Annotated in this window: 77 protein-coding genes; 59 read left to right on the forward strand and 18 right to left on the reverse strand. The window is 51.3% G+C overall.

Going from position 1 to position 91,797, the window contains the following annotated elements; all coding sequences use genetic code 11:
- Positions 1-404: 404 nt before the first annotated feature.
- Positions 405-1,298 (reverse strand): LysR family transcriptional regulator, encoded by an 894-nt coding sequence (locus AC1RVX_RS28115; RefSeq protein WP_493219894.1) that lies wholly within the window; start codon positions 1,296-1,298, stop codon positions 405-407.
- 121 nt (positions 1,299-1,419) lie between these two features.
- On the opposite strand from AC1RVX_RS28115, the gene AC1RVX_RS28120 reads away from it, so the two are divergent.
- The 4 genes from AC1RVX_RS28120 to AC1RVX_RS28135 all read left to right on the forward strand — a co-directional run bounded on the left by AC1RVX_RS28120 (position 1,420) and on the right by AC1RVX_RS28135 (position 3,831).
- The gene (locus AC1RVX_RS28120; RefSeq protein WP_493219895.1) at positions 1,420-2,430 is read left to right on the forward strand and encodes a zinc-binding alcohol dehydrogenase family protein; all 1,011 of its coding nucleotides are present in this window, start codon (positions 1,420-1,422) and stop codon (positions 2,428-2,430) included.
- A gap of 23 nt (positions 2,431-2,453) precedes the next feature.
- A complete protein-coding gene (locus AC1RVX_RS28125; RefSeq protein WP_493219896.1) occupies positions 2,454-2,897 on the forward strand; it encodes a GlcG/HbpS family heme-binding protein in 444 nt (147 codons plus the stop codon).
- 66 nt (positions 2,898-2,963) lie between these two features.
- Positions 2,964-3,194, forward strand: coding sequence for a hypothetical protein (locus AC1RVX_RS28130; protein WP_493219897.1), 231 nt, complete (start codon positions 2,964-2,966; stop codon positions 3,192-3,194).
- Between the two features lie 289 nt (positions 3,195-3,483).
- Positions 3,484-3,831 carry a YybH family protein gene (locus AC1RVX_RS28135; protein ID WP_493219898.1) on the forward strand — a complete coding sequence of 116 codons (348 nt, stop codon included), beginning with the start codon at positions 3,484-3,486 and terminating at the stop codon, positions 3,829-3,831.
- A 143-nt stretch (positions 3,832-3,974) separates the two neighbouring features.
- On the opposite strand, the gene AC1RVX_RS28140 is transcribed toward AC1RVX_RS28135, so the two are convergent.
- The 4 genes from AC1RVX_RS28140 to AC1RVX_RS28155 form a co-directional block, all read right to left on the reverse strand.
- Positions 3,975-4,409 (reverse strand): cupin domain-containing protein, encoded by a 435-nt coding sequence (locus AC1RVX_RS28140; protein WP_493219899.1) that lies wholly within the window; start codon positions 4,407-4,409, stop codon positions 3,975-3,977.
- Between the two features lie 165 nt (positions 4,410-4,574).
- Positions 4,575-5,900 carry an MFS transporter gene (locus tag AC1RVX_RS28145; protein ID WP_493219900.1) on the reverse strand — a complete coding sequence of 442 codons (1,326 nt, stop codon included), beginning with the start codon at positions 5,898-5,900 and terminating at the stop codon, positions 4,575-4,577.
- 486 nt (positions 5,901-6,386) lie between these two features.
- The gene (locus tag AC1RVX_RS28150; RefSeq protein WP_493219901.1) at positions 6,387-7,223 is read right to left on the reverse strand and encodes an HDOD domain-containing protein; all 837 of its coding nucleotides are present in this window, start codon (positions 7,221-7,223) and stop codon (positions 6,387-6,389) included.
- Positions 7,224-7,708: 485 nt separating this feature from the next.
- A complete protein-coding gene (locus tag AC1RVX_RS28155; protein WP_493219902.1) occupies positions 7,709-9,013 on the reverse strand; it encodes a hypothetical protein in 1,305 nt (434 codons plus the stop codon).
- 320 nt (positions 9,014-9,333) lie between these two features.
- Here AC1RVX_RS28155 and AC1RVX_RS28160 point away from each other — a divergent pair, with 320 nt between their 5' ends.
- The gene (locus AC1RVX_RS28160; RefSeq protein ID WP_493219903.1) at positions 9,334-9,726 is read left to right on the forward strand and encodes a hypothetical protein; all 393 of its coding nucleotides are present in this window, start codon (positions 9,334-9,336) and stop codon (positions 9,724-9,726) included.
- Positions 9,727-9,809: 83 nt separating this feature from the next.
- Complete coding sequence (locus tag AC1RVX_RS28165) at positions 9,810-10,151, forward strand: metalloregulator ArsR/SmtB family transcription factor (protein WP_493219904.1); 342 nt, start codon at positions 9,810-9,812, stop codon at positions 10,149-10,151.
- A 14-nt stretch (positions 10,152-10,165) separates the two neighbouring features.
- Here the strand turns inward: AC1RVX_RS28165 and AC1RVX_RS28170 are convergent, their stop codons facing one another.
- From AC1RVX_RS28170 to AC1RVX_RS28180, 3 genes are all read right to left on the reverse strand, one after another.
- Positions 10,166-10,477: a hypothetical protein gene (locus AC1RVX_RS28170; protein WP_493219905.1), complete on the reverse strand. Its 312-nt coding sequence runs from the start codon at positions 10,475-10,477 to the stop codon at positions 10,166-10,168.
- Between the two features lie 229 nt (positions 10,478-10,706).
- Positions 10,707-13,379: a S9 family peptidase gene (locus AC1RVX_RS28175; RefSeq protein WP_493219906.1), complete on the reverse strand. Its 2,673-nt coding sequence runs from the start codon at positions 13,377-13,379 to the stop codon at positions 10,707-10,709.
- A gap of 212 nt (positions 13,380-13,591) precedes the next feature.
- Positions 13,592-14,398, reverse strand: a complete 807-nt coding sequence (locus tag AC1RVX_RS28180; RefSeq protein ID WP_493219907.1) for a helix-turn-helix domain-containing protein — start codon at positions 14,396-14,398, stop codon at positions 13,592-13,594.
- A gap of 90 nt (positions 14,399-14,488) precedes the next feature.
- Between AC1RVX_RS28180 and AC1RVX_RS28185 the strand changes: the two genes are divergently transcribed.
- Complete coding sequence (locus tag AC1RVX_RS28185; protein ID WP_493219908.1) at positions 14,489-15,181, forward strand: aspartate/glutamate racemase family protein; 693 nt, start codon at positions 14,489-14,491, stop codon at positions 15,179-15,181.
- On the opposite strand, the gene AC1RVX_RS28190 is transcribed toward AC1RVX_RS28185, so the two are convergent.
- The 4 genes from AC1RVX_RS28190 to xseA all read right to left on the reverse strand — a co-directional run bounded on the left by AC1RVX_RS28190 (position 15,178) and on the right by xseA (position 19,733).
- Positions 15,178-16,080, reverse strand: coding sequence for a DUF2785 domain-containing protein (locus AC1RVX_RS28190; RefSeq protein ID WP_493219909.1), 903 nt, complete (start codon positions 16,078-16,080; stop codon positions 15,178-15,180). The two genes, AC1RVX_RS28185 and AC1RVX_RS28190, sit on opposite strands and share 4 nt — an antisense overlap.
- A gap of 221 nt (positions 16,081-16,301) precedes the next feature.
- A complete protein-coding gene (locus tag AC1RVX_RS28195; protein WP_493219910.1) occupies positions 16,302-17,174 on the reverse strand; it encodes a DMT family transporter in 873 nt (290 codons plus the stop codon).
- Between the two features lie 440 nt (positions 17,175-17,614).
- Positions 17,615-18,193, reverse strand: coding sequence for a superoxide dismutase [Fe] (gene sodB / locus AC1RVX_RS28200; RefSeq protein ID WP_493219911.1), 579 nt, complete (start codon positions 18,191-18,193; stop codon positions 17,615-17,617).
- A gap of 178 nt (positions 18,194-18,371) precedes the next feature.
- Entirely contained in the window at positions 18,372-19,733 is a 1,362-nt protein-coding gene (xseA, locus tag AC1RVX_RS28205; RefSeq protein WP_493219912.1) for an exodeoxyribonuclease VII large subunit, read from the reverse strand.
- A 1,172-nt stretch (positions 19,734-20,905) separates the two neighbouring features.
- Here xseA and AC1RVX_RS28210 point away from each other — a divergent pair.
- The 28 genes from AC1RVX_RS28210 to AC1RVX_RS28345 all read left to right on the forward strand — a co-directional run bounded on the left by AC1RVX_RS28210 (position 20,906) and on the right by AC1RVX_RS28345 (position 52,213).
- Positions 20,906-21,511, forward strand: a complete 606-nt coding sequence (locus AC1RVX_RS28210; protein ID WP_186947574.1) for a MotA/TolQ/ExbB proton channel family protein — start codon at positions 20,906-20,908, stop codon at positions 21,509-21,511.
- A 2-nt stretch (positions 21,512-21,513) separates the two neighbouring features.
- Entirely contained in the window at positions 21,514-21,963 is a 450-nt protein-coding gene (locus AC1RVX_RS28215; protein WP_493219913.1) for an ExbD/TolR family protein, read from the forward strand.
- Positions 21,964-22,051: 88 nt separating this feature from the next.
- Positions 22,052-23,089: a tetraacyldisaccharide 4'-kinase gene (lpxK, locus tag AC1RVX_RS28220; protein ID WP_493219914.1), complete on the forward strand. Its 1,038-nt coding sequence runs from the start codon at positions 22,052-22,054 to the stop codon at positions 23,087-23,089.
- Positions 23,070-23,258 carry a Trm112 family protein gene (locus AC1RVX_RS28225; protein ID WP_493219915.1) on the forward strand — a complete coding sequence of 63 codons (189 nt, stop codon included), beginning with the start codon at positions 23,070-23,072 and terminating at the stop codon, positions 23,256-23,258. Before lpxK ends, AC1RVX_RS28225 begins: the two co-directional genes overlap by 20 nt.
- Before the next feature lie 58 nt (positions 23,259-23,316).
- Entirely contained in the window at positions 23,317-24,075 is a 759-nt protein-coding gene (gene kdsB / locus AC1RVX_RS28230) for a 3-deoxy-manno-octulosonate cytidylyltransferase (protein WP_493219916.1), read from the forward strand.
- A gap of 196 nt (positions 24,076-24,271) precedes the next feature.
- Positions 24,272-24,928, forward strand: coding sequence for an adenylate kinase (gene adk / locus AC1RVX_RS28235; protein WP_493219917.1), 657 nt, complete (start codon positions 24,272-24,274; stop codon positions 24,926-24,928).
- Between the two features lie 241 nt (positions 24,929-25,169).
- Positions 25,170-27,392 carry a sodium-translocating pyrophosphatase gene (locus tag AC1RVX_RS28240; RefSeq protein ID WP_493219918.1) on the forward strand — a complete coding sequence of 741 codons (2,223 nt, stop codon included), beginning with the start codon at positions 25,170-25,172 and terminating at the stop codon, positions 27,390-27,392.
- A gap of 238 nt (positions 27,393-27,630) precedes the next feature.
- On the forward strand, positions 27,631-28,389 hold the full coding sequence (locus AC1RVX_RS28245) for a 3-hydroxyacyl-CoA dehydrogenase (protein ID WP_493219919.1): 759 nt from the start codon (positions 27,631-27,633) through the stop codon (positions 28,387-28,389).
- A 455-nt stretch (positions 28,390-28,844) separates the two neighbouring features.
- Positions 28,845-30,050 (forward strand): patatin-like phospholipase family protein, encoded by a 1,206-nt coding sequence (locus tag AC1RVX_RS28250; RefSeq protein WP_493219920.1) that lies wholly within the window; start codon positions 28,845-28,847, stop codon positions 30,048-30,050.
- A 325-nt stretch (positions 30,051-30,375) separates the two neighbouring features.
- Positions 30,376-30,762: a guanyl-specific ribonuclease gene (locus AC1RVX_RS28255; RefSeq protein WP_493219921.1), complete on the forward strand. Its 387-nt coding sequence runs from the start codon at positions 30,376-30,378 to the stop codon at positions 30,760-30,762.
- Positions 30,763-30,764: 2 nt separating this feature from the next.
- On the forward strand, positions 30,765-31,187 hold the full coding sequence (locus AC1RVX_RS28260; RefSeq protein ID WP_493219922.1) for a barstar family protein: 423 nt from the start codon (positions 30,765-30,767) through the stop codon (positions 31,185-31,187).
- 120 nt (positions 31,188-31,307) lie between these two features.
- Positions 31,308-31,913 carry a phosphoribosylglycinamide formyltransferase gene (purN, locus tag AC1RVX_RS28265; RefSeq protein WP_493219923.1) on the forward strand — a complete coding sequence of 202 codons (606 nt, stop codon included), beginning with the start codon at positions 31,308-31,310 and terminating at the stop codon, positions 31,911-31,913.
- Between the two features lie 144 nt (positions 31,914-32,057).
- A complete protein-coding gene (locus AC1RVX_RS28270) occupies positions 32,058-33,317 on the forward strand; it encodes an RsmB/NOP family class I SAM-dependent RNA methyltransferase (protein ID WP_493219924.1) in 1,260 nt (419 codons plus the stop codon).
- Positions 33,318-33,392: 75 nt separating this feature from the next.
- Complete coding sequence (locus tag AC1RVX_RS28275) at positions 33,393-34,691, forward strand: mechanosensitive ion channel family protein (protein ID WP_493219925.1); 1,299 nt, start codon at positions 33,393-33,395, stop codon at positions 34,689-34,691.
- Between the two features lie 145 nt (positions 34,692-34,836).
- Positions 34,837-36,039, forward strand: a complete 1,203-nt coding sequence (locus AC1RVX_RS28280; protein ID WP_493219926.1) for a DesA family fatty acid desaturase — start codon at positions 34,837-34,839, stop codon at positions 36,037-36,039.
- A 272-nt stretch (positions 36,040-36,311) separates the two neighbouring features.
- Positions 36,312-36,956 (forward strand): ANTAR domain-containing response regulator, encoded by a 645-nt coding sequence (locus AC1RVX_RS28285; RefSeq protein ID WP_493219927.1) that lies wholly within the window; start codon positions 36,312-36,314, stop codon positions 36,954-36,956.
- A 302-nt stretch (positions 36,957-37,258) separates the two neighbouring features.
- The gene (locus AC1RVX_RS28290) at positions 37,259-37,756 is read left to right on the forward strand and encodes a chemotaxis protein CheW (protein ID WP_493219928.1); all 498 of its coding nucleotides are present in this window, start codon (positions 37,259-37,261) and stop codon (positions 37,754-37,756) included.
- Between the two features lie 40 nt (positions 37,757-37,796).
- The gene (locus AC1RVX_RS28295; protein WP_493219929.1) at positions 37,797-38,663 is read left to right on the forward strand and encodes an MCP four helix bundle domain-containing protein; all 867 of its coding nucleotides are present in this window, start codon (positions 37,797-37,799) and stop codon (positions 38,661-38,663) included.
- Between the two features lie 72 nt (positions 38,664-38,735).
- The gene (locus tag AC1RVX_RS28300; protein WP_493219930.1) at positions 38,736-42,053 is read left to right on the forward strand and encodes a response regulator; all 3,318 of its coding nucleotides are present in this window, start codon (positions 38,736-38,738) and stop codon (positions 42,051-42,053) included.
- A gap of 49 nt (positions 42,054-42,102) precedes the next feature.
- A complete protein-coding gene (locus tag AC1RVX_RS28305) occupies positions 42,103-42,486 on the forward strand; it encodes a hypothetical protein (protein ID WP_493219931.1) in 384 nt (127 codons plus the stop codon).
- A 302-nt stretch (positions 42,487-42,788) separates the two neighbouring features.
- Positions 42,789-43,916, forward strand: coding sequence for an efflux RND transporter periplasmic adaptor subunit (locus tag AC1RVX_RS28310; RefSeq protein ID WP_493219932.1), 1,128 nt, complete (start codon positions 42,789-42,791; stop codon positions 43,914-43,916).
- Complete coding sequence (locus AC1RVX_RS28315) at positions 43,916-47,020, forward strand: efflux RND transporter permease subunit (protein WP_493219933.1); 3,105 nt, start codon at positions 43,916-43,918, stop codon at positions 47,018-47,020. Before AC1RVX_RS28310 ends, AC1RVX_RS28315 begins: the two co-directional genes overlap by 1 nt.
- Positions 47,013-47,315: a DUF3240 family protein gene (locus AC1RVX_RS28320; protein WP_493219934.1), complete on the forward strand. Its 303-nt coding sequence runs from the start codon at positions 47,013-47,015 to the stop codon at positions 47,313-47,315. The genes AC1RVX_RS28315 and AC1RVX_RS28320 overlap by 8 nt, the downstream gene beginning before the upstream one ends.
- Entirely contained in the window at positions 47,312-48,571 is a 1,260-nt protein-coding gene (locus tag AC1RVX_RS28325) for a TolC family protein (protein ID WP_493219935.1), read from the forward strand. The genes AC1RVX_RS28320 and AC1RVX_RS28325 overlap by 4 nt, the downstream gene beginning before the upstream one ends.
- Before the next feature lie 137 nt (positions 48,572-48,708).
- The gene (locus AC1RVX_RS28330; protein ID WP_493219936.1) at positions 48,709-49,653 is read left to right on the forward strand and encodes a chromate resistance protein ChrB domain-containing protein; all 945 of its coding nucleotides are present in this window, start codon (positions 48,709-48,711) and stop codon (positions 49,651-49,653) included.
- Positions 49,654-49,655: 2 nt separating this feature from the next.
- Entirely contained in the window at positions 49,656-50,825 is a 1,170-nt protein-coding gene (locus AC1RVX_RS28335) for a chromate transporter (protein WP_493219937.1), read from the forward strand.
- Between the two features lie 10 nt (positions 50,826-50,835).
- On the forward strand, positions 50,836-51,756 hold the full coding sequence (locus AC1RVX_RS28340; RefSeq protein ID WP_493219938.1) for a Fe-Mn family superoxide dismutase: 921 nt from the start codon (positions 50,836-50,838) through the stop codon (positions 51,754-51,756).
- A 1-nt stretch (position 51,757) separates the two neighbouring features.
- Positions 51,758-52,213, forward strand: coding sequence for a chromate resistance protein ChrB domain-containing protein (locus AC1RVX_RS28345; protein WP_493219939.1), 456 nt, complete (start codon positions 51,758-51,760; stop codon positions 52,211-52,213).
- Between the two features lie 78 nt (positions 52,214-52,291).
- Here AC1RVX_RS28345 and rpmG read toward each other — a convergent pair whose 3' ends face one another.
- From rpmG to radC, 3 genes are all read right to left on the reverse strand, one after another.
- On the reverse strand, positions 52,292-52,459 hold the full coding sequence (rpmG, locus tag AC1RVX_RS28350; RefSeq protein ID WP_110257750.1) for a 50S ribosomal protein L33: 168 nt from the start codon (positions 52,457-52,459) through the stop codon (positions 52,292-52,294).
- A 25-nt stretch (positions 52,460-52,484) separates the two neighbouring features.
- Positions 52,485-52,721 (reverse strand): 50S ribosomal protein L28, encoded by a 237-nt coding sequence (rpmB, locus tag AC1RVX_RS28355; RefSeq protein WP_186947587.1) that lies wholly within the window; start codon positions 52,719-52,721, stop codon positions 52,485-52,487.
- 263 nt (positions 52,722-52,984) lie between these two features.
- Complete coding sequence (radC, locus tag AC1RVX_RS28360; protein WP_493219940.1) at positions 52,985-53,659, reverse strand: RadC family protein; 675 nt, start codon at positions 53,657-53,659, stop codon at positions 52,985-52,987.
- Between the two features lie 109 nt (positions 53,660-53,768).
- Between radC and AC1RVX_RS28365 the strand changes: the two genes are divergently transcribed.
- Positions 53,769-54,224 carry an FKBP-type peptidyl-prolyl cis-trans isomerase gene (locus tag AC1RVX_RS28365; protein ID WP_493219941.1) on the forward strand — a complete coding sequence of 152 codons (456 nt, stop codon included), beginning with the start codon at positions 53,769-53,771 and terminating at the stop codon, positions 54,222-54,224.
- Between the two features lie 9 nt (positions 54,225-54,233).
- On the forward strand, positions 54,234-55,172 hold the full coding sequence (gene ispH, locus AC1RVX_RS28370; RefSeq protein WP_493219942.1) for a 4-hydroxy-3-methylbut-2-enyl diphosphate reductase: 939 nt from the start codon (positions 54,234-54,236) through the stop codon (positions 55,170-55,172).
- Between the two features lie 212 nt (positions 55,173-55,384).
- Here ispH and AC1RVX_RS28375 read toward each other — a convergent pair whose 3' ends face one another.
- Positions 55,385-55,717 (reverse strand): hypothetical protein, encoded by a 333-nt coding sequence (locus AC1RVX_RS28375; protein ID WP_493219943.1) that lies wholly within the window; start codon positions 55,715-55,717, stop codon positions 55,385-55,387.
- A 60-nt stretch (positions 55,718-55,777) separates the two neighbouring features.
- Between AC1RVX_RS28375 and AC1RVX_RS28380 the strand changes: the two genes are divergently transcribed.
- The 6 genes from AC1RVX_RS28380 to AC1RVX_RS28405 all read left to right on the forward strand — a co-directional run bounded on the left by AC1RVX_RS28380 (position 55,778) and on the right by AC1RVX_RS28405 (position 61,293).
- A complete protein-coding gene (locus AC1RVX_RS28380; protein WP_493219944.1) occupies positions 55,778-56,707 on the forward strand; it encodes a branched-chain amino acid ABC transporter permease in 930 nt (309 codons plus the stop codon).
- An 11-nt stretch (positions 56,708-56,718) separates the two neighbouring features.
- Positions 56,719-57,909, forward strand: a complete 1,191-nt coding sequence (locus tag AC1RVX_RS28385) for an ABC transporter permease subunit (RefSeq protein WP_493219945.1) — start codon at positions 56,719-56,721, stop codon at positions 57,907-57,909.
- A gap of 11 nt (positions 57,910-57,920) precedes the next feature.
- Positions 57,921-58,691, forward strand: a complete 771-nt coding sequence (locus AC1RVX_RS28390; protein ID WP_493219946.1) for an ABC transporter ATP-binding protein — start codon at positions 57,921-57,923, stop codon at positions 58,689-58,691.
- Positions 58,691-59,416, forward strand: coding sequence for an ABC transporter ATP-binding protein (locus AC1RVX_RS28395; protein WP_493219947.1), 726 nt, complete (start codon positions 58,691-58,693; stop codon positions 59,414-59,416). The genes AC1RVX_RS28390 and AC1RVX_RS28395 overlap by 1 nt, the downstream gene beginning before the upstream one ends.
- Before the next feature lie 357 nt (positions 59,417-59,773).
- Complete coding sequence (locus AC1RVX_RS28400; RefSeq protein ID WP_493219948.1) at positions 59,774-61,153, forward strand: OFA family MFS transporter; 1,380 nt, start codon at positions 59,774-59,776, stop codon at positions 61,151-61,153.
- Positions 61,154-61,161: 8 nt separating this feature from the next.
- Positions 61,162-61,293 carry an MFS transporter small subunit gene (locus AC1RVX_RS28405; protein ID WP_493219949.1) on the forward strand — a complete coding sequence of 44 codons (132 nt, stop codon included), beginning with the start codon at positions 61,162-61,164 and terminating at the stop codon, positions 61,291-61,293.
- A 148-nt stretch (positions 61,294-61,441) separates the two neighbouring features.
- On the opposite strand, the gene phaP is transcribed toward AC1RVX_RS28405, so the two are convergent.
- A complete protein-coding gene (gene phaP, locus AC1RVX_RS28410) occupies positions 61,442-62,008 on the reverse strand; it encodes a TIGR01841 family phasin (RefSeq protein WP_493219950.1) in 567 nt (188 codons plus the stop codon).
- A gap of 384 nt (positions 62,009-62,392) precedes the next feature.
- On the opposite strand from phaP, the gene AC1RVX_RS28415 reads away from it, so the two are divergent.
- The 7 genes from AC1RVX_RS28415 to AC1RVX_RS28445 all read left to right on the forward strand — a co-directional run bounded on the left by AC1RVX_RS28415 (position 62,393) and on the right by AC1RVX_RS28445 (position 70,349).
- Entirely contained in the window at positions 62,393-62,827 is a 435-nt protein-coding gene (locus AC1RVX_RS28415) for an acyl-CoA thioesterase (RefSeq protein WP_493219951.1), read from the forward strand.
- Between the two features lie 65 nt (positions 62,828-62,892).
- Complete coding sequence (locus tag AC1RVX_RS28420) at positions 62,893-63,585, forward strand: nitroreductase (RefSeq protein WP_493219952.1); 693 nt, start codon at positions 62,893-62,895, stop codon at positions 63,583-63,585.
- Between the two features lie 207 nt (positions 63,586-63,792).
- Complete coding sequence (pbpG, locus tag AC1RVX_RS28425) at positions 63,793-64,815, forward strand: D-alanyl-D-alanine endopeptidase (protein ID WP_493219953.1); 1,023 nt, start codon at positions 63,793-63,795, stop codon at positions 64,813-64,815.
- A gap of 112 nt (positions 64,816-64,927) precedes the next feature.
- Positions 64,928-65,290, forward strand: a complete 363-nt coding sequence (locus AC1RVX_RS28430) for a DUF4214 domain-containing protein (RefSeq protein WP_493219954.1) — start codon at positions 64,928-64,930, stop codon at positions 65,288-65,290.
- Between the two features lie 89 nt (positions 65,291-65,379).
- Positions 65,380-65,874, forward strand: coding sequence for a cache domain-containing protein (locus AC1RVX_RS28435; RefSeq protein WP_493219955.1), 495 nt, complete (start codon positions 65,380-65,382; stop codon positions 65,872-65,874).
- A gap of 499 nt (positions 65,875-66,373) precedes the next feature.
- Positions 66,374-69,139: a beta strand repeat-containing protein gene (locus AC1RVX_RS28440; RefSeq protein WP_493219956.1), complete on the forward strand. Its 2,766-nt coding sequence runs from the start codon at positions 66,374-66,376 to the stop codon at positions 69,137-69,139.
- Positions 69,140-69,212: 73 nt separating this feature from the next.
- A complete protein-coding gene (locus AC1RVX_RS28445) occupies positions 69,213-70,349 on the forward strand; it encodes an OmpA family protein (protein WP_493219957.1) in 1,137 nt (378 codons plus the stop codon).
- Positions 70,350-70,451: 102 nt separating this feature from the next.
- Here AC1RVX_RS28445 and glnE read toward each other — a convergent pair whose 3' ends face one another.
- Entirely contained in the window at positions 70,452-73,181 is a 2,730-nt protein-coding gene (gene glnE, locus AC1RVX_RS28450; protein WP_493219958.1) for a bifunctional [glutamate--ammonia ligase]-adenylyl-L-tyrosine phosphorylase/[glutamate--ammonia-ligase] adenylyltransferase, read from the reverse strand.
- 396 nt (positions 73,182-73,577) lie between these two features.
- Here glnE and AC1RVX_RS28455 point away from each other — a divergent pair, with 396 nt between their 5' ends.
- The 9 genes from AC1RVX_RS28455 to AC1RVX_RS28495 form a co-directional block, all read left to right on the forward strand.
- Positions 73,578-77,807: a YhdP family protein gene (locus AC1RVX_RS28455; RefSeq protein ID WP_493219959.1), complete on the forward strand. Its 4,230-nt coding sequence runs from the start codon at positions 73,578-73,580 to the stop codon at positions 77,805-77,807.
- Between the two features lie 35 nt (positions 77,808-77,842).
- A complete protein-coding gene (locus tag AC1RVX_RS28460) occupies positions 77,843-78,637 on the forward strand; it encodes a carbon-nitrogen hydrolase family protein (RefSeq protein WP_493219960.1) in 795 nt (264 codons plus the stop codon).
- Between the two features lie 142 nt (positions 78,638-78,779).
- Positions 78,780-80,249 (forward strand): metalloprotease TldD, encoded by a 1,470-nt coding sequence (gene tldD / locus AC1RVX_RS28465; protein WP_493219961.1) that lies wholly within the window; start codon positions 78,780-78,782, stop codon positions 80,247-80,249.
- A 43-nt stretch (positions 80,250-80,292) separates the two neighbouring features.
- Positions 80,293-81,060 (forward strand): cellulose biosynthesis protein BcsQ, encoded by a 768-nt coding sequence (gene bcsQ / locus AC1RVX_RS28470; protein ID WP_493219962.1) that lies wholly within the window; start codon positions 80,293-80,295, stop codon positions 81,058-81,060.
- Positions 81,061-81,469: 409 nt separating this feature from the next.
- Positions 81,470-81,961, forward strand: a complete 492-nt coding sequence (gene bcsD, locus AC1RVX_RS28475) for a cellulose biosynthesis protein BcsD (RefSeq protein WP_493219963.1) — start codon at positions 81,470-81,472, stop codon at positions 81,959-81,961.
- Positions 81,962-82,116: 155 nt separating this feature from the next.
- A complete protein-coding gene (bcsP, locus tag AC1RVX_RS28480; protein ID WP_493219964.1) occupies positions 82,117-82,953 on the forward strand; it encodes a cellulose biosynthesis protein BcsP in 837 nt (278 codons plus the stop codon).
- Positions 82,950-83,717, forward strand: coding sequence for a cellulose biosynthesis protein BcsQ (bcsQ, locus tag AC1RVX_RS28485; RefSeq protein ID WP_493219965.1), 768 nt, complete (start codon positions 82,950-82,952; stop codon positions 83,715-83,717). The genes bcsP and bcsQ (AC1RVX_RS28485) overlap by 4 nt, the downstream gene beginning before the upstream one ends.
- Positions 83,717-88,264 (forward strand): UDP-forming cellulose synthase catalytic subunit, encoded by a 4,548-nt coding sequence (gene bcsA, locus AC1RVX_RS28490; protein WP_493219966.1) that lies wholly within the window; start codon positions 83,717-83,719, stop codon positions 88,262-88,264. Before bcsQ (AC1RVX_RS28485) ends, bcsA begins: the two co-directional genes overlap by 1 nt.
- Before the next feature lie 280 nt (positions 88,265-88,544).
- Positions 88,545-91,797: tetratricopeptide repeat protein (locus AC1RVX_RS28495; protein WP_493219967.1), on the forward strand; the 3,253-nt coding region annotated here is incomplete at its 3' end.

Consider the following 91,797-nt stretch of genomic DNA (forward strand, 5'->3'; position numbering starts at 1 on the left):
GGATGAAGAAACAAATTCAAGAGAATCTGGCTGCATGACATTCACCTGATGGTGAACTAATTACCGAGGGAAGCTCAAATGTTACCACCTTGTAAAGGGGAAGGATCTGCACGGATTGTTAGACTGTAACTATAAAATTCGCAGTAAAAATAAGGTGGGAACGAAAGAGGTTGAAATACCAGAATCCTTTCTGGGTGGAGTCGGAGTTGAATATATTGTTTATGACCAAACAAATCAACCCGAAATGGATATTTCAATCCATACCAAAAACGACGTTAATCCATTGATTAGCAGACTTGATAGTTACTGGTATTTAAGCGTGGTTAGCCAAATCCTAGATCAGCAGCCCAAATAAACACTGCAGCGGCAGAAAAATAGAAAATCTTGCAATGTCACTTGCTTCATTATTCCGCAAATTTCTCCCCCAAAAACTCCACCAACGCCCGTACCCGATTCGCTACAAACCGCCCGCTGGGCAACAGCGCATGCAGCGGATAGGGATCGGTTTCCCAATCGGTCAGTAGTGGTACCAGGCTGCCGTTTTGCAACTCTGTCCTGACATCGATCAATGATTTGAAAATGATGCCGGCACCGGCGACTGCCCACATGCGGGCCAGCGAGGCGTCGTCGGCGCTGCGGTCGCCGCTTACTCTGACTTCTTTCCATTTTCCTTGCTGGGCGAAGCGCCAGGTTTTGTGCAGGCGGCCATTGCGTTCGAAGATCAGGCAGTTGTGTTGGGTCAGGTCTTGCGGGGTTTGTGGTGCGGGGTGGCGTGCCAGGTAGGATGGCGCTGCACACAGCACAGGGCGGCTATCGGATAGCAGGCGAGCTACCAGGCGTGAATCTGTCAGGGTGCCATAGCGCAGGGCCACATCGACTTCATCACGCACCACATCCAGCGGTCTGTCGCCCACATTCAGTGCCAGTTGCACGCCGGGGTGCAGGGCCAGAAATTCATCGAACCAGGGCAGCAGAGTAGTGCGTGTCAGGTCGGACGGGGCGGCCACCCGTATCGTGCCGACCAGGGCCGTGCGGGCTTCTGATACCTGCGATTCGCCTTCATCGAGTAAATCAAAGGCCCTTTGCGCATAGTCGAGCAGGATCTGGCCCTGGGCGGTGATGCGCAGCGCCCGGGTTGATCGTTCAAACAGGCGCGTTCCCAACTGGGTTTCCAGCCGCTTCATGGCGGCGCTGGCGGCTGCGGGTGTCATGCCCAGCACACCGGCTGCGCCAGACAGCGAACCACAGCGCGCCGTCTGTACCAGTACATGCAGGTCACTTATATTTTCAATTTTCATTTGAAAGTGATAGTTAATTATTGGTCTTATCAATTCATGCTTCATATTCTACAATGCCTGCACTGATCTGAAAATGATTTTGGACACGATTCAACATACTCACGACATACAAGGATTCATCATGAAAGCTATTGCTTACCGTCACTCATTGCCTATCGATAACAGCGCATCCCTGGAGGATGTGGAATTACCAAAACCAGTACTGGAAGCACGCGACCTGCTGGTGCGGGTGAATGCCATTTCAGTCAACCCTGTGGATACCAAGGTCAGGCTGGGCAGGACACCTGCTGAAGGCCAGTTGAATGTGTTGGGCTGGGATGCAGTTGGTATTGTGGAAGAAGTTGGCGCGGCAGTCAGCAATTTCAAAGCAGGTGATCGCGTCTATTATGCTGGCGCGATAGACCGCCCAGGTGCAAATAGTGAATTGCATGCAGTGGATGAACGCATCGTCGCCAAGGCACCAACTACGTTGGATGATGCACAAGCCGCCGCCTTGCCACTGACGACGATTACTGCCTACGAACTGCTGTTTGAACGCCTGGGCGTTGCCAGGAACGGTGGCGCAGGCCAGACCTTGCTGGTGATAGGCGGTGCTGGTGGTGTCGGTTCCATCCTCATCCAATTGGCGCGTCAGTTGACACAATTGCGCGTGATTGCCACCGCCTCCCGCGCTGAGACAAGGCTATGGTGCCTGGATTTGGGTGCGCATGCAGTGATTAATCACACCAAACCTTTGAGTGCAGAGTTGAAAGCCATAGGCATCAATGAAGTTGATATCGTCGCTGGCCTGACACAGACAGCACAGCACTATCCAGAAATCATCGCCAGCCTGAAGCCGCAGGGCAAGCTGGCCGTGATTGACGACATGGTGGCGCTGGACCTTATGCAGTTGAAAGGAAAATCCATTTCTTTGCATTGGGAAATGATGTTCACCCGTTCGATGTTCAAGACGGCAGACATGGATGAGCAAGGCAAGCTGCTGGCCGAAGTGGCAGCACTGGTGGATGCGGGCAAAGTACGCACCACTGTGAATGCAAACTTTGGCAAGATCAATGCGGCAAACTTGCGCAAGGCACATGCGCTGATAGAAAGCGGCAAGGCGCAGGGCAAGGTTGTATTGCAAGGTTTTTAATTTAATTTATATAGAAAGTTTTTATGCAAACTACAAACATCAAAAAATCATTCGCCGCAGCCAGCATCACGCGCGACGCTGCGAATGCCCTGATCACCGCAGCCAGTGCTGCGGCCCGTGATATCGGCATCGATGTCACGATAGCTGTCACTGACAATGCCGGTCACCTGAAAGCCTTTGAACGTGCAGACAGTGCCGCATTGTTGACGGTGGATGTGGCAATCGACAAAGCCTGGACGGCTGCCTCATTTGGCTTGCCCACCCATACCTGGACTGCCATCATCAGCAACGATGTGGTAGCACAGCTTGCCCACAGGCCGCGTTTGGTGGCAGTTGGTGGTGGCTGCCCGATTATTGAAAATGGCAAAGTCATCGGCGGTATAGGCATATCTGGTGGCAATGCGCTGCAAGATCAGCAGGCGGCAGAAATTGCATTGGCTGCATTGGGCTTTGAAGTGAAAGCATAGGTTCAAGCAAACTGTCGGGAGTGCATGTAAGCCATGCACTCTCTTTCTCTAAAGAGATCAAACAACATGATAGCTATCATTAGTCGTTCATTCATCAGCATTCTGGGTATGGTTTTATTCTCCCTGAACATGTCGATTGCCAGGGCTGAAAATACCAGCGGGGCAGATGCAGTAAAAGCCGCATCAGCAGATTTTTTCAGCAGCGTCAGCAAGCGTAATTTGGCCGTAGTTTCTAGAACTCATTTCATAAATAGGGGTGAGATGCGTTTGCCTCATAACGCGGGCTGGCAAGGGTAAAGCAGGGGTTTCGTGCAGCATGCTGCACGCCTGCGTACGATGTGCGCTTACCAGCGCACATGCGCCCTGCAAGGGGACGAGGCAGTCAATAGCGGTGCTATTGACAACGAGTCGAATTTTCACACCTTGCAGTCCAGCACGCGTTATGAGGCAAACCCTCCGGGAGCTGGCCGCATTGACACTTCGCGGGCGCATTGCAGCGTAAGGTTGTAACATCGCGCTTGCTAAGGCACCAGCCTTAGCTGCGCAGGGTACACACCTTACGCCTTGCACTGCATCCCGAATCGCCTTGCTCGCACTCATCCCTATTTATGAAATGAGTTCTAGTTATCTTGACACCGAAGGTTTCACAGAATTCGTTGCTGAATCAGACAAACTCTTGCAACTGGATGCCAATGCATTTGCCGGACTATTCAAATCCGGCGCGCAAATTGATTTGCGTCTTGTTGATGTACAGGTCAAGGCTACGGATGATGCAGCGATAGTCACAGGCACCCGTGTTGGTGCCATTACCAAACCGGGTGCAAATGTCGTTGAAGGCAGATCATTGATCACGATGGTGTGGTTTAAAAAGGATAATACCTGGCTGTTGAAGCATATCCACCTGTCACCGGTAACCAATTCTAATAGTCGATGACTATAAATGATGCTGCGCGTGCATCCATCCCGGGCGGCTATACTCCCCAGGCTGAATGCTGCAATTACCGCCCTGAAAAAGAGCGGTGAACTGGATACCATCTTCCGGCGTTATACCAATTAGCTGTTTGGTTGGTAGCTGGCTTAGTAAGTTGCTGCGGGTGCCGATGCGGGCGCAGGCGCAGGTGATGCCAGCGGCTTGTCTTTATCTACCACGTACACGCCCACCAGTTTGATCGGTGTGTTGCCATGGTTTTTTGCACTGTGGACGACACCGGCTGGTATGACAAATCCTTCGCCTGCTTTGACCTTACGCGGTGCCTGATTGGCGACCAGCAATTCTGCCTCGCCATCCATCACATAACTGATTTCATCACCGGGATGGGTATGCCAGCCGACCACGGCACCGGCGGCGATTTCAACACGGGCAATGATATCTTCCTTGCCGGGAATGGATGAATCTGCCTTGGTTACAATGGTGCGGGTAATGCCCGTGCTTTGTGCCAGCAGGCTGGTGCTAACCAGCATGACACCAACGGCGGTCAGTTGGCGCAATAGTTTTGTTGTCCTTGATTGCAAGATAGGTCTCCCGGGTAAGTTGACATGTGTTGTTGTACATTTGCTCATTGCACGCCCATTTTTGAAATGCGTCAAGTGTTATTTTTTCATTAAGCCCAGATTTGTCATAAGAAAAAAAATGGCGCAATTTTTACATTGCGCCATGAAACAATTCATTGCCAGATTTTATGCATCGGCTGTCGCATTGGCTGTCTTAGCCAAGCCGTCTGCCCCACCTGATTTGCTCGCCCCTGGCGTGTCCCCAAAGGACACAAAGCGGGTCATGATCAACACTGGTATGGCACTGAGCAATACCCAGATAAAGAAGTTCTTGTAGCCAAGTGATACCTGGATATCACCACTGATGGTTTTGAACAACACAAAACCCAATTGCATGACACCTGTGCCCAGCGCATAGTGAGCAGTCTGGTATTTACCGGGTGCCACAACCTGCATGATGAACAGGATCAGACCAACGAAACCGAAGCCATAGCCAAACATCTCAAAGGCAAGTGCAGCGGTGATGACAGTCATGCTTTCTGGCAGGTTATTGCTCAAGAAAAAGAAAGCCAGGTTGGGGGTGTTCATCGCCAGTATCAGCCAGGGCAGGGCGCGTTTCAAACCCAGCCATGACGCAAAATAACCACCCAATATGCTGCCGCCCAAAAAGGCAATGGTGCCAGCAGTACCGTAGGCAATGCCGACCTGATCTGTAGTCAGGCCCAGGCCACCCAGGTTTCTGGCTTCACGCAAAAACAGCGGGCCTATGGTTTGTATCTGCCCTTCGGCAGCACGAAATAAAATGATGAAGGTAATGGCCAGCCAGATGCCGGGCTTTTTGAAAAACTCTATGATCACATCTTGCAGCGTTACGAAGATGCTGTGCATGGATGCTTTGGATGTCGTGTTTTTAGTACCAGGTAATGACCAACTGTTGTACAAGCCCAGGCTGAACAGGAAAACACCCATGATGGCAAAGATGATGGTCCATGCTTGTGCCGGTGCCAGGGTTTTTTCCAGATAACCAGCCAGATACACCAGCGGCCCCAGGGTAACGAATTTTGCGGCGTTGAAAAATGCGCCTTGCCATCCTGCATAGGTGGCTTGCTGCTTGTTGCTGAGGCTGGCCATATACAAACCATCGCATGCAATGTCATGCGTGGCAGCGGCAATCGCCACCACACCCAGCAAGGCAATGCTGATGGCAAAATACATGGGCAATTGCAGTGATACTGCCACCAGGCCCAAGGCCGCACCACCTATCAACTGAAACAGCACCACCAGCATTTTTTTGCTGTCTGCTGCTTCAAGGAAAGGGCTCCATAAAGACTTGAATACCCAGGCCAGCCCGACCAGGCCAGTCCAATGGGCAATCTGGTCATTGGGTACACCCATGCTTTTGTACATCAGGCCGGCGATCAGGGCGACGGCATAAAACGGCATGCCGGATGCCAGATACAGGCTGGGCACCCATCGCATGGGGTGCTGGGGCAAGTCTTTTTCTGTACTCATGGTTGATGTCTCTGCTGAATGATGTTTTCTGAAACCGCTTTTGGCCGTGATGTGTTGATTCGCCTTTTCCAGGCACACAGACACAAAAGGCTCGCAGGCACAACATACTAGGCGCAAAAAAACTGGTCAACTGGTTTTATGTTTGTAATGCCACTTTAGTGCCAGTATTTAATTGGCAACCTAATGCTCATTCCTGCCTGATCATAAAAAATGGAAGGCTTTGCATGGATTTATGCGTGTCATATGGCGGTCATACAGGGGCAGAATTTTTGAGTGGATAATCAATACCACTTTGTTTTATTTTGGCACTGGTATTATCGCTGTCGTTTTGTAGCAAGATGGTTTTTCTAACGGAAAGCACTTTGGGAAAGTGAAATTGGTATTCCGCTACTGGTCTGTATGCAAATCGCTTATGCTGGCACATAATAAAAAACGCCAGCAAGCTTGCGCTGCTGACGCTTTTGACGATGCATATCCGTATGCTGTTTACATCATGAGTGCTGCGGTCAGCGAATCAATCTGTTCTTCTGAATCAGACATCACATCCTGGAAGTTGCCATCTTCAAATTCAAAGTTGATGCGACGTGAAAATCGCGCAATCTTGTCGCCTTCGCTATTATGCAGGGGCGACAATACCGGGGCTATGTCATTGGCCAGTATCAGGGTGTCACCCAAAGACTCTGGCGGGAAAGAACAGACGCCATGCCACAGGGCTTCAACGGCCTGCATGACACTTTCTGGTATGCCCAGTCTGCGCATGATGCCACGACCTATCAGGCGTTCACCATATTCTATCCAGGTTGCTGGCTCACCATCAAGCAAGCCGGGGAATTCTTCTGCACGAGATATCAGGTAAAAACCGCCGACTTCATGCACGATACCGGCAAAAATCGCAGTCTCAGGATCAACCTTGGTCACTTGTTTGGCAATCACTTGCGCCAGTGACGATACATGGGCGGAATGTTCCCACAACTGTGCTGCTTTCGCCTTCAATGCCGGGTCTTTGACCTGACTATTCAACTGGCGCACGATAACGGATGCCAGCATGGCTTTCAGTGTACGAAAACCCAGGCGATTAACGGCCAGGCGAACATTGGTCACTTCATTGCCAGAACGATTGTATGCAACAGAATTGGCCAGGGCCACGGTGCGGGCAGACAGCAGCGGGTCGGCGGCGATCATTTTGGCGGCTGCGTCAACGTGGCAGTCAGGGTCATCCAGCGCTTTTTGCAGGCGCAGGGACGAGTCGACGCTAGTCGGGAAAACCAGGTCACCCCGGTTGACTTCGGCAGCGATGGTTTTAAAAATTTCCAGCTTGTCCATGAATATCTCCCAATATGGATATGGTGATTCCTCTATGGGCTCGTGAGGCTTGAGGCCAGCAAGACCGACATTCTGTTCAAGCTACAGCATGCTTGTGCATCTGTTATGAATTTCAAGAAGTTGCCGTACGGAATCATCTGCAATCTGTATCTTAGCCAAAAAATTCTCAAAAGCAACTCTTAATTTAACTTTTTTTAATAATTCTACTGAGAGATTATTACAAAGCTAAGTACAAAACTAAGATTGGAAAGAATCCTTGTCAGCCTGCTATTTCAATATGATCAGTTTAGCAGCCGACATACCAAGACGTAGCAAATATTACAATGTCTTTCAGATTGCGCTGCCCGGGATTATACCTGTCAGCCAGTCGCAGAAATTGTGAACAAGGATTAACTGGAACTCAATTCAACACCAACAATGAAATGAGTTTCAAATGAGTTCTATCTGGCAAGTATGTCGGTATTCTCACGGCATAAATGGTGGGTTCAGTCTTCAAGATAAGTGACATTGATATCCAGTGTGATGAACAGGGCAGGGTAATCATCCCGTCTGACCACGACATGGAAGACGCCAGATTTTTGTGGTGCCGTGTACATGCCCAACGGGGTAATGGTACCGCCATCGGCTTCCACCACGCTCCAGGTGACCGGCTGTCTGATGTAGGTGACATTGGGCGGGTAATTATTGTCGGCCTTTAACCCTATGCTACTGCCAGGCATCAGGGTAATCAGGCTGCCAGGTACACTTAATACTGGTACGAAACCGGGTGAACTGTTGTCCACCACCACCGTGGCATTCACTGATACCGTGGGGTAATCTTCCCTTTGCGCCTGTACATGGTAAGTGCCGGGCTTGGTGGGGGCGCTGTATTCACCGTTGGTGCTGATGCTGCCACCATCCGTTTCCAGCACCACCCATTTAATGGGTTGACGAACATAGTTGACGTTTGGCGGGTAATTCATTTCTGCGCTGAAAGTCAGTTTGCCACCAGGGGCCAGCAAAACAGCGCCAGGTGTGATATTGATCTTCGGTGCGTTGTTCCAGACGCCAGGCATGCTGCAGGGCAAGGGCTGGCCGTTCAAGCCGGTTAATACGCAACCTGCCTGTCCCAGAGTGACGATATCTTTGCTGGTGGCTGCTTTAGTCAGCATCAGCAAAAAGGGATCAAACAATTTTCCATCCATGTTCAGCTTCAGGTTATCCAAAGCCTTGTCCTGGGTGTCGCCAGTGCCTGCGCTGCCGGGTGAGGCTGCCTTTAATGGCGTGGTGAAAAAATCGTCAATCTTGCTGGTGTCTGCCATCATGCCCAGGGCTTGCGTGATCTCGGTCTGTGCAGCCTTGCTGCTGTTGATGGTGACCGTTTTGGTGATCGCATCTGCGTCGGGGCTTGCAAATACCGTGCTCATGCTGGCGCGCATCAACCGGGTGGACAGCATTTCTGTCAAAGGCGTGAGATTGATGACGCCACCGTTGATACTGATGGCATGCAGTTTTCTGCTATCGGCTGCGTTGGTGACTTCCAGTACACAAGGCAGGGTAGCCGCTGTGCTGCTGCCGGTGTTGACGGTCAGTTCAAAACTGCCGTCGGCAGCAGTCGTTGCCGTCCCGTTACCGCTACGGCATTTTGCGCTGACGATCGCGCCTGAAATGCCCATGCCGGTTGCCGCAGTGCCGCGTAAAGTCAGACCGGCACCAGGGATGCCTGTGCTGATACCGACACTGCCACCGCCGCCGCATGCAGCCAGTATGCAAGCTACTGCGCATAGACCAAATAAATGTTGAGGTTTCAATTTCTCTCTCGCTTTTTTTTGATGAGTTGACATCATCATAGAAGCTGTCGAGAAAAAAATACTGCCCGAAATGTCTGCAAATTGTCATCAATTTGTAGCGAGGCAGTGGTCAATTGAAAGCTGTTCCTGTTTCGATGTGCCATTGGTGCAATAGCCCAGCTACACGCTGATATAGAACTTGGCACGCAAGCGCCAGAAGTTTGTGCGTAGCAGATATGGCTTACTTGCGTACACATCATTTTCACATTGACATTAATTAATTCAGCATTTAACATATTAGTTAATTGATTAATCGTTGTTCAACCTTGAAGGAGTACGAAATGAGTATGGAACTTAGCTATCTGGTCTATTCAATTGTTTCTATCGTCATGACAATATGGGTAGCAAGAACACTGTCTAAAAATGGTGAGGTATTCTTGGTAAAATGTTTTGGTCAGGATGAGGTGCTGGCAAAATCTACGAATCACTTACTGGTTGTCGGGTTTTACTTGATTAACGTGGGGCTGATCGCAATTCGACTGGACGGATGGCAAATCTCACCCGGTGACGGGTTGATCCCCTATGTTGGTAGTAAAATAGGCGTTTCTGTACTTAGTCTGGGTGCCATGCATTTTTTCAACATGGTCATGATTGCCAAGTTTGGCAGAACTGTTACAGGCTGGGTAAGAGTCAATGATATGCAAGAGCCGGAAAAGCTTTCTGCCCCTGCGTAATGTGTGACATCCCATTGAACTGAATGTTTGAAATATAACCCTATGCCGCGTCTAACGCGGCAATGGTCTTTTGAAAATGAATAATGTCTTCTGATAAGATTTTTGAAGCTTTGGCATCGTCACCCCGCAGGCAGATACTTGCTTATTTATCTGAGCAGGAACTGACAGCCGGGGATATTGCGGCGCGCTTTAAAATGAGCGCGCCAGCAATTTCCCGTCATTTGTCGGTACTGGAAAATGCCGGGCTGATCACGGGTGAACGTCAGGGGCAGTTTGTGATGTATAAATTAAATGGCGACAGCCTGGTCAATACTTTGACACAGTTTGCTTTTTCCATCTGCCCTGTGGGCGCACCGTTGAAACGAGAAAGCAAGAAGGCCGCAAAGGCTACGACTGGTAAAACCAAAGTCGCGAACAAGACCTGACCATCATTTTTGGTTTATTGCCTGTCGGTACCTTGCTCAACATAAATGGTTTGCGCAGGCCTGCTCTTAGGTTTCTCTTTGCCTTGATTCTGGCCCATGCTCACCATCACCACTGCCAGCAACAGCTTCAGCAGTACAAAGACGACAAACAGCGTAATCACCAGAGGAATGATGGCGATCAGCAGGGCGATGCCTACGCAGATCATCAACACTTTTGGCAAGGGCGTACGCAACAGGCGTGCGCCGAATTTTTGTCCAATCTGGCGGAATTCTTGTGCTACTTGCCTGAAGACAGAATACAGGTATTGGCTGGTGCTTGTTTTCATTGGTTACTCCTGAACGTGGTGCTTGCAATTAAGCGGTGTAGCCATTATCGGCAGGCTTACACAAATAATCTACGGTAATTTTAAAGTGAAATTGCCGTTCCTTTTATGACTTGCCACGGGGATTGGAATGCATTTCATTAACATTGCCGTGACATAAACTAAAAGAGCGACCAGCATGAAGCATGGCCGCTCTTTTAGTACAGACATTTACTGCTCAGGTATTGACTGTTTATTTAGCCTTGCCCAAATGCTGCAGGAAAAAGGCTTCATATTTCTTATGCAATGCCTTGGGTTTGACCGTGCCACCCAGGCCATGTTCACCGTCTGGATCAAGGAAAAGCTCAACCAGGGTTTCCTTGCCGTTTTCCAGCAGGGCGCGATAGACATTCACTGTATCCTGATACAACACATTCGGGTCTTGCATGCCGTGTACCAGCATCAGCGGTTTTTTCAGGCCGGCTGTCAAAGGCAACAGTGAATATTTGCGCAGGTTGGGTTTGCTGCGTTCGGTTTTGCCTATGGTGCGGCCACTGTACCAGCTATTATAGTTTTCCCATTCTGTCGGGCCAGCGCCCGCGATACCTGCAGCGAAGGTGTCAGGGCTGGTGTACATCGCGTACTGGGTCTGGAAGCCGCCAAAACTCCAGCCTGTCAGACCTATGCGTTTGCCATCAACACCCAGGTTTTTTTGCATGTACTTGGCTAGGTCTTCCAGGTCTTCTGTCTGTGGTTTGCCAGCCTGTTCCCAGTTGGCGTCGCTGAACTTGCGGCCATAATTGGAATGACCGCGCGGGTCTACTGCTACCGTCACGTAACCATGCTTGGCAGCCATATACATACCAAACATGTACGCGGTTTGCTGAAAACTGTCAGTCTCGACGATATGTCTGTCATTCAAGGGGCCGCCATAGGTGTAGACAATGGCAGGGCGATGGTCAGACGTACTCAGGTTAGCTGGCTTGAAGACATAGGCCTGTATCTTGTCACCATGACGATTACTGAAGCTGAAGCGTTCAGGGCGTTGCAGGTCTATCGCATTCCATTGCGGGTCATGGCTTTGTGTCAGCGTAGTGGATTTGGCTTTGCTGATGTCGATGAGTTTCAACTCAGGGCGGCTGGCCCATTGACCGGCCATGCTGGCCAGCTTGTCGCCGTTTTCAGTGACGGCGCTGGCACGATGGAAATCACCAGCCTGGCCCACTGCCTTCATGTCGCCTGTTGCCAGGTCAACCTGGTAGGCATTCATGGCCGCGAAATCATCCTTGTTGGCAAGTACGAACATGGATTTGCTGTCTGCGCTGAAACCGATGATGCTGTGGGCTTCAAAATCGCCTTTCAAGATTGGCTTGGCGCTTCCATTGCTGACATCAATCACATACGGCTGGCGATAGCCCTGTTCATCCAGCACGGCGATCAATTGCTGGCTGTCCGGCGTAAAGCGTGGCGCTATAACATTCACGACTTCATGGCCAACATTGCCGCGTCTTTCCAATACCATTTGTGGTTTGACGCCTTCTTCGGCTTTGCCAACGTAGATGCGCAACAAGTCTTTTTCACGTTCCCAGGTCGAGAAGGTGTAGCGGCTGCCATCTTTGGCCCAACTGACGGGACTCATTTCAAACCAGACATCGCCACCGTCATTGGTGAATACGGGCTGTGGCTGGCGGGCAGAGGCATCGCCAACACGGCGTATGTACAGGGCGGTGGCGAGGACTTTCCGTTTGTCATCGGACACTTCGCGCGACACTTTTTTGGCGGTGGCAAAGCGTTCGCTGTAATTCATGATTTCGACCTGGCGTTCAGCTGGTGGCGCTGGCTTGCCATTTTCTGGTTTGGCCTCTGGTGCTTCGGCAGATATGGCCATCCATTGCTTGTCTTCACTCAGCACGGTATCGGTGATGCGGTATTTTTTGTCGGCATCATCAGGGTGGATCAGTTCACGATTCAACTGGCGGATGGCGCTGTTGTCGAAACTTGCGCTGTACAGGCGTTTTTCATCCATGTAGATATAGCCATTGTCATCTGCCTGGTAAGCGACGATGCGTTCTGGTTTGTCGGTCTGTGTCAGGCGTTCTATCTTGCCGTCAGCCGGGTTCAGGCGGAACAGGTCACCACGGTATTGGAAGATCAGTTCATTCTTTTTATTGGCCCAGACCAGCGCGTCTACGCCGGGGTAGAGGTCTGTCGGTTTGAGCTTCTCTTTTTCCAGTTTCTTTTTCAGTTCGTCACGCAGCTCCCACACTTCCTTGGCTTTGTTGTCATCTTTCTTCTCATCCTTCTTTTCATCTTTTTTATCACTGTCGTTTTTAGCTACATTGGCTGTGCCAGCTTTAGCGGCGGCGGCTTTTTCCTTGGCTGCTTCGGCATCTGTTTCCGCTTTTTTTGCAGCGTCCTTGGCTTTTTTCTCGGCCAGTTCACGCTTGACTTCTTCCAGTGCTGCTTCTTCCCACTGCATCAGGTTCACTTTTTCACCGCGCAGATAGGCTGCCTGGGCTTCGGCCTTGGCCTGGCGTTCGGCTTCTTCTTTTTCTTTTTGCGCGGCTTTTTTGTCGAAGCGTTCCCAGTCTTCTGGCGCATCGTAGGTTTTCATCAGGGTTGGTGAAGTAATGCGTTTGGTTTCACCAGTCTGGGTGTCATATACATATAAATCAAAACCATTTTCACCGAAAGGGTTCCAGGTGTAAGCCAGGTAACGGCCATCCTTGCTGAACTGTATATGGCGTGCTGCCTGACCAGCATAAGACTTGGCACGATACACCTGTTCGAGCGTCAGATCAGCTGGCTTGATTTTGGCGACATTGGCAATAGCCGGTGCCGCTTGTGCGGTTTCTTGTGGAAACAGCAGGCTGGCCACGCCGCTGAAAGCGAGCGCAATACTGACGGTGAGAATTTTCGGGGACATAGTGAAAACCTTGGTTTTAGTTTAATTAGCAGGTATGGGGTAGGTAAAGAGGTGATGCAAAAATGGCGATGTTAGCAAGCTATAACCGGAATTAACGCATTTTCGATAGACAAATGCCCGTGGAAACAGTTCCTTGCGAAAATGTTTTCTATGAAAAACGGTAGAAAATTTGCTTTTGCTTTGTCTGAACGCAGATTGGTTCAGTGTTTTGCTTAAATCAGTGCTGATTTGCGGTATTGCTGTGGGCTTAAACCCAACCTTGATTTGAAGGCGCTGCCGAGATGAGATTGATGAGCAAAACCACAATCCGCCGCGATATCGGCTATGGATAAATTGCTGTTCTTAAGTAACTGCCTGGCTCTTTGCAGCCTGCGTTCGGTGATGTAGGCATGCGGTGTGCTGCCGGTTGCGTGGGTAAAGCTGCGCAGGAAACGCAGCAAGGGCATGTGTGCCAGGTGTGCCAATTCTTCCAACTGGATTGGGGTATCGAGTTGATCTTCGATGTAATCGAGTATGTGTCCATGCAATGCGCGGTCGTCAACATATTGACTGCCAGTGCTGTTGTACATACTTGTCAGCCAGAGTCCACGTTGTAAAAACAATCCTGCTGTTTCTTCTACAAGTAAGGTATTTGGATCGGCTTCTAAATTTGATCTCGAATTTGCTTGTAACAGCAGGCAGCGCAATTGCCAGGCCAACATGACAGCCTGTTTGTCACCATGAAAAACCTGGCGCGGTGCGGTCAGTCGCATCTCTGCCACCAGTTCTGGCCTGGTGAGGTGCATGAGCAGATATTCACCCCCATGTGCAGATTCTGAAAACACGGGCAAGCCCGCAATGCCAAGGGCGAAGTCACCCGGCCAGGCATCAAAGTCCTGGCGCATATCGCTGGCTATGGCATGTACTCCGCTCTGACGTGCCAATGCCAGACCCAGGCTGGGGTAAGATGATTGACCATTGACTGAGTAGGCTGCTGTTGGCAATAGTTCCAGTTTTGCCCAGCCTGTATCCATGTTCATTGCAAAAGCTTTCTGCTGAAATTTCTTGATAGCGTAGAAAAATCGATCTGTCTATTATAGGGGCTGAATTAACAAATGCATGGAATCACAATGAAAACCATAGGTCTGATCGGCGGCATGAGTTGGGAATCGACCATCCCTTATTACCGCTTAATTAATGAAACCATTAAAGAAAAACTGGGTGGTCTGCATTCGGGCAAGATTATTTTGTACAGCGTGGATTTTCATGAAATAGAAAAACTGCAAACGGCGGGCGAGTGGGATGCGGCAGGAGCTATCATGGCACAGGCTGCCCGTTCGCTGGAACTGGCGGGAGCAGACTTTCTGGTGCTGTGTACCAATACCATGCACAAGCAGGCAGCCAGTATCGAGTCTGCAGTAGACATTCCGCTATTTCATATAGCTGACCCGACTGCGCAAGCCATCAAGAATGCAGGTTTCGGTAAAGTGGCTTTGCTGGGCACCCGCTTTACCATGGAGCAGGATTTTTATAAAGAACGCCTGCGTAGCAAACATGGTCTGGAAGTGGTGGTGCCAGAGCTTGCAGACCGCGACATCATTCACCAGGTGATCTATGAAGAACTGTGCCTGGGTAAAATCAATGCGGCATCGCGCCAGCATTTTCGCCGCATCATGGCGGGGCTGATAGAGAAGGGGGCTGAAGCAATCATCCTTGGTTGCACCGAGATATCTTTGCTAGTCAGCCAGACGGATGCAAGTGTGCCCTTGTTTGATACTACTACCCTTCATGCCCGCAGTGCTGCTGAATGGGCCCTGGCTTAGTTCACCTTGTGTAATGCTTCCCGCAACGCAGGCAGGAAATTTTCTTTCATTACCGGATCAGGGTTTTCCCGGACAGAAAAATACAGTGGCAGCAAAAAGGCGCTGACATTATGTCTTTGCGCCAATCTAGCTTGTGTATATTGGGCATTGGGTCCAGACTGAATGCTGCTGTCCATCAGTTTATTGAACCAGATATCCCAGTCACGCTTGTTGAAGCTGGGTGTTTTTGCCAGGAAGAATACAGCCGTCATCAATCTGACGCCTTCACCATATTGGTAAAAATGGGTGGATGGTGCGACCTGTGAAGCAATCGCCGCCAGCATGGCTTCATGCTGCGGCTTTTCTATTGCTGGATTCATCGCCAGTTGCAGCATCAGGTCAGCGCTGTGGGCAATGCCATGCCGCCAGCCATCTTTTTCATCAAAGCCACGGTAGTCACGCAGGTTGGTCAGGTAATGGCTGCCAGCATGGACGATGTCTATGCGCTCTTCGGCTGTCAGATAGGGTTTGTGTCTGTCCGCACGTACCAGTTCAGCCAGCGTCAGTATGGCAAACGGGCGCAGGAAACTGGTTTCTTCTGCAGCAGGTGCCTGCACCGCGTTGAGCATTTTTATACGCAATGCAGTCAGGGTGGGGTTTGTCAGTTTCTCGGCGCGCATCCAGCCAGACAGGGCTTCAAAGGCCAGTTCGTCGCGAAGTTCCGGGTTGCTTACACCCAGGCAATCTGCTGCTGACAGTGCCAGTTGCTGGCGTTTGTCATCGTCGGTCAGTTTCCAGCCATTCGATTTCAGGGCTTTTAACTCATCGTGCAGGGGCGTATTTGGCTGGCAATCGGCGTGGGCCGTGGCTGTTACTGCCAGCAGTAGCCACAGGCACAGCAATGACATCAGGTAACGCATGGTGAATGTCCGTATCAAAGATGGTAGGAAAGTAAGCAAGTTTGCCATGCCGGACGGGTCTTGTCATACGCTGACAAAAAACTTGGGAAAAATATTGAGTCAGCGCGCAAAGGAGCTCTGGCGTTTTATCGGTGAAACTGTGGCCAGCTTGTGTTCTTACGGCAGAAAAAAAGAGGCAAGTTAAATGGACGCGCAATGCTATCCTGTTGCGCGTCTTTTCTTTATCTTGCTGGCCTTACCACCAGCGCCACACCGGCCAGGGCTACGACCATACCAAGTATCGCCGTCATTGTCAGCTTTTCACCAAACATCAGCCAGGCCATGGCAGCTGTGACTGCGGGTACCAGGTACATATAGCTGGTGACCTTGGTTGCCTCGCCGTGACGTATCATGATGAACAGCACCGAGATACCAACGCCGGACAAGACAAATACCGACCAGGCCATGGCGGCAAAAAATTGTGGTGTCCAGATGATGGTCTGGGTTTCCAGCATCAGCGCAAATGGCAGGGTGACGATCAGTGAAGCGGCAAACTGTATGACTTGCCCGGTTCTGACATCAAAGCTGGGACAGGTTTTTTTCTGGTACAGCGTACCTATGGTCATGGCAGTCAGGGCCATGACAGCCAGCGCCACGCTGCTGCCAGACAAACCGATGACAGAAATCTTGTTTGCCACCACCAGTGCCACACCACAAATGCCCAGCGCCAGCCCAGCCCATTGTTTGCCGTAAATACGCTCACCAATGATAGGGCCAAGTAATGCTGTGAAGATGGGTTGGGTATTGGCGATCAGGGCTGCCACACCCGCTGGCATGCCGAGCTTGACGGCGCACCAGATGCCACCCAGATACATGGCCTGCATCAGCACACCTGCAATCGCGATGGGCAGCCAGGCACGGCGTTCTGGCCAGGGGGCACGCATGGCCAGCGCCAGCACCAGCATGAAAGCGATCACACCCAGATAACGCAGACATAAAAATGTCAGCGGCTCGGCATAGGGCAGGCCATATTTGGCGACCACATAACCGGAAGCCCAGATGAAAATGAAAATGGCGGGGAGAAAGCGCAATAAGGGTGAGGCTTTGGTGTACATGTTGTTCTAAAAGGAAGACGCTTGAGCAAAAGGGAAAATTCCTGATGCTCATTTGAGGCATGATCTTCGCACAGACAGACCAGGCGATGGATGAAAAAAAACCTGCGATGCTTGTGCAAGCGCAGGTTTTTTTTCATCTGTCATGATGCTACTAGAACTCATTTCATAAATAGGGATGAGTGCGAGCAAGGCGATTCGGGATGCAGTGCAAGGCGTGTCGCGAAGCTAAGGCTGGTGCCTTAGCAAGCGGCGCAACGCTGCAATGCGCCCGAATCGCCAGCTCCCGAAGGGTTTGCCTCATAACGTGTGCTGGACTGCGTTGGACTCGTTGTCAATAGACCCGCTATTGACTGCCTCGTCCGCCTTGCCAGCCCACGTTATGAGACAAACGCATCTCACCCCTATTTATGAAATGAGTTCTAGCATCATGACAAGCTTGATCAGCCCAGGTTTGCTGTCGCAAATTCCCAGTTAACCAATGCCCAGAATGCTTCCAGGTATTTTGGACGTGCATTGCGGTAATCGATGTAGTAAGCGTGTTCCCACAGATCGCAAGTCAGCAGCGGTGTGTCGGCTGTTGTCAGTGGTGTCGCTGCATTGGAGGTGTTGACGATATCCAGTGTGCCATCGGCTTTTTTAACCAGCCATGTCCAGGAAGAACCAAAGTTGCCTACGCAAGACTTGGTGAATGCATCTTTGAATGCATCAAAAGAACCCCATTTGGCATTGATGGCATCTGCCAGTTTGCCGCTTGGTGCGCCGCCGCCGTTAGGCTTCAGGCCATTCCAGTAGAAAGTGTGGTTCCAGATCTGGGCTGAGTTATTGAACACGCCGCCAGAAGATTTCTTAACGATTTCTTCCAGTGTGGAATTTTCAAATTCTGTACCCTTGATCAGGTTGTTCAGATTGGTCACATAGGTCTGGTGATGCTTGCCATAGTGATATTCCAGTGTTTCTTTGGAAATATGTGGAGCCAGAGCGTCCAGTGCATAGGGCAGTGCCGGTAGGGTATGTTCCATATCGCGTCCTTTTATTGTGAGTCTATCCATTTCCGGCAATCCGGAAAAGCCAGACCAGCATTGTAAGCTTTTGTACAAAAGCTTGCACGCAGACTGATAGGAAAGTCTCCGTTACTTTGCAAAACGATCAAGCGAGTGAGTTTCAGGCCTGCGGTAGTATTTTTTCGTCGATCCTGCTTCAGTCCAGGCTGGCCTGCACGCTGCTGATACCGATATCGGCTGTGCCCTCTGCCAGTCTTACCTGCAGCAGGGTATGCGGTTTCAGTTCCGCAGTGTTGCGCAAGACCTTGCCTTTATGGTCGCTGAGAATGGCATAGCCGCGTTCCAGTGTACGTTGCGGGTTCAGCATTTCCAGTTGGGCTTGCAGGGTCTGCAATTGCTGGCGATGGGTATCCTGACTGCGTTTGGCGGCGTTTTGCAGGCGTCTTTGCCATTCGGCCAATATCAGCCTGGGTGCGGCAACGCTGGGGCGCTGTGCCTGCCAGGCTTGCCGCAGTTGCGCCAGTTCATGTCTCGCCTGGTTCAGGCTGGTGCTGGCGGTATAGCTGAGTGAACGTGCCAGTTGCGTGACATGCAGGCGACGGGCAGCAATCGCAGCTTTCGGGCTGAGCAGTCTACGGCTTTGCCAGTCCAGCGTCTGGGCATGGTGATCGAGGCGGCGGTGCATGCTGCGGTTAAGCAATTGCGCCTGCCGCTGTAACAGTTGCATCCATTCGCTTCTTGGTGTTGCGGCCAGTTCCGCTGCTGCGGTGGGGGTGGCGGCACGTATATCAGCGGCAAAATCGGCGATGGTGAAGTCGGTTTCATGGCCTATGCCAGCAATCACAGGCATGGGGCAGTTGACGATGGTGCGGGCGACGACTTCTTCATTGAAGGCCCACAGGTCTTCCATGCTGCCACCACCACGGCACACCAGCAGCACATCACATTCTTCACGTGCAGCGGCAGAGGCGATGGCCTGGGCGATTTTGGAGCCGGCACCTTCACCCTGCACCGGGGTTGGGTACAAAATCACGTTGACATGCGGTGCCCGTCGCTGCAGCGTCGTCAGCACGTCACGCAAGGCGGCTGCCTGCGGGCTGGTGACGATGCCTATGGTCCGCACGAATGTCGGCAAGGGGCGTTTGCGGTCGGCATCAAACAAGCCTTCCTGGGTCAATTGCGCTTTCAGGCGCAAGAAGGCTTCATACAGATTGCCGACACCGGCACGGCGTATGGCTTCCACGCTGAGCTGGTAATCACCGCGCGGTGCATACAGGGTGACCAGCGCACGCACTTCTACCTTGTCACCTTCTTTCGGCTGGAAGTCGGCATACTGGGCACGACCACGGAACATCACCGCCCGGACCTGGGCCGCATTGTCTTTTAGCGTGAAATACCAATGTCCAGAAGCGGCGCGGGTAAAGTTGGATATTTCGCCGGAAACCCATGTCAGTGGCAGGTTGCGTTCCAAAAGCTGCGCCACAGCTTGGTTCAGAGCCGAAACTGTCATCACAGATGGCGTGTTTACTGGGTTTGTAAAACGAGAATCAGTATTCATAAAGCTTGGCGGGGTAAATTCTGTCCACAGAAGCGTGGATTGGTCATCAGCATGTCATTTTGCCTCTGCAATGTCAAAAGAAATGAAAGTTCATCTTCTAAGTCATTGATTTTTAATGTGAATCGATCTGCAAAAGAAAAAGGCAATATGAAAATTCTCTTTCAAATCAAGGGTCTTAGCTTCATTTTTTACTCTTGTGCACAAACTTATCCACAGAAATTGTGATCAAGCTGTTGAAAACTTTTAAGTATTTGCCAGGTACCTTATTTGCTCAAAATACTGGCAGCAAAGTAATATTGAATAAAATCAATGACTTGCCACGTTTCCCTATGCTTTTACACAAACTTGTCCACATATTTTGTGTAGAAAACCGTCTTATATACACTGAAAAATATAAAAAACACAATAAAATAATTATTTTCCACAATATATGCTCATTGCCACTTTTTTAGGCGTGACAATTTTGTGATTATAAATCAATGACTTGGTCACATCTCCAAGGCTTTTTCACAATCTTGTCCACAAAATTTGTGCAAAACATGGGTTTTGTCCCCAAGGCCTTGTTTCAACGTTGTTGTTTTACACACTTTTACATGCTCAGTGGATTAAAACACTGTGGAAAACTTGATAATGACAGATTTGCCTGTTTTTCTGGCAGTGAATAATCCTGTATATAAATCATGGACTTAGCTTGTTTCCAATGGGTAATGCACAATCTTGTCCACATTTTTTGTGCAAAACAAACGAGTTTTCCCCAGGGATTTTCAAGTTGCTTAAAACATGTGCAAAAACGCGTCAAATACAGGCTATGCCTAAATTATTGGCATGCCGATAATCTTCTTTGAAATCATGGACTTGCCAATCTCTACCCGGCTTTTACACAAACTTGTCCACAAATTATGTGCAGAACCACGCCCTGCAACAGGCTGAAAAATCACAATTTATCCACAGAATGGCTGTGCCTATTTCTTTGGCAATGATGAAAAATCCATACAAATCATGGGTTTAGTCAGATTGCACAGACTTATCCACAAGCTTGCACACAGATTTTGTGCAAAACAGTGCTAAGAGGTGATAAATTTTGTACAGAGTTTTTTGCTGCATGCTCTTGCCCGCAGACAAACAACGCGCTACATTGCGGGCTTGGATTTAGGAACCTTCAAGGAGTTAATTTGTTCGCCATCATTCAAGCCGCAGGCTGGCCAATTTATCTGTTGCTGATTGCCTCAGTTATTGCGCTGACATTAATCATCGAACGCAGTCTGTCTTTGCGCCGTAGTCGTATCTTGCCACCGACGCTGCTGGATGAAGTTATCCGTGTGTATCAGGCCGGTAAGGTCAAACCTGAAGTGATACAGCAACTGGCAGGCAATTCGCCACTGGGCAAAGTGCTGGCGGCGGGTTTGCGCAACGTCAATGCGCCACGTGATGTCATGAAAGAGTCAATAGAAGAAGCCGGCAGCGCCGTTGCCCATGATCTGGAACGTTTCCTGACGACGCTGGGTACAATCGCTTCGCTGGCACCGTTGATGGGCTTGTTTGGTACCGTTGTCGGTATGATAGAAATTTTCGGCTCACAAAATGCATCTGGTGCCAACCCGGCGCAACTGGCGCATGGTATTTCTGTGGCCTTGTACAACACTGGCTTTGGTTTGATGATTGCCATGCCCGCCATGGTGTTCTGGCGTCATTTCCGTGCCCTGGTGGACAGTATCGTTGTGGACATGGAACAGCAAGCCATCAAGTTTGTTGATGTTGTCCACAGCGCCAGGAAGTAGTCATGAATTTTCGTAAAGGAAGGGGCAGGGAAGAGCCGGAAATCAACCTGATCCCGTTTATTGACGTCTTGCTGGTCATCCTGATTTTCCTGATGGTGACCACGACCTATAGCCGCTTTACCGAATTGCAGATTACGCTGCCTACGGCAGATGCTGAAAAGGCGCAGGACAAGCCTAATCAGATCGATATCGGTATTGATGCGCAGGGCCGTTACAAAATCAATAACCAGGCCGTGTCTTTTCTTGACACACTGACTCTGGCAGAAGATTTGAAAAAAGCGGCAGCGGCGCTTGATCCGGCAAAAAACGGTAATCAGCCCGATCCGGTGATCATCATCAATGCTGACCGTGCGGCCACACACCAGTCGGTCATTGATGTGCTGGAAGCGGCGCGGCTGGCCGGGATGTCCAAGGTCACCTTTGCGGCGCAGGCATCGGCCAGGTCCAAGTAATTCAGACACCGGTAACGTCGATAGTCAGGTAGCCGGGGAGTGTGCATCACTCCCCGGTTTCTTTTTTTGAAATGGCAAGGGAACCTGGATGGAAAGCCTGTTGTTGAAAGCCTGGCAAAAGCGCGGCGTGCTGGCTTGCCTGCTATGGCCACTGTCAAAACTGTTTCAGTTGCTGGTGATGTTTCGCTTTGGCCTGTTCGTGATGGGCTATAAGCCACAAACCAGGCTGGCGGTGCCAGTGGTGGTGGCTGGTAATATTTTCGTTGGTGGTACTGGCAAGACACCACTGGTGATTTGGCTGGTGCAGGAATTGCGCAAGGCGGGCTGGCATCCAGGTGTGATTTCACGCGGTTATGGTGCTGATGCCGATAGCGTGAGTCTGGTCGGCCCGCATTCCAGCGCCCAAGTGGTGGGGGATGAACCCCTGCTGATTGCGGAACGCAGCCAATGTCCGGTGGCAGTAGGGCGCAACCGGGTGATGGCGGGTCAGGCTTTGCTGGCAGCCCATCCGCAAGTGGACGTGATTGTGGCTGATGATGGCTTGCAGCATTATGCACTGGCACGCGATGTCGAAATCATACTGTTTGATCAGCGTGGTGTCGGCAATGGCTGGCTGCTGCCTGCTGGCCCATTGCGTGAACCGGTGCAGCGCAGCCGTGATTTTACGGTTTGTAATGTACCTAATTTGCCTGCTGGCAGCAGCCAGGCAGCGCCTGGGGTACCGGCAGATGCGATACGCATGTGCTTGCAGCCCGGGGCGGCCTATCGCCTGAATGACAGTCAGCAGCAAAAGCCCTTGGCCGATTTTGGTGGCAAACGCCTGGTGGCAGCCGCAGGCATAGGCAATCCACAGCGGTTTTTTGACATGCTGACCGGCCAGGGCCTGGTGTGTCAGGGGCTGGCTTTTCCTGATCATCATGCCTACGATGCACAGAGTTTTAGCCGGGTAAATGCAGAATGCATCCTGATCACCGAAAAGGATGCAGTAAAATGTAGGCAAATTGCGGCTTTGCTGGACGACACCCGTATTTGGGTCGTGCCGGTGGAAGCAGAACTGGATGCTGGCTTTGCCGCATCGCTGATACAAATGATTTCGGAGAAAAAGCATGGACGCACGTCTGCTTGATGTCTTGGTTTGCCCTTTGTGCAAGGGACCATTGGTCCACCACAAAGCCAGCCAGGAATTGATTTGCTATGGAGACAGACTGGCTTTCCAGATTCGGGATGATATCCCCATCATGTGGGCAGACCAGGCCAGGGCGCTGACGCCAGAAGAAGTGTCGGCAAGAGTCTGAGTTTGAATCTGGATAGCATGAATATGTTGAATAAGTTGATTATGTTGAATTGGCTGGCATGAGTTTTATTGCAATCATACCGGCCAGGCTGGCGTCCAGCCGCCTGCCGAATAAACCGCTGGCCGACATCGGCGGCAAACCCATGGTGGTACGTACGGCTGAACGTGCACTGGAATCCGGTGCCAGCGCCATCATGGTGGCGACTGACCATGCCGACATCGTGGCTGCCTGCCAGGCCCATGGCGTGCCAGTGTGCATGACGCGAGCCGATCATCCGTCCGGCACCGACCGCATTGCCGAAGTGGCTGCCAGCATGAACCTGGCGGATGATGCCGTCATCGTCAACGTGCAGGGTGATGAGCCGCTGATAGACCCGGCCCTGATCGCTGCTACCGCCGCTTTGGTGAATGCGGATGTGCCAATGGCAACAGCGGCCCACCCTATTCATGCAGTGGAAGATGGTTTTAACCCAAATGTGGTCAAGGTGGTATTGGACAAGCATGGCCGTGCACTGTACTTTTCACGCGCCACCATTCCCTGGCACAGGGATGCATTTGCTGTCAGCCGTGCAGAGTTCCCGGCTGGCTATGCGCCTTTGCGCCACATTGGTTTGTATGCCTACCGCAACGATTTCTTAAAAAAATATCCCTTGCTGGCTATTTCTCCGCTGGAACAAATTGAAGCACTGGAGCAATTGCGGGTTTTGTGGCATGGCTACGCGATTGCGGTCCATGTGACTGATTCAAGCCCCGCGCCAGGGGTGGATACGGCCGAAGATTTACTGCGGGTCAGGCAATTCTTTATGGATAAAAAATAAAAAAACTGCGGACTTATCCCCGGATTTCGTGGCAAAGCATCAAGAAACAGGAAATTTGTGGTAAGTTTCGTGAAAAGATACTGTGTTATTACTGCTAAATAAAAAGAAAAGCTAAATAGCAGGGCCGACCATGAGGCTATGGTGGTTTCGATAACAACATACACAAAAAATTCAAACTCGTCTTAGGAAATTTAAAATGCGTCTTATTTTGTTGGGAGCGCCGGGTGCCGGCAAGGGTACACAAGCCAATTACATTAAAGAAAAATTCAATATTCCTCAAATTTCTACTGGCGACATGTTGCGTGCTGCAGTCAAGGCAGGCACACCGCTGGGGCTGGAAGCCAAGAAAGTCATGGATGCAGGCGGACTGGTGTCAGATGACATCATCATCGGTCTGGTCAAAGACAGGCTGAAACAGGATGATTGCGCAAATGGTTATTTGTTCGACGGCTTTCCACGCACCACGCCACAAGCGGATGCGATGAAGGATGCTGGCGTGACGATAGACTATGTACTGGAAATCGATGTCCCTGATGAAGCCATTGTTGACCGCATGAGCGGCCGTCGGGTACACCCTGGCTCTGGCCGTACTTACCATGTCAAATTCAATCCCCCGAAAGTGGAAGGCAAGGATGATGTCACTGGTGAAGAACTGATACAGCGTGACGACGACAAGGAAGAAACCGTCAAGAAACGCCTGTCCGTGTATCACGAACAGACCGAAGTGCTGTTGTCTTACTATGGCGACTGGGCTAAATCTGGTCAGCCAGGTGCGCCTAAATATCGCAAGATCGCTGGTGTCGGACCGGTAGAAACCATCCGCGACAGCGCATTTGCAGCGCTGGCAGAATAAGCAGGTAAAGAGCGGACTCGATGGTCCGCTTTTTTTTGGGCTAGCCCCGGCCATGTCACTCCAAAAATATGGGCAACGTACAAGTTTCGCAGTGTGCAGGTTTCATTCTTATCCATGAACTGATTTGGTTCTGATACCACCGGTATCGTCAGAATGAAGAAATGTCCTTGTTTTACTTTGTCGTCCAAAAAACATGCTCGCCCATAAGGCAGGCGTGTCCATAACAACAGGAGGAGTCAACATGGCAGCAAGTCTGTGGTTTGTCATCGCATGTGGAGTCATTGCCGTACTGTATGGCCTGGTATCGCGTAGCTGGATCCTGAAACAGGATGCCGGTAATGCGCGTATGCAGGAAATTGCCGCAGCTATTCAACAGGGGGCCGCCGCCTATCTGGCCAGGCAATATCGCACCATTGCCATTGTTGGTGCGGTGTTGTTTGTTGCCATTGCCGCCATGCCTGGTCTGGGCCTGGTCACCGCCATCGGGTTTTTAATTGGTGCAGTCTTGTCGGGAGCCTGTGGCTTCATCGGCATGAATGTATCGGTGCGGGCCAATGTCAGGACCGCCCAGGCAGCGACCAAGGGTATGAATGAAGCGCTCGACGTTGCATTCAGGGGCGGTGCAATTACCGGCATGCTGGTGGTTGGCCTGGGTCTGCTTGGCGTGACGATCTTTTATTGGGTACTGATGACCAATGCGGCTGGCGGTACGCTGACCCAGCATGACGTGCTCAAACCCTTGATAGGCCTGGCCTTTGGTGCCTCGCTGATCTCCATCTTCGCCCGTCTGGGTGGCGGTATCTTTACCAAGGGTGCTGACGTTGGTGCTGATCTGGTGGGCAAGGTTGAGGCAGGTATCCCTGAAGATGATCCGCGTAACCCTGCCGTGATTGCCGATAACGTTGGCGACAACGTTGGTGACTGCGCCGGTATGGCTGCCGACTTGTTTGAAACCTATGTGGTGACCCTGATTGCCACAATGTTGCTGGGTGCTCTGGTAGTGACCACCAATGTGACCGAAGCCATCGTCTACCCCTTATTACTGGGTGCTGTATCAATACTGGCTTCCATCGTTGGTTGCTCCATGGTCAAGGCCAAGGCGGGCAAGAAAATCATGTCGGCCCTGTACACTGGTTTGTGGTGGGCTGCTGGTTTGTCACTGATCGGTTTTGCCGTCGTCACCTGGCAAGTCTGGCCAGATGAAGCCATGCGCATGAAGATGATGGGATCCGCCCTGGTTGGTATCGTCCTTACTGGTCTGATGGTCTACATCACTGAATATTACACTGGCACTGACTTCAAACCTGTGCAACATGTGGCACAGGCATCGACAACCGGTCATGGCACCAACATCATTGCCGGTCTGGGTGTGTCGATGAAATCGACAGCCTGGCCGGTGCTGGCAGTCTGTGCAGCGATCCTGGTTTCCTTCCAGCTTGCCGGTTTGTATGGCATCGCTATTGCCGCCACCTCCATGCTGTCCATGGCCGGTATCATCGTGGCCCTGGATGCCTATGGCCCGATTACCGATAATGCGGGTGGTATTGCTGAAATGTCGGAAATGCCAGCCTCTGTGCGTGCCATTACCGATCCGCTGGATGCCGTCGGCAACACCACCAAGGCAGTGACCAAAGGCTATGCGATTGGCTCTGCCGGTCTGGCGGCACTGGTTCTGTTTGCCGATTACACCCATGCCCTGGATTCGGTAGGCAAAAGCACCTCGTTTGACCTGTCTAATCCGCAAGTCATCGTCGGCCTGTTCATCGGTGGCCTGATTCCTTACCTGTTTGGTGCCATGGCGATGGAGGCCGTGGGCCGGGCTGCCGGTGCTGTGGTGGTGGAAGTGCGCCGCCAGTTCAAGGAAATCAAAGGCATCATGGACGGTACCGGCAAACCCGAATATGACAAGGCGGTGGATATGCTGACCACCTCGGCCATCAAGGAAATGATCATTCCTTCGCTGCTGCCGGTCGTCGTGCCTATCCTGGTCGGCATGTTGTTGGGGCCAGCCGCATTGGGTGGTTTGCTGATGGGAACCATCGTCACCGGCCTGTTTGTGGCCATCTCAATGACCACCGGCGGCGGTGCCTGGGATAATGCCAAGAAATACATAGAAGATGGTCATTTTGGCGGCAAGGGTTCAGACGCCCATAAAGCCGCTGTGACAGGTGATACTGTGGGTGATCCGTACAAAGATACGGCTGGCCCGGCAGTCAATCCGCTGATCAAGATCATCAACATCGTTGCCCTGTTGCTGGTACCTTTGTTGCCTGCTACCGGCACCACGTCTGCTGCAGCCAGCAGCCATGCCAGCCCGCCTGCACAAATGGCGGCACCGGCGGCTTCGGCATCTGCGTCGGTTGCTGTTCCGGTCGCGCCTCCGGCAGCGGCATCTGCTGCATCGGCCCCTATGGACGTGCCACCACCTCCGCCCATGACTGAACCAGCATCTGCCAGCAAGTAGGGCAGAAATTAGGCTTGTAGCTTAGGTTAACATGCCTTGGCTACGCGGTAATCAGCAATGAAAATGGCAGTGATATAAAGTCGCTGCCATTTTTTTATTTTTGCCTTGGGAAGAATATTCGTTACAATAAGTGGATGTGACGTTTACGTAAACGTAAATACTGTAAATGTAATTTACACAAGCCTATCAACCCGCGTCATTGAAATCATATAGACATCATTAGCTGAGAGAGACCACTATGCAAATTCAAAATCAAGTATTCATTATCACCGGCGGTGCTTCCGGCCTGGGTGCAGCAACAGCAAGAATGATCGTTGCCAATGGCGGCAAGGTCGTGCTGGCCGATGTGCAGGTTGAAGCTGGCGAACAACTGGCTGCAGAATTGGGCGGCAAGTTCGTCAAATGTGATGTCACCTCTGAAGCAGATGGCAAAGCCGTGGTCGAAGCTGCTGCCTCCATGGGTACCCTGCGTGGCCTGGTGAATTGCGCCGGTGTCGCTCCTGCCATCAAGACCGTGGGCAAGGATGGCCCGCATCCGCTGGACGTATTCCAGCGCGTGGTCAACATCAACCTGATTGGCACATTCAATATGTGCCGCCTGGCAGCAGATGCCATGGGCAAAACAGAAGCTGCTGAACATGGTGAACGTGGTGTTATCATTAATACTGCATCGGTCGCCGCCTATGACGGCCAGATCGGCCAGGCAGCCTATGCTTCTTCCAAGGCAGCGGTAGTCGGCCTGACCCTGCCTATGGCACGCGATTTGTCACGTAGTGGTATCCGCGTCATGACCATTGCTCCTGGTATTTTTGAAACGCCGATGCTGCTGGGTATGCCGCAAGAAGTGCAGGATGCTCTGGGCAAGATGGTCCCGTTCCCACCACGTCTGGGTAAGCCGGATGAATATGCGAGCCTGGCCAAGTCGATTATTGAGAATGTGATGTTGAATGGGGAGACAATCCGGTTAGATGGAGCCATTCGCATGCAACCCAAATGAAGTATTGATAAAGCTACTGCGCGACCTTATTTTTAGCCTGCGATGCTCACCGTACTAAAGTACGGTTGCGCTTCTTAACTAAAACTAAGGCCGCTCGCTACGCTTTCTCAACACTTCATGCGACCCGCATGCAGCCCAAATAGTAAGTGCTGATAAAGCTACTGCGCGGCGCGATTTTTGATCTGCGATGCTCATCGTACCTGAGTACGACTGCGCTTCTTAATCAAAACTAGCGTCGCTCGTTACGCTTTCTCAGCACTTACTGCGCTTCAGTATGCAGAGAGAAGAAAAAGTTGTTTCGCTTTCTCAACACTTCGCGCAACTGAGGTGGTGGCTGTTTCGATCTGCTTCTGATTGTTGTATTTGCATAGAGCGGTGTTTTCACTGTGCCGTGCAGCATGACAAATTGTTAGTAGGCTACTACACTAGGGCCAATCTGGATTTGCCCTTTTTTTATGCCTACACCAAATAGCAAGAATGCTGCGACGGGATTGATATTGACCGGGGGTGGCGCGCGTGCTGCTTATCAGGTCGGGGTACTCAATGAAGTGGCGGCGGTCTTGGCCGAGTCGGGCTGGGATCCGTCGGAAAATCCTTTTGGTATTATCTGCGGTACGTCTGCCGGGGCGATCAATGCGACAGCACTGGCTTGTGGTGCGGATGATTTTGGCGATGCGCTGGGGCGCATGCTGCATATCTGGGAAAACTTTGAAGCGGCGCAAGTGTACCGTGCTGATTCGCTGGGCGTGATGCGCAGCGGGGCGCGCTGGCTGACCTTGTGGTCGTTTGGCTGGTTGTTGAACAAATGGCGCAAGGCACCGCCCAATTCCCTGCTCGACAACTCGCCACTGGAAGCGTTGTTGACGCGCATGCTTGATCTGACCAGCCTCGACAATGCCTTTAATAACGGCAGTCTGCAGGCCCTGGCTGTGACAGCTTCATCCTATACAGCTGGCCAGCATCTGACGTTTTATCAGACCCTGGCCGATATTGAGCCATGGGTCAGAAGCCAGCGTTTGTCGCAACGCGATTTTATCGGTGTTCAGCATTTGCTGGCCTCGTCTGCCATTCCCTTTATTTTTCCTGCCGTGCCGCTCAACTGGGGCGGGCGCATGGAATATTGTGGTGATGGTTCCATGCGTCAACTGGCACCGATTTCGCCTGCCATTCATCTGGGGGCCAAGAAGGTCATGATAGTGGGTGCAGGTCGTCTGGCAGAGCCGCCCAGTGTCAGCACAGAAACGGCACGTTATCCCAGCCTGGCACAGATCGCCGGTCATGCCTTATCCAGTATTTTTCTGGATAGTCTGGCGGTGGATATAGAACGCCTGATGCGCATCAACAAAACCCTGTCTATGTTGCCGCCAGAGATGCTGGAAAAAACACCTTTGCATCCAGTAGATATTCTCGTCATTGCCCCTTCTGAAAGACTGGATGAAATCGCCAGTCGCCACACTAATAGTCTGCCTTTGCCCGTTCGTACCATGTTGGGTGGCATAGGTGCGACCGAGGCTCGCGGTTCAGCACTGGCCTCTTACCTGCTGTTTGAATCCAGCTATACACAAGAACTGATTGCGCTGGGACGGCGTGATACGCGTGCCCGTGCCGATGATGTCTTGAGTTTCTTCAATACCGGGCCAACAGGGCCGGTCACGTCCTGAAGATGTCATTGTTGACCGTGGGAAACCACGATCTTACTGCGCGGGCGTGATCGAGGCTCATGCGCTGCTCAAAATGCTCATGTACTAGAGTACATTCCGCTTTTTGCGCTGCGCTTAGTTACCCTTACCTCGCTGATCCCGTTGACGCGGGCTCGCTACATATCGTGAACAGGTTCCCAAACGTTTCATTTCCCACGAGTATTTTTCTGTCACAAATTTGACAAATCCTTGTATTTACACATTGTAACAAGTGCAACAATGATTGATTCATCATCGACAAACCGTTACTCTATGCCCTGTTTAAGCATGTGCGGATTTGAAAATAATGATAAATCCAACATTTTTTAGAAAATGGCTGGTATTTCTGGCGCTTGCTTTGCTCGCTGCTACGTCTTTTGCGAAGGACACTGGCGGCTTGCCCAGTGTTGCCTATGTCAATGTTGCTGAGTTGCCAAAAGAAGCGCAGACGACATTACAGCTGATCAAGCAGGGTGGACCTTTCCCCTACGATAAAGACGGCGTCGTATTTGGTAATTATGAAGCCAGACTTCCCAAGCAAAAACGTGGTTATTACCATGAGTACACGGTAAAAACGCCGCGCGCCCGCAATCGTGGCGTCCGTCGCATCATTACCGGTGCTAACCCGCAGACTTCGGGTGAATACTATTACACAGAAGACCACTACGAAAGTTTTCGACGAGTTAAAGAGTAAATATGATCTCAGCAACAGAGGGAGAAGAGAGTTTATTGGCAACGGTGTCGCCAAATGTCGTGCAGTCGATACGGGCATTTCGCGTGCCTGACCTGCAGGCAGAGGCGGCCAAGCTGGGTCAGCACTTTCTGTATGCCTATTGCCTGGACGCGGTGACCAAGCAACAGGTATTGGGCAAGATAGCCTTGTCTTTTGGTTTCCCCAAACCACTTTGCCGGAATTTCGACGCCCTGTCTGATTGCCTGACTGACATGATCTACAAGGCAGGTGCGCAACCAGGTTTTGTGATTGTCATTGAGCAATTGCCAAATACGCAAAAATTTGACAGGGAAGCTAGGGAAACCCTGCTCGATGTCTTCCGCGATGCTGCCGATTTTTGGGCGGAAAAAAAAGTTGCTTTCCGGGTTTTTTACTCGTTTGAGTAGGAAAACCAGCGATAAATAACAGATTTATACCTGATTTTGCAGGTGGGTGTCGCAATGCCGGCTAACTGAAGCTGGCATTTTTATTTGGGGCTGGACCCCTGTCAGCGGTACAATGCCGCCATGAAAAAGATTGTTATCCTCATTTCTGGTCGTGGCAGCAATATGCAAGCCATCGTTGAAGCAGCCGCAAAACAGCAATGGCCGGCACAAATCGCTGCCGTCATCAGCAACCGTGCCGATGCCGGTGGTCTGGAATATGCAGCCAGTCGTGGCATACCTACGGCAGTGGTCGTCAGCAAGCAATTTCCTACGCGGGAAGCATTTGATGCCGCCTTGCAGGCAAAGATTGATGAATTTTCCCCTGACCTCGTGGTGCTGGCTGGGTTCATGCGTATATTGACCGCAGGTTTTGTCGAACACTATGCGGGCAGGATGTTGAATATTCATCCTTCCCTGTTACCCAGTTTTGTCGGTCTGGCAACCCATCAGCAGGCAATTGATGCCGGGGTTAAACTGCATGGCGTGACTGTGCATTTTGTGACTGCCGAGCTTGACCACGGCCCTATCGTCGCCCAGGCTGTTGTGCCGGTACTGTACGATGATACCGAAGACAGTCTGTCACATCGCGTGCTGGAACAGGAACACCAGATTTATCCACGGGCCGTATTGCAATTCGTCGAAGGTAAATTGCGAATTGAAGGCAATCGTGTCCATATCAGTGATTGATTTATTTTAATCATTAAAATTAGTAGTGGGACCTGCACAAAACTGTTACTACCAGGGGCGGCAACGCCGCTGAGGCAGTCTTGTGTCAGTCCCAAACAGTAATAAGGTCCATCCGGGCCACATCAGCATATAGAAGGAAGCAGTATGAGATTACCTCCAGCCATTCTCGTCAACACGGAAGAAGTATTGCGTGAGATTTTGCGTTTTACCGGTCCGGCAGATGGCACTTTGTCGCGCTATTTTCGTGATCACCCACGTCTGGGTTCGCGTGAGCGTGGCGTGATCGCGGAGGCTATTTATGGCTTGTTGCGCAATAAATCGGTGTACACCAATTTTTCCGAATCCGGCATAGGCTCACCCATGCGTCGCCTGAGCCTCTTGGGCCTGGCGGATGCAGTTGGTGTTGATGCCCTGGGTGGCCTGACCGAAGATGAAACCGCCTGGTTGCAGCGCGTGATGGAAATTGACCGCACGCATCTGCCGCTGATCATGAAAGCCAACCTGCCTGAATGGATATGGACCAAATTGCTGGAACGCTTTGGCGAAGAAGATGCGCTGAAGCTGGCCATCTCACTCAATACCCCGGCCCCGCTGGATTTGCGTGTCAACACCATCAAGGGTGACCGCGATGCGGTGATTGCTTCCCTGGCACAGGCCCCCATCATTGCTGAACCCACACCATATTCCAGTACGGGTTTGCGTGTTATTAAAAAACCGTCGATTCAAAATCTGCCGCTGTTCAAGGATGGCACCATAGAAGTGCAGGATGAAGGCAGTCAGTTGCTGGCTCAACTGGTCGGTGCCAAGCGTGGTGAAATGGTAGCAGACTTTTGCGCCGGTGCCGGTGGCAAGACCCTGGCACTGGGCGCATTGATGCGCAATACGGGTCGCTTGTATGCCTTTGATATTTCTGAAAAACGTCTGGCCAAGCTCAAGCCCCGCATGGCCCGCAGCGGTTTGTCGAATGTGCATCCGGTAGTGATTGCCCATGAAAAAGATGCCAAGATCAAACGCCTGGCAGGCAAGCTTGATCGCGTGCTGGTGGATGCACCATGCAGCGGCCTGGGTACCTTGCGCCGCAATCCGGATGTCAAATGGCGTCAGACACCGGAAGGCATCGCTGAATTGAATGTCAAGCAGGCATCCATCCTCGCCAGTGCCTCACGCATGGTGAAGCCGGGTGGCCGTCTGGTGTATGCCACCTGCAGTATCCTTGATGAAGAAAATGAAGGTATTGTTCGGGCTTTCCTGGCTGAACACGCTGACTTCACGCTGGTGCCTGCATCCCAGGTCTTGGCTGAACAAAAAGTCGAACTGGAAATGGGAGATTACCTGAAGCTGTATCCGCACCTGCATCAGACTGATGGATTCTTTGCCGCCATTCTGGAACGCAACAAAGCCTGATCACCGGCATCCCTGACCCCTGTCCTGGTTTGACAGGGCAGGGATGCATTCAAAATCCACTCTTGAGCACGCACCATGAGCACGCCACTACTCGCCAGTTTATTGTCTGATTTATCGAATGATTTGGGCCAGCCGGATTTTTACTGGCAGGTGGGCGTTGTCTTTTTCTGTATTAGCCTGGCCTGGGCCCTGTCACGTGCGCTACGGCGTGGTGTGGCAGCCAGGGAGGGCGATTCTGATGTCGTCAAGCTGGGTGTGGAAAGTTTCACCCGGGTTTTGTCACCGGCATTGGCACTGATTTTTATATTGATTGCCAAAGTAATTTTAGCTAAATGGCAGCATACGCATTTGCTGACCCTGCTGGTTCCCATCATTGCTTCACTGGCCCTGATACGTTTTGGCTTTTATGTCGTGCGCAGGACATTTGCCCGTGACGGTTATATCGGCAACCTGTTGGCCGTCTTTGAAAAACTGTTTGCCGGCCTGGTTTGGTTGGGTGTGGTTTTGTATTTCACCGGCTTGTGGCAGGAACTGTTTTCTACTCTGGATGATGTCGTCCTGCCGATAGGCAAGAACAAGGTATCCATACTGACCATCTTGCAGGCATTGACCTCGGTGGTGGTGACGGTCGTGGTGGCCATGTGGGCCAGTGCAGCGCTGGAAGCACGCCTGATGCAGTTGCCGAATGCACATACCTCACTCAAAGTGGTGTTGTCACGTGTCGGTCGTGCTGTGCTGATCTTGCTGGCCATCCTTATTAGTCTGACCCTGGTTGGCATAGACCTGACGGTGCTGTCTGTGTTTGGTGGTGCGCTGGGTGTGGGGCTGGGCTTCGGCTTGCAAAAAATCACCAGCAGCTATGTATCTGGTTTCATTATCTTGCTGGACCGCAGCATGTCCATCGGCGACATGATCACGGTTGATAAATTCAGCGGTCGCGTCACCCAGATCAATACACGCTATACCGTTTTGCAGGGCCAGGATGGTGGCGAATCGGTAATCCCGAATGAAATGCTGGTGTCCACCCCGGTGCAAAATTATTCACTGACCGACAGAACCGTCGCCTTGTGGACTGACATGATAGTCGATTACCAAACTGACCTGGACAAGATATTACCCTTGCTGGGTGAAGCTGCCGCCAAGGTCGAACGGGTATGTGCCGACCCGGCACCGGCGGCGTATCTGATGAAATTTGGGACAGATGGTTTTGATATCCGTGTCGGCTTCTGGATCAGCGACCCTGAAAACGGTCGTTCCAGCGTCATGTCGGGTGTGAATCGTGCTTTGTGGCAAGTATTGCAGGAACAGAAAGTCGTACTGCCCTATGCACACAGGATTATCACCTTAATTAACAATCCGCCTCAAGAAACTTGAAGCCAGGCAATACATTTAGTTCTAAAATTGGTGGGCATCCTCTAAACCGGCGTACAATGCCGTCCGATGTCTATAATGGTTAAAGCTTGGTCGTATTTGCGAAATCAAGCAAGATGCCGTCAATAACAATGGAGTACATGTCATTTTGAGCACTTTTATCGATACAGCAATAGATTTTCTGTCCAATGGCCTGACCAGGGCCACGGGATGGCAGGTATTTATTTTCACCATGGTGGTGACACACATCACCATCGCCAGCGTCACTATCTTTCTGCATCGCTGCCAGGCACATCGTGCGCTGGAGCTGCATGCTATTCCCAGTCATTTTTTCCGTTTCTGGCTGTGGCTGACTACCGGCCAGGTGACCAAGGAATGGGCGGCGATTCACCGCAAACACCATGCAAAATGTGAAACAGAAGAAGATCCGCATAGCCCGGTAACACGCGGCATTAAAAAGGTCTTGCTGGAAGGTGCTGAGCTGTATCGTACTGAATCCAAAAATCTGGAAACCATGGAAAAATATGGCCATGGCACACCAGATGACTGGATGGAACGTAATGTGTACACCCGCTTTAGCTGGCAGGGCGTAGCATTGATGCTGATTATTGATTTCATGTTGTTTGGTGTCATCGGCGTCACTGTCTGGGCAGTGCAAATGTTGTGGATACCTGTCACCGCAGCCGGCATCATCAATGGTATTGGCCATTACTGGGGTTACCGCAATTATGATTGCGCCGATGCATCCCGCAATATCCTGCCTATCGGCATTTTGATTGGTGGTGAAGAGTTGCATAATAATCACCATACCTTTGGTACTTCCGCCAAGCTGTCTTCCAAATGGTATGAATTCGATATTGGCTGGTTGTATATTCGCAGCATGGAAATCGTCGGCCTGGCCAAGGTCAAGAAAGTAGCACCAGAGCCCAAATTTGCCGAAACCAAATCCGTGGTTGACCTGGAAACCCTGCAAGCCGTTATCACCAATCGTTATGACGTGATGGCCAAATACACCAAATCCTTACGCCGTACCTGGCATGATGAAGTGGCCAGCCTGCGAGAAAAAGCCATGTTTGAAGCACATTTGCTGAAGTCCACCAAGAAACTGCTGCAACGCGAGCCAACCAAGCTGGAAGCACCGCAACAGCAGCAATTGTCCGAAGTGCTGGCCCATAGCCGCGCCCTGAAAACCATGCACGACATGCGTGTAGAACTGGGCTTGATCTGGGAACGTTCCACCGTTAGCCGCGAGCAACTGGTACAGCAACTGCAAGACTGGTGTTTGCGTGCTGAAGCATCTGGCATCCAGACCCTGCGTGAATTTTCGCTGAGACTGCGTACTTACGCTTAATGCGTTATCAGACATTGCAGTAGCTTTGCAATCTCAAAAACGGCACCGCGGTGCCGTTTTTGTTTTTTGCTTCCATATTTGTTCTATAAAAAGAGGCAGTGCATTCCGTGCAGAGAATAGTTAAAAATGGTGGCAGGGGAGGCTGGATCACATCAGCACTGCAACTAATTGTTTTCTACGGTTGAGTTTGTTGCTAGAGTGAGTACATGTCAGGCATTTTCTGCATCCTGCCTGATCTTGGGCTAAAGCACGAACAACAGGAAAGGCCTCATATGGTTGCCACTGTCAAAACAAAAAGCAGGATATTGCTGGTAGATGATGACCAGTTCACACTCACGCTGTTGAGTAGCATTCTTGAACATGCCGGATATGAGGTTGTTCAGGCGCAATGCGGTGAAGATGCGTTGAATGTGATCCTGATGCAAAAACCAGATATTGCCTTGCTCGATATTAATATGCCTGGCATGTCTGGCCTGGACCTGGCGGGGCATCTGCGTAGTGATACTAATGTCCCCTTTATGTTTCTGTCTGCCACATCCGATAGTGAGATCGTCAAGCAAGCCGTTGAATATGGTGCGGTTGGTTATCTGGTCAAGCCAGTTGACGTGGCAAATATCGTCCCCACGTTTGAAGCCAGCCTGGCCCGTGCCAATGAAATCAAGACGCTGAAAAAAAACGAAATCAACCTGACTTCTGCCCTGGTTTCAGGACGTGAGACCAGCATGGCTGTTGGTTTACTGATGGCAAAATTTCAGTCCAACCGCCAGGTAGCGTTTGAAGTATTGCGTAACCACGCACGTTCCAATCGCAGGACTATCCATGAAGTGGCGAATGAATTATTGAAGGCAGAAGAAACCATCAATCAGTTCAAACACCTGTTCAACGACAGTAAATTTGCTGATTTAAATAAAGGTTAAATCTTGTTTCCCTTGATTGCCCGCTGGAAATTTTAAGCTATCCTGTACTTAACACGATGTAGCACAGATTCACAGGTTTAAATCACCGATCTCATGACCATTCCCCCGTTATGAGATGCCACATCGATAACTGGCTGTTGTCGCCCATCTACTGCGACTTGCAGTCAGTTCAACCGGCCCAGAACCGCCGCCTTTCCTTAAAACATAGTGTCGTTTTGTCTCGCCCTGCCAACAGCCAGTGCTTGTACACGATCAATGTTTTGTCTTGCGCTTGAAGCGTGAGCAGATTGAAAGGAACAGCAATGTTCACAGCGACTCAAACCCCGATTATGGCCGGACAGGCAGGTGTCCCTTGCGAATACCTTTGTTTTGGTCTAGGTGCAGAAGAATACGGCATTGATATTCACAAGGTGCAGGAACTGCGCAGTTATGAAATCGCCACCACGATCGCCAACACGCCGGATTATGTGAAAGGCGTGATCAATCTGCGCGGAACGATAGTCCCCATCATCGACATGCGCGTCAAATTTAAACTGGGTATTCCCAGTTACGACGAATTTACCGTCGTCATCATTCTTCATCTTGCTGATCGCATGACCGGCATCGTGGTGGATAGTGTGGCCGATGTCATTGCTCTGGCAAATGACGAGATACGCGAATTACCTCAGTGCCAGCCCAAACAAGCTTCGTCTTACCTGCTTGGCATAGGCACCGTTGGTGAACGCATGCTGATACTGATTGATATGGATCAGTTGCTTGCCACTGAACAGGCGCTGGTCACCAGTACCTTGCTTAACTGAAGTTTTCCCGGCAAATATTGCTTGCCCGATTGGAATGAAAATGAATATCAAAACCATGAAAACTGGCCAAAAATTGGGCCTGAGTGTCAGTATGATTATTGGCATGCTGTTGATACTGACCAGTCTCTCCTATATGCGAGTGAATCAGCTGGCTGTTGATATTGATGGCATCGCGAATGAGCGTTATCCAAAAATTGTACTGGCGCACACCATCAAAGATGAGTTGAGTGAAATCAGCAGGAACATGCGCAGTATGTTGCTGACGACGGATGCCGCCGCTTTCAAGAAAGAGTATGCCAGCGTCGAGGAAAGCGCCCGCATCATTGGCAAATCCCTGGGAACCCTGAACAGGAGCGTCAATTCCCCCAAGGGCAGAGAGTTGTTGCATGCAACTATCAATGGGGGAGAAGAATTTTCATTAATAACTTCCAGTTTCCTGTCATTGGTACGTGAGGGTAAAAAAGAAACGGCGCAGGAACTGTTGCTGAATCAACTGTGGCCCGTGCAAAGAGATCTTACCGATGGTGTGGATAAATTCGTCAAATTTCAGTCAGGGCGCATGACGGTCATGGCAGAAGAAACCGCAAGGCAGGTCGCCATTACCAGGCTCTTGATAACGATAATGATATTGGCCATCACCATCAGTGCCGCTAGCGTATTGCTGATCTACTTTGCTTCCCGCAACTTCAAGCATTCGTCAGGGGAGGCTACCTTGTTTGCCCATGATAAAGCAGATGCTGATTTCAACCATATGATTACACCAGCGGTCCGCCACGGTAGCTTAGAAAAAAACGGTACAAGTAAAATTATTCACCTGGATGAATACAGAAAAGCAAAGGCAGCACAAACAGGACAGCATGTACAGGGAAATCGGCTTTCTGCTGCCGGGATTAAAACAGACGAATGAGAAAAATCCTGATCAAGCCTTGTGTGTCTGACGAACAATTTTTATTCATCTGCAATTGGTGGACAATCGACAATGAAAACAGCTAAAAAAAGCTTTCGCCGTCAGTTGATATTGATGTGCACCCTGATGTTGTTGCTGACCTGGAGTTTGGTGGCTTATGACCTGTTTCGCAGTCGTGCCCATTATCTGGAAGAGGCAAACTTGCGTACTTATGAACAGTCACAGGCAGGGGCGCAATATGCACAGTCCGTCATTAGGCGTGTCAATGAAATCTTGATGGACCTGCGTAATGACTGGAGTGGCAATGCGAGTGAATTTGCCGACACAGTATTGCGTCGCCAGGAAAATCTGGAAGATATGTCCTTCCAGGTGGCAGTCCTGGATAAAGATGGTGTGACGCTGTTTTCAAGCCTGGCCAGACAGAATGAAAAAATGGACTTGAGTTTGCGCGAGTATTTTCGTGTGCACAGGGATATGCCTGACAGTGACGCACTTTTCATCAGTAAACCTGTGAAAGAAAAAATATCTGAAAAGTGGTCTTTACAATTTACCCGGCCCATATTAAAACAGGGCAAGTTTGACGGTGTGCTGGTGGTTTCTGTCAGCCCTGAACAATTAACGTCTTTGGCGAAAAAAATTAATGTGTCCGGAAACGGAGTTGTATCCGTGTTGCGCGACAGTGGCGAGCTAATGGCACGCTACCCCGTCGTGGAATCCATGCTGGGAAAAGTGATTGATAGCCGCTTGCTGGCATCGTTGGCTGCGCCCAGCCTGTCTGGAAATTTTCATCGTTTAGCAAGCAGTGATGATGTTGAGCGTATTTACGCTTACCACCGCATACCCGAATATCAGTTGATATTTTTGACCGGTGAATCAGTTGACCATGTATTGATACCTTATGTTGCACACAGAAATGAGATGTTGGGTGGCGCTGCAGCCATCAGTTTGTGCGTCATGTTTTTGTTTGGCATGCTGTATAAGGCTGTGAATGCGAAGGATGAGGCGCAACTGCAATTGTCGCAGCAATTGTCTCAGATCGAGACCATTTTGCGCCAGTCGCAAGATATAGGGCAAACAGGTAGTTATTCTCTCAATGTAGAGACCATGAGATTTAACTGCTCTGACACCATGAGTCGTATTTTTGGCTTGCCACCTGATTTTGAAAAAACCTTTGAAAACTGGCTGCAGGTGATCTCGCCAGCAGATCGGGTCACTGCCTGTAAAGTCATGACCGAAGCCATAGTACAAGGCGGCAGGTACAGTTGTGAATACAAAATCGTCCGGCCAACAGATGCCAGGGAATGCTGGATACAGGCTTTGGGAGAAATCGTACCAGGCACAGCGAATCAAGCCAGTTACCAGGCCGGTGTCGTGCTGGATATCACGGAACGCCGGCAACGTGAAGAAGAATTAAGGGAAGTAAAAGAAATGACAGTGGCAGCCGATATTGCCAAAAGTCTGTATCAGGCCACCATTTCCCATGAAATCCGCACTCCCATGAATGGTATTTTGGGTATGACCGATCTGGTACTCGATACCAACCTGAATCATGAACAGCGTCAGTATCTGAATCTGATCAAGTCATCTGCAGATTCGCTGATGACGGTCATTGACGATATTCTTGATTCATCCAGGATGGCGGCGGGAAAGCTGACACTGGAAAGTGTGGTGTTTGACTTGCCTTCCCTGCTTGATGAGGCTGTCAGGACACTGCTCATACCGGCTGAACAAAAAGGTCTGGAACTGGTTGCTGATATCGATGTGGGGGACAGCCATACCCTGAAAGGTGACCCGGCCCGCATCCGCCAGATTTTGTTAAATGTGGTGGCTAATGCCATCCAGTTTACTGAGCGCGGGGCAGTGGTGATACGTGTCAGGCAGGATGCATTGCCAGGTGGTGACGTGGTATTGCATTTCAAAGTTACCGATACCGGCATCGGCATACCGCAAGACAAGATAGCCGGTATCTTTGATTCTTTTTTTCAGCCTGATCATCCCGTCAACAGGAAACAGGGCGGTGCCGGGCTGGGTCTATCCATCTCTTCACGCCTGGTGAAGATGATGCAGGGGCGCATCTGGGTCGAAAGTGAACCAAGGCACGGCAGCACTTTTCATTTCCTCATACGCCTTCTGAAAGGCGGCCCGAGTCAGTTAACACCGACAGCGGTCAGTCTGCCCAATCGCAAGGTATTGCTGGTGGATGACAGTTCAGCCAACCGGCAATTTTTGATCAACTGCTTGCAGAAAATGGGGGTTCAACCAGTCAGTGCGGAAACTGCCCAGGAAGCGCTGAAGGAGATGGAACGCGCCCGTCAGATTGGTCGCGACTATGACCTGGTCTTGCTGGATGCACATATGCCTGGCATGGATGGTTTTGCCTTGAGAAAGAAAATGGCAGAAGCAATACCGCCGTTTGCATCAACAATCATCATGATGACTTCTGCCAGTGTGAGTGACGATGCTGACCGTTGCCGCATGGCAGGCATTGAACTACACATGAACAAACCTGTCAGGTCACCTGATTTGAGGGCAGCACTGATGCAGGCATTCGGTATGGACAGGGATGGCACAGTTGACGCAGCTGGTACCCTACCCAAGCCAGACAGGATGCCGATGTTCACCAGGAGCTTGTCGGTCTTGCTGGCTGAAGACAATGTGATCAACCAGCAACTGCTGATCAAGCTGATGGAAAAAGCGGGTCATCGCGTCAAGGTTTGCAACAACGGTAAAGAAGTCTTAAACCTGACAGAAACAGAAAAATTTGACCTGGTGCTGATGGATGTACAAATGCCGGTCATGAATGGCATACAGGCATGCATGGCAATACGTGAGCGAGAAGCGCAGCATGGCGGCCATCTGCCCATTATTGCCGTGACTGCCAATGTCATGGACGGTGACAGGGAACGTTGCCTGATCGCAGGCATGGATGATTATGTGTCTAAGCCCATACAAGTGAAAAAATTGATGAACTGTATTTCAAGCGTATTAAAACAGGGAGCCTTCAATATGGGCAGTACCGTGATATCCACCGATGCCATGCAGCTTTTGCCTGAATTTGATTATGCCCGCGCCCTGGATAAAACCGACGAAGAAGTACTGGAAATTGTCGGCAAACTGGCACTTAGTAACATCCCCATGCAAGTGGCGGATATTGCCTACGCCTTGGGTGCCGGTCATTTGCCGGATACCCAGCGTGCCGCCCATACGCTGAAAGGTATCATCGCTTACTTTGGGGCGACACCCATTGTGGAATGCTCTAGAAAAATTGAGTTGTGCGCCAGCGAAGGGGATCTGGAAAAAGCTGGTCAACATTTCCAGTTGCTGGAAGCGGAGACTGAAAAATTCTTGCCACACCTGCTTGCCAAACTGAAAAAAAGTAACAATGTCTGAGGCATGCGGATGATGACGAAGCAGCGTCAAGTATGGTAAAGTCCTGCCCATGAGCAAACCTTTCATCCAGCGCCTGGCAATTTTAATGCTCGTCATTTTCATGACGAACCTTGGCGCATGGAATTTAAGTTCAACGCGGATTAAGCATGAACTTGAACACGATGGTCGCCCTGAAATGAGTGCTGCTTCTCATCAGCATGCCTTTTTATTGCATGCAAAAAATGTCAGTAATGATGATGACCGTGCAACAGTTGAACATCAGATGTTGCATGCAGTAGATCATCTGCAGTTTTTCCCTGAAACCACATCACAGCTGGCTTTTCAGGCACCATTGGCACTTAGTGCAAGCTGGTATTTTACTGAGCAGACACTGCCATTTTCCACCTACGACACACCTTATCGCCCTCCTTGCGGCGAACTCTCCCTGGCGTAATTCCGTCCCTGGTTTTCCGGCTGTATTCAGCAGATCTGTATCAATTGCGAATGGAAGTGATTCCGTTTGCTCATGGCGCATTGCTTTTTGGGTTTAATGCACACTGGTTTTCTGCTGCCACCTGTTAACTTTTTCCACGGATACGCAGGCAAATACTTGCCTGTACACGCCTGACTCTTCCACAAAATCCTGTTAATGCCATCCGGCTCGCGCATGCCTTTGCGCGACCGTATGCATTAGCGGTTTGATCTATCCGATGTCGCCACTGGCGCATCGTCCTATGCATTATTTGGAAATGAATCATGATCAACAGAAATTTCTTTGCCCCCTTGTTCTGCGCGCTGATAGTGGCATCCACTATCCCGACCCTTGCTGCTGAAAGACCAGCCAGATTTGCGGTAACAGAACAGCAAATGCAGGCCCTGAATATTCAGGTCCAGCCTTTACAGCGTGATGCCGCTGCCCTGACCCTGAGCCTGCCTGCCCAGGTCATAGTGCCTTCGCAACGTGAACAGATCGTCAGCTCACCCGTTGCAGGTCTGGCGGTACAGTTATATGTGCAGCCAAATCAACAGGTGAAGCAGGGCGCAGCTTTGTTACGTATCAGCAGTCAGGAACTGGGCCCCATGCAATTGCAGTTGATGCAGGCTGCCAGCCGCACTACGCTGGCACGCCAGGCCGCCCAACGTGAAAAAGCCTTGTTTGATGAAGGCATCATCGCCCAACGTCGTGTGCAGGAATCGCAGGCAACACTGGCTGAAAGCGAAGCTGCTCTGCGCCAGGCAAAAGCGGCATTGCGTCTGGCAGGTTTGTCTGCTGCCAACATAGAACGCATTGCCAGTTCCGGCAAACTGGAAGACGGGCTGATCCTGCATGCAACGCAAGCAGGCATTGTCACCCAGATAGAAGTGAAGCCCGGTCAGCGGGTAGATCCATCCATGGCATTGCTGCATCTGGCCCAGACGGACCGCCTGCAACTAGAGATACAGGCACCGCTGGCAGATGCTGCAGCCTGGCGCACTGGCAGTAAATTACAGGTACTGGGACGAGCAGCTACTGGTCATATCGTCAGTATCAGCCCCATGCTTGTTGCAGGCAGCCAGACCGTCAGTCTGCGTGCTGAGATCGGAGGCAACACCGATTTGCGGCCAGGTGAACTGGTGACGGTACAGTTGCCCCTAGCGCAGAGCAATAGTGGTGACAGCTTTGATGTCCCGCTGGCGGCAGTTGCCTACGATGCAGCGCAGGCACTGGTGTTTGTGCGTACCACAGAGGGTTTTGAAGCACGCGCAGTCAAGGTAATCAGCAGTGCAGGTCAGCGGGTGCGGATACAAGTTGCGCAAGGTAAATTGAAGGCAGATGAAAAGATAGCTGTCAGCGGTGTGATCGCCCTCAAGGGTTCCTGGCTCGGTGAAAAGGGAGGTAGCTGATGTTAGCCCGCCTTATACAATTCTCTTTGTCACAGCGGCTGTTCATTTTGCTGATGACCGTGTTGCTGGCCAGTGCGGGTTGGCTGGCATTCAAGCAATTGCCGATTGATGCTTTTCCTGATGTGTCCAGTACCCAGGTCAAGGTCATCATGAAAGCACCCGGCATGACGCCGGAAGAAGTCGAAACCCGCATTGCCGTGCCTATAGAAGTAGAAATGCTGGGCATACCCAAAACCCGTATCTTGCGGTCTGTGACCAAGTATGGCCTGGTGGATGTCACCATCGATTTTGAAGATGGTACCGACATCTACTGGGCGCGCCAGCAAGTCAGTGAACGGCTGGCTGGCATCAGTGAAAACCTGCCTGCCGGTATCAGCGGCGGCATGGCCCCCATTACCACCCCACTGGGCGAGATGTTCATGTTCACCGTCGAGGCTGATCACTTGTCGCTGGCAGAAAGACGTCGCCTGCTTGATACCGTTATTCGCCCAGCCCTGCGCACCGTAAGTGGTGTGGCGGATGTCAATTCATTGGGCGGTGTGGTGCGTGCCTTTGAAGTGATACCCGATCCGGCTGCCATGGCGGCGGCGGGGATCAGCATTGCTCAGTTGAAAGAAGCCATACGTGCCAATAATCGCAACGACGGCGCTGGCCGTCTGGGTGAAGGCGATGAAGTTTTGCTGGTGCGTAGTGAAGGCAGCATCAATACCCTGGACGATTTGCGCGCCGTGGTGCTGATGGTCAAGGACAATAATCCCCTGCGTCTGGGGAGCGTGGCCGAAATCAGAATCGGTGAAATGACACGCTACGGTGTCGTCACTAAAAGTGGCAAGGCCGAAGCGGTAGAAGGTCTGGTACTTGGCCTGGCCGGTGCCAATGCACAGCAGGTAGTCACAGGGGTACGACACAAGATCGCCGAGCTGACACCCGGCTTGCCACAAGGTGTGCGTCTTGAGGTGTTTTATGACCGCGCTGCGCTGGTGGACAAGGCAGTGGGGGCTGTGTCGTCGGCCTTGCTGGAGGCTACGGTCATCGTCATGATCTTGCTCGGTTTTTTCCTGGGGAACGTACGGGCCGCCCTGACCGTAGCACTGGTATTGCCGCTGGCTGCGCTGATCACCTTTATTCTCATGCGCCTGTTTGGCATGTCCGCCAATCTGATGAGTCTGGGTGGCCTGGCAATTGCCATCGGCATGCTGGTGGATGCTGCGGTGGTGGTCGTCGAAAACATTGTGCAACGTCTGGCACATGACCCCACTGCTGGAAAATTACCGCGCCTGCACACCATCTATCGTGCTGTGCGTGAAGTGGGTGTGCCGGTGACATCGGGCATTCTGATCATTATCACCGTGTTTCTGCCATTGCTGACGCTGGAAGGGCTGGAAGGCAAATTTTTTGGGCCGGTCGCTTTGGCTATCGTGTTTGCACTTGCAGGTTCCCTGCTGCTGTCATTGACGGTGATACCGGTGCTGGCTTCTTACCTGTTACGTGAAGTCAAACATGAAGAACCCTGGCTACCGCGCAAACTGCTGGGTCTGTATGAACCCCTGCTGGACTGGGCTATGCGCAAACAAAAAGTGGTTGCCCTGGTTGCCGTGGTGATGCTGATTGTCGCTGGTGGTGTCTACACCCAGGTGGGTAAAACTTTTATGCCCACCATGGATGAGGGTGACCTGATCGTTGGCATAGAAAAACTGCCTTCTGTCAGCCTTGAGCAAAGTGCTGCGCTGGATTTGAAAATACAGCAAGCCATCATGCAAGCGATTCCTGAGGTAACGGGTATTGTCGCCCGTGCCGGTTCGGATGAAATTGGCCTCGACCCCATGGGCTTGAACCAGACCGACACCTACCTGTTATTGAAGCCGCGCAAGCAATGGAAGCTGAAAAACAAGGACGCCCTGATGGATGAAGTCCGCAAGGTACTTGACCCTTTGCCCGGCATTAAATACAGCTTTACCCAGCCCATAGAAATGCGGGTGTCGGAAATGATCATCGGTGTACGTGGGGATATTGCGGTGAAGATTTTTGGGCCAGAGCTGGATCAACTGAACAACTATGCCAGCCAGGTGGAAGCAGTACTGAAAACCATCAGCGGCAATCAGGATGTCTATACCGTGCAAAACGATGGCGTGCAGTATTTGCGTGTGGTGGTAGATCGTTTGCAGGCTGGTCGCCTTGGTTTGTCAGTGGAAGAAATTCAGGATGCCTTGCGCATGCAGATAGAAGGCCAGCAGGCCGGGACGGTGATAGAAGGCAATCGCCGCACGCCCATCCTTTTGCGTGCCAATAAATCCATACGTTTGTCACCGGCAGAATTTGCCGCCACCCGCATCACTACCAAAGATGGGGTCAGTGTTCCATTATCCAGCGTCGCCAAGTTGGAAAGAGCTGCTGGCCCGGTCAAGATAGACCGTGAAATGGGCAGTCGCTATAGCGTGGTGATTGCCAATGTCAGTGGCCGCGATCTGGTGAGTTTTGTGGAAGAGGCCAGGGAGGCGGTTGCTAAAAAACTGCCTTTGTCCAGCGGTTATCACATCAGTTGGGGTGGGCAATTTGAAAACCAGCAGCGTGCTGCCAGTCGCCTGATGGTGGTTGTTCCGGTGGCGCTATGCCTGATTTTTGTCTTGCTGTTTTCTACCTTCCGCTCCATCCGTCAGGCCTTGTTGATTTTATCCATTATCCCGTTTGCGCTGGTGGGCGGCATCGTGGCTTTGTGGCTTACCGGTGAATACCTGTCAGTACCGGCCTCAGTCGGTTTTATTGCCTTGCTGGGGATCACGGTCTTGAATGGCGTGGTGCTGGTCAGCTATTTCAATCAATTGCTGGAAGAGGGTATGGTGCTGGCCGAGGTTGTCATTCAGGGCGCACGTCGCCGCTTGCGCCCCATCATGATGACAGCATCCATCACTGCATTTGGCTTGATACCGCTGCTGTTTTCCACTGGCCCCGGTTCTGAAATCCAGCGGCCTCTGGCCATCGTCGTCATCGGTGGCCTGATCACGGCAACAGCATTAACGCTGATGTTGCTACCCATACTGTATGCGCGGTTTGCTTTCGCCAAACCAGTCGAGACAGCGCCCATCGAGGAGAAATCCCATGTCTGAATTATGTTTAAGCCTGTTGTGCCCGGCAAAACTGGAAGAAAAATTACTCGATAGTTTATTGGTGTTCCCCGGCATCAGCCTGTTCACCAGTACCCCCACCGCCGCCCACGGCATGTCGCATGAACGCATGAGCGCCAGTGAACAAGTCATGGGACGCTCTTTCGTCACTCTGGTGCAGGTATTGTTACCAGCGCAGGCCAAGGCAACGCTGCTGTCCTGTCTGCAAGAACAATTTGCTGGTGCCGGTCTGCATTACTGGATCAGTCCGGTCACGGAAGCAGGAGAAATTATATGAAATCCCGACTCTTAATCATCAGTGTATTGAGCCTGATGTTTACCTCGCAGTCTGCATACAGTCAGGTACTCGCTGTGGAAGCGCCTGGCCTGCTACCCACACCCGTTGTGCGTACCCTGCTGGAACAAGACCCCAGCGTCAGCGCAGCGCTGGCCGGGTTGGAAGCCGCCCGGCAAGAAGCCGGTTTGCTGGAAGCATCACCCTATGAATGGACAGCAAAAGTGACTGCCCAGCGACGTGCGGTTCAGCAGGAATCGACTTACCGTGAATGGAATGCCGGTATAGAACGCGGCATACGCCTGCCCGGTAAAGCCAGCGCTGATCGCAAGATGAGCAAGGCCGTGCTGGCCGAGGCCGAGGCACAATACGGCGAAGCCCTGCATGAAACCGCCCGTGATTTACTCAAGCTGTGGCTTGACTGGCTAGCCGCCGAACAGGCATTGCAACTGGCCAGCCAGCATCGCGTATCGATACAAGAGAATCTGGTCATCGTTGAAAAACGCGTCAAGGCAGGGGATGTCGCCAGACTGGATTTGAACCTGGCCCAGGCTGAACTGGCCGAACAAAAACGTAGCGAGACCGATGCCAGGGCACAAGCACAAATTGCCTGGGGACGCTTGCAGGCGCGCTTCCCCAACTTTGACCGGCAATTCAATAGTTTGCCGACCGCAGTCCAGGTCAGGCAAGAAGCCAGTTTTTGGCGTGAGCGCATCCTGGGGGAAAGCGACGAGTTAAAAATGGCCATTGCACAGTTCGACAAAGCGCAGGCCCATGCAGAACGGGTACGTGCCGAGCAAACGCCTGACCCAACAGTGGGCGTGTTCACTTCGTCAGAAGTCGGTGGGCGCGAGCGGGTGACCGGTATTTCCATCAGCATCCCGCTGTCGCTTGGGTCGACGAGTATACGCAGCCAGCGCTCTGCCAAATCCAGCCATCTGGCGGCCATGAGCAGGCATGAACTGGAACTCAGAAAACGCCAACTGACAGCCGACATCAACGCCACCATCGTGAATGCAGAAGGGTATTACGAAAGCCTGCAACTGGCAGAAAGCAGCCTGGCTGCAGTGCAGACAAATGCCAAACTGGTACAGCGCGCCTATGCCCTGGGCGAAGTGGAATTGCAAGCCTTGCTGGCGGCCAGACGCCAGGCCACCTCTGCGGCACAAAATGCACTTGGCGCGAAGGTGGCGGCCAGCATGGCTTACTACTTACTGCTGGTGGATGCGCATCTTGTATGGGATCTGGATCATGAATAGGGCAGTGGACTGACCAGGAAAGGCTGGTGCCGGGTTGGAGTAGCATATTGGCAACTCCAGCCCGTGTCGCTCCATTATCTGATTTAATATTCAAAAATAAGTATACTATTCTACAAAAACGTAGAATAATCTACTTCATGAACTGGATATTACTGATTATCAGCCTGCCAACAGAGAACGCAACCGTCAGGATGCGTGCATGGCGTGGTTTGAAAGCCTCGGGGGCGGTGGTGTTACGCGATGGTGTCTACCTGATGCCGGAACGTGCACCTTGCCGTGCAGTGCTGGAGACAATTGCTGCCGATGTGTCATCTGGCGGCGGGTCTGCCACCGTGCTACGGGTGCAAGAACCAGAGCAGGCAAATTTCATCAGCCTGTTTGATCGCAATGAAGATTACGCCAGCCTGCTGGCCGACGTTGCCCTGGCCAACCAGGCCATGACAGTTGATACCCTGACCGAAGGCATCAAGCAGGCACGCAAGCTGCGCAAGGCATTTGCCAGTCTGGCAGAAATTGATTTCTTCCCCGGTGCGGCACAAGCGCAGGCCGATGCCGCCTTACAGGAACTGGAACTAAAGATTGCCCGCGTGCTGGCACCGGATGAACCGCATGCCATCCATGCACAGATAGGGCAACTGTCCATCGCGGCCTATCAGGGGCGGGTGTGGGCAACACGTTGTCGCCCATGGGTCGACAGGCTGGCCTGTGCCTGGCTGATACGGCGTTTTATTGATAGCCATGCTCAGATATTGTGGTTGGCCTCTGCCAACGATTGCCCGGCAGATGCACTGGGTTTTGACTTTGACGGTGCCAGCTTCAGCCATGTTGGTAATCGCGTCAGCTTTGAAGTCCTGCTGGAAAGCTTTGCGCTGGAAACCCCAGCCTTAAAGCAACTGGGAGCCCTGGTCCATTATCTGGATGTGGGCGGGGTGCAACCACCCGAATCAGTGGGTATAGAAAGTGTATTGGCAGGCATGCGCGCTGCCATCACCGATGATGACCAGTTACTGGCGGCAGCCAGTGCCGTGTTTGATGGCTTGCTGGCGTCGTTCCAGAAAATATCACCGACTAAGGATACCTGATCATGTCTGCCACACCTTCAGCAAACTACACGCTTTGGCAACTCATCACCTATTTTATGCGCCTGGGTACGCTGGGTTTTGGTGGCCCGGTTGCCTTGGTGGGATACATGCATCGTGACCTGGTTGGCGAGCGCAACTGGATCAGCGAAGCCGATTATAAAGAAGGGCTGGCGCTGGCACAGCTGGCCCCCGGGCCGCTGGCCGCACAACTGGCGATTTATCTGGGATACGTGCATTACCGCATCCTGGGCGCGACACTGGTGGGTATTGCCTTTGTGCTGCCCTCTTTTCTGATGGTGGTGGCGCTGGGCTGGGCCTATGTGCTTTTTGGTGGTTTGTCCTGGATGCAGTCGGTGTTTTATGGTGTGGGTGCTGCTGTCATTGGCATCATCGTCATGAGCACCAAAAAACTGACGGAAAAAAGTGTGGGCAAGGACAAACTGCTGTGGGCAATCTATTTGCTGCTTGCTGCGGTGACAGTGATTACAGAATCTGAAATTGCCTGGCTGTTTATTGCTGCCGGTGTCCTGGTCTGGTTTCTGCGCGCCCCACCCAAATTTCTGAACAGGAATACGCTGAACTCAGTCGGTGTTTCCCTGCCACTGATGGCAACCATGTTTGGACCACTGGATTTGCCTTTGCTGACGCAAATCGGCGTGTTCTTTGCCAAAGCAGGTGCCTTTGTATTTGGTTCTGGCCTGGCGATTGTGCCGTTCTTATATGGTGGCGTGGTGACCGAGCATCACTGGCTGACTGACAAGCAATTTGTCGATGCCGTTGCTGTGGCCATGATCACACCCGGCCCGGTGGTGATTACCGTCGGTTTTATCGGTTATCTGGTGGCGGGTTTGCCAGGTGCCAGCATGGCCGCGCTGGCAACATTTTTACCCTGCTATTTGTTCACCATTATCCCTGCACCTTACTTCAAGAAATACGGCAAGGTGCCCGGCGTACTGGCCTTTGTGGATGGCATTACTGCGGCGGCCATCGGTGCAATTGCGGGTTCTGTGATCGTGATTGCCAGACGTTCGATCGTCGATATACCCACTGCCGCGATTGCGCTCGTCACCATCGCGCTGTTATGGAAATTCAAGAAATTGCAGGAGCCAGTCATCGTCGCCGTGGCGGCCTTGCTTGGCCTGTTGATTTACCCGCTTCTTTCTCACACTTAAAGGTGGAAACATGAACATGACATTACGCCCGCTGACGCTGGACCTGACACAACTCAAAGGACTGAGCAGTAATCTGATACTTAGCCATCACGAAAATAACTATAGCGGCGCGGTAAAACGCTTGAACGCTTTGCGCCAGCATTTATCGACGCTGGATTGGGCCGCAACCCCCGTCTTTACCGTCAATGGCTTGAAGCGGGAAGAATTGATCGCCGCCAATTCCGCTTACCTGCATGAACTGTATTTTGACGCGCTGGGTGGTGACGGCGTGTTGCCTTCTTGCGGTTTATCCAGTGCGCTGGAACGTGATTTTGGTTCCGTCGCCCAATGGCAGACTGAATTTACATCACTGGCCAAGGCCATGGGTGGCGGTTCCGGCTGGGCCTTGCTGTCGTGGTCGGCGCGTGAAGGACGTTTGATCAATCACTGGGCGGCTGATCATACACAATTGCTGGCGGGGGCCACACCTTTGCTGGCACTGGATATGTATGAACATGCCTATCACATGGACTTTGGTGCCAAGGCGGCAGCCTATGTCGATTCCTTTATGCAGAATTTGCACTGGGACCGTATTTACCGTCGTTACGGTGCGGCAGTGGCTGCCGATGCCGCTGTCTGGGCGGTTGATGTTGCTGCCAGCGAGCAGGTGAAACCTGAGACACAAATCATTGACGTACGGCGAGCGCAATTTTTTGCTGAAGGCAAGGACATGCTGCCTGGTGCGCAATGGCGTGATCCGTCTCAGGTCGGGCTTTGGAGCAAAGATCTCAATCAATCCCAGCCAGTATTGATTTATTGTGTGCACGGACTCGACATCGGCAGATCAACCACCTTGTCCCTGCGCGCGCGTGGTTTTGATGCGCGATTCCTGGACGGCGGCATAGAAGCCTGGCGTGCCGCAGGATTACCTTTACAGGCAAAGGAGAATTAACATGCAATGGATTACCAGAGAACGTCCAAAGATAGACCGCATAGCCTGCCCCTGGCTGATCGCCCGCTTCATCGACAAGACGCCTGAATTTTTATATGTCCGCGCCAGTGAGATCACCAGCATTGCCGCCAAAACCGGCGCTATTCCCTATGACATCCCCGGTGTGGAGTTGACACATGTCGGTGAATTATGCAGCTTCGACGCCTTCCTCGACAAATACCAGCTCAGCGACCCGGCGCTGCAACAACTGGCAGTGATCGTGCGTGGTGCCGACACCTCACGGCTGGATCTGACACCGCAATCAGCGGGGCTGTATGCCATGTCATTGGGGCTGTCACAGAATTTCAGTGATGATCATGAGATGTTGAAACAGGGGATGGTCATGTATGACGCCCTGTATGCCTGGTGTAAAAGCTGTCAGGCGGAGAGTCATCAATGGCCACCAGTCATGACGTGAAACATGTTGTAGTCAAAATGGCGACCAAAATGAAAAAGCCCTGCGATGCAGGGCTCTTTTTTTACACAGAAAGCAAAATTACTTGATTTTGGTTTCTTTGTAGATGACGTGCTTACGTGCTTTAGGATCGAACTTCATGATCTCCATTTTTTCAGGCATAGTGCGCTTGTTTTTGGAGGTTGTGTAGAAGTGACCTGTACCAGCAGTCGATTCCAGCTTGATTTTGTCGCGACCAGATTTAGCCATGATATTTTCCTAACTATAGTTTAGCTTAAACTTTTTCGCCGCGAGCGCGCAGGTCAGTCAAAACAGCATCAATGCCGATTTTGTCAATGACGCGCAGACCAGCATTGGACAAACGCAGAGAAACCCAACGGTTTTCTGATTCTACGAAAAAGCGACGATTTTGCAGATTAGGCAAAAAGCGGCGTTTTGTTTTGTTATTAGCGTGGGAAACGTTGTTGCCAACCATTGGCCCTTTCCCAGTCACTTGGCAGACACGTGCCATGTTTAACTCCTCAGTGCATTCCGAAATTGGAAAAACGCAAGTATAAACAAAATTCCATGAATTATCAACGACTTGCGAAAAACAAATGTGTCTTATTTAAAAAATTAATTTAACAATTTGATTTTCAGGATGAAAAAGCTGCTACTTCTATAGGCAACAGGCCTGCCCCCAGTCTGGAAAGCCCGCTTTTAGTGTGGTCAGGGGCAGATCATGAAACGGCGTAGTGCCGTGACAACTAATGAGCAGATTTTCAAGCGGTAACTTCAAATATGCCCATTTTCAGCAAAAGAATACACCTTGGGATTCGCCACAATGAAGTGATCCAGCACCCGCACATCCACCAGCGCCAGCGCCTGTTTCAGGGTGGTGGTCAGTTGCAGGTCGGCGGAGCTGGGCTCGCACGAGCCGGAAGGGTGGTTGTGGGCCAGGATAATGGCTGCTGCATTGTGCTGGAGGGCGCTTTTGACTACTTCCCTTGGGTAGACGCTGGCATGGTTGAGGGTGCCGCGAAACAGTTCTTCAGCGGTAATCAGGCGATTTTTGACATCCAGGAACAGTACGGCGAAAGATTCATGCGGTTTGTTGCCTATTAATAATTGCAGATATTTCTTGACGGATTGAGGTGAGGATAGCGAGGTGTTTTCTTGCAATTCTTCAGAAATGGCGCGTTTGGCCAGTTCCAGCACGGCCTGCAATTGAGCATATTTGGCGCTGCCCAGGCCATGAATTGCTGAAAATTCGCGGATATTGGCAGAAAACAGGCCAGCCAAGGAGCCAAACTGGCTGATCATGTCACGTCCCAGGTCTACTGCGCTTTTGCCGGTGACCCCAGTTCTGAGGAAAACAGCCAGTAATTCTGCATCCGACAGGGCGCTGGCACCATGTTTGATCAGTCTTTCACGAGGACGTTGTTCTTCTGGCCATTCATTGATTGCCATCTAGGTTTTCTCCATAGAATGCAGTTACACAGCCTGCATTTGTTAAAAGCTGGCATACAATACCAGCTTGCCTGTCTTATTTATTGCCTTACTTTTAAAGCTTCATACCATGTCTGCCACAGCCAACCCTACTGTTACCCCCAACGCCTACCTGACCTTACACTATCGCCTTGCGACTTTGGACGGTGAAGACATACTCAGCACCTTTAATGAACGTCCTGCAACGCTGCAACTGGGTACCGGCCAACTGGCACCGGAACTGGAGGCGTCGTTGCTGGGGCTGGAAGAGGGGTCTCATACTACGCAAGAGTTGGCCCCGGAAAAAGCTTTTGGGCCACGCAATCCAGAATTGATACAAAGAGTCTCGCTGGCTACACTAAAAGAAAACTCGGCATTTGGCGAGCAATATGTGATTGGTGATCTGGTGGAATTTGCCGCACCTGCTGGTGGCAAGTTTGCCGGTATCTTGCGGGCGCTGGATGAAGAAGGTGCACTGTTTGATTTTAATCATCCGCTGGCTGGCCAGACCGTCTTATTTGAAACAAAAATTATTGGGATACTTTAATTGACTGCCATGGACAAGGAAATACTATTAGCCCAGCCCCGGGGATTTTGCGCTGGCGTGGACCGTGCTATTGAAATCGTCGAACGTGCCTTGCAGCAATTTGGTGCGCCCATTTATGTCCGGCATGAAATCGTGCATAACGCCTATGTGGTCAATGACCTTAAGGCCAAGGGGGCGATTTTTATTGAAGAACTGGATGATGTCCCGTCCGGTAATACCCTGATTTTTTCTGCTCATGGTGTGTCGCAAGAAGTCCGCAGGGAAGCCGAAGCACGGGGCCTGACCATTTTTGATGCCACCTGTCCGCTGGTGACCAAGGTGCATATCGAAGTCGCCAAGATGCGCAAGGAAGGCCGTGAAATCATCATGATAGGTCATCATGGTCACCCGGAAGTCGAGGGCACCATGGGCCAGTCCGAAGGTGGCATGTATCTGGTGGAAACCGTGGACGATGTAGCGAAGCTGCAGGTGAACAGCCCGGACATGCTGGCCTTTGTGTCGCAGACTACGCTGTCGGTGGACGACACGATAGAAATCATCGCTGCCCTGAAAGCGCGTTTTCCTTTGATTAGTGAACCGAAAAAAGCGGATATCTGTTACGCCACCACCAACCGCCAGGAAGCCGTCAAATTTATGGCACCACAGGTGGATCTGGTACTGGTGGTTGGTAGCCCCAACAGTTCCAATTCCAATCGCCTGCGTGAGGTGGCCGAGAAGAAGGGCGTCACTGCCTATATGGTAGATAACGCCAGCCAGATCAAGCCGGAATGGCTGGAAGGTCGCCAGCGCATTGGCGTCACTGCCGGTGCATCGGCACCGGAGGTATTGGTGCAGGAAGTGATTTCCAGCCTGCGACAATTGGGCGCACGCAGCGTGCGTACACTGGATGGGGTAGAAGAAGCGGTGACCTTTCCTATGCCTAAAGGATTGTCTGTTGCCAGGGTTTGAGCAGACCGTGAGGTTGTGACCGACGATCAAGTTTGAATTTTGCTTGTATTTATTTGTTTATTTGCTTACTTTATGACGTGATTATTGATGCATTTAAGGAGTTTTGACGCCTGTTTTTGATTAAAAGTTTGTTGCAACGGTTGTTTTCGATATTTTATTTTGTATATAGGTGTTTAAGATTGCGGCACTATTAAATCCGGGCGTTTCCGGGTCTATATAACGTGTATGCTGGTGTGTGGATGTTGTGGAAAATACGTAGTTGGCGGTGGCGTTTTTACCACTGTGGCGGCATTCAAACTCTGTATAATCCGGCCCACTTTACTGGTATAACCATTAAGTACAAATATATTACAAAAAGCTTTGACCAAAAGTTGCAGAGGAGATTTTTTATCATGTGTATCAACGACGCTATTAGTGCTCCCAGTATGATGACGCGTTTGTTTGGATAGCGCTTGCTCGAATTCCGGCGGCACCCACACCTGGGTGCCGCTTTCGTTATCAGGAATGATTTTTGCTGAACTTTTTTCCGTTGCATTAATTGGCATTCAGTTCATCGCCTGTTTTTAGTCAGAAATTCGATTCGTTCATAAAGAGAGAAGCAAAATATGGATACCTTTATCCAACAAATTATTAATGGTCTGGTGTTGGGCAGCATGTATGCGCTGGTCGCACTTGGTTACACCATGGTGTACGGGGTACTGAACCTGATCAACTTCGCCCATGGCGATGTGTTGATGGTCGGTGCCATGGCTGGTTTGAGTGTTCTCAAATTGCTGCAGGTAATCGCACCTGATTTACCTGGCATCATCAAACTGATCATCGCGATCCTGGGTGCCATACCTGTCTGTATCTTCGTCAATGTTCTGATTGAACGTGTCGCTTACCGGAAGCTGCGTAATGCACCCCGGTTGGCACCGTTGATCACGGCGATTGGCGTCTCCATTCTGGTGCAGACTTTCGCCATGATGCTGTGGGGCCGTAACCCGATTCCTTTCCCGGCGGTGATGTCTTCGACACCGGTGCCGGTAGGTGGTGCCGTTATTTCACAGACCCAGATTTTGTTGCTGGTACTGGCAACACTGGCGATGGTGGGTCTGGTGCTGCTGGTTGAAAAAACCAAAATGGGCCGTGCCATGCGTGCAACTGCAGAAAACCCGCGCGTTGCCGGTTTGATGGGTGTTGATTCCAATAAGGTCATCGTGGCAACCTTTGCTATCGGTGCAGCACTGGCAGCGATTGCTGGTGTGATGTGGGCTGGCAATTATTCTTCCGCACAATTTGCAATGGGCTTCGTGCCTGGCCTGAAAGCCTTCTCTGCTGCGGTACTGGGTGGTATCGGCAATATTTATGGCGCGATGGTGGGCGGAATTGTGCTGGGTCTGATTGAAAGTCTGGGTGCCGGTTATATCGGTGACCTGACTGGCGGCATACTTGGTAGCCAGTATCAGGATATCTTTGCTTTCGTCGTTTTGATTATCGTACTGACCTTGCGCCCATCCGGCATCATGGGTGAGCGTGTTGCTGATCGTGCGTAAGGAGAAAATCAATGTCAACCATATTTGATGTAAAAGCCAATCCGAAAAAAGCCTATAGCAGCTTTGCTGCGCTGGCTGTTCTGATTGTAGTGTTCCCGTTCGTTGCCGCCAATTTTGGTAATTCCTGGGTCAGGATTATCGACTTTGCGCTGCTGTATATCATGCTGGCCCTGGGCCTGAATATCGTGGTCGGTTTTGCTGGCTTGCTGGATCTGGGTTATATCGCCTTCTACGCTGTCGGCGCTTACCTGGCTGCGATTTTTGGCTCTCAGCAATTTGCTGTGATTCTGGAATCCTTTGTCAATAATTACCCGGCTGTCGGTGCATTTCTGATCGCTGTTTGCGGGCCTGAAATAACCCAAAACGGTATTCATCTGTCGGTCTGGGTGATTGTGCCTTTTGCTGCTGCGGTGGCAGGTATGTTCGGTGCTTTGCTGGGCGCGCCGACATTGAAGTTGCGCGGCGATTATCTGGCGATTGTGACGCTGGGTTTTGGTGAAATTATCCGTATTTTCATGAACAACATGAATTCACCGATCAATTTTACCAACGGCCCACAAGGTATCAATTTGATTGATCCTATCCATGTGTTTGGTGTATCGCTGGCAGGTGAGGCAGGTTCCAATGCGACAGTGCATTTCCTTGGCATGAGCATGCCTTCGGTGAATGCCTATTACTTCCTGTTCCTGGCTTTGTGTATTGGTATTGTTATCGTCTCTACACGCTTGCAACATTCCCGTCTGGGCCGTGCCTGGGTGGCGATACGTGAAGATGAAATTGCTGCCAAGGCCATGGGTATCAATACCCGTAATATCAAATTGCTGGCGTTTTCCATGGGCGCATCGTTTGGTGGTGTATCTGGTGCGATGTTTGCCAGCTTCCAGGGTTTTGTGTCTCCAGAATCGTTCTCTCTGATGGAATCCATCGTGATTCTGGCGATGGTGGTACTGGGTGGTATTGGTCATATTCCAGGCGTTATTCTGGGTGCAGTGCTGCTGGCTGCTTTGCCTGAGGTTTTGCGTCACGTGGTTGAACCGGTGCAAAACCTGTTATTCGGAAGAATTTGGATAGAAGCCGAAGTACTGCGTCAGTTGCTGTACGGTTTAACCATGGTTGTGGTGATGTTGAATCGTCCTGCTGGCCTGTGGCCCGCACCCAAGCATGAAGACCGTATGGCCAAGACTAACGAAGCGGCTGCTTAAGGAAGACCAAGATGACTGAACAGACTATCTTAAAAATTGAAGGCGCCAATAAACGTTTTGGCGGCTTGCAGGCACTTTCCAACGTCGGTATCAATATCAAGAAAGGCCAGATTTATGGCCTGATCGGCCCTAACGGTGCCGGCAAAACGACGTTCTTTAATGTAATTACCGGTTTGTATCAACCTGACACCGGCACGTTTGAACTGGATGGCAAGCCGTATTCACCGTCTGCGCCGCATGAAGTGGCCAAGGCAGGTATTGCCCGTACTTTCCAGAACATCCGCCTGTTTGGTGAAATGACTGCGCTGGAAAACGTCATGGTAGGACGCCACATACGTACGCATCAGGGTGTGCTTGGTGCCGTATTCCGCCATCCGGCAGCACGCAAGGAAGAAGCAGAAGTCCGTCAGCGCGCCCAGGAATTGCTGGATTTTGTCGGTATCGGCGCATTTGCCGGACGTACATCCAAGTTCTTGTCGTATGGCGATCAGCGTCGTCTGGAAATCGCGCGGGCCCTGGCGACTGATCCAAAACTGCTGGCGCTGGATGAGCCTGCTGCCGGTATGAATGCAACAGAAAAACTTGCCTTGCGTGAATTGCTGGTCAAGATCAAGGCCGAGGGCAAGACCATCTTGTTGATCGAGCATGATGTGAAGCTGATGATGGGGCTATGCGACAGGATGACTGTGCTGGATTACGGTAAGCCGATTGCAGAAGGCCTGCCAGCAGATATACAGAAAAATCCGGCAGTTATCGAAGCGTATTTGGGAGGAGGTCACTAATGGCTGAGAACGTATTAAAGATAAGCAACCTGAAAGTTGCTTACGGCGGTATCAAGGCCGTTAAAGGAATCGACCTGGAAGTCAACAAGGGTGAACTGATTACTCTTATCGGCGCCAATGGTGCCGGCAAGACCACTACACTGAAAGCTGTTACTGGAACACTGCCAAGCTGCAAGGTAGATGGCGATATTTTTTACATGGGCAAATCCATCAGAGGCGTCAATTCCTTTGAGATGGTGAAAAATCACCTGGCTATGGTACCGGAAGGTCGTGGCGTATTTACCCGCATGACGATACAGGAAAACCTGATGATGGGTGCCTATATCCGTGATGACAAGGCCGGTATCGCAGAAGATATCGAAAAATGGTTTGCTGTATTCCCACGTTTGAAAGAACGTGCAGCACAGCTGGCCGGTACCTTGTCTGGTGGTGAACAGCAGATGCTGGCGATGGCCCGTGCCCTGATGAGTCATCCTAACCTGTTGCTGCTGGATGAACCGTCCATGGGTCTGTCACCTATCATGGTGGAAAAGATTTTTGAAGTGGTGCGTAATGTTTCTGCCCAGGGTATCACCATCCTGCTGGTGGAACAGAACGCCAAACTGGCTTTGCAGGCTGCACACCGCGGCTACGTCATGGATTCGGGTTCCATCACCATGAGCGGCAATGCCAAAGACATGCTGAATGACCCTAAAGTACAGGCAGCTTATCTGGGTGAAGGCTGATACCGTTTATGAAGTAAGGTAGCCCGCAAGCATAGTGCAAGCTATGCCGGGCATTTGAAATACCTGCAAGCAATTGCAGGTATTTTTTTGCCTTCAGCATTCCTGATCTGGCACAACTTCTGGCATGCATACTCGATCAATATCAATATTGTTGTAAATAAGCTGCGTTAGTTTTAAATGTTGATACATGTTTCCCTATGGGAAGGTAATTCTGTTAAGAAAATTTATTGCTTGCATATGTTTCTCTGATTGATCTTGATTAAGATCATGAAATATCGTGATTTATGTCATTAAATATGGTGACTTCAGTCATGGGATATCGTGATTTTTTATCCAATATATAAAAAGGGAAACTTTATGGGAATTTTTGATGGTCTGAAGACGGCTTTCAGTAAGGAGGGCGCGGTTGCCGCACCTGGGTATAGCCGATGGTTGATGGCGGCAGCGGCGCTGTTGATCCACTTTCCTTTAGGCCAGGCCTACGGCTTTTCCGTGTTTAACGGGCCGCTGGTAAAAGTGCTGGGCTCCAGCCTGACCAGCGTAGGCTGGATTTTCTCGGTCGCGATTATTTTCCTTGGCTTGTCGGCAGCTGTGTTCGGCAAATGGGTAGAACGGGTTGGGCCGCGCAAGGCCATGCTGGCATCGGCTCTGTGTTTCTTTAGTGGCTTCCTGGTGTCAGCGCTGGGTGTGGTGATGGGCTCGCTGCCTGTGATCGTTCTGGGTTACGGTGTGATCGGTGGTACCGGTTTAGGTATAGGCTACATCTCGCCAGTGTCGACACTGATCAAATGGTTTCCGGACAAGCGTGGCATGGCGACGGGTCTCGCCATTATGGGTTTTGGTGGCGGCGCGCTTGTCGGGTCACCACTGGCAGTCAATCTGATGAAATATTTCAGCGAGGGCTCACAATTTGGTGGCATCCCTGCCACCTTCGTCACCATGGCGGTGCTGTACCTGGGTTTCCAGTTATCGGCTGCATGGATAGCCCGCATCCCTTTTGCCGGTTACCAGCCCGCAGGCTGGGTACCAAGCAGTGTGGAAGCAGCGCATATTGCTTCGAACGGTGCTGATGATTTCTCTGTTTCTGAAGCCATACGCAAACCGCAATTCTGGCTGCTTTGGGGCATCCTGCTGTTGAACGTGTCGGCTGGCATAGGCATTCTTGGACAGGCGTCGTTGATGGCACAAAAAATGGTGGGTATCTCAGCCGCAGCGGCGGCCGGGTTTGTGGGCTTGCTGTCCTTGTGCAATATGGCGGGGCGTTTTATCTGGTCGAGTTTTTCTGACAAGATAGGCCGCAAATGGGCCTACGCCATGTATTCAGGTGTGGGGGCACTGGCTTACTGGGCAATTCCCGGCGCGGCAGCGGCTGGCAACATGTTGTTGTTCGTTGCCCTGTTTGCCCTGGTCATGAGTTTTTACGGCGCTGGTTTTGCCACCATCCCGGCTTACCTGGCTGATATGTTTGGCAAGAAAGAAGTTGGCGCGATTCATGGACGCTTGCTGACAGCCTGGTCCATGGCTGGTGTGATCGGCCCTCTGGTTGTGAATGCCGGGCGTGATTATCTGGTCAAAACCGAAGGCCTGGCTGATGCTGCAGCCTATTCAACCGTGGTGTATGTGCTGGGTGGTTTGCTGGTTGCCGAATTTGTCCTGAACCTGTTCGTCAAGGCACCAGGCAGCAGCACCAGTCAGGATGCGGCAGGCATATCGTCACCACAAGCAACGTCAAAATAGGAGTTATCATGGAAGACATCAATCAGCACATCGATCCTGGCATGAAGGCCAAGGTCATTTTCTTCTGGGCATTGGCTGGCATTCCGCTGGCATGGGGTGTGTGGCAGACCGGCATCAAGGTTCTGGCCATGTTTGCCTGACCAGTAACGTACAGCACAAAGCAAAAGCCCCGGAAAAACCGGGGCTTTTGCTTTATTTGTCAGCGGTGACGCCTGTCAGGCAATACATATTAACTACCCACGTCAGCCACTTTGCAGACAGTGGGGAGTCTGTCTGCGCAAATTCAGCTTACTTCTTGGCGGCTTTGCTTGCTGCTTTTGTGGTTGTCTGAGAGATCGTGGACACCGCATTGTTCAGATTGGCTTCCAGCGCTTCAACAGCCTGTTTGGTTGTTTTAGTCAGGTGATCGTAGCTTGCGTTGGCATTGTCGATCGATGTTTTGAAGAAAGAAACAAACTGTTCGGAACCAGCTGGTGCATTTTTGGACACTTCATCTATCAATGCCAATACCTTGCGGTTGGTTTCAGCGATCTGTACTTCAGCAGCATGGGTGAATTCTGCCTGGGTGCTGGAGGCGATATTGGCCAGGTGACGGTTATATGCCATCAGCTTTTCAGCAGTTGGCTGAGCTTGAGCAGCGGACAGGTTGAAAAATTCTTGCGCGTCTTTAGCGGCCAGCAATTGCTTGGCAGCAGCGGTACTGTCTTCCAGGGAAGATTTAGCGGCATTCAAATTCAATTCCATGAATTTTTCTACGCCTTCAAATGCCTTGCTTGTCAGTGCAGTGATCAGCGCGAGTTGAGCATCGAAATTTGCTTTGGTTGCTGCGGAAAACTGTTCAGGTGCTGTGTACATGGATATCTCCTGGGTAGGAAAAAAATTAAATTGAAAAACTGGCGATTGCTGTTAGTAGTGTTGCAATGCACGTAACGGCAAAGTTTTGAACAAATTGTGCGATGCAATAATCTATATTTTATTGATTCGACTGGCGAAGTCAAGCAAAATTTGTGCGTTGCAATATAAAAATCTGCTTATTTCTTGAGCAGAATCAATTGTGAAACAGGAAAATGAAAATGCCCGCCTTTTACTTTTCCTGAGGGAATTATGTATGGTAATTATGACCAGAAAATGAAGTCATGCACCATTGTGGGCATTTCCAGTTAGACTTTTTCAGTTAGACTTTTATTCTAGTGCAGTCATTTCATATTTAAAGTTATTTTTTTATAAAGCGAGCAGACGATGGCAATAGAAGCCAGGCAGCGTAAAGACTTTCAGCATTTTCATACGATAACGACACGCTGGATGGACAATGATGCCTATGGCCATGTCAATAACGTCGTGTATTACAGTTGGTTTGATACGGTAGTTAACCAGTTCCTGATCAGCAATGGTGTGCTGGATATAGAAACCAGCCCCGTCATTGGACTGGTGATTGAAACCCAGTGCAATTACCTGGCATCGGTGGCTTTTCCCGATGTGGTGGAGGCGGGGGTAAGTGTTACCAAACTCGGCAATTCCAGCGTCCGTTACGAAGTCGGCATCTTCAAAAACGGTGAAGACAATGCTGCTGCTCAGGGGCATTTCGTTCACGTGTATGTAGACCGGCACAGCCGTCGGCCCACGACCATACCGGAACCCATGCGGCAACTGTTGCAAACCATACAAGCTGGCTAAGCCTTCAGTAAACTCAAACGCCAGCCAGATGCTGGCAAACTCCAATCCCATCAGGTAGATAACCCATGCTTACATCTGCGATACAGCAACTGATAGACGACACCATTGCCTCACGCCGTTCGATACGTGCTTTTTTGCCTGCGCCGGTAGCGCGGGAAGACATACGCCAGATACTGGAGGTAGCAGCGCGTGCACCTTCTGGCAGCAATACCCAGCCGTGGAAGGTGACGGTATTGACGGGTAATAAGCTGCATGCCCTGTCAACAGCGATTCTGGCTGCCCACAATAGCGAAGGGCAGGGCGGTCACCAGCAAGAATACAATTACTACCCGGTGAATTGGGTCACCCCCTATCAGGAACGTCGCCGCAAGGTAGGCTGGGATTTATATGCCCTGCTGGGGCTGGGGCGGGAAAACAAACTGGGTATGCATCAGCAGCATGGTCGCAATTATGCATTTTTTGATGCACCGGTCGGTCTGATCTTTACCATAGATCGCATCATGGAACAGGGTTCCTGGCTGGACTATGGCATGTTTTTGCAAAACATCATGATTGCCGCCCGTGGCCGCGGACTTGATACCTGCCCACAGGCAGCGTTTACTCAATACCACAAAGTGATTGCCGAAGTATTGCAATTGCCTGACAATGAAATGCTGGTCTGTGGCATGTCGCTGGGTTATGCCGATACCAGCAAAATAGAAAACAGTTTGGTGACTGAGCGTGACAGCGCCGACAGTTTTACCCGCTTCCTCGATTAATCTTGTTGAGCAAACCAGCTTTCATGGTTCGTGCGTAACCGAAGGCGGCGCACTTGTCAGAATACGTCAAAAAAGCAGATTAATTTTGCAACTTAGTTTAAGACGCCAAATGAATAAATGCAGCTAACTCCTTATTTTACTTGCGGAATTTTTCGGTTTTGCTACACTGCAATTTCTTTCACGGCATATTTAATCAGGGAGTCATAGATGGTGAAATTTGCCCGTCATGCAGTGGTTTGTTCATTGATAGCACTTTTGCCACTGGCAAGTGCGGTCGCGGCGACGAATTCACACAAACATCCTGCTAAAAAACATATTGTTCACAAAAAAGTGGTGCTCATCACCGCTTCAGGCAAGTTCGTCAAGCGTACGGTTGTGGTGAATGGCAAGCGCAAAGTGCTTGTCCAGCGTGTGTCCTTGGTACGCGAAGTGCCAGAAAAACCAAGCTCAGGCGATATCGCCGGCCTGAAAAACACCCAGGATCCGTTGGACCTGAAATCGAATGTTGCCTACGTGGTTGATCAGGACAGTTCCAAAGTTCTGTTCGAAAAAAATTCCGATGTGTCTTTGCCAATTGCTTCCATCACTAAACTGATGACCAGCCTGGTAGTGGTTGAAGCGCATCAGGACATGGATGAAGTGATCGAAGTCACGAATGAAGATATCGACAAGGAAAAAGGAACAAGTTCCAGACTGAAAATAGGTGCCAAGCTTTCGCGCTCTGACATGCTGCATATTGCTCTGATGAGTTCAGAAAACCGGGCTGCCTCGGCATTGGGCAGAAATTATCCAGGTGGCTTGCCTGCCTTTGTTGGCGCTATGAATGCCAAAGCGCACCAATTGGGTATGGGTGACACGCATTATGTCGATTCCAGCGGCTTATCCAGCCAAAACCGTGCCAGTGCGCGTGATCTGGTCAAGTTGGTCAATGCGGCTTATCAACATCCCGTGATCCGTCAATATTCCACCGATTCCAAATATGTGGTGGCACCAGGTGGCAGACCCCTGGAATATGGAACCTCCAACAAGCTCGTTGCTAATCCTGCCTGGGAAATTGGCTTGCAAAAAACCGGCTACATTGCTGAAGCAGGGCGTTGCCTGGTGATGCAGGCCATGATAGAAGGGCGTGCCATCGTCATGGTTTTCCTGGATTCCAAAGGCAAATATTCTCGCTTGGCAGATGCCGACCGCATCAAGAAATGGCTGGAAACCATCAAGCCGCATGCCTGAATCATATCGCTGAATAAAGAAAAAGCCCGGCAAGATCTGGGTTCAGATAAAAGCAAGAAACTGAAGACCTGCACATGTTGCAGGTTTTTTTTACCTGCTGTTTTCTGATTTATTGGGAAAACTATTCTCTGGCGTATTACCAAGTCTGTTACGAAGCGCTTACGCTCGTCTTTTACAATATTTATTTTTCTGTTTATCAGAGTGGAGATTTAACGTAAAGGCGTACTGGCTGGGGCAGCTCAGTAATGGGGTGAGCCGGGGGGATTTGCTGGCGGGCTTTACGGAATCGACGGAGTTCAAGGCCAGTTCCCAATCCAAGGTGTCACTGACGCTGGATTATATTGGCTTGCTGGGGCATGCACCGGATCAGGCGACGTTTAATCAGTTATTGGCGCAGCAGGGTACGGATGTGGTGACGCTGATTGGGCAGTTCATCAATTCTCAGGAATATCATGATCGGTTCTTGCCGGTTTGATGGGTGAGCGTTTGCCTGGTGCTATCTATGGCTGAGTATTGTGCAAGCGCAAAATGATTTATTTGCTTTTCGGAAATCAGGGAGTTAGCATGAAAATTCTTATTCAGCCGGAGACTGCTATGCGAAGAATGATGTTGGCTTGCCTGATTTTTGTTGCTACGTTTTTACCTTTGACATCTGTATGGGCAGCAAGTGACCGTGGCAGTGCGGAAGAGGCGATTGCCCTGGTCAAAAAGGGCAAGGATTTCATCAAAGCGAATGGTGCCGAGTCAGCTTATACTGCCTTCAATGACCCAAAAGGGCAGTTTGTCGACAGAGATTTGTACCTGTTTGTATTTGATGCATCAGGAAAAACCCTGGCACATGGTGCCAATGCCAAACTGATAGGCAAGAACCTGACAGACTTGAAAGATTCCGACAACAAATATTTTATCCGTGAATTCTTGGAGCTTGCCAGTAAGAAAGGCAAGGGATGGGTGGACTACAAATGGCCACATCCACAGACGAAGGCGATAGAACACAAATCCACCTATATCGAAAAACTGGATGATGGAACGATTATCGGCTGTGGTATCTACAAGTAAGTATCTACAAATAAGTAACTAAGTACAGTATTTTCAAAACAGGCATGCGCGAGTATGCCTGTTTTATTTTGGCGTAGCCATCTGGCGGCGCTGGTTCCAGTCACCCTTGTGTGGTCTTCTCGCCGCAGGTGACATGCCCTTGTCATCTCCCTTCGCTTCATTTCACAGTCTTTTCCAATATGTGTTGTTTAAATCAATTCAATGGCAATTGAGTGTGCTATCGCACAGATCAAGGTATGCGAAGAGGCGATAAGTAACACTTGATACGGTCTTCAAACCTGAAACGCTTGATCCCCTGTCAAAGCACTGACTGATAAAGATTGCCTCCACGTGTGAAACCAATTCTGAAAAGACATTTCACGTCGGGACGTTATCGACAACAACGCAAAAACTATGCATAGCGGCCACACCGAAATGACTCGGCACCGGACTCACCTGAAAAAAGGCAAAAATGAATATCCTACAGCGTTACCTGAGGCCGCTTGCATGCGTGTCCGCAATGCTCATTACATCATTGATCGCCGGTTGCGGCGGCGGTGGTGGTGATCCGATTTTAGGCTTACCTTCAGCCACCTTATCAACGCTCACTGTCAGTCCAGTTACTGCTACGGTAGCTAGTGGTGGTATGCAGCAATTTATGGCTACAGCAACTTATGCTGATGGCGCTTCCCGCGATGTGACTGCCACATCGGCCTGGACTTCTGCCAGCCCTAATATCGCAACTGTAGTGAGTAATACCGGTGTCGCCAAAGGTGTGGTGAATGGTGTCTCAGTGATATCTGCCAGCTTTGGTGGCAAAACTGCTTCGGCAACATTGACGGTATCTCAGTCATCACTGCAGTCGATCACATTGCTTCCTGCCAATTCATCTGTGGCGGTAGGCGGCGTACAACAGTTTCAGGCAATGGGTACATACACCAATGGCACTACCAGTGACATCACGGCAATTACCAGTTTCACTTCGGCATCGCCCGCCTTTGCGACAGTCAGCAGCACGGGGTTGGCAACGGGTGTGGCAATTGGGTCGTCAACCATTACCGCCGTATCTGGAGCAACGACTGCCAGCACCAAACTGACCGTGACACCGGCCAATTTATTGTCCATCGCTTTGACACCGGCCAATCCGCCTATGCAAATCGGTACGACGCAGCAACTGACTGTGACAGCAAAATACACGGATGGCAGCAGCGTCAACGTCACCGCCAACAGCAGCTTTTCTTCAGCCACACCTGCTATCGCGACAGTCTCGACTGCTGTGGCCAGCAACGGTATGGTGACAGCTATTGCTAGCGGCACATCCACGATGACCGCCACGTTTAATGGCATGAGCACGACGACTACCGTCAACGTCAGCTCGGCGTTACTGACTACAATTACCGTCACACCAGTGAATGTCAACCTTGCCGTCGGTAGCGCGCAGCAATTTCTCGCCAGCGGAACCTATTCTGACGGGACGACAGCCAATATCAGCAACGGCGTAACCTGGACCACCAGTTCGCCATTGATTGCAACGGTCTTGCCGAATGGTCTGGCCAGCGCAATCAGCACTGGAACTGCACTTGTCACAGCAACGCTGGGTAGCAAGACAGCCTCTGCTTCATTGGTAGTGATACCTGCGATTACCTTGAACTCGATTGCCATCACCCCATTGACTGCCAACCTGTCGGTAGGATCAACCCAGGCATTTGTAGCGACCGGTACTTACTCTGACGGCAGCAATGTGAATATCACGAATTCTGTCACCTGGAGTTCTGGTACCACACCGATTGCAACTATCCTGTCTTCAGGTATTGCTACGGGTATTTCCGCGGGTACCACCATCATCACAGCAAGCTCTGCAGGAAAAACCGCGTCATCCACACTGACTGTCATATCCGGTACGGCGCTGACCTCGATCGCTGTTACACCTGCCAACAATAATATGCTTGTCGGTACGACGCAAAGTCTGGTTGCTACGGGTAGCTATTCTGACGGCAGTACTGCTGTGATCACCAATTCCGTGACCTGGACTTCAGGGGCAAGCCCGGTTGCAACGGTTACTGCAAACGGCCTGGTCAGCGCGGTGGTGGCTGGCAGTGCACCTGTGGTGGCTATATCCGGTACTAAGTCTGGTTCTGCAACCATCAATGTCTTGCCGGTAGCAGCGTTAAATTCCATCGCTGTGACGCCGGGTATTCCGACCATTGCCGTAGGCGGTACGCAGAACTTTGTCGCGACCGGTAGTTTTGCCGATGGCAGCAGCCTCAACATCAGCAATGCTGTGACATGGGCGTCAGCCAATACGGCGATTGCCAGCGTATCGGTGAGTGGTGTTGTGAATGGCCTGTCAGGTGGAACGACTACTATTGCGGCTAATTTATCAGGCAAGTCTGGTACGGCCAGCTTGACAGTGACACCGGTCGTGACACTCAGCAGCATCAGCCTGACACCATCGAATGCAAGTGCAACAGTCGGTGCGTCGCAACAGTTCACGGCAACGGGTAACTATTCAAATGCGACGAGCAATAACATCAACAACACAGTCATCTGGCTTTCCAGTGCAAGTGGTGTTGCCAGCGTGTCGTCCAGTGGACAGGTAGTGGCTATTGCGCCAGGTATAACGAATATTTCTGCTACACAGGGCGCACAGACAGTGACCACCAGTTTCACTGTCACGGCGGCACCGGTTGCCAGCATCAATCTTGGCAGTGCTACCAGCTTTGCGGTATTGGCTGGTACATCGATCACCAATAATTCTGGCGGTATTACCATGGTCAGTGGCGATGTCGGTTCTCAATCACAGATTGTGGATCCGCTACAGACTGCGGGTTTCAGCAATTACAAATCAGGCCCTATTCTGAACACGGCGTTGGCTGACCTGCAAGTGGCCATTGCGGATGCCAATAGCCGAACCTGTACTTCCACCTCTGCCAGTGGAATTGACCTGGGCGGACAAACCTTTACACCTGGCGTGTATTGCTATGCAGGTGCGATCAACATCACCGGCACTTTCACCATGAATGGCGCTGGCCTGTACCTGTTCCGCAGTAGTTCAACTTTAAATTCGACGGCGAATTCCATTGTTGCCTTAACTGGTGGCGCGGTTGCCAGCAGTGTGTTCTGGGTGCCGGTTGCGGCGACCACGCTAGGTGCAAACAGTGTGTTCAAGGGAACCATCATGGAGCAGTCTGCAGCTATCACGATGGGTGATACGGCAACATTACAAAATGGACGCGTTTTGTCAGGCAGTGCCGTGACGCTTAAAAATAACGTGATTGCACGTTAAAAATTCATGGATATATGAAAGGGATCATGTCACCCCTTTCATCCTATTTCAGTCATTTCTTCAGGAGAAATACATGGTGCTGCCAAAAAATGTAGTCACACTTAACTTGTTCGCCTGCGCGCTGCTTGTCAGCCAACTGGCACAAGCCGATGAACCCTGGACCAATCCCGATTGGGCCGATAGCGCCTGGTATATAGGTGGTGGTGCTGGTCGTGCGAAAGCCACTATCGATAAAGATACCTTGACACGCGCCCTGATGGACAATGGTGCCAGCAGTGTTATCTTCCGCACCAGTGAACGCGACACGGCTTATAAGCTGTTTCTGGGTAAACAGATGAATAAATACTTTGCCATCGAAGGCGGGTATTTCGATCTGGGGAAGTATGGCTTTGATGCCACGACCACGCCGCCAGGTGCCATCAGTGGTGAAGTTGGATTTCGCGGTTTCAATCTGGATCTGGTCGGCCAGCTACCTTTGTCGGAACGGTTTTCGCTGCTTGGACGTATCGGTGGCAATTATGCCAGGGCGGATGCCCATTTCAGCGGCAACCGGTTGTACGCCGTCACCAATCCCAATCCTACCGAGAAAAAGTTAAATCCCAAGATAGGGGTTGGCCTGGAATATAAATTTACAGAAGCGTGGGCCATGCGTGGCGAAGCAGAAAGATACCGCGTCAACGATGCAGTCGGTAATCGTGGCGATGTAGATTTTTATTCCATCAGTGTCGTCTACAAATTGGGCAAGCCTGCCTACACACGACCGGTATCCTATACCCCGCCACCGGCACCTGCTCCAGTCATGGAACCGGCACCTGTCGTTCGAAGTGTACCGCCACCACCAAAACCGCAGCCAGTTTCTGAAAAGGTCACCTTCAATGCCGAAGCATTATTTGACTTTGATAAATCGCTTGTCAAAACCGCTGGCAGGCAGGCGCTTGATGATTTGTTGAGCAAGCTACAGGGGATGGACACGGAAGTGATGATCACGGTCGGTCACACCGATTCGGTAGGTAGTAATGACTACAATCAGAAACTGTCGATTCGCCGTGCTGAAGCCGTCAAAGCCTATCTGATTACCAAAGGGATTGATGCCTCGCGTATCTATACTGAAGGTAAAGGCGAAACCCAGCCAATTGCTGACAACAAGACCAGTGAAGGCCGTGCCAAAAATCGTCGTGTCACAGTTGAGGTTGTTGGCACCCGTCATTAAGACCCAGTCGGGCGGAGAGGGGATGTCCCCTTTCTTGCCCACCTGCCAGAAAAATATGCCATCCACAGAGTACTTTGGATGGCATGTTCGTTTCAGCATTGCTTAAGCCAGCAAACTATCCCATAAAGCTTTGGTTGCCTGCGCTTCTTTGGCGACTATTTCCGGTTCTACCCGGGCACGGTCTTCACCCTGCAGGCGTATGCCATGTTGCAATTTGCGGAACAGGCGATAGGCGACGGCTGTCTGATTCGCCAGCGCGGCATCAATCAGGCCGAGTTCACCGCAGCGTATCAACAGGGCGATGTTACCCTTGTTGGCGGTCAATTCCGGATACTGGCAGGCATATTTCAAGACCAGGTATTGCACGATAAATTCTATGTCTATCATGCCGCCGGCGTCGTGCTTGAGATCAAACAACTCACTGCGGTTGACGTGAGCATCATGCATTTTCTTACGCATATTGATGACTTCGCTGCGTAGTTTGGCGTCGTCCCTTTGCTGGCGCAAGACTTGCTCGCGTATCTGTTCAAACTGTGCGCCGATAGCAGCATCACCAGCACAGAAGCGGGCGCGTGTCAGGGCCTGGTGTTCCCACAGCCATGCTGATTTTTCCTGATAGCGGGCAAAGGAGGCAACGGACGACACCAGCAGGCCGCTGGCACCATCTGGCCGCAGCGCGATATCAATATCGAACAGGATGCCTGCGGGGGTGTGCGTGGTCATCCAGGTGATAAAGCGCTGTGCCAGCTTGGCATAATTGGCTGGCGCTTCCTGATCATCATCGTCATACAGAAAAATGACATCCAGGTCGGATGCATAACCCAGTTCCTTGCCGCCCTGTTTGCCATAGGCGATGACGGCAAAGCGTGGTTCGCGCCGGTGGCGGTTGACGATGGTTTCCCAGGCTGACTGCAAGACGGCAGCGACGATGATATCTGCCAGTTGTGACAATTCATCGGCCAGATGCTCGACACTCAGTTGGCCTTCCAGATCCTGTGCCAGCAAGCGGAATTGCAGCGCATGATGCATTTCGCGCAGGGTTTCCATTTGCCTTTCGGTATCGCCCTGATGCTGGTCCAGCTGATGTTGCAAATCCAGCCGGAATGCCGTCCAATCGGGGCGCTGATGCAGCGATGATTCATCCAGCAATTCGTCAAGAAGAATAGGGTGGCGGGTCAGGAACTTGGCTGCCCAGTCGCTGGCTGCCATCATGCGTACGACACGCGCCAGTGCATGCGGGTATTCGGTCAGCAAGGCCAGGTAGGCGGCACGGCGGGCGATGGTTTCCATGAAATCCAGCAGGCGGTTCCAGGCCAATAGCTGGTTAACGCCTTGATGGGCAATGATGTTGAGGGCATTGTTGATCAGGGCAATCAGTTTGTTGCGGCTGGCTTCTGACAAGGCTTGTATTTTGGGGGATTGCCAGGTTGCCATCAGCCTTTGTGTGATGGCACGGGCATCGCTCGCAGAAAAATCCAGACCCGCCAGATGGGTGGCAATCAGTTCGTCGCCGTCCGGGCCGGACAGGCTGATGGCCAGCATGCCTTGTTCGGTTTCGCTGTTATTGTTGGCCTTATCGCGGAAAATGGCATCAAACTGTTCCGCAATGAATTCACGGTGCGGGCGCAATTGAGCCAGCAATGCGGCCACGCTGGCGCAACCCATCATGCAGGCGATTCTTTGCTGGTCTTCTTCCCGCACCGGGAAGGTATGGGTCTGGGCGTCATCCAGGTATTGCAGGCGGTGCTCCAGGTTGCGCATGAAGGTATAAGAATCCAGCAGGCGTGTGACGATGGTGGCATCCAGGATACCCTTGTCGGCAAGGGTCAGCAAAGTCTTGCGGGTGGACCTGTCACGCAGGCTGGCATCGCGCCCGCCACGGATAAGCTGAAACACCTGTGCCAGAAATTCCACCTCGCGGATACCACCCCGGCCCAGTTTGATATTATTGCTGCGCTCGGGATGCTTGGTTTCCTGACGCACGACTTCGGCCCTGATCTGGGCATGCATGGAGCGCAGGGAATCAATCGCACCGTAATCGAGATAACGCCGGTACACAAAAGGCCGGATGATTTTTTCCAGCGCCGTGATATCGGCAGGCTGGCCCGTCATGGCACGGGCCTTGACCCAGGCATAACGCTCCCATTCCCGTCCCTGGATCAGGAAATACTCTTCTATCATGTTGAAGCTGGCCACCAGCGGGCCGGATGCCCCGTTGGGACGCAAAGCCATATCGACACGGAAACTGAAGCCATCTTCAGTCACTTCAGAAATGGCCGCAATCAGTTTTTTGCCCAGTCGGCTGAAGTATTCATGATTGGACAGACTACGCTGTGTACTGTCCTGCACGCGGGTTTCACCATCTTCGGCATAGCAAAAGATTAAGTCAATATCGGAAGAGACATTCAGCTCATAACCACCAAGCTTGCCCATGCCCAGCACGATCAGGGCCTGTTCTGCACCACTTTCTTCCCCGGTGGGGATGCCGTGCATGGCTTGCATGTCGGCATGAATGGCTTGCAAATGCTGCTGTACGACAAAATCAGCAAACAGGCTGATGGTCGTAACTACCTCATCCATATCCGCTTGTCCACAAAGATCGCGTTTAATGAGGGAACAGATCACCAGATTGCGCAAACGGCGCATGGCTTTGTTAAGAGGAAGATCGTCGTATATTTCTTTTTGTAAAAACTGCGCAAAACCCTCGGGTCTCAAGGATAATTCAGAAACTTGCTGCAAAAGTGTTTTTCGGCTGGCATCTGCGGCCAGCCAATTGGTGAAAAAGCGGGAAGCCTGAAGTATTTCAGTGTCCGGGGAAGAGCTTGCAGTCATAGTGGGGCATCGTTAGCCAGTGATGGCATTGATTTTAAGCGATCTGCGCCTTACTGGTGCAGTATGCAGAGCAAGAAAGCCAGGAAGACCAATCTGCAGTATAAACGTACATAATAAATGGATATAAGTATATTGATACTCCAGTGGAGTATCAGAGAATCGTCAACCAGACCAGCAAGCCGGACCGGGCCCTGGCGGGTGTGGCGATAAGGATCAGAGACAAAATGGTAGAGCAGGCAATATGTTGAAAATGAAGGGCTTCCAGCTGTTTTTGGCCCAGGAATTGATGTTAGCCGCAAGTGTCATCTCCATCGTAGACTTTATGGCAAGACAAAGGGATAACAGTTGGACGGGGTTGACTTCAGGTATGACTTCTCTACAGATTGAAATTTAGCAATGACACAGGCAGAACAAGTACCCATTGCTAGTACCGCAAAAGCGGAAGAAAGCCCGACACAGCCCAGTCGTTTCTGGTGGCTCTGTGGTTTTACCTGGCGCACTTGCGGCCGGGGGCTGCGCTTTGCGCTCAAATTATTGCTGTTGTTGTATTTCCTGTTTTGTGCCCTGGTGCTGGTGCTGCGTTACGGCGTCTTGCCGAATATCGACAGCTATAAGCCGGATATAGAAAAAATGATATCGGCTTCGCTGGGGCGACAATTACAAATTGCCAGCTTGCATGCGTCCTGGCAAGGCTTGAATCCGCAACTGGTGCTGGACAATGTGGTCTTGCATGACGCAAAGGGGGAGGCTGCATTGAGCCTGCCTAAAGTTTCGGCAACGCTGTCCTGGTGGACACTGGCAGTGGCAGACCTGCGGTTTGAGCGCATCATCATTGAAAAACCGGCACTGGATGTGCAGCGTGAAGCTGACGGCAAATTCTTTGTCGGTGGATTTTTGATTGATCCCAAGGCTGAAAGCAAGAGCCAGGGCACCGACTGGGTGCTGGCCCAGCGTGAAATCGTCATTCGCAATGGCTCGGTACGCTGGACAGACAAATTACGTAATGCGCCGGAATTGAATTTGCCTGATGTCAGTTTTATCTTGCAAAACCAGTGGCGCCATCACCGTTTTGCCCTTAAAGCCACACCGCCGACCAGCCTGTCCGCGCCATTGGATATACGTGGTGATTTCCAGCATCCCGTATTTGCCAAAAAGATTGCCGATTTTTCCTTGTGGTCGGGCGACCTGTATACCGACCTGCGACATGCTGATTTGCTGGCGCTGAAAGCCTATGTGGATTATCCGGCAGATGTCAAAAAGGGATATGGTTCGGTACGCTCCTGGCTGCATCTGGAAAAAGGGCGGGTAGCAGACCTGACTGCCGACCTTAGCCTGAGCGACCTGGTGGGCAAATTTCGCGCTGACCTGCCAGAACTGGACATGACCCTGGTCAGTGGCCGTCTGGTCGCCAGTGAACATCAGGGACTGAAGGCGAAATACCTGTCATCGATGTTTGGTCAATCCGGGCACAGTATATCGCTGACGGATTTTTCCATGCGCACCCGTGACGGTGTGCAATTGCCGCCTACCAGCATCAAGGAAACCTTTACCCCTGGTGAAAAAGGCCAGCCCGAAAAGGTCGAGCTGTTTGCCAAAACACTGGACTTGCAAACCCTGGCCAATTTTGCCGAACACTTGCCTTTACCGGTCGACCAGCGCCAGATGCTGGTGGATTTTGCCCCCAAGGGTCAATTGAAGGATTTCACCGCCAATTGGCAGGGCAGTTATCCGGATGTTGCCTCCTACAGTATCAAGGGGCAGTTTATTAATTTGTCCATGCAGGCGCAGCCAGCCCAGCTGGCACGTGCCAAAACCGCACAATTGCCGGCCAAGGCTGCGGTCCCGGCTATTCCCGGATTTGAAAACCTGTCTGGCCACATCGAGGCAAATGATAAAGGTGGCAACTTTACGCTGGATTCCAAAGATTTGTCGCTGCGCCTGTCCAGCTATTTTGTCGATCCGCTGATGCCGTTTTCCCGTCTGTTGATGCAGGCGCAATGGCAGTTCGTGGCACAAGACAAGCTGATTTTCCAGATCAATAAAATGGATGCCCAGCAAGAAGGCATGCATGCAGTATTGAGCGGCAAGCACATCATGTCCATGCGCCATGGTGCCGATGCCCAGCCGGGCGAGGTGGATTTGACAGGGAATATTTCCGGTTTTGATTTGAAACAGCTGGATCGCTATATTCCTACCGTGGCACCCGATGACTTGCGCCACTGGTTATTGAATTCCATCCTTGAGGGCAGGGCAGATGACGTCACGATACGCATCAAGGGCGACCTCGCGCACTTTCCTTTCAACAGCACGGATGGCAAACGTGCGAGTAAGGGCGAATTCGTGGTCAAGGGCAATCTGACAGGCGGCAAACTGGACTTTACTGCTGGCGCTTTGGCTGAAGATGGTCGCCCTCTGTGGCCAGTGATAGAAGATATCAAAGGTAATTTTATTTTTGATAAAGCCAGGATGGAAATAAATGGTGATACCGCCAGAACCCTGGGGGCGGATCTGAAAAAAGTGAAAGCAGTCATCCCCGATCTGGCGCATCGCAATGCAGTATTGAATATAGATGGGCTCGCCACTGGCAATCTGCAAACCATGCTTGCTTATGTCGGTGCCAGTCCGGTAAGCGGCTGGCTTGGCCATTTCCTGAAAGAAACAAAAGCCACTGCCCCTGCTGCATTGTCATTGAAACTGCAATTGCCATTACAACACCTGATGGAATCCAAAGTGCAGGGTGTTTTGCAGTTTGCCAATAATGACGTGGTGTTGCAACCAGACATACCGATGGTGTCGGGCCTGAATGGCAAGCTGGAGTTCAATGAAACTGGTGTCAATCTGGGTACCTTGAAAGGCAATTTGCTGGGTAGCGGGGTACAGATCACTGGCGGCTCACAAAAAGACAATAGCGTTAAAGTCCGGCTGGATGGCAACGTGACGGCAGAAGGCTTGCGCAAGGTCATGCCAGCATCCATGGCTGATCGCCTGGGCGACCGCATCAGCGGCAGTGCACGTTATACCGCCAGCATCCATGTTAAAAAACGCCAGCCAGAGATTGTGATCGAATCAAACCTGAGCGGGCTGGCATTGAATTTTCCTGCACCGTTGAAAAAGAGTGCAATGGAAGCCATGCCCTTGCGCTTTGAAATGTCGCCCATGGCCAGCAACGATGCACAAATCTGGCGCGATGATATGCATGTGTCGCTGGGCAATACAGTGAATGTCCGTTATTTGCGCCAAAAGACCGGCACTGCGCCATGGCAGGTGTTGCGAGGGGGCATAGGTGTCAATGTGCCTGCCCCGGAACCGGATAGTGGTCTGAGTGCCAATATCGAACTCAAGTCCCTGAATATCGATGAATGGCGGCATCTGGCCGTACCGGCTGTCAGCAGCAATAGCAATGCACAGCTAGCCAATGTCAGCCAGAATGGCGGATCTGAAAAAGAGAATATAGAACTCGATCTTAGTCCGTATTTGGAACCAACTTCGATGGCCGCCCGGACGTCAGAGCTGCATGTCATGGGCAAGCAACTGGAAAATGTGGTGGTAGGTGTCACACATCAAAAAAATGTCTGGCAAGCGAATATTCATTCCAATCAGGCTTCCGGTTACCTGACCTGGAACGAAGGCGCTGGTGGCCAGGGTGTCGGTAGTGTGACAGCAAGATTGAGCAACCTCATCATTCCCCAATCGGCAGCGGCAGATGTCAGCGAATTACTGGAGGGTAAAAACACGACGACCCAGATACCAGGCTTGGATATCGTTGCTGAGAATTTTGAGCTCTACAACAAAAAACTGGGCTACCTTGAATTGCAGGCTGTTAATCAGAATCAGGGCAACAGCGGGCAGGCGCAAGCGAATAACAGGCGTGAATGGCAGATCAATAAAGTCTTGTTGAAAAATCCGGATGCAGAATTCAGCGGCAACGGCAAATGGTCCAGCCAGGGTGGCGATGGGCGTACCCAATTGAATTATGTGCTGGATGTGGCAAATGCCGGCAAATTGCTGGAACGCCTGGGTTTTGCCGATGTCTTACGTGGTGGACGTGGCAAGCTGGAAGGCGAAGTGCATTGGAATGGCCTGCCTTTCGCCATGGATATCCCCAGTATGAACGGGGATATCAAATTAGTGCTTTCCAGCGGGCAATTTTTGAAGGTGGATCCAGGAGCTGCCAAATTGTTGGGCGTGTTGAGTCTTCAGTCGCTGCCACGGCGTTTGACGCTGGATTTCCGCGATGTATTTTCTGAAGGTTTTGCCTTTGATTCCATTGCCGGTATGGCGCAGATACAGCAAGGTGTTGCAAAAACCGATAACCTGAAAATGCTGGGTGTCAGTGCCACCGTGCTCTTGCAGGGAAATGCTGATATTGTGCATGAATCACAGGACCTGCATGCCACCGTGATTCCGGTCGTGAATGTTGGTACGGCGTCGGTCGTGTATGGCCTGGCAGTTAACCCGGTGATCGGTTTGGGTACTTTTCTTGCTCAGTTATTTTTACGTGAACCTTTGAGCAAGGCCTTTACTTTTGAATACCAGATCAGTGGTTCATGGAAAGAACCAACCGTGAGCAAGATTGACAATCGTGACCAGGCAAAAAACAATCGCAAGCCTGCAGCCAATCAGTGAATGGGTAGAAAGCAGGAAGAAAAAATGAGGGTGAAATGAAAATAGCTGCAATACAAATGATTTCCACACCGGTGGTGGCAGAAAATATCGCTACCGCAAAACGCCTGATGCAAGAAGCCGCTGCGTCTGGTGCAAAGCTGTTACTGCTGCCGGAATACTGGCCATTGATGGGCTTGCAAGAGACTGACAAGGTTGATGTCGCCGAAGAAATCGGGCATGGCAGCATGCAAAGCTTTATGGCTGACACGGCACGCAGCCTGGGTGTGTGGTTGATAGGTGGCACTATTCCCTTAAAAGCGACCGAACCCGGCAAAGTCTTGAACACCACACTGGTGTTTGATCCACAAGGCGAGCAGGTAGCACGTTACGACAAGATTCACTTGTTTGGTTTTAGCAAGGGAGATGAGTCATATGAAGAAGCGCGCACCATTGTTGCTGGTGAGCAAGTAAGCAGCTTTGATGCCGGTTTTGGCAAGATTGCTTTGTCCATCTGTTATGACTTGCGCTTCCCCGAATTGTTTCGTGCGCTGGGTACCTGTTCCCTGATCGTGGTGCCGGCTGCATTTACCTATACTACCGGGCAAGCACATTGGGAAATTTTGCTGCGGGCAAGGGCCATAGAAAACCAATGTTACGTACTTGCCTGTGGGCAAGGTGGCAAGCATGTCAATGGTCGCCGCACCTGGGGCCACAGCATGCTGATCGACCCTTGGGGCAAGATACTGGCCGTGCAGGAAGAGGGGGAAGGCATCGTCAGTGGAGACATCGATGAAGCACTGATCGCCAGCATACGCGAAAGCCTGCCCGCCTTGCGCCATCGCAAACTGTAAGCGGCTGCAGAGGCTGCCCTTATTGCTCTACAATGTGATATTGCGTGTTAATTTGCGCTATTCATTTTGCTGCTTATTTTCGCTATATTATTTTCGCTATATTAATTCGTCGTATTAATTTGTTGCATTCAAAAAGCTATCCATGACTCCATATGATCCCGCTTTAAGCCATCTCGGTATTGCCCGCGACATCTTGTTAACCCCTTTTGGCCTGGACGAATCCAAGCTCAGTAAAGTGCTGGCCAGCATGTTCAGTCATAAGGTTGACTATGCTGATCTGTATTTCCAGTTTACCCGTAACGAAGGCTGGAGCCTTGAAGAAGGCATCGTCAAGACTGGCAGTTTTTCTATTGATCAGGGTGTGGGCGTACGTGCCATATCGGGTGACAAGACAGCGTTTTCTTACTCTGATGAAATATCTGAGCAGGCTTTGCTGGATGCCGCCAAGGCTACCCGCACCATAGGCCGGCAAGGTGCTGGCAAGATACAAGTCGCATCCAGCCTGCAAGGACTGAACAGTTTGACTGGGCGCGCCCTGTATTTGCGTGATGACCCCTTGAATTCGCTGGATGCGAACGAGAAAGTGCAATTGCTGGAACGTCTGGAAAAAATTGCCCGTGCGAAAGATCCACGTATTGTGCAAGTCATGGCCAGTATGGCAGGTGAATACGATGTGGTACTGGTGGCACGCAGTGATGGCGTTATTGCGGCAGACATTCGCCCATTGGTGCGTGTATCGCTGACCGTGATCGCTGAACAGAATGGTCGTCGCGAAATGGGTAACAGCGGTGGCGGTGGTCGTTACGATTATTCGTATTTCACCGATGCCTTGCTGGAAAAATATGCAGATGAAGCGGTGAAATCAGCGCTTGTCAATCTGGAGGCGCGTCCGGCTCCGGCTGGTCAGATGACGGTGGTACTCGGCCCAGGCTGGCCGGGTGTGTTACTGCATGAAGCCATCGGCCATGGCCTGGAAGGTGATTTCAACCGCAAGGGCTCCAGCACATTCTCGGGTCGTATTGGCCAGCGCGTGGCTGCCAAAGGTGTCACCGTGGTGGATGATGGCACCTTGCAAAATCGTCGTGGTTCACTGAACATGGATGACGAAGGCAACCCTACCCAGTGCACGACATTGATAGAAGACGGTATCCTGAAAGGCTATATGCAGGACACCATGAATGCGCGCCTGATGAAAATGCAGGTGACCGGCAATGCCAGACGCGAGTCATTCGCCCACCTGCCTATGCCACGCATGACCAATACCTATATGCTGGCAGGTGACAAGGACCCGGAAGAAATTCTGGCATCGGTAAAAAATGGTTTGTATGCCGTCAACTTTGGTGGCGGTCAGGTCGATATAACGAATGGTAAGTTCGTTTTTTCAGCCAGTGAAGCCTATATGATAGAAAACGGCAAGATCAGTTATCCAGTCAAGGGTGCGACCCTGGTCGGCAATGGGCCTGAAGTATTGAACCATGTCAGCATGATAGGTAATGACCTGCGCCTTGATGCTGGCATCGGCGTCTGCGGTAAAGAAGGTCAGAGCCTGCCGGTAGGGGTGGGGCAACCCAGCCTGCGTATTGAGGGCCTGACTGTCGGGGGAACCGCCTGATGGCTGACGCCTTACGCCACCTGTCGGGGCATGGGGCGCAACCATGATAGTGATTGCCATTGTTTCTGCCAAAGGCGGGGTCGGCAAGACCACGATCACCGCCAATCTTGGTGTCGGCATGGCGCAGCGTGGCTTGCCCGTCACCATACTTGATCTTGATCCACAAAATGCCATGCAATGGCATCTTGGCGGGCTGGAACAGGGCGAAATCAACGGCATCAGCTTGTTGACAGGCGCGCGCGCCAAATTGATGGATGCTTGCTACACCAGTCCTTTTGGCGTTGATTTTTTGCCTTACGGCAATGGTGGCGAAGCCCAGCGCATGCGCTTTGAGCAAGTACTTGAAAAACAGGACACCTGGCTACGCAAGAAACTGGCGGCGGCCAAGTTGCCAGACAATGCCGTGGTTTTGATTGATACTCCACCTGGACCATCAGTTTATTTGCAGCAGGCCATTCATGCGGCTGATTTTTTGCTGGTGGTTGTCCTGGCTGATGCAGCGTCGTATTCCACCTTGCCTGAGATGGAAGAACTTATTTCCACCTATGGTCACCGTAGCAACGCAGATGTCGGTTCCGCCTACATCGTCAACCAGGGTTCGCAGCGACAACTGGCACAAGACGTGCTTACGTTGATAGCAGATCGTCTCGGCGATCGCATGGTCCCTTTCATCGTGCAGGAAAGTCCACAAGTAGAAGAAGCACTCGCTTTTGAGCGACCAGTGCTGGAATACAAACCGGACAATCCTGCTTCACAAAGTATCCAGAGCATTATTGACTGGTTGCTGACTGGCCTCAAGAAGCGGCGCTGATTTCAGCAGAAAATGGCCATACGAAATGGTCATGCAGGACAGAAAAGTCCGTCGAATAGTGAGTCAGACCGACATGAATTTGTCAGAAATAACCGACCATGATCTTTTGTTCCAGCGGATCATTTTTTGTGTCGGGCATATGACATGCGTGTTGCGAGATATATGAAGTTTTATGGAAATAAACTGCAAAATAAGCGGTTTTAGAAGCTCAATTGTAAAAATGGTATTCAAGATGTTTAAATAACTATAAATCCTTGATTTGCTTATAAATTGTTGACATTTCTCTATCCAGTTTGACTGGACTGACAATGTTAGCGAGTGGTAAAGTCGCAACGAATCAACACTCTACAAGGTTTGCGTGTCACGATACAAGCCAGAGAGAAAAAGTTAACGCAAGGGTGCATTGGGTATGTCTGCAAATAATATTTCTTATTACGAAGAGCATCAGTGCTCAAATCAGTGGCGTGCTTTCCTGGCAGCGTTCTCTGCCGAATTTGCATCCAAGGGTGAACCCAAGGATTTGCGTGCGTTCATGTATCAATTGGGGCGCACCATGGCGACTGGTTTCAATGTCTCCGATGGCAGTAGCCTGCAGGCGCTGGAAGCATGCATGAATCAGGTATGGTCAGAAATGAACTGGGGCTGGGTAGAACTGGTAGAAGAAGCCGATGCCCTGGTGGTCGCCCATCACGCTTCGCCATTGAAAGTGGCATTTGGTGTGGACGCGTTGAACTGGTCACCAGCTTTACTGGAAGGGATGTATGCGCAATGGTTTGAAACGCTGGGCATGGACAAGTCCTTGCGTTTGTCTCAACGTGAAGGTGCATTTGAAGATGGGCAGTTATTTGTTTTTGATTTAAAGAAGCAGCTTGAAGAACCGACGTATTTCACACGTCGTTGATTTTTCGGGTAACAGGATTTACGCAAAGCCGTTCAGCTGTGGCATGAGATTGGCAATAACTAGCGTAACAGTTAGAACGCCGATATGTCCAAGGGCGATTTTGCGTAAGTCCTCGGTGAGTTGGCACAGCAGGAATATGGGGGCTGGTGACTATTATGGATGATGACGTAAAAAACCTTTTTCAAAAATTCGGGCAAACCACTGATGCTTACCGCGAAATCAACCGCGATGCAGACAGTGAGCAAGCCCGCCAGCGATGGCCATTGTTGCGCGATGTGCGTGTGAATGGAGTGCCGACGCCGAAACGCGCGCATGTGCATGAACAGGAAGTCGCCGCGCCCAACCCAGCCAATCAAAAAGCAGGTATTTTTAATCCTGCAAGCACCAAGGCAACAGCAAAAATTATTAATACTGCACAGCAGACTGCTGCACCTGCGACATCCTTGCTCGCAGCAACTGCTCATGGCACTATCAAAGCACCTCCATTGAAACAGACTTTGCTCAGGCCGCAGATGGAGAGTGATGCAGAAGTCGAGGAAGAGGCTGAGTCAGCACCGGCATTCATGTCCAGGGTTATGCCAGCGGCTCAACGCGAAGCTGCTCCTGCTGCATCTGCCACATCAGCCATCTTAGCCAAAGTTGAAACGCCGGCTTCGGGCCTGTTTGCCCAGCGGCAGACAGTTGTCCAAGAACAGCCCAAGGCACATGCACCAAGGCAGTCCATTCTGAATACGCCGTCGCATGTGCCAGCTGCAACAGTTTCGCATGCCGCAATTCCACAGGCAGCGCAGCCAGCAGCGCGGACAATGGCTGCCTCTTCTGTCTTGCAGTCGATAGGTGGGCACCGTACAGCGCCCGCACAAGAAGCTGCGCCGCCGTCCAAAAATGTACCTGTGAGTGCCGTATTTGGCCGTCTGGCAGCCAAGCCTGAAGAAGAAAAGCCGGCAGAGGTACGTGTTAATTCATTCTTTAAAAAAATATTTAAACCATGAGGGTAATTGCTGTTATCTCTCCCAAAGGCGGTGTAGGAAAAACTACGGTGACCGCCAATCTTGCAGCGTCCCTGGCGCGGCTTGGGCCGCGTATCACCATACTTGATCTTGATCCGCAAAATGCACTCAGACTGCATTTTGGTATGGCTCATGATGATGCCAGCGGTATCGCCCAACAAGACGTGATAGACAGTAATTGGGCTGACAGTTTGTTTGAAAGTGCCTATGGGGTTGATTTTCTGCCATATGGCAGTGTCGATGAAAACCAGCGTGCCATATTCGAACAGGATATTAAGAGCGATCCGCATTGGTTGGCAAAACAACTGGCATCACTGCAACTCAGTGACAACAGTGTGGTGCTGATCGATACACCGCCGGGTCCCAGTATTTATTTGCAGCAGGTGCTCAGTGTGGCGAACTATGCGCTGGTGGTGTTGAAACCGGATGCGGCTTCGTATTCCACCATACCATCGATAGAGTCACTGATAGCGTATTACTGTAGTGAGCGTAGCGATTTTGAAGGTTATTGTTATTTGTTGAATCAGATGGATGCTGCCAAACAACTGAGCCGTGATGTCTTCGGCATGTTGCGCAGCAGTCTGGGGAAACGTTTCATCCCGGTTACCATACACAGGGATGAGGCAGTCAGCGAAGCCCTGGCCTGTCAGACACCGGTATCTTATTATTCACAACATTGTTCGGCCACGCATGACATGCAGGAACTGACAGTGTGGCTGCAAAAGAATTTCAGATTGGTTGATTGATGCGCTCACTAATTAATTCCAGATATCTCTACGGTCGCCTGAACGACCTGGGGCGGGCCATGGTCAACTGGCCCGGCTGGGAACACAAGATTCCACGCTTCATTGCCTTGGTGGTGGCGGTGTTCCTGTACTGGTCCAGTATCAGTATCCCGCTGGAATTGCCTTTGCAAACGCTGTTTTCTACCATCATTTTCTGTACCGCGATGTACTTGCGCCGCTATACCGGCACTCTGATTTCGCTGGTGATGGTGATGTTTTCCATCAGTGCCACCAGTCGCTATATCTACTGGCGCATCACCTACACCATAGGCACAGAAAATATGGTGGACCTGTTCTTTGCACTGGTCCTGATCATGGCTGAAATATACGCCTGGCTGGTACTGTTGCTGGGTTATTTGCAAACTGCCTGGCCACTCAAGCGCAAGCCCGTCATGTTGCCAGCAGATACCTCTACCTGGCCCACCATCGATTTGTTCATCCCCAGCTATAACGAAGACCTGTCCGTGGTCAAACCAACCGTGTTGGCGGCGATGGGTATAGACTGGCCCAAGGACAAACTCAATATCATCATCCTGGATGACGGTCGGCGTCCGGCGTTTGCCGAATTTGCCGAATCGGTAGGTGTCCAGTGTTTTACCCGTGCCGATAATAATCATGCGAAAGCCGGCAACATCAACGCAGCGCTGAAGCGCACCAGTGGTGATTTCGTCGCCATCTTCGATTGCGATCACATGCCTACGCGCTCGTTTTTGCAATATACGATGGGCTGGTTTCTGGTCGACCCGAAACTGGCGATGGTACAAACTCCCCACCATTTTTTATCGCCAGACCCGTTTGAACGTAATCTGCATACCTTCCGCAATGTGCCAAATGAAGGTGAACTGTTTTACGGTTTGATACAGGATGGCAATGACCTGTGGAACGCAACCTTCTTTTGCGGTTCCTGCGCCATTCTGCGTCGCACTTACCTGGAAGAAGTCGGTGGCATTGCGGTTGAAACGGTGACTGAAGACGCCCATACCGCATTGAAAATGCAGCGTCGTGGCTACAACACTGCCTATCTGGCCTTGCCACAGGCAGCGGGCCTGGCGACGGAAAGTCTGTCTGCCCACGTTGGTCAGCGCATACGCTGGGCACGTGGCATGGCGCAGATTTTCCGTACCGATAATCCCTTACTGGGCAAGGGACTCAGTTTTGGACAACGACTTTGTTACAGCAATGCCATGCTGCATTTCTTTTATGGCCTGCCGCGCATGGTGTTTTTGCTGGCGCCGCTGTCTTATCTGTTTTTTGAAGTGCACATCATCAAGGCATCGGCCTTGTCGATTGCGGCCTATTCACTGCCGCATCTGTTGCATGCCAACTTGACCAATTCCCGCATACAGGGCGCACACCGACATTCGTTCTGGGCCGAGGTGTATGAAGCGACGCTGGCCTGGTATATCTTCCGTCCCACGCTGGTGGCGCTGATCAACCCCAAGCTGGGTAAGTTCAACGTCACTGCCAAAGGTGGTCTGGTTGAGCAAGAACATTTTGACTGGACCATTTCCAAACCCTACCTGATCATGCTGGGGCTGAATATTGTGGGCTTTATTGTCGGCTTTGGCCGCGCCCTGTGGTGGAACAACTATGAGCTTGATACCGTCATTCTGAATATGTTGTGGACCATGTATAACCTGGTGATACTGGGTGCTACCCTGGCCGTGGCAACTGAGTCGAAACAGGTCCGGCGTACCCATAGGGTGAAGGCTGTATTGAACGCCACCCTGCGCTTGAACAACGGCCATTCCATCGTTTGCCAGACCGAAGATTTTTCCATGGGCGGCATGTCCTTCCGTGTACCGGATGGCTTCAATATGCAAAAAGACGAAGACCTGGCGATTTCCCTGTATGGGACAAATGGGGAATCAGTATTCCCGGCCAAGACGGTCTTCTTCAAGGAGAATTTGCTCAGTGTGCAGTTTATGCCGCTGGATTTGCAGCAGGAAATGGATTTGATCAATTGCACCATAGGCCGCGCTGACGTTTGGCTGAGCTGGTCAAATGACAGGGATGTTGACCATCCGCTTACCGGATTAAAAGAAATCGCTTTCCATAGCATGCGCGGATTTGCGCGCTTTGGAACAAGTATCAGGCAATACATCGGGGAAAAAACAGAACATATGAATAAGATAAATGAGGCTCCCATCGTGAAAACCATCGCGAAAAGTATACGGACAAAATTGTCACGCAAGGGCAGCACCACCGCACTGGCAATCGTCTGCGGTTTGATCGGCATTGTGCACAATGATGACGTGCTGGCCAAGTCCAAACACGCCAGCAGCAGTGCCAGTACCGAGGCAGTGGTGAGTGAAAAAGCGGCGGTGGAAGACCTGGTACAGCCCAGTGCCGCAACAGCCGGACAAAAGACCTACAACATCAGCCTGAAAGATATGGCCGGCGTTAATTCCAGCATAGAATTGCGCGGTACCGAAGGTGAGCGTTCTTTTCCCTTTACTGTACGCAGTGATGAAGTCATTACCGCTGCCAAGATTCACTATGGCATTGCGTATTCACCAGCGCTGCTGCCAGACCTGTCGCATATTCAGGTGCTGGTCAATAATGAACTGGTCAGCGTGGTCCCCCTGCCGAGAGAAACCTCAAAAGGCATTGTACGTGATGATGTGATTGACCCACGGTTTTTCGCAGATTTCAATCAGCTCAGTTTCAAACTCATCGGCCATTACACCAGAGATTGTGAAGACCCTTATCATTCCAGCCTGTGGGCTAAGGTCAGTCATACCACTTATCTGGAACTGACCGTTTCCCCGTTGACGCTGGCGAATGATCTGGGCATGTTGCCTGCACCATTTTTTGATCGCCGTGACAACAAATTGCTGGAACTGCCTTTCGTCATGCCCGCCAATCCTTCACTGGATATTTTACGTAATGCAGGTATTGTGGCTTCCTGGTTTGGTCACCTGTCTTCCTATCGCGGTGCGCGTTTCCCAATTGAAGCAAACACGCTGCCAGTTGGTAACGCCATTGTGTTTGCGACCGCTAACGAAGCGCCGGCAGGCATCAAGTTGCCAGCGATTACCGGTCCTACCCTGGCCATCATCCCCAACCCTGGCAATGCCAAGGCAAAACTGTTGCTGGTATTGGGTCGTGATGCAGGTGAATTGAAAATTGCCGTGCAGGCACTCACCATGGGGCAACTGGCCTTGTCTGGTGACAGTGCCGTGATCAAGAACCTGAAAGAAATCGACCCACGCAAACCCTACGATGCGCCAAAATGGTTGCCAACAGACAGACCAGTCAAGTTTGGTGAACTGGCAGCCCCACCAGCCTTGCGTGTCAATGGCCTGACACCTGACCTGATCAGGGTTAACTTGCGGGTTGCTCCAGATCTGTTCACGTGGCAAAAAGAAGGTGTGCCAATTGATTTGCGCTATCGTTTTACGCCACGCCCTACGGTCGACAAATCGACGCTCAACATTGGTATCAATGATGAATTCGTGCGTTCGCTGCCGTTGTCTGGTGGGCAGGTAGAAAAAGGCAAGATCAAGGAATCGATCATGCTGTTCTTCAAGGACGGTCAACGTTCTGCGCAGGAAGATATCCAGGTGCCGACTTTCCGTATCGGTGCAGAAAACCAGTTGCAGTTCCACTTCTTCTACGATTATCCAAAACAGGGTGCTTGTAAGGATGTGTACCTGGACAATGTGCGTTCTGCCGTCGATCCGGATTCCACTATCGATTTTTCCAATATGCCGCACTATGCCGCCATGCCTAACCTGGCGTACATGGCGAATGCCGGTTTCCCATTTACCCGCATGGCTGACTTGTCGCAAACTGCCATTGTCTTGCCAGACCGGCCAAACACCAAGGAAATGGAATTGTTCCTCAACGTCATGGGCCGCATGGGTGAAGCCACCGGTTATCCGGTGTTGAACAGCACCATTATCCGCAGTGGCGATGCTGAAAAAAACAGCGACAAGGATTTCTTGCTGATCGGTACCAGCGGCAATCTGCCCTTGCTCAAACAATGGTCAAAATACATGCCTTTGAGCATGGATGAAAACGGTAACCGCTTGCAAATACCTACCGGTTTCCTGCGCTTGTTATATCGCTGGTCTGGACGTGATCTGGACAATATTGAACGGCATGCTGGTGAAATGCTGGCGCGGACTGGCAATTCTTTCGGCGCCATGATGCAGTTTGAATCACCTTTGGCTAGCGGTCGCAATGTGGTCGTCATGACATCTGGCGATTCTGCCAGCCTGGCTGACCTTGCTGTTGGTCTTAACAAGGCAGATTTGCGTAGCCGCTTCCAGGGTGACCTGGTGTTGATCAAGGGGGAACGGGTTTCCAACGTACAGATCGGCGACACCTATTATTCGGGTAGCTTACCGTTGTGGACCTGGATCAAATGGAACCTGTCAACGCAGCCTTTCGTGATGATTATTTTCCTGATGCTGGCATCGTTGATTGCCGCCACCATGCTGTTCCGCTTCTTGCGCAGAAAAGCGGCATCGCGTCTGGCACTCGACGATAAGAAAAAATAAATACCGGCTGATGTGGTAATGATGAAAATGCCGGGTAGTGTGCCCGGCATTTTTCCTGTTTTGTTCTGTCGTGGTTGGAATAAAATGGGAAAAGAAAAGTGAAAACCCTGTCGCACATCAGAAGATGTGCGAACAGAAAATAGATACATATTTAAATTTCAGGTTGGGCTTACCTGAAAAGCAGTCTTAGGGGACATCAATGCTCGTAAAGAAAAAAGCGATGGCATTAGCGCTTTTGTCGGTTTTTTTTGAGTGCGGAACTGCGCTCGCTGATTCCCCTTTGACGAAACAATTGAAAGAGCAGGCCCAGTTCTGGCAGCAGCGTGGCCGTGACGACAATGCTGCCGATACCTGGCGCAAATTGTTGAAAGTGGATCCTGCCAATATCGACGCCCTGATGGCGATGATTTCACTGGAAGCCAAAGCCGGCAACCCAGAAGAGGCTAAAACCTATTTCGCCAAATTGCGCGGCACCCAGGCAACAGCAGCCCAGATACGCAATGCCGAACAGGTGATGCGTGGCGGCAAGGTAGATGGCGTGGGTCAGCTTGATAACGCGCGCAAGCTGGCGCAGCAGGGTGATGCGGATGCCGCAGTTGATGCTTTCAAGCAGATGGGTGACCCCAGTAAACTCAAGGGCGAGGCCGCCTTTGAATATTTCCAGGTACTGGCCGGTACCAATGCCGGTTATGCCGAAGCCCGTAAGGGTCTGGAAAAACTCAGCCGCGAAAATCCTGCCAATACCAAATATGCCCTGACCTATGCCAAGGTACTGACCTATCGCGAACCCTCCCGGCCAGAGGGCATGAGCTTGCTGGATAATCTCAGCAGCAAGCCTGATGTCGGAAAACAGGCGGCAGAATCCTGGCGTCAGGCATTAAGCTGGATGGGCCTGAAGCCGGAGAACGCCAAATATTTTCGCGCTTACCTCGATAAACATCCAGACGACAAGCTGATACAGGACAGACTGGCCAGCCTGAGCAAACCAGCAAGGGTCGAGCCACCAAAAGCCGAGCCAGCAAAGACAGAATCTGCAGAGGCGGGTGCCAAGCCTGCCAAGGAAAGCAAACCTGCTAAAGAAGCCAAGCCACCCGCTGCACCCAAGATCATAGAAAACCCGACAGAGAAAAGCCGTGTGGCTGGTTTCAATGCACTGGAAGCCAATGACATAGAAACGGCAACGACCGAATTCCAGTCCTTGATCAAATCCCACCCCAAAAACCCTATCGGGTATGGCGGCATGGGTCTGGTCAAGATGCGCGAAGAAGAATTTATCGAAGCGCGTGGCTTCTTGCAAAAGGCGGTTGATCTGTCGCCCGGGCAATCCAAGGACCAATGGCGCAAAGCTTATGAAGACGCCAGTTACTGGGCCATCGTGGCGGAAGCAAGAACAGCATTTGAAGACGGCGACAGCGCCAAGGGCATAGGCTTTTTGCGCAAAGCCATAGAATTGAACGGCACCGAACCATCAGGCATCCTGCAATTGGCTGATGCCTTGCAGGCAGAAAATGACCTGACCGGTGCCGAAGCCAATTACCGCCGTGTGCTGAATGCCGACAAAGAAAATCTGCGTGCGCTGGATGGTCTGATCGGTGTATTGGTGTTGCAAAAACGCCTGGCAGACCTGGAGGCACTGATCCCCTATATGCTGCCGCGCCACATGGCGATTGTGGCCAATCTGAAGTCAGAAGAACTGGCCAACAAAGCCAAAGCCGCAGAAACAGCCGGTGATTTGAACACCGCACAGCAAGCCTACGAAGATGCCATCATGATCAAGCCAGACAATGCCTGGCTGCGCATGGCGCTGGCCAGACTGTACCTGAAGCGTGATATGCCGGGACAGGCGAGGGCACTGGTGGATGCACTGGCAAATGTAGAAAATCCCGACCCCGAAGCCCTGTACGTCAGTGCCTTGCTGAGCGAGATGCAGCAATACTGGTGGGAAGCCATGCAAACACTGGAACGCATTCCCCCGGCATCGCGCAAGAAAGAAATGGCGGATATGCAAAAACGCCTGTGGATACGCGTGCAAATCGACCGTATCACTTTGCTGCATCGCCGTGGCAAGCGTGATGCTGCCAAAAGCATACTCGCCAGTGTAGAACCGGTGGCTGGCAATGATCCCGAATTTACCGGCACCATGGCCAATCTGTATATACAGCTGGGCGATACCGAACGTGGCTTTGCCATGATACGCCAGGCAGTGCAGAATACGTCCAAACCATCGGCAGGCTTGCTGCTGCAATTTGCCAGCACCCTGATGCAAAGCAACCAGGAAGCAGAACTGGAAGCCGTCATGCGCCGCGTTGCCGCCATGCCTAACCTGAGTGAAGATGAAATTCACTCGTTTGGACAATTGCAACGCGTATTGGCCATGCGTTATGCCGAACGTGCCCGCGAGGCAGGCGACTTCGCCAATGCCTACAATTACATACAGCCCTTGCTGATCGCCAATCCGGATGACAATGCCTTGCTGCTGACACTGGCAAGGATTTACACCGCGTCAGGCGATTCGGCTTCAGCCCGCGAGATTTACCAAAAAGTACAGCAGACTGACCCGGATAATCCTGAAGTGCTGCAAGGTTTGGTATATGCGGCCATGGAAGCACGCGACTTTGCCAATGCAGAACGGTATCTTGATGTCCTGATGGAATCGCAACCAGACAACCCGCGCTATCTTGCCATGGCAGGCAATGTCGCCCGTGCCAGGGGTAATAACAGTCGCGCCCTGGATTATTTCAAACAGGCACTGGCGCTGGAGCGTACCCAAAAAGCAGAATTTGGGGCAGGCCCGAATGGCTTGCGACTGGTGGATTCTGCACCGGCCACCAATGCTGCCAATGCGACTGGCAATTTCAAGGTCAATCCTTTTGCAGAAGGCAAGCCCGGTGCTGCTGCACCTTCTGCGACAAATTCAGCGACAAATTCGGCAGCACCGGTGGTGCGTGGTCCCATACTCAAAGAAGTACCGGTCAGTGGCAATACCGTCAACCCTGGCAATGCCGGTACAGGCGTGTATAACTCCGGTATTTTTGCACCAGTAGGCAAGCCCTTAACACCTTCTTCTGGCGCGGCCAATCCCGCCAACCCGGCTATCAAAGCCATACCAAGCTTGCCGACGCTGCAGGCGACGCCTGTAGCTCCGGCTAGTGCACCAACAGTAGCACCAGCAGTTGTGCCACCAGCACCCAAGCCGCAAGCATCACCAGCCAGTAGTCCGGCCGTTAGTCAGCCACCTGCCAGCCCACCAGCAACGCCAGCAAAATCTGGTGGTGCACCGGCAGACCCGAATAATGGCGCGACAGATCGTTACAGCAACGGTACCAGCATGCTGGGGGCGTATCCTTCACAAGCAACTCAGGTGGCGCAGTATGCTGTGCCTGGTACACCTTACATTCCGCCCAAGGTCAGCTATACGGCAGCGGCACCTGTCCCTGTACCGCAACAATACGCCGCCAGCACTGGTAGCCGCAAAACCGGCAAGGCCGTACAGCCAAGCAATGTCAGTCCAGAAGAAGCAGCCTTGCTCAAAG

This window comes from Undibacterium sp. GW821-FHT11B02 (genome assembly GCF_058808955.1).

Coding starts and splice junctions, on each gene's coding strand:
- AC1RVX_RS28115 (WP_493219894.1), bottom strand. CDS start 1,298: ATGAAAATTGAAAATATAAGTGACCTGCATGTACTGGTACAGACGGCG.
- AC1RVX_RS28120 (WP_493219895.1), top strand. CDS start 1,420: ATGAAAGCTATTGCTTACCGTCACTCATTGCCTATCGATAACAGCGCA.
- AC1RVX_RS28125 (WP_493219896.1), top strand. CDS start 2,454: ATGCAAACTACAAACATCAAAAAATCATTCGCCGCAGCCAGCATCACG.
- AC1RVX_RS28130 (WP_493219897.1), top strand. CDS start 2,964: ATGATAGCTATCATTAGTCGTTCATTCATCAGCATTCTGGGTATGGTT.
- AC1RVX_RS28145 (WP_493219900.1), bottom strand. CDS start 5,900: ATGAGTACAGAAAAAGACTTGCCCCAGCACCCCATGCGATGGGTGCCC.
- AC1RVX_RS28150 (WP_493219901.1), bottom strand. CDS start 7,223: ATGGACAAGCTGGAAATTTTTAAAACCATCGCTGCCGAAGTCAACCGG.
- AC1RVX_RS28160 (WP_493219903.1), top strand. CDS start 9,334: ATGAGTATGGAACTTAGCTATCTGGTCTATTCAATTGTTTCTATCGTC.
- AC1RVX_RS28165 (WP_493219904.1), top strand. CDS start 9,810: ATGTCTTCTGATAAGATTTTTGAAGCTTTGGCATCGTCACCCCGCAGG.
- AC1RVX_RS28170 (WP_493219905.1), bottom strand. CDS start 10,477: ATGAAAACAAGCACCAGCCAATACCTGTATTCTGTCTTCAGGCAAGTA.
- AC1RVX_RS28175 (WP_493219906.1), bottom strand. CDS start 13,379: ATGTCCCCGAAAATTCTCACCGTCAGTATTGCGCTCGCTTTCAGCGGC.
- AC1RVX_RS28180 (WP_493219907.1), bottom strand. CDS start 14,398: ATGAACATGGATACAGGCTGGGCAAAACTGGAACTATTGCCAACAGCA.
- AC1RVX_RS28185 (WP_493219908.1), top strand. CDS start 14,489: ATGAAAACCATAGGTCTGATCGGCGGCATGAGTTGGGAATCGACCATC.
- AC1RVX_RS28190 (WP_493219909.1), bottom strand. CDS start 16,080: ATGCGTTACCTGATGTCATTGCTGTGCCTGTGGCTACTGCTGGCAGTA.
- AC1RVX_RS28195 (WP_493219910.1), bottom strand. CDS start 17,174: ATGTACACCAAAGCCTCACCCTTATTGCGCTTTCTCCCCGCCATTTTC.
- sodB (WP_493219911.1), bottom strand. CDS start 18,193: ATGGAACATACCCTACCGGCACTGCCCTATGCACTGGACGCTCTGGCT.
- xseA (WP_493219912.1), bottom strand. CDS start 19,733: ATGAATACTGATTCTCGTTTTACAAACCCAGTAAACACGCCATCTGTG.
- AC1RVX_RS28215 (WP_493219913.1), top strand. CDS start 21,514: ATGAATTTTCGTAAAGGAAGGGGCAGGGAAGAGCCGGAAATCAACCTG.
- lpxK (WP_493219914.1), top strand. CDS start 22,052: ATGGAAAGCCTGTTGTTGAAAGCCTGGCAAAAGCGCGGCGTGCTGGCT.
- AC1RVX_RS28225 (WP_493219915.1), top strand. CDS start 23,070: ATGGACGCACGTCTGCTTGATGTCTTGGTTTGCCCTTTGTGCAAGGGA.
- kdsB (WP_493219916.1), top strand. CDS start 23,317: ATGAGTTTTATTGCAATCATACCGGCCAGGCTGGCGTCCAGCCGCCTG.
- adk (WP_493219917.1), top strand. CDS start 24,272: ATGCGTCTTATTTTGTTGGGAGCGCCGGGTGCCGGCAAGGGTACACAA.
- AC1RVX_RS28240 (WP_493219918.1), top strand. CDS start 25,170: ATGGCAGCAAGTCTGTGGTTTGTCATCGCATGTGGAGTCATTGCCGTA.
- AC1RVX_RS28245 (WP_493219919.1), top strand. CDS start 27,631: ATGCAAATTCAAAATCAAGTATTCATTATCACCGGCGGTGCTTCCGGC.
- AC1RVX_RS28250 (WP_493219920.1), top strand. CDS start 28,845: ATGCCTACACCAAATAGCAAGAATGCTGCGACGGGATTGATATTGACC.
- AC1RVX_RS28255 (WP_493219921.1), top strand. CDS start 30,376: ATGATAAATCCAACATTTTTTAGAAAATGGCTGGTATTTCTGGCGCTT.
- AC1RVX_RS28260 (WP_493219922.1), top strand. CDS start 30,765: ATGATCTCAGCAACAGAGGGAGAAGAGAGTTTATTGGCAACGGTGTCG.
- purN (WP_493219923.1), top strand. CDS start 31,308: ATGAAAAAGATTGTTATCCTCATTTCTGGTCGTGGCAGCAATATGCAA.
- AC1RVX_RS28270 (WP_493219924.1), top strand. CDS start 32,058: ATGAGATTACCTCCAGCCATTCTCGTCAACACGGAAGAAGTATTGCGT.
- AC1RVX_RS28275 (WP_493219925.1), top strand. CDS start 33,393: ATGAGCACGCCACTACTCGCCAGTTTATTGTCTGATTTATCGAATGAT.
- AC1RVX_RS28285 (WP_493219927.1), top strand. CDS start 36,312: ATGGTTGCCACTGTCAAAACAAAAAGCAGGATATTGCTGGTAGATGAT.
- AC1RVX_RS28290 (WP_493219928.1), top strand. CDS start 37,259: ATGTTCACAGCGACTCAAACCCCGATTATGGCCGGACAGGCAGGTGTC.
- AC1RVX_RS28295 (WP_493219929.1), top strand. CDS start 37,797: ATGAATATCAAAACCATGAAAACTGGCCAAAAATTGGGCCTGAGTGTC.
- AC1RVX_RS28300 (WP_493219930.1), top strand. CDS start 38,736: ATGAAAACAGCTAAAAAAAGCTTTCGCCGTCAGTTGATATTGATGTGC.
- AC1RVX_RS28305 (WP_493219931.1), top strand. CDS start 42,103: ATGAGCAAACCTTTCATCCAGCGCCTGGCAATTTTAATGCTCGTCATT.
- AC1RVX_RS28310 (WP_493219932.1), top strand. CDS start 42,789: ATGATCAACAGAAATTTCTTTGCCCCCTTGTTCTGCGCGCTGATAGTG.
- AC1RVX_RS28315 (WP_493219933.1), top strand. CDS start 43,916: ATGTTAGCCCGCCTTATACAATTCTCTTTGTCACAGCGGCTGTTCATT.
- AC1RVX_RS28320 (WP_493219934.1), top strand. CDS start 47,013: ATGTCTGAATTATGTTTAAGCCTGTTGTGCCCGGCAAAACTGGAAGAA.
- AC1RVX_RS28325 (WP_493219935.1), top strand. CDS start 47,312: ATGAAATCCCGACTCTTAATCATCAGTGTATTGAGCCTGATGTTTACC.
- AC1RVX_RS28330 (WP_493219936.1), top strand. CDS start 48,709: ATGAACTGGATATTACTGATTATCAGCCTGCCAACAGAGAACGCAACC.
- AC1RVX_RS28335 (WP_493219937.1), top strand. CDS start 49,656: ATGTCTGCCACACCTTCAGCAAACTACACGCTTTGGCAACTCATCACC.
- AC1RVX_RS28340 (WP_493219938.1), top strand. CDS start 50,836: ATGAACATGACATTACGCCCGCTGACGCTGGACCTGACACAACTCAAA.
- AC1RVX_RS28345 (WP_493219939.1), top strand. CDS start 51,758: ATGCAATGGATTACCAGAGAACGTCCAAAGATAGACCGCATAGCCTGC.
- rpmG (WP_110257750.1), bottom strand. CDS start 52,459: ATGGCTAAATCTGGTCGCGACAAAATCAAGCTGGAATCGACTGCTGGT.
- rpmB (WP_186947587.1), bottom strand. CDS start 52,721: ATGGCACGTGTCTGCCAAGTGACTGGGAAAGGGCCAATGGTTGGCAAC.
- radC (WP_493219940.1), bottom strand. CDS start 53,659: ATGGCAATCAATGAATGGCCAGAAGAACAACGTCCTCGTGAAAGACTG.
- AC1RVX_RS28365 (WP_493219941.1), top strand. CDS start 53,769: ATGTCTGCCACAGCCAACCCTACTGTTACCCCCAACGCCTACCTGACC.
- ispH (WP_493219942.1), top strand. CDS start 54,234: ATGGACAAGGAAATACTATTAGCCCAGCCCCGGGGATTTTGCGCTGGC.
- AC1RVX_RS28375 (WP_493219943.1), bottom strand. CDS start 55,717: ATGCCAATTAATGCAACGGAAAAAAGTTCAGCAAAAATCATTCCTGAT.
- AC1RVX_RS28380 (WP_493219944.1), top strand. CDS start 55,778: ATGGATACCTTTATCCAACAAATTATTAATGGTCTGGTGTTGGGCAGC.
- AC1RVX_RS28385 (WP_493219945.1), top strand. CDS start 56,719: ATGTCAACCATATTTGATGTAAAAGCCAATCCGAAAAAAGCCTATAGC.
- AC1RVX_RS28390 (WP_493219946.1), top strand. CDS start 57,921: ATGACTGAACAGACTATCTTAAAAATTGAAGGCGCCAATAAACGTTTT.
- AC1RVX_RS28395 (WP_493219947.1), top strand. CDS start 58,691: ATGGCTGAGAACGTATTAAAGATAAGCAACCTGAAAGTTGCTTACGGC.
- AC1RVX_RS28400 (WP_493219948.1), top strand. CDS start 59,774: ATGGGAATTTTTGATGGTCTGAAGACGGCTTTCAGTAAGGAGGGCGCG.
- AC1RVX_RS28405 (WP_493219949.1), top strand. CDS start 61,162: ATGGAAGACATCAATCAGCACATCGATCCTGGCATGAAGGCCAAGGTC.
- phaP (WP_493219950.1), bottom strand. CDS start 62,008: ATGTACACAGCACCTGAACAGTTTTCCGCAGCAACCAAAGCAAATTTC.
- AC1RVX_RS28415 (WP_493219951.1), top strand. CDS start 62,393: ATGGCAATAGAAGCCAGGCAGCGTAAAGACTTTCAGCATTTTCATACG.
- AC1RVX_RS28420 (WP_493219952.1), top strand. CDS start 62,893: ATGCTTACATCTGCGATACAGCAACTGATAGACGACACCATTGCCTCA.
- pbpG (WP_493219953.1), top strand. CDS start 63,793: ATGGTGAAATTTGCCCGTCATGCAGTGGTTTGTTCATTGATAGCACTT.
- AC1RVX_RS28435 (WP_493219955.1), top strand. CDS start 65,380: ATGAAAATTCTTATTCAGCCGGAGACTGCTATGCGAAGAATGATGTTG.
- AC1RVX_RS28440 (WP_493219956.1), top strand. CDS start 66,374: ATGCTCATTACATCATTGATCGCCGGTTGCGGCGGCGGTGGTGGTGAT.
- AC1RVX_RS28445 (WP_493219957.1), top strand. CDS start 69,213: ATGGTGCTGCCAAAAAATGTAGTCACACTTAACTTGTTCGCCTGCGCG.
- glnE (WP_493219958.1), bottom strand. CDS start 73,181: ATGACTGCAAGCTCTTCCCCGGACACTGAAATACTTCAGGCTTCCCGC.
- AC1RVX_RS28455 (WP_493219959.1), top strand. CDS start 73,578: ATGACACAGGCAGAACAAGTACCCATTGCTAGTACCGCAAAAGCGGAA.
- AC1RVX_RS28460 (WP_493219960.1), top strand. CDS start 77,843: ATGAAAATAGCTGCAATACAAATGATTTCCACACCGGTGGTGGCAGAA.
- tldD (WP_493219961.1), top strand. CDS start 78,780: ATGACTCCATATGATCCCGCTTTAAGCCATCTCGGTATTGCCCGCGAC.
- bcsQ (WP_493219962.1), top strand. CDS start 80,293: ATGATAGTGATTGCCATTGTTTCTGCCAAAGGCGGGGTCGGCAAGACC.
- bcsD (WP_493219963.1), top strand. CDS start 81,470: ATGTCTGCAAATAATATTTCTTATTACGAAGAGCATCAGTGCTCAAAT.
- bcsP (WP_493219964.1), top strand. CDS start 82,117: ATGGATGATGACGTAAAAAACCTTTTTCAAAAATTCGGGCAAACCACT.
- bcsQ (WP_493219965.1), top strand. CDS start 82,950: ATGAGGGTAATTGCTGTTATCTCTCCCAAAGGCGGTGTAGGAAAAACT.
- bcsA (WP_493219966.1), top strand. CDS start 83,717: ATGCGCTCACTAATTAATTCCAGATATCTCTACGGTCGCCTGAACGAC.